At 43.0% G+C, this 109,141-nt stretch carries 101 protein-coding genes; 35 read left to right on the top strand and 66 right to left on the bottom strand.

Translation table 11 applies throughout. From position 1 onward, the window contains the following. Window positions 1-250: 250 nt before the first annotated feature. The 12 genes from NO992_RS15670 to tmk form a co-directional block, all read right to left on the bottom strand. The gene (locus NO992_RS15670) at window positions 251-508 is read right to left on the bottom strand and encodes a hypothetical protein (RefSeq protein WP_017217477.1); all 258 of its coding nucleotides are present in this window, start codon (window positions 506-508) and stop codon (window positions 251-253) included. Then, entirely contained in the window at window positions 489-1,433 is a 945-nt protein-coding gene (locus NO992_RS15665) for an ornithine cyclodeaminase family protein (protein WP_371378757.1), read from the bottom strand. Before NO992_RS15665 ends, NO992_RS15670 begins: the two co-directional genes overlap by 20 nt. Before the next feature lie 9 nt (window positions 1,434-1,442). Beyond that, window positions 1,443-2,531, bottom strand: coding sequence for a M24 family metallopeptidase (locus NO992_RS15660; protein WP_371378754.1), 1,089 nt, complete (start codon window positions 2,529-2,531; stop codon window positions 1,443-1,445). After that, window positions 2,528-3,526 (bottom strand): proline racemase family protein, encoded by a 999-nt coding sequence (locus tag NO992_RS15655; protein ID WP_371378767.1) that lies wholly within the window; start codon window positions 3,524-3,526, stop codon window positions 2,528-2,530. The genes NO992_RS15660 and NO992_RS15655 overlap by 4 nt, the downstream gene beginning before the upstream one ends. Window positions 3,527-3,621: 95 nt before the next feature. Then, complete coding sequence (locus NO992_RS15650; protein WP_371378751.1) at window positions 3,622-6,606, bottom strand: TonB-dependent receptor domain-containing protein; 2,985 nt, start codon at window positions 6,604-6,606, stop codon at window positions 3,622-3,624. Window positions 6,607-6,922: 316 nt separating this feature from the next. Beyond that, entirely contained in the window at window positions 6,923-7,432 is a 510-nt protein-coding gene (locus tag NO992_RS15645; RefSeq protein WP_371378748.1) for a YgjV family protein, read from the bottom strand. 58 nt (window positions 7,433-7,490) lie between these two features. Then, window positions 7,491-11,120, bottom strand: coding sequence for an ATP-binding protein (locus tag NO992_RS15640; protein WP_371378764.1), 3,630 nt, complete (start codon window positions 11,118-11,120; stop codon window positions 7,491-7,493). 215 nt (window positions 11,121-11,335) lie between these two features. Next, the gene (locus NO992_RS15635) at window positions 11,336-13,174 is read right to left on the bottom strand and encodes an alkaline phosphatase D family protein (protein ID WP_371378745.1); all 1,839 of its coding nucleotides are present in this window, start codon (window positions 13,172-13,174) and stop codon (window positions 11,336-11,338) included. Beyond that, complete coding sequence (locus NO992_RS15630; RefSeq protein WP_010604674.1) at window positions 13,158-13,952, bottom strand: TatD family hydrolase; 795 nt, start codon at window positions 13,950-13,952, stop codon at window positions 13,158-13,160. The genes NO992_RS15635 and NO992_RS15630 overlap by 17 nt, the downstream gene beginning before the upstream one ends. 7 nt (window positions 13,953-13,959) lie before the next feature. Next, the gene (locus NO992_RS15625; protein ID WP_017217485.1) at window positions 13,960-14,283 is read right to left on the bottom strand and encodes a PilZ domain-containing protein; all 324 of its coding nucleotides are present in this window, start codon (window positions 14,281-14,283) and stop codon (window positions 13,960-13,962) included. Between the two features lie 11 nt (window positions 14,284-14,294). Beyond that, on the bottom strand, window positions 14,295-15,203 hold the full coding sequence (holB, locus tag NO992_RS15620; RefSeq protein ID WP_371378742.1) for a DNA polymerase III subunit delta': 909 nt from the start codon (window positions 15,201-15,203) through the stop codon (window positions 14,295-14,297). Next, window positions 15,196-15,849, bottom strand: a complete 654-nt coding sequence (gene tmk / locus NO992_RS15615; protein ID WP_371378739.1) for a dTMP kinase — start codon at window positions 15,847-15,849, stop codon at window positions 15,196-15,198. Before tmk ends, holB begins: the two co-directional genes overlap by 8 nt. A 243-nt stretch (window positions 15,850-16,092) precedes the next feature. On the opposite strand from tmk, the gene NO992_RS15610 reads away from it, so the two are divergent. The 3 genes from NO992_RS15610 to NO992_RS15600 all read left to right on the top strand — a co-directional run bounded on the left by NO992_RS15610 (window position 16,093) and on the right by NO992_RS15600 (window position 20,102). Then, on the top strand, window positions 16,093-17,280 hold the full coding sequence (locus NO992_RS15610; protein ID WP_371378736.1) for an extracellular solute-binding protein: 1,188 nt from the start codon (window positions 16,093-16,095) through the stop codon (window positions 17,278-17,280). Next, window positions 17,255-19,405, top strand: coding sequence for an ATP-binding protein (locus tag NO992_RS15605; RefSeq protein WP_371378733.1), 2,151 nt, complete (start codon window positions 17,255-17,257; stop codon window positions 19,403-19,405). Before NO992_RS15610 ends, NO992_RS15605 begins: the two co-directional genes overlap by 26 nt. Before the next feature lie 253 nt (window positions 19,406-19,658). Next, window positions 19,659-20,102 carry a hypothetical protein gene (locus NO992_RS15600; RefSeq protein WP_017217490.1) on the top strand — a complete coding sequence of 148 codons (444 nt, stop codon included), beginning with the start codon at window positions 19,659-19,661 and terminating at the stop codon, window positions 20,100-20,102. 240 nt (window positions 20,103-20,342) lie between these two features. Here NO992_RS15600 and NO992_RS15595 read toward each other — a convergent pair whose 3' ends face one another. Further along, on the bottom strand, window positions 20,343-20,771 hold the full coding sequence (locus NO992_RS15595; RefSeq protein WP_010372530.1) for an organic hydroperoxide resistance protein: 429 nt from the start codon (window positions 20,769-20,771) through the stop codon (window positions 20,343-20,345). Between the two features lie 188 nt (window positions 20,772-20,959). Between NO992_RS15595 and NO992_RS15590 the strand changes: the two genes are divergently transcribed. After that, the gene (locus NO992_RS15590; protein WP_371378729.1) at window positions 20,960-21,391 is read left to right on the top strand and encodes a MarR family winged helix-turn-helix transcriptional regulator; all 432 of its coding nucleotides are present in this window, start codon (window positions 20,960-20,962) and stop codon (window positions 21,389-21,391) included. A gap of 19 nt (window positions 21,392-21,410) precedes the next feature. Here NO992_RS15590 and NO992_RS15585 read toward each other — a convergent pair whose 3' ends face one another. Further along, window positions 21,411-22,301, bottom strand: a complete 891-nt coding sequence (locus tag NO992_RS15585) for a LysR family transcriptional regulator (protein ID WP_371378726.1) — start codon at window positions 22,299-22,301, stop codon at window positions 21,411-21,413. Window positions 22,302-22,408: 107 nt separating this feature from the next. Here NO992_RS15585 and NO992_RS15580 point away from each other — a divergent pair, with 107 nt between their 5' ends. Next, window positions 22,409-23,611: an MFS transporter gene (locus NO992_RS15580; RefSeq protein WP_371378723.1), complete on the top strand. Its 1,203-nt coding sequence runs from the start codon at window positions 22,409-22,411 to the stop codon at window positions 23,609-23,611. A 465-nt stretch (window positions 23,612-24,076) separates the two neighbouring features. Here NO992_RS15580 and NO992_RS15575 read toward each other — a convergent pair whose 3' ends face one another. The 23 genes from NO992_RS15575 to NO992_RS15465 form a co-directional block, all read right to left on the bottom strand. Then, entirely contained in the window at window positions 24,077-25,027 is a 951-nt protein-coding gene (locus NO992_RS15575) for a hypothetical protein (protein WP_371378720.1), read from the bottom strand. Further along, a complete protein-coding gene (locus NO992_RS15570; RefSeq protein ID WP_371378717.1) occupies window positions 24,994-25,695 on the bottom strand; it encodes a hypothetical protein in 702 nt (233 codons plus the stop codon). The genes NO992_RS15575 and NO992_RS15570 overlap by 34 nt, the downstream gene beginning before the upstream one ends. Next, entirely contained in the window at window positions 25,692-26,174 is a 483-nt protein-coding gene (locus tag NO992_RS15565; protein WP_371378714.1) for a hypothetical protein, read from the bottom strand. Before NO992_RS15565 ends, NO992_RS15570 begins: the two co-directional genes overlap by 4 nt. Then, window positions 26,171-26,833: a hypothetical protein gene (locus NO992_RS15560; protein ID WP_371378711.1), complete on the bottom strand. Its 663-nt coding sequence runs from the start codon at window positions 26,831-26,833 to the stop codon at window positions 26,171-26,173. The genes NO992_RS15565 and NO992_RS15560 overlap by 4 nt, the downstream gene beginning before the upstream one ends. Continuing rightward, complete coding sequence (locus NO992_RS15555; RefSeq protein ID WP_371378708.1) at window positions 26,811-27,122, bottom strand: hypothetical protein; 312 nt, start codon at window positions 27,120-27,122, stop codon at window positions 26,811-26,813. Before NO992_RS15555 ends, NO992_RS15560 begins: the two co-directional genes overlap by 23 nt. Then, the gene (locus NO992_RS15550) at window positions 27,109-27,630 is read right to left on the bottom strand and encodes a hypothetical protein (RefSeq protein WP_371378705.1); all 522 of its coding nucleotides are present in this window, start codon (window positions 27,628-27,630) and stop codon (window positions 27,109-27,111) included. Before NO992_RS15550 ends, NO992_RS15555 begins: the two co-directional genes overlap by 14 nt. Further along, window positions 27,630-28,814: a hypothetical protein gene (locus tag NO992_RS15545; RefSeq protein WP_371378702.1), complete on the bottom strand. Its 1,185-nt coding sequence runs from the start codon at window positions 28,812-28,814 to the stop codon at window positions 27,630-27,632. The genes NO992_RS15550 and NO992_RS15545 overlap by 1 nt, the downstream gene beginning before the upstream one ends. Continuing rightward, entirely contained in the window at window positions 28,811-31,486 is a 2,676-nt protein-coding gene (locus tag NO992_RS15540; protein ID WP_371378700.1) for a phage tail protein, read from the bottom strand. Before NO992_RS15540 ends, NO992_RS15545 begins: the two co-directional genes overlap by 4 nt. Next, complete coding sequence (locus tag NO992_RS15535; protein WP_371378697.1) at window positions 31,483-31,989, bottom strand: phage tail protein; 507 nt, start codon at window positions 31,987-31,989, stop codon at window positions 31,483-31,485. The genes NO992_RS15540 and NO992_RS15535 overlap by 4 nt, the downstream gene beginning before the upstream one ends. After that, window positions 31,982-33,121 carry a baseplate J/gp47 family protein gene (locus NO992_RS15530; protein ID WP_371378694.1) on the bottom strand — a complete coding sequence of 380 codons (1,140 nt, stop codon included), beginning with the start codon at window positions 33,119-33,121 and terminating at the stop codon, window positions 31,982-31,984. The genes NO992_RS15535 and NO992_RS15530 overlap by 8 nt, the downstream gene beginning before the upstream one ends. After that, window positions 33,111-33,428, bottom strand: coding sequence for a DUF2590 family protein (locus NO992_RS15525; protein WP_039497833.1), 318 nt, complete (start codon window positions 33,426-33,428; stop codon window positions 33,111-33,113). The genes NO992_RS15530 and NO992_RS15525 overlap by 11 nt, the downstream gene beginning before the upstream one ends. Then, on the bottom strand, window positions 33,425-35,836 hold the full coding sequence (locus tag NO992_RS15520; protein ID WP_371378691.1) for a phage tail tape measure protein: 2,412 nt from the start codon (window positions 35,834-35,836) through the stop codon (window positions 33,425-33,427). Before NO992_RS15520 ends, NO992_RS15525 begins: the two co-directional genes overlap by 4 nt. Beyond that, window positions 35,837-35,983 carry a hypothetical protein gene (locus tag NO992_RS15515; RefSeq protein ID WP_371378761.1) on the bottom strand — a complete coding sequence of 49 codons (147 nt, stop codon included), beginning with the start codon at window positions 35,981-35,983 and terminating at the stop codon, window positions 35,837-35,839. It lies immediately after the preceding gene. Between the two features lie 23 nt (window positions 35,984-36,006). Then, window positions 36,007-36,300 (bottom strand): putative phage tail assembly chaperone, encoded by a 294-nt coding sequence (locus NO992_RS15510; protein WP_235367700.1) that lies wholly within the window; start codon window positions 36,298-36,300, stop codon window positions 36,007-36,009. Continuing rightward, entirely contained in the window at window positions 36,281-36,916 is a 636-nt protein-coding gene (locus tag NO992_RS15505) for a hypothetical protein (protein ID WP_371378688.1), read from the bottom strand. Before NO992_RS15505 ends, NO992_RS15510 begins: the two co-directional genes overlap by 20 nt. Continuing rightward, window positions 36,916-37,365 carry a phage protein gene (locus NO992_RS15500; protein WP_099029169.1) on the bottom strand — a complete coding sequence of 150 codons (450 nt, stop codon included), beginning with the start codon at window positions 37,363-37,365 and terminating at the stop codon, window positions 36,916-36,918. Before NO992_RS15500 ends, NO992_RS15505 begins: the two co-directional genes overlap by 1 nt. 9 nt (window positions 37,366-37,374) lie before the next feature. After that, window positions 37,375-38,475 (bottom strand): DUF2586 domain-containing protein, encoded by a 1,101-nt coding sequence (locus NO992_RS15495; RefSeq protein ID WP_371378684.1) that lies wholly within the window; start codon window positions 38,473-38,475, stop codon window positions 37,375-37,377. An 18-nt stretch (window positions 38,476-38,493) separates the two neighbouring features. Continuing rightward, on the bottom strand, window positions 38,494-39,126 hold the full coding sequence (locus tag NO992_RS15490; protein ID WP_371378680.1) for a virion morphogenesis protein: 633 nt from the start codon (window positions 39,124-39,126) through the stop codon (window positions 38,494-38,496). Beyond that, complete coding sequence (locus NO992_RS15485) at window positions 39,119-39,592, bottom strand: phage tail protein (protein WP_371378677.1); 474 nt, start codon at window positions 39,590-39,592, stop codon at window positions 39,119-39,121. The genes NO992_RS15490 and NO992_RS15485 overlap by 8 nt, the downstream gene beginning before the upstream one ends. Further along, window positions 39,589-40,026 carry a head completion/stabilization protein gene (locus NO992_RS15480; protein ID WP_305776205.1) on the bottom strand — a complete coding sequence of 146 codons (438 nt, stop codon included), beginning with the start codon at window positions 40,024-40,026 and terminating at the stop codon, window positions 39,589-39,591. Before NO992_RS15480 ends, NO992_RS15485 begins: the two co-directional genes overlap by 4 nt. Window positions 40,027-40,126: 100 nt before the next feature. Next, window positions 40,127-40,822 carry a phage terminase small subunit gene (gene gpM / locus NO992_RS15475; protein ID WP_371378674.1) on the bottom strand — a complete coding sequence of 232 codons (696 nt, stop codon included), beginning with the start codon at window positions 40,820-40,822 and terminating at the stop codon, window positions 40,127-40,129. 67 nt (window positions 40,823-40,889) lie between these two features. Further along, window positions 40,890-41,942, bottom strand: coding sequence for a phage major capsid protein, P2 family (locus NO992_RS15470; protein WP_371378672.1), 1,053 nt, complete (start codon window positions 41,940-41,942; stop codon window positions 40,890-40,892). A gap of 11 nt (window positions 41,943-41,953) precedes the next feature. Further along, on the bottom strand, window positions 41,954-42,859 hold the full coding sequence (locus NO992_RS15465; protein ID WP_371378669.1) for a GPO family capsid scaffolding protein: 906 nt from the start codon (window positions 42,857-42,859) through the stop codon (window positions 41,954-41,956). Window positions 42,860-43,050: 191 nt separating this feature from the next. Between NO992_RS15465 and NO992_RS15460 the strand changes: the two genes are divergently transcribed. From NO992_RS15460 to NO992_RS15445, 4 genes are read left to right on the top strand one after another with little or no spacing between them, the layout of a single operon-like run. Further along, window positions 43,051-44,823: a terminase large subunit domain-containing protein gene (locus NO992_RS15460; protein ID WP_371378666.1), complete on the top strand. Its 1,773-nt coding sequence runs from the start codon at window positions 43,051-43,053 to the stop codon at window positions 44,821-44,823. Beyond that, a complete protein-coding gene (locus tag NO992_RS15455; RefSeq protein ID WP_371378663.1) occupies window positions 44,823-45,881 on the top strand; it encodes a phage portal protein in 1,059 nt (352 codons plus the stop codon). Before NO992_RS15460 ends, NO992_RS15455 begins: the two co-directional genes overlap by 1 nt. After that, window positions 45,878-46,192: a hypothetical protein gene (locus NO992_RS15450; RefSeq protein WP_039497804.1), complete on the top strand. Its 315-nt coding sequence runs from the start codon at window positions 45,878-45,880 to the stop codon at window positions 46,190-46,192. Before NO992_RS15455 ends, NO992_RS15450 begins: the two co-directional genes overlap by 4 nt. Next, window positions 46,192-46,590, top strand: a complete 399-nt coding sequence (locus NO992_RS15445; protein WP_099029179.1) for a 3TM-type holin — start codon at window positions 46,192-46,194, stop codon at window positions 46,588-46,590. Before NO992_RS15450 ends, NO992_RS15445 begins: the two co-directional genes overlap by 1 nt. 161 nt (window positions 46,591-46,751) lie before the next feature. On the opposite strand, the gene NO992_RS15440 is transcribed toward NO992_RS15445, so the two are convergent. After that, entirely contained in the window at window positions 46,752-46,994 is a 243-nt protein-coding gene (locus NO992_RS15440) for a PapB/FocB family fimbrial expression transcriptional regulator (RefSeq protein WP_371378660.1), read from the bottom strand. 345 nt (window positions 46,995-47,339) lie between these two features. On the opposite strand from NO992_RS15440, the gene NO992_RS15435 reads away from it, so the two are divergent. Next, window positions 47,340-47,585, top strand: coding sequence for an ogr/Delta-like zinc finger family protein (locus NO992_RS15435; protein WP_371378657.1), 246 nt, complete (start codon window positions 47,340-47,342; stop codon window positions 47,583-47,585). A 232-nt stretch (window positions 47,586-47,817) separates the two neighbouring features. Here the strand turns inward: NO992_RS15435 and NO992_RS15430 are convergent, their stop codons facing one another. The 9 genes from NO992_RS15430 to NO992_RS15390 all read right to left on the bottom strand — a co-directional run bounded on the left by NO992_RS15430 (window position 47,818) and on the right by NO992_RS15390 (window position 54,891). After that, window positions 47,818-48,207 (bottom strand): hypothetical protein, encoded by a 390-nt coding sequence (locus tag NO992_RS15430; protein WP_371378654.1) that lies wholly within the window; start codon window positions 48,205-48,207, stop codon window positions 47,818-47,820. A gap of 201 nt (window positions 48,208-48,408) precedes the next feature. Continuing rightward, window positions 48,409-49,356: a pre-peptidase C-terminal domain-containing protein gene (locus NO992_RS15425; protein WP_371378652.1), complete on the bottom strand. Its 948-nt coding sequence runs from the start codon at window positions 49,354-49,356 to the stop codon at window positions 48,409-48,411. A 172-nt stretch (window positions 49,357-49,528) separates the two neighbouring features. Then, complete coding sequence (locus NO992_RS15420; protein WP_371378649.1) at window positions 49,529-52,672, bottom strand: replication endonuclease; 3,144 nt, start codon at window positions 52,670-52,672, stop codon at window positions 49,529-49,531. A 168-nt stretch (window positions 52,673-52,840) separates the two neighbouring features. Beyond that, window positions 52,841-53,134, bottom strand: coding sequence for a hypothetical protein (locus NO992_RS15415; RefSeq protein WP_371378647.1), 294 nt, complete (start codon window positions 53,132-53,134; stop codon window positions 52,841-52,843). Window positions 53,135-53,159: 25 nt separating this feature from the next. Beyond that, window positions 53,160-53,747, bottom strand: coding sequence for an SAM-dependent methyltransferase (locus tag NO992_RS15410; RefSeq protein ID WP_371378643.1), 588 nt, complete (start codon window positions 53,745-53,747; stop codon window positions 53,160-53,162). Further along, window positions 53,744-53,962 (bottom strand): hypothetical protein, encoded by a 219-nt coding sequence (locus tag NO992_RS15405; protein WP_371378640.1) that lies wholly within the window; start codon window positions 53,960-53,962, stop codon window positions 53,744-53,746. The genes NO992_RS15410 and NO992_RS15405 overlap by 4 nt, the downstream gene beginning before the upstream one ends. 8 nt (window positions 53,963-53,970) lie before the next feature. Then, window positions 53,971-54,312, bottom strand: coding sequence for a hypothetical protein (locus NO992_RS15400; protein WP_052258391.1), 342 nt, complete (start codon window positions 54,310-54,312; stop codon window positions 53,971-53,973). Between the two features lies 1 nt (window position 54,313). Continuing rightward, the gene (locus NO992_RS15395; RefSeq protein WP_371378637.1) at window positions 54,314-54,616 is read right to left on the bottom strand and encodes a helix-turn-helix transcriptional regulator; all 303 of its coding nucleotides are present in this window, start codon (window positions 54,614-54,616) and stop codon (window positions 54,314-54,316) included. Continuing rightward, the gene (locus NO992_RS15390) at window positions 54,613-54,891 is read right to left on the bottom strand and encodes an AlpA family transcriptional regulator (RefSeq protein ID WP_099029189.1); all 279 of its coding nucleotides are present in this window, start codon (window positions 54,889-54,891) and stop codon (window positions 54,613-54,615) included. The genes NO992_RS15395 and NO992_RS15390 overlap by 4 nt, the downstream gene beginning before the upstream one ends. Window positions 54,892-55,068: 177 nt before the next feature. Between NO992_RS15390 and NO992_RS15385 the strand changes: the two genes are divergently transcribed. Continuing rightward, window positions 55,069-55,533 carry a DNA-binding transcriptional regulator gene (locus NO992_RS15385; RefSeq protein ID WP_201435427.1) on the top strand — a complete coding sequence of 155 codons (465 nt, stop codon included), beginning with the start codon at window positions 55,069-55,071 and terminating at the stop codon, window positions 55,531-55,533. 173 nt (window positions 55,534-55,706) lie between these two features. Here the strand turns inward: NO992_RS15385 and NO992_RS15380 are convergent, their stop codons facing one another. From NO992_RS15380 to NO992_RS15345, 8 genes are all read right to left on the bottom strand, one after another. Beyond that, window positions 55,707-56,657, bottom strand: a complete 951-nt coding sequence (locus NO992_RS15380) for a phage exclusion protein Lit family protein (protein WP_371378633.1) — start codon at window positions 56,655-56,657, stop codon at window positions 55,707-55,709. Between the two features lie 129 nt (window positions 56,658-56,786). Beyond that, entirely contained in the window at window positions 56,787-57,590 is an 804-nt protein-coding gene (locus tag NO992_RS15375; RefSeq protein ID WP_371378629.1) for a hypothetical protein, read from the bottom strand. A 125-nt stretch (window positions 57,591-57,715) separates the two neighbouring features. Beyond that, window positions 57,716-58,186, bottom strand: a complete 471-nt coding sequence (locus tag NO992_RS15370) for a hypothetical protein (RefSeq protein ID WP_305776221.1) — start codon at window positions 58,184-58,186, stop codon at window positions 57,716-57,718. A gap of 433 nt (window positions 58,187-58,619) precedes the next feature. Further along, window positions 58,620-58,970: a hypothetical protein gene (locus NO992_RS15365; protein ID WP_371378626.1), complete on the bottom strand. Its 351-nt coding sequence runs from the start codon at window positions 58,968-58,970 to the stop codon at window positions 58,620-58,622. Between the two features lies 1 nt (window position 58,971). Then, window positions 58,972-59,526: a hypothetical protein gene (locus NO992_RS15360; protein WP_371378623.1), complete on the bottom strand. Its 555-nt coding sequence runs from the start codon at window positions 59,524-59,526 to the stop codon at window positions 58,972-58,974. 43 nt (window positions 59,527-59,569) lie between these two features. Further along, window positions 59,570-59,866, bottom strand: a complete 297-nt coding sequence (locus tag NO992_RS15355; RefSeq protein WP_371378620.1) for a hypothetical protein — start codon at window positions 59,864-59,866, stop codon at window positions 59,570-59,572. 207 nt (window positions 59,867-60,073) lie between these two features. Beyond that, a complete protein-coding gene (locus tag NO992_RS15350; protein WP_371378617.1) occupies window positions 60,074-60,331 on the bottom strand; it encodes a hypothetical protein in 258 nt (85 codons plus the stop codon). A 150-nt stretch (window positions 60,332-60,481) separates the two neighbouring features. Next, the gene (locus NO992_RS15345) at window positions 60,482-61,462 is read right to left on the bottom strand and encodes a BsuBI/PstI family type II restriction endonuclease (protein WP_371378614.1); all 981 of its coding nucleotides are present in this window, start codon (window positions 61,460-61,462) and stop codon (window positions 60,482-60,484) included. 129 nt (window positions 61,463-61,591) lie between these two features. Between NO992_RS15345 and NO992_RS15340 the strand changes: the two genes are divergently transcribed. Continuing rightward, window positions 61,592-63,103 (top strand): Eco57I restriction-modification methylase domain-containing protein, encoded by a 1,512-nt coding sequence (locus NO992_RS15340; protein WP_371378611.1) that lies wholly within the window; start codon window positions 61,592-61,594, stop codon window positions 63,101-63,103. Window positions 63,104-63,242: 139 nt separating this feature from the next. Here the strand turns inward: NO992_RS15340 and NO992_RS15335 are convergent, their stop codons facing one another. Beyond that, the gene (locus NO992_RS15335; RefSeq protein ID WP_371378608.1) at window positions 63,243-64,442 is read right to left on the bottom strand and encodes a tyrosine-type recombinase/integrase; all 1,200 of its coding nucleotides are present in this window, start codon (window positions 64,440-64,442) and stop codon (window positions 63,243-63,245) included. Between the two features lie 122 nt (window positions 64,443-64,564). On the opposite strand from NO992_RS15335, the gene sbcB reads away from it, so the two are divergent. Then, window positions 64,565-66,034 (top strand): exodeoxyribonuclease I, encoded by a 1,470-nt coding sequence (gene sbcB / locus NO992_RS15330; protein ID WP_371378605.1) that lies wholly within the window; start codon window positions 64,565-64,567, stop codon window positions 66,032-66,034. Between the two features lie 206 nt (window positions 66,035-66,240). Here the strand turns inward: sbcB and NO992_RS15325 are convergent, their stop codons facing one another. From NO992_RS15325 to NO992_RS15310, 4 genes are all read right to left on the bottom strand, one after another. Then, window positions 66,241-67,470, bottom strand: coding sequence for a lipoprotein-releasing ABC transporter permease subunit (locus NO992_RS15325; RefSeq protein ID WP_371378602.1), 1,230 nt, complete (start codon window positions 67,468-67,470; stop codon window positions 66,241-66,243). Continuing rightward, window positions 67,463-68,152, bottom strand: a complete 690-nt coding sequence (gene lolD / locus NO992_RS15320; RefSeq protein WP_095728963.1) for a lipoprotein-releasing ABC transporter ATP-binding protein LolD — start codon at window positions 68,150-68,152, stop codon at window positions 67,463-67,465. The genes NO992_RS15325 and lolD overlap by 8 nt, the downstream gene beginning before the upstream one ends. Beyond that, a complete protein-coding gene (locus NO992_RS15315) occupies window positions 68,145-69,344 on the bottom strand; it encodes a lipoprotein-releasing ABC transporter permease subunit (RefSeq protein WP_371378599.1) in 1,200 nt (399 codons plus the stop codon). Before NO992_RS15315 ends, lolD begins: the two co-directional genes overlap by 8 nt. Before the next feature lie 158 nt (window positions 69,345-69,502). After that, a complete protein-coding gene (locus NO992_RS15310; protein ID WP_045961825.1) occupies window positions 69,503-69,982 on the bottom strand; it encodes an Lrp/AsnC family transcriptional regulator in 480 nt (159 codons plus the stop codon). 114 nt (window positions 69,983-70,096) lie between these two features. Here NO992_RS15310 and NO992_RS15305 point away from each other — a divergent pair, with 114 nt between their 5' ends. Next, window positions 70,097-71,014, top strand: a complete 918-nt coding sequence (locus NO992_RS15305) for a DMT family transporter (protein WP_017217498.1) — start codon at window positions 70,097-70,099, stop codon at window positions 71,012-71,014. Between the two features lie 292 nt (window positions 71,015-71,306). Here NO992_RS15305 and NO992_RS15300 read toward each other — a convergent pair whose 3' ends face one another. Beyond that, window positions 71,307-71,621 carry a hypothetical protein gene (locus NO992_RS15300; protein ID WP_371378595.1) on the bottom strand — a complete coding sequence of 105 codons (315 nt, stop codon included), beginning with the start codon at window positions 71,619-71,621 and terminating at the stop codon, window positions 71,307-71,309. Window positions 71,622-72,350: 729 nt separating this feature from the next. On the opposite strand from NO992_RS15300, the gene dapE reads away from it, so the two are divergent. The 8 genes from dapE (at window position 72,351) to NO992_RS15260 (ending at window position 90,178) form a co-directional block, all read left to right on the top strand. After that, window positions 72,351-73,655, top strand: coding sequence for a succinyl-diaminopimelate desuccinylase (gene dapE / locus NO992_RS15295; protein ID WP_371378591.1), 1,305 nt, complete (start codon window positions 72,351-72,353; stop codon window positions 73,653-73,655). A gap of 34 nt (window positions 73,656-73,689) precedes the next feature. Further along, window positions 73,690-83,031, top strand: a complete 9,342-nt coding sequence (locus NO992_RS15290) for an amino acid adenylation domain-containing protein (protein WP_371378588.1) — start codon at window positions 73,690-73,692, stop codon at window positions 83,029-83,031. Between the two features lie 56 nt (window positions 83,032-83,087). Continuing rightward, on the top strand, window positions 83,088-84,743 hold the full coding sequence (locus NO992_RS15285) for a phytoene desaturase family protein (RefSeq protein WP_371378585.1): 1,656 nt from the start codon (window positions 83,088-83,090) through the stop codon (window positions 84,741-84,743). A 24-nt stretch (window positions 84,744-84,767) separates the two neighbouring features. Next, entirely contained in the window at window positions 84,768-85,304 is a 537-nt protein-coding gene (gene fldB, locus NO992_RS15280) for a flavodoxin FldB (RefSeq protein ID WP_371378582.1), read from the top strand. A gap of 79 nt (window positions 85,305-85,383) precedes the next feature. Then, window positions 85,384-87,048, top strand: a complete 1,665-nt coding sequence (locus tag NO992_RS15275) for a phytoene desaturase family protein (RefSeq protein ID WP_371378579.1) — start codon at window positions 85,384-85,386, stop codon at window positions 87,046-87,048. Further along, a complete protein-coding gene (locus tag NO992_RS15270) occupies window positions 87,041-88,006 on the top strand; it encodes a sterol desaturase family protein (protein ID WP_371378576.1) in 966 nt (321 codons plus the stop codon). The genes NO992_RS15275 and NO992_RS15270 overlap by 8 nt, the downstream gene beginning before the upstream one ends. Window positions 88,007-88,010: 4 nt before the next feature. Continuing rightward, a complete protein-coding gene (locus NO992_RS15265) occupies window positions 88,011-89,390 on the top strand; it encodes an MATE family efflux transporter (RefSeq protein ID WP_371378573.1) in 1,380 nt (459 codons plus the stop codon). 2 nt (window positions 89,391-89,392) lie between these two features. After that, entirely contained in the window at window positions 89,393-90,178 is a 786-nt protein-coding gene (locus NO992_RS15260) for a thioesterase II family protein (protein ID WP_371378570.1), read from the top strand. Here NO992_RS15260 and NO992_RS15255 read toward each other — a convergent pair. Beyond that, window positions 90,173-91,477, bottom strand: a complete 1,305-nt coding sequence (locus NO992_RS15255) for a hemolysin family protein (protein WP_069022505.1) — start codon at window positions 91,475-91,477, stop codon at window positions 90,173-90,175. The two genes, NO992_RS15260 and NO992_RS15255, sit on opposite strands and share 6 nt — an antisense overlap. Before the next feature lie 160 nt (window positions 91,478-91,637). On the opposite strand from NO992_RS15255, the gene NO992_RS15250 reads away from it, so the two are divergent. Next, complete coding sequence (locus tag NO992_RS15250) at window positions 91,638-92,246, top strand: hypothetical protein (RefSeq protein ID WP_371378567.1); 609 nt, start codon at window positions 91,638-91,640, stop codon at window positions 92,244-92,246. Window positions 92,247-92,462: 216 nt separating this feature from the next. On the opposite strand, the gene NO992_RS15245 is transcribed toward NO992_RS15250, so the two are convergent. From NO992_RS15245 to msrA, 3 genes are all read right to left on the bottom strand, one after another. Next, window positions 92,463-92,684 (bottom strand): DUF3955 domain-containing protein, encoded by a 222-nt coding sequence (locus NO992_RS15245; protein WP_017217510.1) that lies wholly within the window; start codon window positions 92,682-92,684, stop codon window positions 92,463-92,465. A 130-nt stretch (window positions 92,685-92,814) separates the two neighbouring features. Beyond that, on the bottom strand, window positions 92,815-93,771 hold the full coding sequence (locus tag NO992_RS15240) for an MBL fold metallo-hydrolase (RefSeq protein WP_371378564.1): 957 nt from the start codon (window positions 93,769-93,771) through the stop codon (window positions 92,815-92,817). A gap of 253 nt (window positions 93,772-94,024) precedes the next feature. Further along, window positions 94,025-95,317 (bottom strand): peptide-methionine (S)-S-oxide reductase MsrA, encoded by a 1,293-nt coding sequence (gene msrA / locus NO992_RS15235; RefSeq protein WP_371378561.1) that lies wholly within the window; start codon window positions 95,315-95,317, stop codon window positions 94,025-94,027. Between the two features lie 180 nt (window positions 95,318-95,497). Here msrA and NO992_RS15230 point away from each other — a divergent pair, with 180 nt between their 5' ends. The 8 genes from NO992_RS15230 (at window position 95,498) to asnB (ending at window position 104,413) form a co-directional block, all read left to right on the top strand. Next, window positions 95,498-96,808: an MFS transporter gene (locus NO992_RS15230; protein ID WP_371378557.1), complete on the top strand. Its 1,311-nt coding sequence runs from the start codon at window positions 95,498-95,500 to the stop codon at window positions 96,806-96,808. 86 nt (window positions 96,809-96,894) lie between these two features. Beyond that, window positions 96,895-98,409, top strand: coding sequence for a leucyl aminopeptidase (locus tag NO992_RS15225; RefSeq protein ID WP_371378554.1), 1,515 nt, complete (start codon window positions 96,895-96,897; stop codon window positions 98,407-98,409). Between the two features lie 142 nt (window positions 98,410-98,551). Next, window positions 98,552-99,202, top strand: a complete 651-nt coding sequence (pxpB, locus tag NO992_RS15220; RefSeq protein ID WP_371378551.1) for a 5-oxoprolinase subunit PxpB — start codon at window positions 98,552-98,554, stop codon at window positions 99,200-99,202. Then, window positions 99,196-100,134: a biotin-dependent carboxyltransferase family protein gene (locus NO992_RS15215; protein ID WP_371378548.1), complete on the top strand. Its 939-nt coding sequence runs from the start codon at window positions 99,196-99,198 to the stop codon at window positions 100,132-100,134. The genes pxpB and NO992_RS15215 overlap by 7 nt, the downstream gene beginning before the upstream one ends. After that, window positions 100,127-100,885 (top strand): DUF969 domain-containing protein, encoded by a 759-nt coding sequence (locus NO992_RS15210; RefSeq protein ID WP_371378545.1) that lies wholly within the window; start codon window positions 100,127-100,129, stop codon window positions 100,883-100,885. The genes NO992_RS15215 and NO992_RS15210 overlap by 8 nt, the downstream gene beginning before the upstream one ends. Beyond that, window positions 100,882-101,892 (top strand): DUF979 domain-containing protein, encoded by a 1,011-nt coding sequence (locus NO992_RS15205; protein ID WP_371378542.1) that lies wholly within the window; start codon window positions 100,882-100,884, stop codon window positions 101,890-101,892. The genes NO992_RS15210 and NO992_RS15205 overlap by 4 nt, the downstream gene beginning before the upstream one ends. Next, window positions 101,892-102,554: a pyroglutamyl-peptidase I gene (pcp, locus tag NO992_RS15200; RefSeq protein ID WP_095728947.1), complete on the top strand. Its 663-nt coding sequence runs from the start codon at window positions 101,892-101,894 to the stop codon at window positions 102,552-102,554. Before NO992_RS15205 ends, pcp begins: the two co-directional genes overlap by 1 nt. Window positions 102,555-102,742: 188 nt before the next feature. After that, window positions 102,743-104,413, top strand: a complete 1,671-nt coding sequence (asnB, locus tag NO992_RS15195) for an asparagine synthase B (protein ID WP_371378539.1) — start codon at window positions 102,743-102,745, stop codon at window positions 104,411-104,413. A gap of 51 nt (window positions 104,414-104,464) precedes the next feature. Here asnB and pssA read toward each other — a convergent pair whose 3' ends face one another. Continuing rightward, a complete protein-coding gene (gene pssA / locus NO992_RS15190) occupies window positions 104,465-105,790 on the bottom strand; it encodes a CDP-diacylglycerol--serine O-phosphatidyltransferase (RefSeq protein WP_253107529.1) in 1,326 nt (441 codons plus the stop codon). 286 nt (window positions 105,791-106,076) lie between these two features. On the opposite strand from pssA, the gene trxB reads away from it, so the two are divergent. The 4 genes from trxB (at window position 106,077) to infA (ending at window position 109,081) form a co-directional block, all read left to right on the top strand. Then, entirely contained in the window at window positions 106,077-107,030 is a 954-nt protein-coding gene (gene trxB / locus NO992_RS15185; protein ID WP_017217521.1) for a thioredoxin-disulfide reductase, read from the top strand. Window positions 107,031-107,119: 89 nt separating this feature from the next. Beyond that, complete coding sequence (aat, locus tag NO992_RS15180; RefSeq protein WP_305776247.1) at window positions 107,120-107,836, top strand: leucyl/phenylalanyl-tRNA--protein transferase; 717 nt, start codon at window positions 107,120-107,122, stop codon at window positions 107,834-107,836. Next, window positions 107,829-108,560: an arginyltransferase gene (locus NO992_RS15175; protein WP_010372445.1), complete on the top strand. Its 732-nt coding sequence runs from the start codon at window positions 107,829-107,831 to the stop codon at window positions 108,558-108,560. The genes aat and NO992_RS15175 overlap by 8 nt, the downstream gene beginning before the upstream one ends. Window positions 108,561-108,862: 302 nt before the next feature. Continuing rightward, the gene (gene infA, locus NO992_RS15170; protein ID WP_002962494.1) at window positions 108,863-109,081 is read left to right on the top strand and encodes a translation initiation factor IF-1; all 219 of its coding nucleotides are present in this window, start codon (window positions 108,863-108,865) and stop codon (window positions 109,079-109,081) included. The last annotated feature ends 60 nt before the right edge of the window (window positions 109,082-109,141 follow it).

Below are 109,141 nucleotides of genomic sequence, written 5' to 3'. Positions count from 1 at the left end.
AAATGTCAGAGCCCTTTCGAAACTCAGTAGCATTACTAAAGTTGGGTCAACTGAAGCTAAAAAAGTTGGTTGCACATCACACTGCTGAATCGAAATGGGGCAGAAACGTATTAATACCGCAGTCTGCACCTGACCAATAGCTGAAATGTCAGAATTTATAGCGTTCTATATTTGTACTCTGTCAGGTCAAAAATTAGCGCTTATTCACTTAATTGTGTTCAATTGTGTTCACTTACTTGAATAAGTCACTTTACTCACTTGGATGATAATGGCGAATACCATTGTCATCCACCATGACGTAACAGCTATCGTGGTTTTGAAACGCTTTGTAAAACACCTCGTCATATAGGAGCTTTTCACTTTTCGTTTCGCCACCAACTCCTTGATAACTAACCAACATATGACATTCGTGACAAATAAGCGGATTCACCAAGCGCTTATCAGCAGCTTTGACTACTGCGGTTACTTCATACACTTTACCGTGCTCTTTATTTTTGAACCAAGTCATACACTAATTTCGCTCCAATTAAATCACTCAGTGCTGTTCCTACAGACTTAAACAAAGTAATTTCATTCTCTTTACTTCGACCTAGGTTATTTTTAGTCATTTCGCTAAGCTCTGCAACCACCTTATCTGGGCTAAATTTACCTTCACTGATCGGTAACAACAATTCGCCCGCCTCGTTCAATACATTGGCGCGACTATCTACAAAAACGCGACTCTTAGTTACCGTTGTGGTATCAATTTCTCGACAATCTTTATGGTGATTGCCAATGCAATCTATATGCGTACCATCGCTCAACCACTCTCCATTGAACAAAGGCGTATGACTGCCTGTTGCACAGCCGATCACATCTGCTGAAGCAATAACAGACGCGGTTGCCTCCTGATACAATGAAAATTCCACTCCCTGATGCTGCGAGGACAATAGATCCAGCAACAAGCGTCCTTTTTCAGGATTACGTGCAATTATTGAAATTTTACTATAATTTCTAACACTTAAATGCGCATTAATCATGTAACTGGCTAAATTGCCTGAGCCAAAGAAAACCAAATGTTTAGCATGTTTAGGTGCTAAATACTCCGCGGCTAATGCTGACACAGCAGAGGTTCTCCACAACGTTACTTCGGTGCCGTCCACAAGCGCGAGCGGCTCGCCGAACTGTCTGGAGAACAGCATGATTTTTGAGTAAAGGCTGGCTTTATCGTGCTGGTTGTTATCAGGGAAATAGGTAAACGCCTTTACGCCAATCACATCGGCATTCCAAGCAGGTAAAACAGCAAAAGCGTCATGATTGCTGTGACTATCATCTAGCTCAAAAACTTGCCGTGTTGGTGTACCTGCTGGTTGCGCAAAACCCTGTTTAAGCGCCTGAATTAAGCTTGGGTAATTGAGGCTATCCGCGACTTCTTGGCGAGTAATAATTTGCATCATCATTCCTTAGTTTGTTAGCTGAAATACTTGTGGCGCGTGGGTTAAGCATTCAAAACCATTTTCAGTCACCAGTACATCTTCTTCCAAGCGCACACCACCATAATTTGGAATGTAAATACCCGGCTCTATGGTAATGATATTGCCAGCTTCTAATTGGTGATCGACCCCAGGTTTAATAAACGGCTGCTCGTGTAGAAATAGCCCCACACCGTGACCAAGTCCCTCACCTGCGTATTGTGAAAAGTCACTATGACTCAACACATCGTGTGATGCGTTATTTAAATCTACACAGTTAACGCCCGCTTTTATTAGCGCCAACGCAGCTCGCTGCGCATGTTGGACCGTGTCATAAATGGATTGTTGTTGCTTCGTCGGCTCCCCTAACACGTAACTTCGCGTCATATCAGAGCGGTAGCCGCTTATCACCGCACCAAAGTCGATAAGTACTAAATCGCCTAGGTTAAGTTTTGTCTGTCCTGGGTTTCCGTGCGGTAAGGAAGAGCGTGCACCAAATAATAGGATTGTGTCAAAAGAGAGTCCTTCGGAGCCTAGCTTTTGCATCTGATACTCAAGCTCAATTGCCGCGTCTCGCTCAGTGATCCCTACTTTTAACAAAGGCAGTGTATGGGCAAGCGCCGAGTCAGCTATCTCGGCGGCGCGTTTAATACAGTTAATTTCATCACTATCTTTAACTTGTCTTAGTGATTCCACCCAAAGCGGCGCGGCGATAAGCGTGGTATTTTTTGCGCTGATGTTTAATGAGACATAATCTGCGTGACTGATTTGATGCGCTTCAAATGCAAGCTGTCGCGGCCCATCCAATAATCTAAAAATACAATCAGGTAGCGTTTCTTTATCACGATTTCTTAAAATAACTTCGACTCCAACCGCTTCATTGCAAGCACGCTCATAGTAACGATAATCGGTGATGAGTCGGTGTCGCCCATTTGAAGACATCAACAATGTTGCGGCATGGCCGGTGAAGCCGGTTAGATATACAATATTCTCGTAGCCATAAATAATGATAGCGTCGCTTTGATGTTGTTGTAATTTATTGGCTAAGCGTTGCTGTCTGGCTGCGTAATCTACATTCATCGTAGTAAAAATCCTCTTATTAATGGATCGTGGTCGTCTAAAATAAATTGGTGTCGGCCTGTTATATAGGCCATGCCCGAAACTATTGGGATTAATGATTTACTATCATCACTAAGTTGATAACAAACATCTAAGCCCAAGCCTAATATACCTTCAATAAAGATATGCTGATTTGCGGCGAGCTCATTTCTGGCGGCAAGAATTGCAGCTCTACCACTGACCCCTGTCCCTGTTGGACTGCGATCTAATTCGCCATCGGCAAAAATGCACACATGCTTACTGTGAGCAGAGTCCGATTTTTGAGAATTGGAATAAAAAATCACACCATATAAAAATGCGAGGCGCGCATCGTCACACACTAAGCTAATCTGTGTTGCAATTTCTTGTTTAAGCGTTAAACCTAACTGCTGAATGTAAGCTGCATTTGCTGACGTAAGAGCTAAATCGATTTTATCAGCATCAATATAGGCATAAAACGCACCACCAAATGCAATATCAACTGAGATTAAACCAAATTCAGATGTCTTCACTTGCTTATCAAGTGTCACCACCTCTGCTGGTACATTAGCAAATTCAGCTTGGCCGTCTCTTAGCCATGCAGTAATTAGCCCAGCAGGCGTATCTATCAACAACTGCTTCTTTGCAGGATTGTGCAGTAAAAATAGTGTGGCTAAAGCAATAACCGCATGACCACACATTGTTGAGTACCCTTCATTATGAAGAAATAACACGCCAAAATCGCTTTCTGGTAACTGCTTTTCAACGATAAGCGCACCATACATATCAGCATGACCCCTAGGCTCATACATCAGCGCGGTGCGATAGTGATCAAGATTTTCTACGCAGTATTGCCTTTTATCTAAAATAGTGTTGCCTTGAGGTTCAGGGAAACCACCGACAATCACCCGCAAAGGCTCTCCGGCGGTATGCATGTCAACCGACTCTATTACTTTCGCGTGACTCAGTATCTGCTCCAAATCTATTGTTAACGTCATCATACTCTCCGTGACATGAAATAAGCCAAACACTTGGCTTGGCTTAAACCAAGAACTAGGTGCATAGCACCCAGACTTGGCTATCACCAGGGAAACTAGAATGTAAACCTTGCAACCAACGACGCGTAACGCTCAGTTTGTCGTAACGTTGTTATGCCGTAGTCAGGATTAACGATTAAGCCATTTGCACCATCTAAAGAGCGCTGTTCATTGATCCCAAGCGCTTTATCACTGTTTAGTAGGTTATAAACGGTGCCCTTGAGTAACAAGTCATGTCCCATGATATCGGTAGAGTAACTGAGTGATAAGTCTACCGTGGTTGCCCAAGGAAGATTACCTACACTACCACGAGGGGCTGGGTTACCGTTTTCGTCATAATGCGAAACATGGCCGTAATATTTACTCACGCAAGCATCCCAAGGGTTACCAGGCGCACAGCTATCTACACCGACAGGGTGTTTTGAGAAATAGTTAGTCGGGCGACCTGATGACGTTCTTGCAACCAGCCCCAGAGTTAACTCATCTGTGATATCGTAAGAACCTGATACTTTTATTGAATGGCGATGGTCGTTCGGCAAATTACCATAGCCGTGATCCATCAGATCCGCGTAATCATAGGAAGTTGTCCAACCTGGATCGGCCTGATCGTTATCGGTTTTCACTAAACCTTCTGTATTACCATAGCTATGTGACCAAGTATAAGAAGAATTAATCCGTAACTTGTCGGTAATATTGCCTTCTAAGGTAAATTCAAGTGCCAGATATTTACGCACTGCTTGTTGCAGGGCAAGCTCTTCTGCACTAAGTGTCACTTCATCGACTTGGCCATCGCCATCAAAGTCATAACTCATGGTGATCGCTTCACCCGGGTTATTTAGCACATAGTAAGAACCCTGACCGACATTGTCTTGGATACCGAGTTCGGCCAATTTCTTCGCAAGCACAGGGCCGACATCCGTATCTTCAACACTGCGTCCAAGATCTCGATAAATCGCCCTAACCCCAAATGCCATATCGTCAAAAATGGTGGTCTGGTACCCTAAGGTCAATTCATCAGAATACATCGGCTTAAGGGTGGACGAAGCTATCAAACCGGGCTCTGTAATTCCGCGTTGGCGCCAGCGTCTATCTCGAAGCATTTCCCCTCGACTTGGCGAACCATCACTCAATAAAACAGGATAACCATCACTGTCTACTTGATCTAGGTCGAAATACTCAAACCACTCTACTGAAGCCGAGCCTTGAGTGATGTTCATGTTGGCAGACACAGGTTGAAAGTATCGCCCGTAAGTAAAGAAAACTTTGGATTCGCCATCACCATTTAGGTCATAAATCGCTTGAAATCTAGGCGCAAGTTGGTTATCCATATCAACAAATGCTCTGCCGTCGGTAACGGTGTTTTCAAACTGACTATAACGCAGGCCCAGATTTAATACGAGTTGGTCGGTGACTTGCCAAGAATCATTCACGTAGAAAGCAAGCGAGTTAACCTCAGAGTCAACCGTCCGAGTCCTCACTCGGCGTTCAATATAATCTTGACCAAGTGCAGCACCGGAAATACTCCCTTCACCAGCGGTTTTAATTGTCCACCAGCCTTCCGCGTCTCCAAGACCATTTTGACCTTCAAAATAATCTACTGTCACTTTGGTGTAATCGACACCGAACAGAATGGAGTGGTAGTCCAAATCGATATTAAAATCTATTCTCGCTTGGTCACGGATAAATTCTTGCTCAGAAACACCGCTTGCCGTGTGGCTTGATAACGTTACCGTCCCTTCTCTTTCATCCCAAACTCCCGGTACGGTCGATGCGACAATGTTTTCTACATTTTCTGTGACTCGGCCAACTACCGCAGACACCGAGAAGAAGTCTGAAAAGTACCCATTATAGTTGATGCTGTAAACCTTACCGCCATCTTCACCTGGAGCCGCTACACCTTGTTTATCACCAATCGCATCACTTTCCCAATCATAGGCATAGGTTTGTCTCGTCCATTCTCTTTTGTTATTCATGGCTGAAAAACCGATTGAGTGGTCTTCATTGATGAACCAATCTAGTTTTGCAAACCAGCGGTCTTCATCTCGGCTTCTGTCATTGAAGGTCGTTTGTCCAGCCCAGCGATTAACCTCTCGTCGAGGCGCATACAGGCCATAGTAAAATAAGCTGTCTTCAATGAGTGCGCCACTCGCCCAGATTTGCAGTTCTTTGAACGAGTCATAATCTTGCTCAGTATTTATATTGATGGTGCCGTTATCTAAATAATTAGAGTCGTGATAACTATGGCTTGATGAAGGATCGACCCTCACTTCTGCGCCGAGGTTAAACTCGTTATCACCAGATTTAGAAATTGCATTAACTATCCCCCCTAATGCACCACCAAATTCAGGGCTAATTCCCCCCGTTTTAATTTGGGTTTGCGAAATAGCTTCCCAAGGCAAGCGAATTGAGCCTAAACCCGTTTGAATACTCGTGACATTTAGGCCATTAAAGTAATAGCCATTTTCTGCTGACGAAGAACCGCCAAAGCTTGATGCACCACGAAACGAACTACCACCAGGTTCAGCGGTACCCGGTGCGAGTAACGCGATACTTTCAAAGCCGGTGTTTACTGGCATGACTTTGAGCTCTGCGTCTGTAAAGGTTACGCCAGCCGTTGACGAGGCCATATCAACACGTCGGATAGCCGTACCAGTCACCGCTATCCGTTCTATATCCTGTCCTTGTTGTAATAGTTGAGCGTCTAAGATCAGTGCCTGTCCAATATTAAGCTCAACATCCTCTTCAATAACAGTTTCAAATCCTGCTTTATTAATTGACACGCTGTAACGGCCAACAGGCAGATTACGTAAAATGTATTCGCCCTTGCCATTCGTTTGTACAGCAAACTTCAGCCCCTTAGTTTTATGTGTAAAGGTCAATTGAGCCTGCGATAACTCAAGACCTTGACCATTAACAATGCTCCCTTTCACAGTACTATTGCCATCTGCAGCAAATGCAGTAGTAGTCCCCAATGCTAAAGCAAGTGCTGATGCTGTGAGTGATTTACACAGTGTTTGCGCTGTTTTTTTGTTATTACGCATATTGTTGTCCTTTTGTTCCCATTGATTTGAGTGTTTTTTTGGTAACGAACAAACAATACACAATAGATATATTGTATACAATATTATTTATGCAATTTTTACACAAATAGATATTAACATTATGATTTATATAAAGATTATTTATTATTTTTTTATTTCAGCGCGTTTTCGATACCACTTGTACTCAATGCGAATGGTTTGAAAAGTAGGTAGAGCCTCATCTAACCCAATGAATTATTTTATATATTTCTAATTTTATTAGTGTCTATACCAGTAAAATTGGATCCACTTCAACTCGGCTGCTAGCCAGAGCGTTTTACTCAACCTTCAACTTACTCGTTTTACGTTTCATATAAATTCGCCCTAGCCCAATCAAATTACTCACCAAAAAAGTACTTTCTAGCACAATCGCCATGGGTGAGCCGACATAGCAATTATGTATCAGCCAGCACACTGTACCTAACATCATCACACACCGAAATGCCACCTGCTCGCGAATAAATGCGCCAAATGTCAATAAGACACTACCAAAAGCAGCATAAAGTTCGTAACTTGCATTTAAATGTACTAAAGGTGGCACTGTATTGAGTAGTAGAAACCCGATAAGCAAGCGCTTTGACTGCGATTTGATAAACACCAGATATCTGAGGCTCGCAACCGCCATAAGCAAAGCACCAGCCATAGCATCAAGTAGATAGAAGTGAATTGCAGTAAGTGCAGTCGACAAGCTTAGTGCCAATAACACCTGCTGGCGTTTCATAAATTGAAATGAGGCGAGATCGAGTAAAACAGCAAGGGTAACCAAAACTTGAGATAATAAGAACATGACAAACTCCTAAAAGAAGCATTGTCACAGGCCGTTAGCTTGCAGTAATTCACCTAAGTTAATTTTCAGCCATTATTTTCTTGAAAGGTACTTTTATTGTAATTTCGACACCTTGTAATTTCGCCGTTTTACAGCGGATCTCCCCTTTTAAAAGTTGCGTTACCAAATTATAAACAATATGCATGCCTAATCCGCATCCGCCTTGATTACGTTTTGTGGTTACAAATGGCTCAAACAAGGTCTTTTGCATTGCTTCGTCCATGCCGACACCATTGTCGCGGTATACAATAGTCCAGTGGCTATCTGTCGCCTCAACTAACACGCTGACTGTGCCAGAGGCACTCCCCTCAAAGCCATGGATAACGGAATTGTTAAATAGGTTTGCCATTATTTGATAAACCGCGCCTGGATAGGTGGAAAGATTTACACCAGCATTCCCATCTATAGACAAATATACTTCTTTATTTTTAGCCAATGGTTTGAGTGAATCGAATACATCATTGATATATTCAAGCAGGTTAATATCACGCTCCGTCTCACTGGATTGATCGACTGCGACTTGCTTAAAGTTACTAATAAGGCTTTCTGCTCTTTGCAGATTGCGACTGATCAGCAGATAGCCTTCTTGCTGTGCATCGATGGAGGTGACCAAATCTTTTTGCTTAAGAGTTTTATTCTCAAGCTTTTCTACCAGCTCAGATAAACAGTCTTCATTATGCGAAAGTGCGGTGATAGCTATACCTAACGGGGTGTTGATTTCATGCGCAACACCCGCAACCACAACACCCAAAGAAGCCATTTTTTCACTTTCAATCAAGTCTTCTTGCGTTTGCTTTAACTCAAACATTGCTTGCTCAAGTTTCTGATTCTTTTTATATAGCTCATCGGTGCGCATCGCGACTTTTATCTCAAGTTGCTCGTTTAACGACTGCAAGGCTTGTTGATGTGCTTTCAAATCAGCAATATCTTTCAGTGCCCCCGCTATCCGCGTTGCTCTACCATTGTCATCTCGGGCCACCACCTTTCCTCTATCTAATACCCAGATCCACTCTCCTTGTTGATCTTTGACTCGAATAGACAGTTCATACACGTCTTCTCGTCCGTCGACACAGGATTGCAGACGCTCCTCAAGTAACACACAATCCTTTGGGTGTACAAACTGGTCAAGCTCATTGAGAATAAGTTTATCTTGGAGTTCACTAAAGTCGATCCTTGGATTCACGCTGTAGCGATAAATTTTACCCGACTCAACATGCCAGTCCCAAAGTTCGTCACCACTCGCCCACAACGACAACTCCAACCGCTCTTGTAGCGCAGACATTTTCTGATTATCCCGCACTACTTGTTGATAGCGCCGCTGTCTCGCTCGAACAAATGCAGCGATGATCAGCACAATGACTAAGGTGTAAAGGGTTTTCGAGTAGGCATTCCACCAAATTGGCGCGGCGATATAAATACTAAATTCATGAACGGGCGACTGCATATTAAAGCGATTTACGGTATAGGTTTCTACTCGATAGGTGCCGGGCTCAAGCTGGAGTAAGTTTATTTGCCGCGCTCCATTTGCAAGTTTTAACCATTTGTCGCTTAATCCTTTAATACGGTAATAAAAGTTCAGCTTCTCAGAACCAAAATCCAAGCTTGAATATTGTAGCGATATAATATTTTGGTCATAACGTAGCCGCAATGAACCCGCAAGCTCCGGTGCGACCGTGAGGATCCCCTCGAGACTTGGCTTTAATGGCTCGCCTAGTAATTCGATTGTGGAGACCAAAATAGGTCGCGCGGTATTTGAAATTGATACATTCTGAGGAAAAAATTGATTAAAGCCTTTGGCTCCGCCCATAAAAATTCGGCCATCAGGGGCTTTCCACGCGGCATTGTAGTTAAACTCATGTGCCTGTACTCCATCAATAGGTAAAAAGTTGTCAATGGCAAAATCCATTACATTGACGCGCGACAGCCCACCACTGGTGCCAAGCCACATGTATTCGTAGTCATCGTAAACCAGACCCCACACGGCTTGGTTTCCTAGTCCCTCTTGCTCACCAATAGTACGGACAACTTTCATTTGTTTATCAACTAAACTAATACCCGCTTCACTTGCAACCCAGATACGTTGCCATGGATCTTCATCTATCATAAAGACCAAATTCGACTTTAAGCCATCCTGTGTGGTGAGGTTATGAAGCTGACCTTTGTTAAACCTAAACAACCCCTCACCAATAGAACCAAACCATAGGTCCTGTCCGACCACTTTAAACGACGACACGTGTGAAGGCGCATCTGAACGATTTTCAAAAAACTGCACTAAGGTTTTCGACTCTTCGTCGTACCTCATAAGACCTAGCGTCCTTGAACTCACTAAGATCTGAGATTGATACTCAATGACATCATTAAAACTGAGTTCTGGGCCATTATCAGAGTCTGGCATCAAATGGCTGTATTCTCCTTGTGTTAAAGCGTATCTAACAACGCCATCTCCCCTTGTTGTTACCCACAAGGTGTCATCATAAATCTTTACTTGGGTGATAAAGCTTCCTTTGATTGCAGATAAACTCGGGAAAATTCGATGCGCTTCGATAAAGCTCGATTTTTGATAAATATATAAACCGGATGACGTACCTATCCAAAAACGCTCACTACTGTCTAATGCGAAATTCCTAACATCTGGATGCCCCAAAGGCGCGTGCGGAAAGTTTTGTTCACCAACATGGCCAAACGACTCGCTTAGTTGACTAAAAAAGTGCAGCCCTTGTGATTCCGTGCCAATCCACAAATCACCATTTCTATCTCGTTGAACACTCAGAACATTGTTGTCTTGTAGTCCGTCATATTGCTCTGCACGACGATACCAATGACGTTTGGTATTACCTTGCAGGTCTAAAATAAACACACCTGTATTGGAAGCGACGAGTATTTCATTCGCTCTGACTTTAATTTGATGAATGCTGAGGTTTACTTTCGCGCTGACCGACTTTTGCCATTGCACTTTATTGAACTGAGTGTCGAAACTAATGATTTTATCATCCGCGTCAACCACGAATATCCGTCCGTGGGAAAGCGACAGTGTTTTAAACTCACCTTCCAACAGAACATTGGCTCCGACTTTGTCTTTTGGCTGACTAACTAGGCCATCTGCATTGAGGTAAACAAATGCATCCCTTGTTTCTTGGACTTCACGAACAAATTTACCGGTTAAATAGAGCTTTTCAGGCGTTAAGGTTTGGTAGTTAACCCGGTAAGCGTCGCCTTCTTCTGTTGATACAGTGACTGATTCACCATAACAGGCCACTTTTTTCACTCTATCTGAGCTAACCGCCTCATTCTGCGCTGCTAAGATAGAGCGAAAGGTCCCCGCTTCAGTATCGTAAATGCTAAGCCCTGTACTTGTTCCAACCCAGATATATTTACCACTGTGGCATAGTGAGGTAATAAAGCCACCAGAGAGATGATGTTTGGAGTTCTGTTTTACTTCAAATTGAACAAAATCATGACCATCAAAACGATTTAGGCCTGACTGTGTGCCAACCCAAATGTACCCGAGTTGATCTTGCGTAATGGCAGTTATCGTGACCTGACTGAGGCCAGAATTATAGTCATAGCGTCGCATAACCTGCGCCGTATCGCTAAATTCGGGAAAACTGGCAGCACAAGGAAAGCTCGGTAATAACAATAGCAGCACCACACAAAACCATTTCAGTGTGCTGTATGGTACAACGAACAAATACATGCGCTTGAGTAGAGTCATATAGTCGAGATGTTAGCCCGCGTTATATTAACTATAGCAAAAGCGAAAAAGAGCATGTGTTTTTTGATGGGTTTAGCGCATCATGCAAGCATACATGCGCTACCGAGCTAAGCTACAAATAGCTAAAAACGGTGTATTCAGCCTTCGAGGATTTATAACTCAAAATGACTGTGGATCCCCGAGCCGTGTAGTAGCTCATACTTTTCTAGCAAGCCGTTTTCAAGCGTTACTAAGCTAATCGCAGAGTCTGACACCAAATAGCCATGTTTTTTTAGTGAAGAAGGATGCTTACTTACAGATAGCTGCCAACGTTTCGTAAAGAGATTCAGAGGACTATATTTGGCATACAAAATCGTGTCCATCTTATCTAAAATATTGATAAGCGGCTTTGGAAATTCATTTTTTATTCCTGATGCAGTTAACTGCCAAATGCGGTTATCATGACGACCAAAACGTGTCTGAACCGAAAAGCAAAACGAATAATGTACATCGCCGGAGAGTATAATTGTTTCTTTAGGTGTATCTGGACGCTTAAAAATTTCAATGAGCTTTTTTGCAGCCCCTTCATGTGCCATCCAATTTTCCACATCCACCATCAGTGGCTCACCACAGGTGTTAAATACAGCTTGTATGGTTTCTATTGCCTTTACCCCAAATACTGGCGCTGGGCTTACCATCAATACTGCACTGTGGTCAATAAGCGTGTCTTGCAGCTCCATCAACATTTCCCAGTCGAGTAAACCACTTGGTTCATTGAAATCCTGTTCATTACGCCAGCGGTGTGTGCGAGTATCTAGCACCACCACTTTTGGAAACGTATCTAAACAATAGTGCCAGTGTGTGAATCGACGAACTTGTTTGTCAAACGCCGAAAAGTGCCATTCGTTGTCAATCAGGCTTGAATTAAAACCTGATGTCAGCGCCCCGCTATACTCAAACGCGTCATTGCCAATGCCTTGAAACAGCCAATAGCTAATGATGCCATTACTGATTATACGGCGACTCACTTTATGGTTTGCAATTGCCTGTTCCCATTTAGCCGTCAAGTTCCAATCATCGGTCACATCATGATCATCAAACATCATTAATACAGGCACGTTCGCACACAACCGCTCAGCACTAGGCAACGTTTCGACAAAGCCTTTTAGGGCGTCAAGTTCGGACTCAAATATTCGCCTAACTTTGTCGTTACCACCATCATAATGAAGCGCATCAAAGTTAACCAACTGCCAAGCAAGATGAGAGAAGTTTAGCAGGTAACAGGCGACAAACTCTTCGAAGAAAATTAGGTGATTAAAGGCCTTAACACTAGAAAAGTGCGGTTCATCCTTTCGAAACCAGTAGCCCGGTGAAAACTTTGAGCGCTCCTGCCATGGCGTCTTCGGTAAATATAAATGACGATGGTAAAGCTGAGCTTGCTGATCAGCAGGTAGGTGCATTGGCAATTTGGTTTCTTTAAACAAACCTAGCCTTGCTATAAGTTGATGAATAGCCAACAACATGGCGCCGGCAACATCATCTGCATAGATCTGATCGCCAGAAAAAATACACAAGTCAGCGCCTAACTCACCAAGCTCGCGTTGCTGCTCTTGCCACTGATCTGCAGTATGTAGACTGTCTTTTGCGTGGTGATGAGGATTACGGCATGAGCCATGTAATATTTGATTCAGTTTAGCAGGTATCGCAAAGCTAAGCTCTTCTCCGTAACGCAGGTAATCTGGCTTATACGAAGCGCCGTTAATGAGCACTTGATACTCAAGCAGCTGCGCTGTTGGCAGTGCCTCCTCGCTACATATCATCAAAAAATGCAAAAAGCAGGCTGCACCGAGCTGAAATGTCTCAACCTCACATCGACTTTGATGGGCCAATAGCGAAGCCGAGATGTCCACGGTTTCACAAGTAACAATCTGAATACAAATTTTATTCTGCTCAGCTCGGCGAACCAGCGGGCCCATCAACACCTGAGGTAGCTGATTAAGTTGTGCTACCATCTTGGCGTTTCACCAAATTAAATAAAGAGTAAAAGTTATTCGTGGTTTGCTCTGCAAGCGCTTTGTAGCTCACTCCTTTTAAGTCAGCAATATAATATGCAACGTCTTGTACATACGCAGGCTGGTTAGTTTTGCCACGATGCGGTACAGGCGCAAGATAAGGTGAGTCGGTTTCAATCAGCAATCGGTCCATAGGGATTTGCTTAACGACTTCTTGAAGCGCGGTCGCATTTTTAAACGTCACAATACCTGAGATTGAAATGTAAAAACCAAGGTCTAGTGCCTGCTTTGCCATCGGCCAATCTTCGGTAAAACAGTGCAGCACGCCACCGCAATTTTGCGCATTGTGGGCACGCATAATGTCTATCGTGTCCGCTTTTGCATCGCGAGTATGAATGATCAGTGGTTTTTGTAGCTGATTAGCCACATCTATGTGTCCGGCAAAGCTTTCTTGCTGTACCTGATGCGTATCTTTTGAATAATAATAATCTAATCCAGTTTCACCAATAGCAACGACTTTATCATTACTCGCCAGTTGCACTAGCCTTTCAACATCCAATTTATCTTTTTGATCCAGTGGATGTACCCCACAAGATGCAGAAACATCATCAAAATGGGCTATTTTTTCTAACATGGATGGAAATTGGTCTAGCGTCACGCTAACGCATAAAAAGTGTTCTACTTGTTTTTGTCTCGCGTTGCTGAGTACTTCTTCAAGGCTTAGGCCTAACTTTTCAAAATCGAGTCTATCTAAATGACAGTGAGAGTCTACAATCATACTGGCTCTACATGGTGTAAGTTGGTTTATCTGAATGCAAAGTTGCACCCAAAAGCTTATTTATTTTATCGTTAAGAGCTGGCGCGTCAACAAACGCAACGCCAACCCCTGGTGGATTAGAATTTTGCGCGCCTTGCGGTGTTAACCAAGCAACGACCACGTCAACTTCGTCCGCTTCTAAGGCGTCAGGCAAGGTAACTCTGAGCTTTAATTCTTGCCCCATATCAAAATGGGCGTTGGACTTGATAAATATGCCACCGGATTTCAGAAATGGCATATAACAACGATATAGCTCATCTAAATCTTCAAAATCCGCAAGTAACTCTTGCATGCACCACCTCTTTATAGCTGTTTTTGTAAGGCAAAAAGTAAATTAGAAATGCTAAGGTTTTGATTTAACCCTAACACATTTTTCTGTTCGTACATAAACCGATGTACTAAGCTCACTAAGTCTTGATATTGGCTAAAACTCAAACCATTCCCTTGTGTCATCGCCCCTTTAAGACGGTTTAGCAAAAAACGGGCGAATACGTCGCTCATTGCGCTGTGCTTTAATAAAATCTTTTCAACCGTTTGCGCACTCTCTACTGTTAATTGATTCGCCGCGTGATAAAGCGCAGTCACATCGTCAAGCGCACCTTCTTGTTGCCACGTTTCGATAATAAATGGCTGTAGAGAAAATTCATCAAACCAAGGGAAATCACAAGCGACATTTTTAGCTGCCAGCCACTGCGCGGCCTCTGCTTGATTGGGCGAGTGAATCGCCACTTTATTACAGCGGCTCAAAATGGTGGCAGGTAACTTACTGTCATCATCGCTGGTAACGACCAAATAACGATTAGCATTTGGCTCTTCAAGTGTTTTTAACAGCGCATTAGCGGCTGAATGGGTCATCAAATGCGCGTGTTCAATCAACGCGACTTTATTGCCACCTTGCTGCGCTGAATGGTTCAAGAAATGCGTAATCTCTCGAATTTCGTCCACCCCGATTGATTTTCCCTCAGGTACTACACTCAGTCTATCTGGGTGATTACCAGCTAAGTTCAAGTTACACGGCTTACATTGCCCACAGGCAGTGAGATTTTGTGGATGTGAGCATAAAAGTGCATCTGCCAAGTGCGCCGCAAGCAGAGACTTTCCTACGCCTTTTTTACCCGATAACAACTGAGCATGGTGCAAACGACCATTTTGCTGTGCCCGAGCAAGATAACTCAAAGCGCCGCTGTGCCAACTTGGAAGCAAATTATTCATTGCCATCCACTGTAAGGTGTTTGGCTATCAAGCTATCAAGCAGTTCAATACTTTGCTCAAGTACTTGTGCTTTAGTTTGACTGGCATCAATCACAGTGAATCGTTCAGGGTCATTTTTCGCTTGAACGAGATAACCCTCACGTGCGCGCTGCAAAAATTGTTGCTTTTCATCCTCAAGTCTATCTAACCCCTCACCTCGCGATTTAACTCGCTTTAAGCCCTCTTCAGGATCCAAGTCCAAAATCAAATTCATGTCTGGACGAAAACCGCCGAGCGCAAGCTGATTAATGGTTGTGATGGTGGCAAGATCTAGTCCTCTTGCATAATGTTGAAAACTAAATGTTGCAGCGTCAAATCGATCAGAAATAACGACTTTGCCTTGCTCAAGTGCTGGAATAATTTTTTCACGAACGTGCTGAGCACGCGCGGCCCCAAACAACATAAGTTCCGTCATGTCAGCCATTTCCGGGGTTGAGGGATCTAGAATGATTTCTCTGATCTTCTCTGAGATCTCTGTTCCACCGGGTTCACGAGTCATCACAACTTCAATACCACGTTGTTTTAAATGCGCTTCCAATCCGGTAATAACCGTTGTTTTTCCAGCGCCATTGCTGCCATCGCAGACCAGCATAAACCCTTTTTTCATAGCAAGGACGTACTCATCATTCTTATTTGGCTGTTATTTTATCGTGTTTTAGTGAATTATTCACGGCTGAAATAGAATTGAATTGCCTAGTAAATTGAATTTGTCATTCTGAAAATAATTTAAAACAGAAAAATTTGGTCTACAATAACAAGCACATCCGATTAGTTTTATGTAAGAAATGCCCCATGCCGAGCAACATTAACATGCCTTTTACTTTTAGGCCCATAAAGGAAGCGTACTGATATGCTGGGTAAAATGCTTTGCTTGGTGTTCATGTTACTTCTTCTGGTTTATAGCCCAGTCAATGCACGCGCAAGTGAACCGCCAGAGATAGATGTCGCGGTAGGACTTGAAAACTTTGATTTTCAGCCATTATTTGAAGAATTTAGTGCAAAGACGGGTATTAAAGTTAATATTCTTGCCTTTAACAACAATCAGTTAAAAAGCGAGTTATTGTTGTATGCAGATGCCCTGCAGTTACCAGATGCCGTTATTATTCCAAGCGATTATATGGGATTGTCAGAACTGCAATTTTCTCAGGTGCCTGAGTCTTGGTTAAGCAAAAAGCTCACACAAAAAGTCATCGAGAACAGTAAGGTCAATGGTGAGCTTAAGGGCGTACCAATTATGTACGGTAACCATCTTGTACTCTACTTTAACCGTGCACTTGCGCCACACCCTATTACCGACTTACAAACCTACGCACAGCAAGCGGTAGCAGACAAACCTACGCTCGGCTGGAATTTTTATGAAATGTATTGGTTTGTGACCTTTGCAAACGCCCTTCAGCCTAATCTCATTCAGGCCGGCGCGCCACAGCTTGACACCAAAGCGATGCGCCTCGCAATTTCCAATTATCAATCACTACTCAACAGCGGGATCATAGACGCTGACTGTGTATACCAATGCTTAATGAATCGCTTTAAGACCGGCAAGCTTGATTATTTTGTGAATGGAATTTGGGCATATCGTCAACTTAAAGACAAGCTTAAAGACGACCTAGCCATCGCGCCTTTACCGAGGTGGGGTAATCATCAGCTGATGTCTCTAGCATCGTCTCATGTACTGGCTTTTCCTGCCAATGGCATAGAATCTAAAAAAGGTCCGCATCTAAAGCTGCTTGTTGACTTTATGCAAAGCCAGAAGGTACAAGATAAACTATGGGATGAGCTCAATGCGCTGCCAGCAAACGGCGACAGCTTAGCTGAACTTACAAAGCGCGGCGACAAAGCACTGTCTCAACTGATTGCCTCTTTGCAAGAAACCTATCCACAACCGAATGAACCTATTATGGCCTATATTTGGGAAGCCATGTTAAAGGGACTAACACGCTATCTAGGTGGTGTGTATAGTGTCGAAGAAACGACGCAATATATGCAATTTATCGTCACAAAGTCGGGACAGAATGAAAGCAAATCGCAGCATCGTTGATGAAATAAAAAGAAAAATTACGGCATTATTCTCTCTCTTCCTCGTTGTACTGGTTGCGATGGTTGGCTTTTCCCTGATGCAACAAAAAGCAACCTTAGAGCAAGAAGACGTTAAACGCACTGGCGCAAGCCTTATCAGCGATTTTAAAGCGCAAGTCAATGAGCTTATCTATCAAGTTGCACCATTAAGTGAAGATCATATTTTATCTACCTTACCGAGTGATTTACTGTTTACTCAATACGCGGTTAAGGCGCTAACTAACTTAGTCGACAATACCGACATGGTAAAATCTGCGTTTATCAACGATGGCTCCGTCTTTACCGTAGAGGGATATCCGTTTGACACCCTACGTTGGAACAACTCTGTATTTAGCGAGCATGCTCACAAGGTCCTCTCGCAACAGCGGCGCACTTTAAAAATCGACAAACTTGTTGTCCCCGTTGAAAGCATTGAAAAAAAACCGTCTGATCAGGCCAAGTTGTTTCTTGCCATTCCCCTTAGACAAAAATTATCATCGTTAATGCGTCCCTATAAATATACAGGTGTACTTTTCCTCGAAGTCGATCTTGAACCATTTTTAGATTCCAATCAGGGAAAAGGTTCTATCTGGCTCACCAGTCGAAACCTTGTGCTTGAGGGAACACATTACTCAAATGCTACTGAAGGTGTGTACCGCAGCCCTATTTATTCACTAAAAGACGATTTTGTAGAACTTGATTTACAGCTACAACGAGAAGCCGAAGTATACAGTAACGACATTTTACGCGCAGTGTTATACATAGTGCTTATTGGGTTGATGCTAGTGGTATTACTCACCTGGTATTTACGCCGATTAGCAAAACGGTTGACCAATCCGATGCAAGCACTTGAACGCCATTGTGAACGACTGAAACGAGGACATTACGTTTCTGCGGAAAGCGAATTTGAATTTAGAGAATTAAGAACACTTCAAGTGACCCTTAACCAACTTGCGAAACAAATCAAAGAGCAGATCAGCTCTCTTGAAAGTGAAAAAGTGAAAGCACAGAGTTCAGAGCGAGCAAAAAGTCACTTTTTGGCGAACATGAGCCATGAATTAAGAACGCCACTTAACGGTATTTATGGTGTATTTCAGTTAATGAAGCACCATAGAAATGCAGCAGACTCCAAAGAACTCATTGCACAAGGCATGACATCCACAGAAACATTACTTAGCTTACTCAATGATTTACTTGATTTCTCTAAAATTGAAGCTGGTGAATTAAAGATGGAATCAGCGGCGGTGGATATCAAAAGTATTGTCACTGAAGTAAAACAAGAGTTTGTCCATACTGCCAGTGCTAAGCAAATCGACCTGATTATTCATACTGAGGAACTCGCTAACCCCTATCGACTTGGTGATTCGCTGCGTTTGAAGCAGATACTGAGAAATTTGATATCCAATGCCGTTAAATTTACCAGTGACGGCTCTGTAACCGTTATACTCCAAGATGGCGGTAAACATCTCTCCATCCGTGTAATAGATACGGGCGCCGGTATTTCCGAAGTCGCGCTAAAGAAGCTATTTAATCGTTTTCAACAGGCTGACTCGTCGACCACCAGAAAATATGGAGGAACCGGTCTTGGACTCGCAATTGTAAAACAACTCGCTGAGTTAATGGACGGCCGTGTTACGGTGACGAGTCAAGAAGGTATCGGCAGTGAGTTTACAGTTGAACTCGTACTCGATATTTGCGACGCACCAGAACAATCTATCATGCAAGACTTGCAGGCTATACCCGCCTTGAAGGATAAAAACCTGCTGCTTGCTGAAGATAACCCACTTAATCAAAAAATATTTAGTGCCATGATTAAACCAACTGAAGCGAATCTTGTCATAGCTCAGGATGGTGAAGAAGCGATTGCGCTTTATCACGAATTGAAACCTGATATCTTTTTTGTAGATATTCAGATGCCAAAAAAAGATGGCCTAAAAGTGTGTTCAGAAGTCAGAGAACAAGATAAAACAACCCCGCTTGTTGCCGTCACAGCCAACGTGATGTCAGGTGATTTAGAAAATTATCAGCAACTTGGGTTTGATAATTGCGTCGCAAAACCGATAGATATGAAAAAACTTTATGAAGTGATAAATACGATTGTGAGTTAACGGTCAATTTCGTCCCATTTTATGTGGCTAGATGTAATAAGCTAAATTGAAGAAAGTTCACTTAAGTTACAATTGAATAACATCGTAAAATTCTTATAATCCTTGTCTGAAATTAGAAAGTGCAGACATTCACCTCAGGTAAACTTCTTCTTGTGCAACATTTAATTAGCATTCAAGGCTTTATACCATCAGCATTTTTACCTGCGCTCGTTGCATAGTTTCATCGAGTGTAATTTCATAGGAGTCAAAAGGAATGACAACCATTGTCTATAACGCAAAAACAGCAGAAATAGCCTGTGATAGTAGAACCACTACCGACAAGATCATCGTTACCGATAACGCCCAAAAGTGGTTTGATTATCATGGTTGGAGAGTGTTTTGCACCGGGCAAACATGCGATATATACAATTTGCAGCACAATTTTTTAAATAATCAGTTTGATACAATTGAGAGTCTGGAATTCATTAAATACCACCCCAAAAAAGGCGTATGGTATGGTTGTGTAAAAAGGGGCACCTGTAAATCTGAACCCTTAGCGCAATCTTATGCCATCGGCTCAGGCCAACAAGCGGCAATGTTTGGTCTACTCAATGGCTATAATACGGTGGAAATCGTTGAGCAAGTTAAACGTGTTGATTTTAGAACGGGTGGTGATATTCACTGCTTTAAAGTTACCGACCCGTTAGAAAACACATAAGCCAGCGTCAAAATACGCTGGCTTAGGGTCGCTTGAGTTAGTTAACCTGAGCTTCGGATAATTAATGCCTTTCTAGCAGCCAGTTTTAACGCTAACTGCGTTGAATTCACTTCCAATAGCCAGCTATTGGTACGTAAATTCGCCTTGTTATCCTCAAAACTCTCTGGCTAGGTAAGAAGATAATTTAAGGTGATTAAAAAACAGTTAGTTAGTTCATTCCTTATCCAAACCTCAGGTTAGTTAAATAACTGAAAGCTCAACCGCGATATTGCCACGAGTAGCATTTGAATATGGGCAAACTTCGTGAGCTTTCTCAACAAGTGACTGCGCCGTGTCTTTGTCTAAGTCGCCAACCGATACCGCCAATTTCACCGCTATCCCGAAGCCACCTTCAATTGGCCCAATAGACACTTCAGAGTTAATATGTGTATCTTCTGGCAACTTCACCTTTGCTTTGCCTGCCACCAATTTTAATGCGCCAATAAAACACGCCGCATAACCTGCTGCAAACAATTGCTCTGGATTCGTCCCTTGCCCGTCATCACCACCTAAGCCTTTTGGTGTCGAAAGTGCAACATCAAGACGACCATCATCAGACTTTGCCATACCTTCTCGGCCACCTGTGGCAGTGGCTTTCGCCGTATATGCAATACTTTGTAGTTCTTTCATTTCGTTCTCCTAAGTTTGTGCTTGTAGAGTACTCACCTACACCCTAACGCAGCGAGGCTTTACTCTAGATGAAGTAAAATCAATTAAACATTTATTTTGCACACAAAATAATAGGATCAAATTTTTAGAATTGCAAATACTTTGTATGCAAATTAAAATATAGCTTAGCTACTTTGCAGGAATATGTGATGAACTACCCACAACTAAAACTAGACGCTCAAATCTGCCACCGCCTCTACATGGCTTCCAATGGTATTGCCCGTGCTTACCGAGCATCTTTACAAAAGCTCGACTTAACCTACCCTCAATATGTGGTGATGATGGCACTTTGGGAGAAAGATGAAATCAGCATTGCTGAGTTACTAGAGAAAACCGCCATCGATGGCGGTGCTATGACGCAAATCTTAAAGAAAATGACTGACAAAGCCCTGCTTTCAATCGTGAAAGACGAGAAAGATAAGCGCAAACGAGTGGTAAAACTACAAAGTAAGGGGCATGATCTGCAACATCAAGCTGCCACAATTCCCGAGCAGATCCGCTGTAAGTTTCCAAGTATCGACGAGCAAAAAGCAAAAGCACTTATTGAATTACTAGATTCGATCAATGGTGATTTGGATTAAAGTAGAAATCAATAGATGGTCATTGTAGCGCGCGTTCTAAATGTGCCAAAAACGCTGATATTTTTTTGGCCAGATGTTTACGCCCAGCATAGAACGCATAAAGCACAAGATCTTCCGGTTGCAGCTCTAACTCGATTGGTATCAGCGCGCCTGACTCAATTTCTGCCTTACAGGAGTTCAGTGGCAAGATTGCAAACCCAACCCCAGATAGCGCGGCAGACTTAGCTATAAACCCACTGTTGACTCTGAAGTTTGATTTAACATTCACCGTCGTTAATCTTCCTTCCTTGGTGGTAAATATCCAGGGCGTACCGTTTACGGCGGTAAGGGTTGATATACAAGGAAAAGAGTGTAAATCTTCTAATCTATACGGCGCAGAATGCTTTTCGAGCAAGCTAGGAGCTGCCACCACGACGCTTGGTAGTCGAGCCAGCTCTTTAACCACCCAATTGCTATCCTCAAGCTTGCCACGATGAAAGTAGAGCACGACATCAAAGCCATCTAATAGGTTTTCTCTTGGACTCAGGCTAGTGTCACAACTTATTGATATTAATGGATGCGCAGCGCAAAAGGTTACTACTGCTTGACCAAGAATGGGGATGTCGGGCATCACTATACGCAAATGCCCCATTGGCGTAGAAGCATGTTTACTCACCTCTCGCAATGCATCCGACAGCGAATCGATTAACGGCTTGGTACTCCCATAAAGCTGCTCACCCGCCTCTGTTACTGAGATCCGCCTTGTCGTTCGTTCCAACAATCTTGCATCAAGCTTCTCTTCAAGTAGTGCGATGTGACGACTTACGTTGGAGGTCGGGATATCCAGAAACTCTGCTGCTTGTTTGAAGCTTAAGCATTCATAAACACAGTGGAAACTGTTAAGCCACTGAGGGTCAATCTGATCAATCATTTTATTAGCCCAAAATATGGGTTTATCAATTCAATAATGGACACTTTATTACCTAATTAAGGCTAATACAATCAAAACTTCTTTGTTTATATCAATTAAGGATGTCCATGTTTTCAGCTTCAATGACCACCTTAGCAAGCCCAAAAGCGAAATTTGGGTTATGTTTTGTCATCCACTTTTTAATCGCATTAGATGCATTAATCATCGTGCCCTTTAGTGCAGAAATGGCGCTAAGTTCAAACACCAGCCCATCAAATTCAGGACTACTGGTTTCAGCTTATGCAATTGCCGCTGCTTTCACTTGTTTATGGGTGCGTGGTACCGGCAACCTCTCAAAGGAGAAATACAAGGTCTTTATTTTTCTGTCAGCAACCACATTGTTAACCTTGCTTACTTCAGCACTCGAGAGTTTTTATACCCTGCTTTTCGTACGTGCATTAACTGGCATTTGTGGCGGCGCACTGGTAGTACTCAATCTCAACTTGGTGATCCAGATAAGCCATGAAAACGATAAGAAAAAGGACACCGCGATACTGCTGAGTGCTTTTCCACTCGCCTTGGCAATTGGGATCCCTGCTCTATTATTTATCACAGCAAATCAAGGCTGGCAGTTGGGGTTCATGATACTAGGAAGTGGCTTAGCCATTACAGCGCTATTATTTACATTTATTTTTCTCTCAAACATAAAGCAAGCTTCGCAAAGCAGCGATAGCAACCTAAAGCCAGTCAACACATTTCACCCGACCAAAACCCTTAAATATGCTCTATTCATTGCATTTTTTGTGGTGCTAAGTACATTTGCAATTTCAACTCAATTTCCGGTGATGCTAATTACCAACTTAAGCATCTCAAGCTCGATGCTAAGCGCATGCTATTTGTTAAGTGGTGTGTGTTCGTTTACTGCAGTTCAGCTATACGCTCGAAGTAAGCTAAACAATCACACAACCTCATACTTAATTTACTTTCTTAGTGGCTTGATGATATTGACGGTCTTGTTTGGTTTTACGATAAGTTCAGTTATTTTTGCAGCCGGACTGTTTACCCTGTTTGTGATTGCAAGCGCTACCCGCTCTATGATCTTAGTGACAGAACTCATAACCTCACTTCACGCAGAAGAGCGCAGCACCTTTATTAGTATGCAAAATGCGATACAGCACTTTGCGATAGCCTCTGGCGGCACCATTGCAAGTTTGCTAGTCATGCCCTACGAAAACCACACACTTAATTTTAATGTCTTGATTGTTGTCTCAACCCTATTGATAGTTATAACGGTTGTTATGTGGAAAAACTTTCAAAGAAAGCGCTTTTAATCGCGATTTAGTGATTGCTCAATAGATAATTGGACAGCTTGATAAAGCAATAAGTGATGTCACTTCCCCAATTATCGCTTTGATCTGCTTTAATAACACAATCCGCCATGGTTACGCCTTACTCTAAGCGCGCCTCTATGCGATAATGCCTATCTATCGTTAGTCATATGTATCCGCATAGCGGCAAACAGCTTAGTTATCACGATATACACACTGGTGTGAACTGATATACACAGTCGTCATAACATCACGACAAATATGATTAACCAAAACAAACAAAAACTGTAGAATAACTTTTTGATTTTATGACAAATACAAACCAATCAGATACACCAAATAATGCCCAGAACATCCCGACTATCTATTGGCACGACTAATCGAACCACCAACTAACCGCTTGTTTTAATTCAACTTTTAAAATAAAAAGCAATGCCGTATACACAGTGATATACACACTTGACGTGCTCATTCGGTTATTGGTTGAAGATTCTCATGTAACGCATCAGCTTTGCTTTTAAAACCTGTAAACTCAGCAGCGTTAATTGGAGGTGGCTTAGTAACCCCATGCTTGTGTGTTGCTATTTTTTCGTTAGTCTTTGCTACAACCTCAATTAGTTCTAAAAGAATTCTTATCGCATTAACTGAGTTGTCACCAACCCATACAGTCGCCCCCTCTACTTTTGCAAGCTCAGTAGCTTTTGCATAAAGTGACTTCAGACTTTGTAACTGCATATCATCATGTGCTTTTATTTCAATTTGTTTTTTGCTGCCAATCAATACGCCTTCGAGCGCGGTTAGTAACGCCGTCTCACCCACAATTGTTTTCAGGGCGCCCATTACTTCGTTTATTTGGTTGCCATCTATCTTAGTAATGTCATGACTTTCAATTTTGCTCGTGCGCTCATGATAGGCTTCATTTCTTGACCTCGCCATAACGGTGCTTGTGTCACTACATTGACTGATATCTCTATCCGTTTTCATATGCCAGCTTTCATCACGGCCTTGGATACTGCTGGTAGCACTTTGTAAAAGAGATACGTCTGTGTGTTTAGAGTTTGGCACTAAACTTTGCCATGGTAGTATCGCAGTGATCACAGGTAGACTATTGAGTCCATCAATATATTGCAGTAGACAAAGCATGCCTGGTTTGGGATTTGAGATGACACCTGCATTATTTGGCTGGCCAATCGCTAGTGTCACTTGTTGAAACACCGGTGCGTCAGTTGGCTCAAGAGTCTGTGGGTTTATGAGCTGTATATCTGCAGCTTTGTATGGGCGAAACGGAGTGCTAGCTTTTGGTGTATCTGTAGGCAAATCATATATAGCAACAAATTTTGCCAGCTGTGGTAAATGTTTTCGCTCACCTAGCTCAGGAAAATACCTTAGTATGAGCCGTTTAATAGCTTGTTTGACCATCTTAATTGCATCCTGTCATTGTTTAGTGTTACTTCCGTGATGTATCGGCCATTTATTTTTATGCCAGGTCTTAACTTTGGTATTGCTAACACCTCGCCGCTTAAGCTGTTTATCGTTTTAATTGCGTGTTCAGGGAACTTACTAACCTCAGAGGTGGCCCACTTTGAGTGTTCCCAACTGCCAACGTAGATTTTTCCATCTGGTCGCTGCTGAACTATGTAATGAGGTATTTGCCAAACAGCACCAATTTGGCGTAGCGCTTCAATGCCTGTTCCTGCATGGTAGAATGCCGGTGCGACGGCTTTTGAATACTGTACATTTGGTAAGACAAATTCTAGCTGTCCTTGTGATAGCTCTGCCAATACCTTTTCAATCGTTGCATGTCTAATTGCCATAGGTATTTTAAAGCTTAGTGCGCCAATTAGCTCTCTACATGTTAAGTGCCACAAGCCGTTTGAATACAACTTTGATTCAATCACACCCAAAAAGTAAGGCTCTAACGCGTCTAATTGATATCCTATATGCAGCTCAACTAATCCGGCCGGCTCAAAGTCACAAACAACTTGAAAGCTCGCCCTGCCTGTAGAACCTATATCCAGTTGCACTAGCTTTTTTTCGATTGTTGTTACTGGCACTCCGCCAATTGTTAGTTGCTCATTTAATTTCAAGGCCCTTCAACCTCACTAAATTGAGCCAATATTTTTTCATGTCCTGTCGTTGACTGCGCCGCAGCGTGTCGCTGCCCTTTTGAGTCTAATTGCTGTTGCTGGCGCTCCGATACTGATTTTACTTCAAGCAGGTTAAAAGATACGAGCCACGCCCTCACGTCTTCATCTTCAGTTGCTTTTACATCGCCATCAAATTTGGCGCGGCGGATTTTATATGCTGCTGAAATAGGGCTATTGATGGTATAGGTTCGACGCGCGCCATTCTCATCGAGTGCCTTTGCCTTACTGACCAACGCTTCTAACTCTTGTTCTTCAGCGAATGGGATCTTTGTTTTTACAGTAAGCACTGAGGCCTTAATGCCTTGGTCAAGTGACAAAGCAAATGAGCCGAATCCCGATGCATCATCACCTTTAATTTTTACTGCCGCGCTTACCTTGGTCTCATAACCTGGCACACGCCATCCATCTATACTGATCATATTGCGTCTTTCACTATGCTTAGGCTTTCAAAATTACCGACGAGTAACACAAAAACCCAGTGTTCGTCATTATTGCCAAATCGAGTTATAGCTTGTGCAAGAGAGCTTCTGCTTGAAGCTCTAATCAGCTCAGCATTAAGTCTCGTTGCAATGTTTACTTCGCTAGGGTTTAGCCTCTGATTTCGCTCACCTATTAGTTTTTCAGTTTCTATCATCGCATTGTCAATGGATGTAATGAGGGTTGTCCCCTCATCATTTATGAGCCTTTTTGAATCATTGAGCCATTGTAAACTCAAAGGTTTTAATGATGTTGTAGTTAATGTTTGCCACTCTAAACTTTGCCCGTTTGTGATTGTAAATTTATCTTGTTCTACCGTAGTTAGGCTCTCAGCATAACCTGCTGTGTGAATAACATCAGCAATTGGACATGCTTGATTAAAGCTCTCCAGCTTACTTTTTAGAGCTTTTGCAGTTTGTCCAGAACTATAGAGCAGTAAACCATCCCAACTGTTAGGGCTGTCAATTCTGGTTTCATCTTGTACAGCTTCCGCAAGTTGAGCGGCCCCTGCTGCACTGGTCATGGTGCGTGACGTTTGATAACTGTAATGGCTTAGCTGATGAAGTGTTTTTATCCGTCTATTTAACGCTGCCCTGTCCATAGGTGTGATCCTTAAAAGCATTGGGGTATTTTACTTTTTGATACCCGAGCACAAAAAAATACATAATGTGAGCTTTGAATTTACTCACACCACCAAGCTGTAAGTATTCTCTAAAATACTGATGCGCGTGTGGGTTGCGCTTTCTAAGTTCATCATCATGAATGATCGCAGCAAGTAACCCATCCGTTACGAACCCAGCTGCAATCTCACCATATTTGTGTTTAATTGGCTCAAGTACCCGCGCTTTACCATACCCTATAAATTCCAGCTTTGGGTTAGTTTGTAACATACGCGTCAAACTCCATGGTTTCGAATTCGAGTCTAAACGGCGCACCTATTCGATCCAACCCTTCGTTCAATCGTTTAGCTGTAATGATGTAATTGCCAGATTGTTCGAACTTGCCCTGCATAGTCACTTGGCCGTTTTCAATAGTGGCGACAAATCGAATATCGTCAATCGGCTGATACCCATTGAGTACCCGCTCAACCATAACCATCAACCCACCATTTGGTAAACCGTTTGCGGTTGCTGTAATGGTAAATGCCTCAGTTTTTGGCACCCACCATATTTTACCTATTAGTCTCGCGTTGGCGCTGTTGACACTAATACCGCTGAGCTGAATGTTGGGGATTATTACTGGCGGCTCATCACCACAAAATGCTAATTCTGATTGGTACTCATCTCCAATTTGAAGCGGGCTTTTGGGGCTAATGAACTGTGCCCCTGCAATGTCGCTTAGTTGTGATACTTCAACTAGGTTGGTTATTACTCCATCTTTTACTAATGCAGCTCTCATTAAATACTCCACGCAATTTTAACCATTGAACGCCCACCATTTCCGACTTGGCGTATCCCGCCTGTGCTCCATGTGTAATCATGACCAGAGTCTGAGCCACCACCGCCGCCATAGTTCGCGCCACTCAAGCGTATGTTTCCACCATCACCAAGCGCCGATGCGCCACCACCTCCGCCTCCACTCGAAGAGCCAGACTTTGGTTCGCTTGTCCCTCCACTTTTATCGTGAATAGACTCTCCGCTCGTACCTGATGTGGAGTTGTTGGGTTTGGTTGTTCCAGAGTTACCACCCTGACCACCATTGAATGCCTGACCGTTGGTTGTGTTTTTTAACACTCGCCCACCTGCACCACCAATTATTGGCGAAATAGAAGATGTTGATGTCGTGTCTAGCAAGTACGTCCCGCCTTTTCCGTTTTTGCCTCCCTCAACTTCAATCCAATCTCCAAAAATAGTGTTACCCGCTGATGTTCCATCAGAGCCGTTTTTATTTTGAGGGCTTTGGTAGGTGTAGCTATAACCACCAATACCATTACTTCCGATAACGACGTTAATTTGCTGTCCTGAGGTAACATTTATTCTGGCGCCCAAAACCGCTGCACCGCCGCCTCCACCCGAGCCGCCGCTAGCTATGTTTTCGGGGTCTCCCGCTTGTATATTTTGCCCGACTACTGCACCGCCGCCAGCACCACCTCCCGCTGCAACAACATCAACAATTATCTCGCTGACACCTGCTGGAACAATAAAGGTTTGCGACTCTGTAATAAGCATGACACCCGATGTCTCTGCCATGGCACTTTGAGATTGTGTCCACACCTGTTCGGGTTGCCAATCTCTGCCATTGAACCTGTATCGATGCACCGCATCCACATCGTAATTGTAATAGTTCAGAGTGCTACCGCTGATAATTAACGAGGTGTTTTTATCAAACGCCTTGTTATCGATAATTGAAAACAGACGTGAGTTATCGATGATTTGTATAATGACATTCACTGACTGCCCAATTGGTGGAATAAACTCAATCCAATCACCAACCTCTAACGTATCTGACTGCGGTAATCGAACGCTAGTAATGTCATACCCAAACGCATATTTATTATTTGGCTCAAGAATTTGTCCATCAATTGCTGGTATAGCATCTAAAGAGTGTACACCCAGTAATCCGCTGACTTTGGCACTATTCATATATGCATCTCCCAATTACCCTCGTCATTCAAAATAAACGTTAGTGTGCAGTTTGCATCAAACAGCACTTCATTCTTTTCTATTACTCGCCCTCGTCGGGTCATGATTATTTTCTCTGGGCTATTAGCTTTGATTAACGGAGTTGCAGACAGACGCTTAGAAACAACAATCACGGCATCTTCTGGCGTTTCTGCAAATGGTGGTAGAGTGAATGTGTTGCTCGTTATTAGGTGATTTTTGCTGTTTGCTTGAAGCTCTCCAATTGGAGGGGTGTTTCTTCTCTCGCCTGATAGATAAGTAGCTATGTTTCCTGCGTGTAGCACTTCCTTACCTAAATAGGTCAGCTCACTCCTGCTAAACCTTAGACTGTCAGTTCTGTTCCACGGGGACTCTCCAAGCCCTATGTACGCAAAATTGCTACCACTTACTTTTCCATCATTACTATAAACACCTACCCCACCCACTTTTTGTTGTTTGGTGTCAGACCAAACGGAAAGACCTACAGCGTTTGGTGAAGTACTTGATAGACTACAGTTCCAATTTTTTGACTGCGGCGCAAAAACTAAACCGTTAAATGTCCCACCACCGATATCTGACGCTGTGGGTTTATAACCTTCATGGTAAACGCGTTGGTTGTAATTTGAGCCAGCGTAGATTTCACCTCTTACGTGAACAGGTTTACCAAAATGAAATTTGGGAAGACTCGTATCAAAATGACACCAGTCGTGATTTTTAGGTCCAATATCAACATTACCATGCGGTGTAACCACTCGTAGGGAGTCACTATCGTTTTTAAATAACTTAGTTTTGTCATCCCCTAGATGAATTTCACTTCTGAACCTAACCCAAGTCTGCTGGTAGTTCAGCTGCATAGCCCAGTTGTCGGGTATGCTGTCACTACCTATATCACCCATACCTATGTAACCAAAGCCACTACCAATGTAGGTCATGTGAATAGATGCGCCGCCCTTGCCAGACTCACCAATTGAGATACCTGCTGCTTGCTCAACGTAGTAGCTTCCACTACTGCTGCTATCGAGTGTTAACCATGGATTGTTTTTTACAATTTTAATATCCGCTTTGTAATCAAACCCTTGTCCATTGGTGTACTTAAATGCAGCTAACCCATTCTTGGTATCCCATATCCCAGTAAAACCAGTTTCAGTATTGGGCGTCCATATATAGCAGTCACTGCCAATCATTTTTAGGTCGCCATTGACCTCTACATTTCCTCTAAACTCCCAATCATTGCTGGAAACAAAATTTCTCGCAGTCCAATATTCAGTGCCATTCTCTCTTCTAAATAGAGTGAAGAAGTCTGAACCAGCGCCAGTTGTGGCAGGTGAGTTATCCCCGTTGTACTCTATACCACCGCCGTGTGATGGGCTTTGGCCTACATAGGCTGTACCTGTTGATTGAGCACCTGCAACGGGTGAAAATATATTTAAGACAGCTCTGCCACCATCATCGGCTTGGATGTTTACTGTTGTGTTAGTGCCATTATCAAAGGTTGCGTTTCTGGTGGATATTCCAGACTTATTCAGTGACATCCATTCAGAATAACTAGTTCCTGAGCGATGCTGCCACTTAAAGTATTCATTAGAGTTATCGGATGTTTCAAAGAATAGATAACTATCGGCGTCTGAATCAGCGTCGTTCTTAAATCCAATTTTCGCACCATCGGTATTTTTCGACCAAATAATATCTTGGTCTGCAAGATTTATAGACTCTCCCTTGGCAACAGCACCTATATCTGCAGGTGTTGGTTTGTTATATGTCGAGTAAGTATTCGCGAAAAATTCGAATGGTTTAGCATTTCCACCCGATTGAGTCGCTATCCAGCATTTAAATGCAAATGGATATGAGGTAGAGCCATGAGGATTACTAAATGTAGGCACATTATCAATGATTTTTATTGACGGATGATTAGGCCCATTCGTGTTTCCATAAATCGTATTTGCACTCCATGTCGAACCATATTTTGCAAAACGGCCTACAAAGTTAGTGCTTGTCGACGTTCCATCCGTCAAACCAAATATCAGAATGTCGCACGCGGTATCGGGCAAATCAGGAAATGGTTTTGACTCGCCAGCGCCAAGCCTAAGCTCAAAAGTACGGTCAAAGAAGTTCTCTGATTGGTGGCTAATTTGAGTGCCAAGTCCAGCATCCTTTATATATTGTTCTAGACTCTCGATATCACTTTTTGTTGCAAATACTCCATCGTTAACCTGCCAAGGTAACGTAGGTAATGTTACATTCAGATCCCCTGCTAATTGCTGGCTTCTCCAAATTATCGACTTAACACTATAGTCACCGGTATTAGCTCCATCTGTACGCGTCTTGGTTTGCTCGTTTGTATGTACAATCGCAATCAGCACTTCAGTGCCATTAGCTTTTTTTGCTATCGCGCCAAACCAGTTAAAAGTGAAGTTGCCAACGTCATAACCTAGTACGCTTGATATCACGACTGCGTCACCGTCTAAGCTGCTGACTCGATCAATGGGTTGATTATGTACAATGTTTGCCGGCACACTATCGTTTAAAATCGGTGAATCTGCATTTAATCCTGGTACATGAGCAAAAACCATCTTAGTTATATTGAGGGTTTCTGATCCTGCAAACACATCATTTTTATATGCAATGCCTGCGCTTGTAATTTTTAATTGGCTCACCCAACTACCTCCTTGTTGTACAACACCAAGCCACATACCTCTGCTGTTGTGATTGCTGTCATTGCATTTAACACGTACCGTCTGCACGTCTTGCCATAGCTCGCTATCAGCTCTAGTATCATTCGCTCTCTCCCGGCGAAGTTCTTTTCTAGCATTGAGACTTGCACTTGGTCCCAGTCAAACCCGCTTACCCTTTCGTTGACTTCTGCTAGTATTCCAAGACGCCTGAAAATTCTTTCAAGCCCAGCGGCGCTGCCCGCATCAATGGCATTTACATGAGCTAACTGAACTCGTTTTGCGTACATGTTCAGTGGTTCATCCGATAGCCGGCTAACACCTCTTTCCCATGCAAGCAGATCTAATATTTTTTCGCTGGCTTCTGTGCTGTGTTGAATTGTATTCCACCATAGCAGTTGTGAATTGAGCTCATTCCAAAAGTCCTCAGTGGCCTTTGCTAGCCTCTTAGCATCATCGCCATATATCCAACTTGGTAGGTTAGCCATGCTGCACCACCAGTTCATTTAACTTTGGCAACCAAAACCCTGTGCTTAAGTTGGCTTGATTAAACGATACTCGTGTTAACTCAGGAAAAGTGTTGTGTAATTCTGCCGCCAATAAACTAAAACTAAATGCGGTATTTGGCATGACTCGAGTTGGAGAGTAAGCTGCGTTCTCACGAAAGACAGAGCGGATAAAAACACTGATGTCACTGCTAATATCTCGGGTCGCCTCATAGGTGACTGTCATATCAAATGACTGAGTTGGCATTGCAAACACTTTCATGTCATCAGCCAAGCCATGATTACCTGCAGCAATATGGTTATTAATACTGTCTATAATCGCTTGGCTTATTGTTCCTACTGTTAAATAAACATACGCGTTTGCAGTGCCTGAACCTCGTGGCGCGCCTTTTTCAAGTGCGATATTGTCCATGGGGATCCCGCCTGCTGTTGCGATAATATTCTTGTATACATCATCCACATGGTATTTACCTAAGTGTGCGAATGCCGCTTTTATTCGCAATCGATAGTTCTCATCACTCTCTATGTACTGCCCGGCTGTGATCAACCAGTCGTCGTCATTTGTGATATTTACACCATCATATTCGCCAACGACACGAACATAATAGCCAGCACTTAAATTGTATTCATGACCATGAGATTCAGCGACAGCTGTCAGTGAGGCCGTTGATTGACCTATTGCTAAGACACAATCGTTCTCTGTAACGAGGCGATATACTTTTCCATTAAGCGGTATGCTTTCTACAATAGTCCCTGCTGGGATCTCTATCTCTTGTGATACGTCTAAACGGCTTATTTTTAGTTGCCCTCTAGCGGTCACAGCCGTGAGCCTTTCAATATCACGAGCATTCCCTTGAATGTCTAACCACTCTTTTTGAGCCAACATAACAAAGCTGTTCGGCATTACATGAGTAGTCATCTGTTTGACCAGTTGGGCGGCAGGCTCTGCAACTAACGCTTTTTGTAATCTAAAAAATGGGCTGTATGGACTTTGGTTATTTACAACAAATCCCGCATTTTTTAGGTGCTCATCAAACTGCGCTGAAAAATCTTCCACGGAGACTGACATACCAGCATCTCGCATCTCCTTTTCAAAAAGCGCTTTATAATCCATTAGGCTCAATCCTTCCGTAATCCCGAGTATCTGCCTCTACATTGATAAGGCCTGTAGTCAATTGTGTGATTTTTATTGTGCCAGGAACTAAGCGATCGTCTTGTTCAACAATCAGTTCGATTTCAGTGAGCACTTTTGCAATGTGGTCTTTGTTCCTAAGGCCAATTAGCAAAGGGAGTTTTTTACTTTCAATAATCCGGTGCTTAATATCCTGTGCAACCACATCACGATCATTGATTTGTGACGGGTTGAATAGGCTATCTAGCTGAATATCTCCATCAACAATATTGAGGTCTATACGTATCATCCAGCTAACTCCATTAGCTCATCAAAATCTCTCTTCACGTTGTCTGACTTTATGGTGAGAGAGTCAATCATCACGCGCTTCGAGTTATCAGTCGATACTGCTTGGTTGTTTGTTGTGTTCTTGCTTAAGCTTTGTAAAAACTCAGACCTATGCGTTTTCACTTTGTAGGTGTTATTCTGTTGCTGAAGCTCGCTTTTTTGTCTCTCTATTTCTAATGCGCTATTGATTGCTGAGTTGGTAATATTTTGATCTGAATTGTAGCTAGGCAATTGAGTAACGCCACTCATGCTTACATGAGCAGCTTTGTTATTATTACCTACAGCAAGTTGTTCAATGTTATTTCTTAGCTTATCCGCTTGCGGCATTAGCGTTTTTACAACTAAGGCTCCATCGCTACCGAACGCTTGTGTTAACTCACTGTATTCTTTGGCCGAATCAATCTCACCATATTTCTCTTGTAGCCTCTCTAGAATGGTAACGATAGGAAGTGCGGTTTCTTTGTCACCGTTTAGTTGAATACCTAACTTTTGTTGAGCGTATGGCAAACTTTCTATAAACGATCTGTAACTGCTACCCGCATTAGCGCCTGACATTGTGTTTTGTAGCTGCCCAAGTACAGCGGTTGATTCAGCTTTGCTGATCTGATGAGTAATCGTTGTTTGACCAAGCTCCCGCTGCGCTATCATCATTTGCTCGGGGTTTGCTTTAAAGAGCTGCTCTTGTAATGGTTGACTTGTATGTTCGACTTTTAATTTTGCTTCGGTATCATCAATCAGACCTAGCTTTTCTAGTATCCAACCCACGCTATCTGCTAAGCCATCAAATGACGATTTGACACGGTCAAAGACACTCATCAACACTTGCCCCCATGCTGTGTCTTTAAATGCAGCAACTAAATCATCCCAGTAATAGATAAGCGCACCGATTGCTGCAATAAGTGCCACGACTCCAGCTACTATCCATGTGATCGGATTAGCCCAAAGCGCCGCACTAAATAGCAGTGCAGCGAACTTTCCTGCCACCATTACCGCATTTAATGCTCCCATCGCAACTGTAGCTGCCCCCAGACTTGCAACTAAGGTAATCAACCCTGCGATACGTAAAGCGACCAGTGCAGCTTGCCATAGCTTAGTAATTAGTAAATGTGCTTTTGTTAACGCAATACTAGATAGCATGGTCATACGATACAGCCCCATCACCGCATGAAATGCACCCATAACAACGACATAAGCAGTAAAGGCCACAACACCTGCAGCAATGATCCCAGTTAGGGTTGGAAACGTTTGTGTTAACCAAACAACGCCTCTCAATATGGCAGATAGTCCATCGACGATAGGTTCAATAATAGGTAAAACTGCTTGTCCAAGGCTAGTCATTGCAGCATTCATTGAACCGCCAAAACGGTCCCACGAACTGCTCATTGAATTAGCCATTTCAACGGCAACTCCCATGTCTTTTATTTGAGCGAGTTGATTAATATTGGATTCTAATTGCTCAGTTTGAGGGATAAGAAGCTGTAACATTGCAACGGCTTCATCACTACCAAATGCATTCTTTAATGCATCTGTCTTAGCTACGGTATCTATCTCCCCAAACCGTCCTTTTAGACGATCAATCACTTGTACCATTGGTAACAACTTGCCTTGAGAATCTGTCAACTGAATGCCGAGTTTTTGCTGTGCGGCCCCCACTCCTGTTAAAAATGCTTTATATTTTGTACCAGCTTCAGACCCTGACATTGTTGCTTGCAGCTGGCCTAGCACTGCCATTGACTCATTCATTTCAATACCGTGCGAGTTTGCGCTTGCGCCTAGACTTGAGAACGCCCCCGCCATTTCACTACCAGTGGTTTTGAACATACGCACACTTGCAGCAGTTTGGCCTGTGAGCATTTGTATCCACTCAGACTTACCAACCTCTTTTGCAGTATCTTGGTAAATACCATACATAGTGCCGAAATAATCTGTTGTGGTAGCGGCATCTGACTTTGTGCCTTTGGCGAGAATAGCTGATGAGTTGGTAAACTGTGACAACTCTTTACCATTAAGCCCTGCGATTGCTGATTGGATATCATAAGAGCTGCGGATCACTTCCGCTGAATTGCCGCCATAGTTACTTACAAAATTCATGGCAGTATTATTGAGTTGAGTTAACGCCTCATTACTTACATTGAGTGAACTGACTTCACCGAGCGCGGCCTGTGCATCTATTGCAGGATTGAGAGAACCGACAAGCATCATCGCGCCGCCAGCTGCACTCATTAACCCACCCGTCATCTGCTCTTTCGCAGCTGCGGTTTGCTCACTCATCTGATTAATCTTAGCCATGATCTTATTCACAGGCCCAGTGACTTTGTCTACCACACCTATTGAATACATCAGTTTGTCTAATTTACTGAGTGAGCTCATTTAATCATCGCCATTTAACGCCATACATATACCGTTATTTACGGCAGTGGCTAACAATTCATTTTGCTGGATCTCTAAAAAGAGCGCTTGGGCTAAGCTCTCATCCGTTACTGGCATAGCCCCAAAGTATCGAGCGTGGTATGCCAGTAACTGATCAATTCGGTTTGTCTTTATTTGCTTGGCGCGCTCTTCGATTTTTTTACAGTAAAGTTAAACTCCGGTTGAAAGTCCTCCACAATCGCACTCGCCATATGCAATGCCGCCGCTGGTTGCTGTAGCAGATCTTTCAGTGCTCTTGCTTGAGACTCATCAACAGTAGACATCAAAAAATTCGTCGCCGGCTGAATTTTATTGATTGGAGTTAATGCATTGATGTACTTGTTGTATGCAGGAGTATCAACATTAAACTTGAACTCTGTAGTGTCTGTCTCGATGATGATTGTTTTAGCTAGTGACATTGTCATTACTCTCTTTTAAATCTGCTTGGTCTAGCAGTGTATAACTAAAATATGGGCCCCATTTTTGAGCTGATAACTCACAAAGCTCAATAAACTCGTCAAAGTCATTCGGATTTGCAATTACTTGACAGCCCGCAGACCACTTATCCACTTGGGTCGAGGTCGTTGTTGCACTCGCTCGATGACAATTAATGCCAAAGTAGCCTTGCTGTAGTTCTGCATGAGGCGTGGTATTGGTGTCCAACTCGTCGTCATTGTTGTTATCCCGTAAGACAACTACTGGTTTATGTTGAACAAGTGCGCGGTACTTGCCTTGGTGATAGCCAAGTGTCCAAAGGCTTAGGTGTTGCCCTGCGATAAGCACGGCTGTACCGTCTACATTCATTGGATGTTTGCGCCAGTAAAGTCCCGCATCAGTCGTTGCTTTATACTGCTTTAGTTGCCATTCGCCACCTTGTTGGTACAGCACGCAGATCGCATCATTAAATGTATTTGCTCGTGTATTACTGTGACGAACACCGATGATATTGAGGTTTAATTCTCCCTCAAATATACGATGGCCACATGCACGCATGGTGTTTATCACCATATCTGGGTTTAAGTGTCGAATGGCTTTTGTCATCACAGATCCCTTGTTTCATCGTCAGTTAGATAAGGCACACCGTTGATTTTCACAAAATCAGGGCTTGTGATTGGGCATTTAATTGTCGTGGTGTCTTCTTCACCACCATCGGCCTTGATGTTTAAAATCTCTTCTAATTGCGGTAAACACCCGAACGCCTCTACGTTCTTTTTACCCGCCGCGACTTCAGCGTTAAACGCAACGTCGAAAGGTTCAATCGCTTTCCAGCTCCCTGCTTTTTCCGCTTGAGCTTGCAATATCAACCAGTTCTCATGGTCAAGTTTTAACGTGACTTCACCTTCAACATCACCATCAATAAAGCCTTTTGGTATACCGCGAACCTTTTTAACCTTTCGGCCATCCGTGATTTTTACCGTGGCTTCCATAACATGGACCATTGAATTACCAATGAAGATATCAAAGTCCTTACCACCTAATACCTTTTGCATGTGCGCTCCTTACACTTCTCGGTCTAACATAATCCCAACTATAATGGTGCTCGGGGAGTCAATCGGTTTTACCTTCAGCACAACTTGTAAGGTTCGCTCGTCCATGAACGTTAGATTGATACTGTCGTCTTTCGGCGTGTCGATTAAACCAGGGAACTTATCTGCACCAATGTTTACTGACTTACTCATATCACGAAGTGGCTTACCCAGTGTGCGTTTGCCAAACTCAATACCGCTGGTACTGTTGTTTAAGCGGCGATTTTTGATATGTTTAATAGCAATGATGCGCACGGCGCGTGCGGCTTTATCAACAATGCGGCCGGTTTCGATTTGCTGAAAATCACCACCTTCAGCATCTAGCATGTTAACGTCACCAAAGTAAACACCATCATAATCAGCATAAAACTGTGTACAGCTAAATCGCAGCGTATCAAGTGCGGCGGTTGTTGCATTGGTTAACGGGTTACCTGCTGCATCTTTTGGCAATGGCATGAGCGACATAGCGCCTGTAAGTACTCGCATTGGGCTGTCAGCAATCGTAACTGCTCGCTTACATAATCGACCTGTTACCGCACCCAACTCATCACCGAATAGCAGAGGAACAACGGCCACTCTATCGCCAACGATACCATCTGTTAACGGCTGTAACGCCGTAACTAAATCCGACCAATTTTGACCATCAGATAAACCCGGTGCAGCAATAAGAAATCGAACGCGCCTAGCCAAACTTGATAAGATCTCTAGTGCCTTAGCTTGATAGCGCTCGATATCAGCTTTGCCTGTAACTGGGGTACAGATCACAATGATTTCAGGGCTCACATCTTGGTTCATTGCTTTATCAATTAATGCCATAACATCATCGCCAGCACCGTGTGGAATTGCATACCCACTCACTAGCTCATCACCGTTACGCTGCCAGGCAGCAATTTGCGTTTTTAATGGTGAGTCATCAGCTCCGAATAAATCATCGAAATCACTTTGAGCATTGATGGGTATAATGCTGCCAATGTTTGCAGGTGCTTGTCCGATAAACAGAGTCGTGCGTTCCACTTCTTTCGTAGCGCCACTACCAGTTTGAATGGCGGCAACGGATACTTTTCCTTGTGCCATGGTCGTTCCTTATTTGCGCTACGCTACTTGCATAGCTTTGTTTAATATAAAATTGAGTTGCTCTTTTTCTTCGGCCTGTGTTTGACCTAAAAAGGAGCGGGCCGGCAAGTCAATTTGCCATTTGCTCTTACCTGAGCTGCCCTTTAACTCTCGGAGCAAAAAACCTGCTTGGGTCTTACTTAAATGCTCTGTGATCCACACAATACTTGCGCGCTTTGTGCCTTTGCCTTTTCCGCGTGGTATTTTGTAACCGGCGGCAATTAATGCTCTTGCTTGGTTGCGCGTTGCCAAACCGTCTTTGCGCTGCTCACCATTGTCTTTTGGCGCTTGCGCAGTAATGCTTATTCCCTCTTGCTGCGCTCTGGCTATTTTGCCAGTACGTGTATCTTTAAAATAAACGCTGGCGTTATTTGGTCCGTAGCGCACTTTCATTCGACGCTTTAGCTTGGTAAGCATTTTTTTCTTGCGACCGTTAGCTCGGCCTTTCCACGCTTTACCTGTTAAATCTTTTTGTTGGGTTATTCGCCCTTTACTATTGCGGTTCGCGGCTCTTATCGCACCCCGTAACAAGTTACGTCTTTTATTTGGCTTGAGCTGTAAAAACGCTAATTGTTCTTTGCTTTGGCCTTCGTCAAATTTGACGTTAAGCACGGCTTACTTCACCATGCAGTGTGAATGCTTCAGCTATCCACAGGCTTTGCTCACCAAAGTCATAACGCTTGCCATTTAATTCAAACGGGCCATTGTCGGTTTGAATAAGCTCAATATCCTCACAAAGCTGCTCAATCGTTAGCTCAACTTCGTTGCTGTTGTCGTCATTAACGTCAGCGCTAAATTCAATGCCTGTGCTGTCATACTTACCGCCATTGGTTTGCAACCAAAATGATGCAAACGCACATATCAATGCAGCCGGTGCAGCACAGGGATTTATGCTAATAACCCCTGAGTAATAAAACCTTGCGGCCAATAAGCCGTTGCCATTGACTGTTTTGCTGCTTGGTTCGATGCGACCACCTTCAATCCAGCAATCAAACTGGGTATCAAGGGCTAATTTATGACCTTGGTAAACAGCACTTACTAAGTGCTGTTTAAGTTGTGCTATTTTGCTCTGGCTCATAGCAGTTCCACCGATAAGTTGGGGCTGAGCGCCTGCAATAGTCTCAGTGCATTGACGCATTCACTTTGCCAATATTCGTAATTATCAATGGCGGCTTGTGATTGCGCTGTTGCATTATCGCGGTGCGTGCTGCCCAGTTTACTCACTAGCAAGTTGGCTTTGGCCTTGCTGTAAACAGCATTTTTGTAGAACAGCTCTTGCTGTGGGTGCAGTGCTTCAGCATTTGTTAGTACTATTTGCATCAACTCCTGATTGACTTCGGCTTGAGCAAGCTTTAGTTTTTCAACCAGCAATTCGCTTTTATTGGCGTATTCACCGGCAACGGCATAATGCTCAATAAAATAAGTAGTACTTAAATCAGGGTAATAACCATCGCCTGGGACAACCTGATCATCAATTTGCAAATCTGCTTTTGGCATTCCACTTAAGTTCATCACCACCCCCGTAAATTTGTGTGGGCGCCACTTAGACGTAAGCAGCTAATCAAATACTGTTAACTGGTTACGCTAAGTTGCCCACTGGCGTTGGAGCTATTTAAAGCTTTTTTACTAGCTTTTCGACGAGTGTTTTTACACCCGCTTTCTCGTTAATTTTTTGCGCAATATTGCCAAACCGAATGGCATTACCGTTGTTGTGCAACGTGGCCTCTATTTTGGTAGCAATGGCATAGAGCTTACCGCCCGCGATTTCGCTTCCAGTCCAGTCTTGATTGCGAGTGGCATAAATAACTCGCTGGAGTGTAAATGCCATGCTCGCCAATTCATCTACTGTGCAGCTATTTTGTAAGTACCAGCTGGCATCGTCGTATAGCTGATCGATTAAAAAGGTCGGCCAGTGCTTGGTGTTAAATTGTTTAGGTAGCGGTTGCTTTTGCTCGATCAGCAATGGCAATAGTTCAATCGCCTGAGACCAGCGCTTTAAGTCGACTAGCCAAATAAACACCCAAGCTAAAACTAGGTTTGGATGATTGTCACCACTTAACCGGTATTGGTTTAAGTAACCTATGTAATCGTTCTTCTCGATTGCTTTGGCTTTATAGTCAGCTTTGTCGCTAATATCGCCGAATGTTTTTAGCTGAGCCAAGTCTGAGTCAATGGCCGCTTTAAAAAACGCGTACTCGGTATGCTCACTTTTGCGGTTTTGCGCTTTGCTTGTTGCTGGCGCACTACTTTTAATGCTTGTTGGCACTTCGCCTTTTGCTTTGGCTAACGCTCGTTTAACTAAGCTCATATAAAAACACTCTCTAAAAAACGCCGCTTGCAAACTGCCAAGCGGCGAAGCTCTACCTCAAAGGAAATTAAGACCAGTTACCTTCTGCATCTTTATCAATTTTTACTGAGTCAGATTCGATGAAGGCGATTTTTTCTAAGTCTTCAACGTAATAACAGGCGTTACGCGACTCGTAATCTTCCACTCGCTTTTTCTTAGCATTGCTTTCAATGCTCATGCGAATTGACTTCGACTGAATGTAATGAGTTAAATTGTCAAAGCTCGTGACCAAAATGCCGCGCGGTGGAAAGAACGACACTTGAAAACTAGGCAAGCCGCCGTAAGTGTTGATCACCTGTGACATTTCAACTTTTTCTTTTTCGCTCGGAGTGTGGGCATTCTTTGCGTAATGCTTGCCTTTATCTTGAGCTATGAGCTCATCACCAATAATAGCTACAAGGCCAATTCGCTTGTGCAATGGGATCCCTTGAATTAAGTCGTGCACGGCGCAATCGAGGTTTTCGTAATCACCGCCTTCACCAATTCGAATTTCACCGACTCTTGGTGTTTCTTCAGTACCACCATCTTTAAATGCTCTTTCTGGTGCGTCGCGGCGAACCAATTGCAACCAACCAATGTTGACGTCTTGCATCATGGGGTATTCGGTCAGATTTGTACTTTCGGCAACATGGGTGCCATACCAACCAATTTTGATGATATCGAGTGCTTTTTGCTGGCGAACATGCTTACGATAACGCTCATGAAAGTCCGGGAACTTAGACCAGGCATCCATTGTCGCCCAAGGCAAATGCACATCGACTTCTTCTGGGTGACAACGATACTCTCGCTTTTTTAGTGCTGATACATCTTTGGTTTTACGTTCTTTGGTGTCATCTGTTTCTACACCAGCGCGACCCGTAACCCCAGCACCCGAGCTCATGAATATAGACTCACCAGCGATATCATCAACCATTGCATGGTTAATTCGGTTTAAAAACTCAGCTGATTCATAAACTTGGTCATACAGCGTTTGTTCAAGTGTTGGCGCTACCGCAAAGTTTTCAGACACACTTGCAACACCGTAGTTGCTTGAAAGTGCAACGCAAATGGCAGTAAATAGTTGAGTAGTTCTTGTGCGCATATTCTGTGTCCTTACAGTAAGTTTGCGTATTTACCGTCGTCGCCGGTATGCTCGTCGTCGGCATCGGTAGTGCTTGCGGCTTCAGTATTTGAAAGTTCAGTAAACTTGTTTTGAAGCGCATTAAACTTCTCTTCTTGCTCATCGAACTTTTTGTTTAGCTGGGTGAGCTGCTCCGTCAGCTCTAGGTTTGTGGCATCATTGCCTTGGCCTTCATCCTGTTGGCCCTGAGCTTCCTGCTCATTATTTTTACCAAACTCTTTAATACTCGACGTAAGCTGAGTAAATGCAGGGGTAAGCGCCTCGGCAACTGCGTTACCAATTTCGGCTTTATCTTCTTTTGTTAATGGCATGGGGTCATCTTCCTTGCTGAATAGGTTTCTAAAAAATGGTTTTTTAGCTGGCTTTTCACTTTGGCTATGTAGGTCTAGTCCAAGGTCTGCGCGTAAAAAAGAAACGTCCGTGTTATCTGCGCCCTTATTAAATTTGGCTCTTGATGTGTATGTGCTTGCTGGGTAATCAGTGACGGCTAAACCTGTAAGGTAGGTTTTGCCGGTGCCCATAAAGTTGCGTTCAATCTCAATGGAGAAGTAAACGTGCTGATCGGCTTGGTTGAGCTGTACAAAGCTGGCGTTTGGCGCTAGCACCGCTTTCAAAACTTGTACACCATCTTCGTTAGTGTCGGTGCTCACCTCAATCACATCGCCTAGCATACCGCCCGTAAGCGTAACCGATGATAGTGCTTCGGCTTTCCAGCCAGACCAATCTGCATAATGGTCGATATTGATGCGGGCACCATACTTTTTAGGATTGTACGTCTCAACAATATCGTTAATGTCTTGCTCTTCGATTTCTCGCCCGTCTACTGTTAAACCAGCAGCTGCAATAGCAAGCGGTATTGTGCGTAATTGACCTGGCATTGATTAACCTGTTAAATGCGTTGCGTTATTAAGTTAGGCCAAGTTTGCACACAATAAATGATTAATTCTAATGGTTTAACTTTTTGAAATTCCTATATTTAGCTTTTAGGAATGGCTAGGATTTTAATTGGACGATTTAGCTACTTTTAGCCCTTAAACTGTACGAATTAAAGGATGAATTATGGTGCAGGATGCAACCAAAGTACGGGCCAGAGGTACGCAAACAAGCGCAAGACTTATATGTGGTACAAGGCTACACGTTTGACGAAATAGCAGATTTGCCAAACATGCCGAGTGCGCGCAGCATTCGCCGCTGGGCTGATGATGGTAAATGGGCAGATATGTGTCCGAGTTACAATGCTGAAATGGCATTTAGCCGCCGTATTAATATCCTAACCGACAAGCCTGAAAAAACCGACGCTGACTATAAAGAGCTAGAATTTTGCACTCGCCAGCTCTGTGCACTAAACAAAAGTAAACTTGCACCGGCACCTAAACAACGAGCAGCCAACGACGGGCAACCAGAAGGTAATAGCTCCGCAGCCGGTAGCAAAAAGAAGAAGAAAAAGAAAAACGACTGCTCAGCCATCACGGTTGAAATGCTCGACGAACTAAAAGAAAAGTTACTCTATCCGCACCAACTACATTGGTTTGAGAACCAAGACCACCGAAGCCGCTTTATATTAAAGCCGCGCCAAATTGGGGCTACATTCTATTTTGCATTCGAAGCGTTTTATGATGCCGTTGTAAATGGCCGCAATAAAATTTTTATATCTGCATCGCGCGACCAAGCAGAAGTATTCAAAGCCAATATCATCGCTCTGGTTCGTGAGCACTTTAATATTGAGCTCACTGGCTCACCTATGGTGCTAACGCTCAAAGGTGGTAAAACAGTTAAGCTTATTTTCAAATCAACCAATGCGCGGACGGCACAATCGGAAAGTGGCGACTTATATATAGATGAAGTGTTTTGGATCCCCAAATACAAAACTCTTCGTAGCCTTGCCCAGGCGATGGCAACTCACAAGCATTTGAGGATCACTTACTTTAGTACGCCTTCAGTTACCAGCCACGAAGCATACGATCATTGGAATGGTAAATGGTTTCGTAAAACCAAAGCCTGTAACGACCCTGAATTTGCCATTGATTGCAGCCATAAAGCGTTAAAAGAAGGGCGCTTATGTGAAGACGGTATTTGGCGCCAGATGCTTAACGTGCATGATGTGGTTAATTCTGGCTTTGACCGCATTGATATTGAGGTACTTGAAAACGAATACTCACAAGACGAGTTCGACAACTTGTTTATGTGTAAATTTATCGACGATGCGCATTCTGCATTTAACTTAAAACAACTGATGGCCTGCGTGGGCGACTCAACAAAATGGGATGATTTTGACGATGAGTACGAGCGCCCATTTGGCTTAAAGCCTGTGGTAATTGGTTTTGACCCTGCACGCTTTGGAGATAAAGCCTGTGTTGCGGTGTTGAGCCTACCTATGAAACCAGGCGAAAAATTTAGGTTGCTAGAAGCGCTTGATTTGAGCGGTAACGATTTTGAGGCAATGGCACGCGAAATAGAAGAGCTTACGCACAAATACAATGTACAGCACATCGGAGTTGACACTACAGGTATGGGTTATGGCGTGTGGGAACTAATAACCGCGTTCTTTCCAAATGCTGAGCCAATACACTACAACCCGATCATTAAAAACCAAATGGTAATTAAAGCGCTAAACGTGATTAAAAATCGCCGCTTTGAGTTTGATAAAGATGCGGTAAACATTGCTAGCTCATTTATAAACATTCGCCGCAAGGTAGTTGGCGACCAAATCACCTATGCCACAAACCGCACTGAAACAACGGGCCACGCCGATATTGCATGGGCAATTATGCACGCCATGAAATTTGAACCTTTAGACGGTAACACGATGGGCCGTCAAACATCTGTAGGGATAGCAGCTTAATGGATAAGCCAAGGATAAACGTAAAAAGTGGCGAGACGCCAAACTATACAGCAATGAGCGATGTATTTAGTTTTGGAGATCCCGAACCATGTTTAGATAACCGGTTGACCGATTACACCGGAGTATTTGCAGACAGTAACGGCATTTACGCACCACCCGTTAGTTTACATGGGCTGGTAAAGCTGTTGCGAGTTAATGCCCAGCATGGGCCTATTTTAGGCTTTAAGCGCAACATGATTTTAAAGTGGTTTAAACCCAACTCAGTGCTTAGCAACGAAGCATTTAAAAAATTCGCTTATGATTATTTGTGGTCTGGTAACGCGTACCTGCAGATCATCAAAAACCCATTCGGTCAAATAATCCGGTTGCGCCACCTGCCTGCACTAACTATGCGATACACAACAGAGCGCGGGGTATATGCGCAGCTCAGTAATAACCACTTAGAACCCATTCGCTTTAAAGCGGGTGAAATATTACATGTAAAGGAATACGACCCAGCCCAAGGAATTTACGGCATACCTGAGTATTACGGCGGTATTCAAAGCGCCCTACTCAATGAGGACGCAACACTATTTAGGCGCCGTTATTACAAGAATGGCGCTCACATGGGTTTTATATTTAGTATGGCCGATCCTAATTTAAGCACTGATGATGAAGCCAAGCTCAAAGATGCAATTAAAGACAGTAAGGGCGTGGGTAACTTTAGAAGCTTGTTCTTCAACTTTAGGAGTAACAAGGCCGACGCTGAGAAGTCTATTAAGATCACACCTGTTGGTGATATCTCTACAAAGGATGAATTTGAGCGAATTAAAAAAATCACACTTAATGACATGCTGAGCATGCACCGTGCGCAAGAAGCATTGAGCGGCCAAAGCTCCGGCGATAGCCCGGGCTTTGGTGATTTGGATAAAATCACTCGAGCGTATTACAACAATGAAGTAGTGCCTCTTCAACAAACGATGGCAGGCATTAATCGCTACTTACCAGCCCATTTGCACATTGCTTTTGACATTCCGGAATACTCCGATTTATACCCTAACAAGGACAAGGCCGCATGATAGATATGGAATATCTAAAACACATTTTTCAGTTTGTGGTGATCAGCATGGTCGCAGCCGCAATACAGCTGTATTTAAGCCCACATGCTTTCACCTTTGCACGCTACTTTTTTAACGCGCTAATGGCATTGCTTGCGGCTTATTTGGTATCGAGCTTTTGCGATTTCTGGCAAGTGGCCGAAAGCGCTCGACCAGGCTTCATTGGCGTAGGAGCATATTTAGCTCCCCACCTATTCAATGGGCTAAATAATTTAGGTCAGCGATTTAGCAAGGATCCGCTGAAAGTCATAAACCAATTAAGGAGAAAGTAATGGGTTTGCTATCAAAAATCTTTAGTGTTGGAGCAGCAGAACCCGTAAATGCGATCGGCGATATTCTAGATGAACTATTTACGTCTGATGAGGAAGAGCTCAAGCTTGAAGCTGTAAAGCTCCGACTTTTACAAAAGCCACAATTAGCACAAACAAAAATCAATGCAGTTCAGGCAGCACACCGCAGCATATTTGTTGCGGGTGCTAGGCCATTTTTGATGTGGGTATGTGGGCTTGGATTTCTATTTGCGTTTGTCATTAACCCTATTCTTCAGTGGCTTTGGCCTGAGGTAGGCTCGCCAGCTCTTCCGCTTGATGTAATGATGGAACTTACCCTTGGTATGCTTGGTCTCGCAGGTCTGCGAACAGTAGAAAAGATAAAAGGCGTGTCTAAATAGTACTAAGTGTTCAATTGTTTTAATGGTAATTATAATTAGCTCAAACATGTTAGGAGTCCACAAAATTGTCGGACTCTCAATACTAAACATAGAAATAATACTTACACCAAAAAAGTTACTATTTACTTATTTTAATAATAAAGTTGTAGCGTACTCCTAAGCTAACTAGGTAAATCTAACTCCTTTATCCTTTCAATTACAGCTGCTTTTTCTTCTAGCTTACTGATAGCTGCAGAAAGATTTGAAACTTCGACACCATTAATAGCGGCAGAAGCTTTCTTATCAAGACCTCTTACCAAATAATCGCTGAGCGCATTGATAACACTTTCACTTTGGATTCGAGTAAGAGATAAAAGCAATTCAAAACGTTCTTGGCTCTGCATGCCTTTAAAAAGATATTTCATAAAATAGTTATGAGTTAAGCCATAATTATTTTAGTTTATTTTGATTTTCAGTTTTTACAATTATTTTTGCGATATTGTTGTCACTTTCATGTCAAAGCGTGTCACAACTTTGACAATCAGATCCTTTTAAGCAAATCGCTAGATCCTTTATTTACTTGGCTTAACTCTAAGGCGATTGTCACTAGGCTTGTCAATTTGACGCATTTTTTGTGCGAAAGCGGAAGGCGAGGAGGAGTGAATTCTGGGCGTTTTCGGTTTCCAGCAGCTGATAAATTGTTTATTTGATAGCGCTCGAACTACTGTATATAATCACAGAAAAGAGTTGACTACTTTAAGGTGCAAAATATGCGGGTAAATTGTCCTAACTGCATGAATAAGGCGATTATTACATCGAGGGAAAACCAATCATCTGGCGTAGCTGATCTTTATTGCTCTTGCACCAATAGCAAGGAATGCGGGGCTACCTTTGTAACAACCATTGCATTTAGGCATTACCTAAACCCACCAAGAAAAGATACAGCCAGCATTGCGGCATCATTAATAAAGAATTTACCAAAAGTCGAGCAGCTAGAGCTACTCAACAATGTATGAACAACGCTTACTTTTATACCTCCCGCTACCTATTATCAATATCGAAAATGACAATCTAAAAATTAATCAGCAAATGTATGCTATTTCCTGTTATTACTCACGTCAATTGGAGTTTTAGAACAAAAAAGTATGACAAGAGAACACTCTACAACAATTAGATTATGATCATAAAATTACCAATCAACATGTAACCTATTCTGGAAACAACTCGCACACTCACAACTTAAAAACACTATCTTATCAATATATTTTCCCAAAATTTATATACCTTTTCAGCAAGTTCAAGTGCTGAATGACTCTGCGAGCCACCTTCACCGTCTGTATACTTCACTTCTTGTTCATTGGAATCACACCAATAGGTATTGCGCTCAAGAATATTGTGCCTTTGACTAGACACCATGAAATGTTTGGCGCCATTAGCTAAATGTGACACAACCTTTAAAATTTCATATTCTTTTTTAATTGTTTTATCGCCAATCCAATCTGGGAGATGTTCAGCAGTAACAAAAAAATCAAATGAAGCATAAATATTACTTGGATCATCTTGCATTCTGCCCAAATCATATTTTAGCTTATCGAGCAAGTCTGTTGGGGTTTGTAACTGGTTAGTAAAGCCTATCAATTATTTATTCCTCTTTTATTGAAGCTCTCTAGCATTAAGTTATATTGTTGCTCTTTACCATGATTTCAAGGTTCCTAAATTAGTTTTATCTTTATTGTAGATTCACGTAAATCGTTCAGTGAAAATACTTTTTGGAGTTAAGCTATTCAGGCCTGCACCAATTTAAACGCGACCAATTGGCCGCGTTTATATCTAAGGTTCTTAGTTAGCTGGGTAGGGGCATGGTTCTTCAACACTATCCCACCAAGGTCGGCTCAGAATATGAGTAGCTCTTGGTGTATTGCCACACCACTCATGCCAATTGGGTACATTACCTTGATAAAAGTCGATAAGTTTGTTGCCAATATCAATGCTCTCCATTCCAGAGATATTTGTTTCAGAACCTGAATAGATGGCGAAATGTAAATGGTCTGCAGTAGTTCCTACGTTAGAAATCGTACCTAGAACCGTATTAGTACTAACATTCGTCTCCAATAACGGCAGAGTGCCACTCATGTGCATATAACCAGAAAACCAAGGGTTGAGGACCGTTCCATCCCCAAGTGTTAGGTCTGAATCATGCTGCACTAGTACAAAGCCTAAACTTGTACTTCTGGCTATTACAGTACCATCGGCAATTGCAGTTACATCAAGATCTCCATCAGCGTTTTCAGGACGATTTAAATCAATCGCATATGTGTCATCCATTTGGCTATAACCACCATTGCTTGTGTGGAAATCACTTCCTATAATGGAGTACCAATCTGTTCCGTTTGAAGGGAATTCCAAGTTATTATCCTCGCTCCCCAAATTTACCTTCAGTTTATATGACGCAGTTGTAAAGCCATGCACAGAGATGTAAATTTGACCAGAAGCATTCGCTGTCAAATCACATACTTCATCTTCACTTCCCTCTTTATATGGTCTGCAATTATAATTCGATAGAGTTGGCTGGTTCCCGACTCGAACATACAAATCAACATCAGAACTAAGATCTGTCATTGCGACAGTCAAACGAGTTGCATCCTGTAATGCTGAAATCTGATAGTGTTGCCATTGCCCCTGAGAAATAGAGTTCGTTTCTGTTAAACCTGAGGTCAATGTAGCTGTTGCATGTGCTCCGGCGGAGAAAGTGAATAGGGCTATTGAGTTGAAAATTAATTTACGCATTGATCTATCCTTGCTTAGTTTAAAACACAAAAAATAACATAAAAACACCAATTTCCTAACACAAAAAACACATTATCAACACCAAAATTCCAATGAAGTAACTTAGATATTTACTAGGCCTCATTATAGTGTTGCACTAAAAGGAAGAATAGCCCAAGAGCGATTACTATAATTACGCCATACTAAACCCAATATCCCACCAATCATTCGCATTGATATCAGTAGCTAGTCCACTAACGATCAACCTGGCTAGCTCCATATCTCCAACTAACTGCAACTTCTTCTTGTATTTGCAGTTCGACGGCAAGCGTCGCTGTTCGGCTTCTGCCAAGCTGAATGCCAAATCAACAATTTCTCTCGCCTCACGCCAATGATCCTTTTCTGGTGTAGCTGCAATTGCTCGGTCCATATCGCTAAAGTCAAGTTGTTTAAACGAACGCAACTTATCACCCTCTTTATAGAACACCCGCCCATGAGCCATAACGGTTCCATCTTCTTCTAACACTTTAAGCTGATCATCTTCTAGGACATCCCAATACGCTAGGCTGTTTACGGCTTCGTTCCTGCGTTCTTCAGCTTGTTTTTGGGCAAGCGTTTGCGCTACGTGAACCACATAGTCATGTTTGATCGCTTTTTTCTGGTCTTTTTCATCCATAACGAGCAATTGACCTCCCCGAATTACGTAAACTCGGCCATTATGATGCACCTTTTTACCGTCCGTCAGATCCTTTTTAAACTCTGCGATCTCTTTTTCTGTATATCCGATCATATCTAGCAATAATCCGTCTCTATGCCCCGTAGGGTAAGGCGTACAATTATTCCCACTGGTCCAAGATAGGTCGGCTGCGCCGACGTTGTTGGCATCGTGCATACTCGCATCATAGGTGTTGTCGTTAGCTGCGGCAGTACCAATTGGTTGTTTGTCCCAGGTATGAACTCGAGTTATTAGCGTGCATCTACTTTGTTCATCAACAACGCCTTTAAGCCGTTTTGTACACTCTGAATACGCATTGCCAAACTCAGTATGTTGATAAGCAGGTTTAAACCTCGCCTCGCGGCCAATGCCAAAACCACCCATTAAGGTCACAAATGTCTTAAAGTCGCCTCCATCAGCGGCTTTACGCACTTGCTCTAGTTCTTCATTGCCTTTAACTTCTTCACGCACCCTGCGCAGCTCACGCCAGATGGTAATTGAGGGGGATTTTTGAAATTGAAATTGGCGAATGCCCCACGTACTCGCCCATGCTTTTACCGGGTTAACAGCCTTAACGAGCTTTTCACCAGTTTCCGCGTCGTATTCGTTGGCTAACGCAAACCCGTCTATGTTTTTGCTTACATATTTTGCGATATAAGCCGCAGCACCACCTGTTTTGTTGCCATCTTTATCAACCTTTGGTGGTTCCATTCTAATAGCCGTATAGCGAGGGCCGCTTGGGGTGTAATCCTTTTTGGGTTCTCGGGTATACACTTTGCGCTTTTTATTAAGGCCCCATATTCTACGAGCGCGCACATACCTGGCACGCAGCGATTTACGCTTTTTGAACCGTTCAAAAAAGACCTCTCTATCGTCTTTGGTAAAGTACCTACGCAGAATGTGATTAACTTGATGGTAATAACGCTCAGGCATCCACAGCAGCATATGCCAATGAGTACAGCCGTCGGCATGTGGCTCAGCAACACGTATACCAAAATACGGTATTTCTTCGCGGTCTAGTTTAGCGCGTGCCTGTGAATACAGTTTATTGAGGTAATTGCTTGCTTCTTTCGGTGTTGAACCGTCCCACTTCGGAGAGTTCGCATGGAACCGGCTTGGGGTTGTAATGTTAAAAAAACCGCCTACATAGCCCATTTCGTCGGCAAGCTCTTCAGTCTCGCGGATCCGTAGCATTAATTCATTACGCATGTTTTCAGGGTTAGCCACACCTGCTTCCACGGCTTTCATCAACGAAATTACATCGTTATGCTCATTTACTAGCTCTAGGCTTTCTAGGTATCGTCTACCCCTTTCACGGTCGGCTTGGTACTCTTTAAGCGCCTGTTTAGAGCAATAAGCATTAATCCCCTTTCTTTTGGTGACTGAGCCTGTCTTTTTGTTATGTGTGGTAAATAGGTCACGGCCCACCTCTCCAGTAGCGATCTCTAAATGCTCTAGATAGCGACGCCTAATGGTTTTTAATTTGCGCGCCCACCACTTGTGGCACTGGGCTTTTAATAGTGCAATTTCGGCGTCTGGCTCGGTTAAATACTCGCCCTTTTCCTCAAAAGGTAGCGTAACGCCATACTGCTCAGTAAAGTCAGCAATGGCGTTATAAAAATCAACCATGCCCCAGTTTGATTGCTCGGCGGCTAAGTCGGTTAATACTTCAGTCACTTTGGCCGCGAGTTCGCTGGCATGCTTCTTGGTCTTTTCTGCATTGGCTAAAATATGCCAAGGCAATGGCATACTGTCAGTTATCTTTTTAAGTGTTTTTAGGCGGGGCTTGAGGGTGTTTACTGCACGTCTAAGCCAAGCATTGGCTTGGTATTGGCATTTTAAGTGGTTTTTAAAATCTTCTGGCACGCCCTGTTGCGTGTGCTTACCAAACTCATATAACCGCTTACTGATCTCTAATAACTCATCCTTACCCGCACTTGCTAGGTTTTCTAGTGATGAGTCATACTTAACTATAAAACGCTTAGCAAAACGTAGCTGTAGTGGCTTTGGTACTTTGCTTAAACAGTCATATACAAAGTCAATCTCAGCTTGGTCACCCAAGGCATTAACTAGGGCCATTGCACTGCTAGTTACCAACCCGCCAGCTTGTTTTGCAATGACTTTCTCTGCGTCTAATTCCGTTTGTGAACGGTCACGCTCAAATAGCTCAACACGTTTTGCTTTTGCCGCCTCTGCTGCTTTTAGCGTTTCCTCAGTTTGTCTAACAAAACTCGCCTGAATACTTCTGGCACGCTTGCTGGCTACTATGTCGGCAGCAATATAATTATGGTGGCGGTTGTTGTGTACTTTATTTAAGGCCGCAACTGCCTGTTTGCTCAAACCTAAACTGGTTAAATCTATTCTATGAGGTGTAGTTGCAAGCACGTTACAAAACCAAGCGTTAGCAGGTTCGCTTGGGTTTGTAGGCTCGTCTTGATACCAAGCTTCTGGCTCAGGTGTTATTTTAGAGATGTATTGTTTGGCGAGTTTATACTGGATATAAACGGTAAATCGCTGCAAGCCTTTTAACAATGTCGCTCTATGCGCATTATCCTTTACTTGCTTTGTGATGGTTACTACAGCTTTGCAAACCTCAAATGTTTTTATTGGCCATAAGCTCACTGGCATGTTCCCTTAAAAAGGGGCTTTCGCCCCATACAACTTGGAGAAGTTGGAATTTGAATTTAACCGGCTAGTGCTTTATAAATTGCTGATACATATTTGGCCTAATTGCATCTATTGCAGCGTTACTGCCCTGCCCCATAGTCTCTAAATCAAGCATTACGTGGTTCATATTGCTTCCTCTACTTGTTCAATTGGTTTCGGCTCTCCACCCATTTGGGCTGCGTTTAGCGCTGTTTTCATTTGGTCGTAGATGGGAGAAAATTCGGCATGCTCTTCACTGATCATTTCAATGATTGGGAGTAAATCAGTTAGCGTGTCTTCGCACTGCATTAGCATATGCACTGTGCTTCTTTGATTGAGCAAACGGATTGTAAAATTGGCCTGTTCAACCGCGTGATGAACAATATTTCTGATTAGGCGCTGTATTTTAGATAGATCTTGGTCTTTGATAGGGTGCATTTTACTATTCCTTTGGGTAATTAAATTAGATAACGGCTAGCTCTGCTGGGAGCCTAAACCCCTTGCAAAATACAAAGTGGGCGTATTCGATGGAGTCAGTTTTATTTGGTTTTTCAGGGTTAAAAGCACCACGTTTGCTATGCACATATACCGAGGCAAGCGGCACAGATTGCCACATGGGTTTTCGCTTTATACTTCCTAACCAATTGAGGCGCTGCAACATGATAACCACACCGCCATCTCTAACCATTTTTAATGATTGATAAACAAACTCTTGTGAGAGCCTAAAAGGTGGATTAGTGATGATTATGTCGTACTGGTTATATTCGGGCCCAGCAGGTTGCTTTAAAAAATCAACCCCCTTACGCTCTGCGCGAGAGTCAGTTCTAATATCCCAACTCTCGGCTACAAGGCCGTGTTGAGCTAGCACCGCTGGGTAACTCATTTCGTACTTTTCACACCCGCCTGCACTTGGGTCTAGAATTTGATTGTACGATTCAAAGTCGCTAATTCCGTCTTGCTCAAACGCATGCAAAAAGTCGTTGATCATCCAATGTGGCGTAACGTAATAGTCATCTTCATGACGTGTATATCCGCGGCCTGTTGAGCTCATGATTTCACCTCACCTAATGCTAAGCGCAGCATACGGATAGACTCGTCACAACCGCCAGTAGACTCAACCCAACCAATGGTTTGTTCAATCGCACGGGTTAGCTTGGTATTAAGCTCTAGCTGCTCTTGGTACAAACGGTTTAGTCTGCCTAACTGCCTAGGCGTAGACATAAAGGTTCTAACTGGTGCTTTTGCCGCTGGTATAGTTACACGCATAATCACTCCTAATGTTGGTTAATTGGTGTGACTACGCTGTCGGCACTGTAGCGTGGCGTATTTGGCTTAGCGCCGTGATAAAAACACTCTGGCTGCATGGCGTTCGCGTCGATAAATTCAATCACAATGTTGTTCAAGAACATCAAGCCATTACGCACTTTGTCGCGCTCGTCTAGTGTCATATCATTCCAGTGCTTATCTAGGTCTAAACGGCTGAACCCTGCTGTAAACAGCACCAGTTGGCGTTGCTTTTGGCTAAGTACGTTTGTAAAGATGTAACCAGGCTTTTTACGGTGGTCGCCAATCATTGCTCGTATTTCGAGTAAGCCCTGAGGCTCTGCATTTGCCATGTTAAGCCTCCTTACTTTCTATGTAGTTGTCTCTAAATTTTATAAGTTGGGCACGTCGATAATGATTTGATCTACCAAATGGAATAGCCGGTGGAAATCCATCTTTTTTTGCAAGTTCCCAAAATTTTTTGCGGCCACACCCAAGGAGCTTCATTGCATCTATTGTGGGTAATAGTTCGTCTTTCAGCTCAGACTCCTGTTGAGCTAGTTGCTGCTTAAGCTGTACGTTCTCGTTAAGCAATGTCATAAGAATGGCTTGTGCATCCGGAGAGATATTTAACTGAGTTATAGCTTGAGTATTCATGCTGCTTGCTCCTTGGCTTCAAGTATTTGTTTTCCATATCTAGCGAAAAACGACTCTGTAGTCATCGAACGCCAAATATCAATATCGCTTGCTAGCCAGACAGTGCATCGGTGAGATACCTTCTGCGGTAGTGGAAACTTTCCTTCTCCCATCAACTTGTAAATATTTGAGCGCGACATAGCGCACTTTTCCTGCACCTGCTGTCTTTTTAAGAACACCTCTTTTGGGCCAACAACTTCACCAAGCAGATTTGTCCTAAACTTTGCATCTTCCATAGATCACCTCGAAACTATTGTTAGCACCTTGCATGGTTCCTTTTAGTAACTCGCATGTGCTAATCTTGTTTATAGATACTTTGATTTTATTAATAAAAACTAAAAGCGACCTAATAAGGACCCAGTCAAACCCTTAAAAGGACGCACTAGGAATAATATAGATCCACAGGTGGATATATGTCAAATACTATTGGCGAAAAGTTTCGATTAATCCGTAATACAACAGGCTTGAGTCAGCCCAAGTTTGCTGAGCTGGTTGGTATCAGCGTAAGCTCATATAAAAAATATGAAGGTGGCCACTCTGAGGTTGGCTCACAACCTTTATTAACCATTGCTAATCACCCTGAGTTTAAGAAGTATGCCCTCTGGCTTATTACTGGCGATACGAAGCCTGAAGCTGGGCAATATTCACCAAGCGACAAAATTGAATTAGCAAATACGATAACCACGGAACAATTTGAAGAAAAATTCGTAGAGACAGTTTCCCAATCACTTTTAATGTTCTGTCATTTAGATTGGTTTAAACCTAACGTTGAAAAGCAGGTCGACTTTGATGATTGTGGAAAGTTAATTCTAAAAGACGTTAAACCCTTGCTAGCCGCAAGGTATGCAGACGAAGAAAATACAAGTAAAACAGCATAAAAAAGCCCGCTTAAAGCGGGTTTTTTAGTTGAATAAGTTTTAACTTGATCTTTCAGATTTGATTGTTAGGACTTATTCAAATCTGAAAGTTGCATATGTGCCAGACTTGGCTGCTCAACAGAAACTCAATATCTTAAACCTAACTGCTATAACGCCTCAAACACCGGCGCAGTTTACTGCGTCCGAGTGCTTTGACTTTTTAAATGCTTTTCTATGCTCTGAATTAGAAATAGCGCATAGCTCTTTTGATCTACAATAACCATATTTTGAATTTTAATGCCATCGATTCTAACGACAGATATCAAAGCACATGATAGATAAGTCCAAAAATAGTCATCATCTTTAACCTCTAAGGCGCTGGATATATTTTTAATTCGTTCACTGATGGCAGGATGAGTTAATGAGCCATTCCAGTATGCTTCCGGGGTAACTACATAAAGAAGTACTGATGCAAGCGCCATAGCCATACTTCTTTTATTAATTAGAAGGTCTTTGTCGTATCCTGTAGTATTTGAATACTCGTCAATTTTTCCCAACAGGAAATCTCTAGCATAACTATCGCACTCAAATTCCTCTTCATGGATATCTAAGACTTTTCCTTCATTTCGAATTTGAACATGCCTAAATTCGTGCAAAAAGCAGTATGCGGCGACCATGCATAGCAAGTCGAAAGCCATGCTCCCATTAAGATCAGATGGTTTGCCTGAATCAGGTTTAGGTACACTGCTAGGCCAATTTATATTTTCTATTGAACCAGCTTCTTTGAGCGCTCGAATAGCTCTAATGATCTCATCTATGCGTAATGCATGAGAGGATTTTGAATCGTCCTCAGTTAGTATGTGCGGATTAAATGGAATTTTTGTAATTTGAGATAGATACAAATACGGAAGAAATAGATTAAAAGCCTCTTGTGTAGAAAACCCGAAAAGCCACAAATTACACATTGTTTTATAGTCAAATAGTATCAATCCAAATGAACCTGCCTCAAGGGTAAACCCTTCTTTATCAGAGGCTTGATTTACCTGAGGTGAATGCTCTTCCCACAGTTTCTCTAGTTCCTCCCGCCTTTCCGGAGCAGAGCCAACTATGGCTGCTTTTACAGCTTGAGATTCAGATGCTTCCATAAATCTTATTCCTTCTGGTTGATGGTGGAGCGAGCATTTTATGCCGCACTAAGTGGACTAAAATAGTGGGTTAAGATGTGTCGTGATGCGATCCGTAACCCACTGTTTTAGTTCGGTTTAAGTGCCTTGTTAATTCTTTAAAGCACTCTTTGCTTTATCGCTTACAGCATTGCCATTGTGAAAATGTTTCATAATTTTAATTATGATTTCGTCTTTAAAAAAATCACAAGGCGTTATTACAACTTCGTCATTCTTCTCATTATTATATTCATCATCGTCAATTATTATATGGAACCACATGTTAGGCAGCATAAAATTGTAATGTTTAAACTTATCATTTTCATCTAAAAAAATAACGGAAGTAAACATTGCCCAACGTTGTTTACCAGAATTAACTTTAACAATCAACTTAAAATTAAAGTTAGATTCACCTAATATATAACGTTCTATTTTATTTATCACCAAAGAATCTAAATTACTTTCAATAACATAAAGATGCCTCAATAAAATTGATAATGAAAAGTACTTCAGTACAGCTGCTTTTTCTTTATCAAAAAAGAAACTAGATATTAAATCATTAATATCAGAATCACTAAAATGACTAGGGATTTTGTTTTTTAAGGCAGAAATTTTCGCGTAGTAAAAGCATAATTTCAAGCCTTCATCATCCATCGAGTATATTTCACGCATCAAAGAAGCCATTTTGTTTTCATTTTTAGATAGACGTTCTTCACAATTTGAACAAAGCAATTTTTTCTGCCATTGACGCTGAGTTACATCGATATTTTTTGATTTAGCATCAATTGTAATTATGCCTTTTACATCGTTTATTTTGTCTTGATACTTTCTCATAAAGCGATAAAGAAATTTAGAAACGATATGACTAGATTGAAGTTCAGCCTCTTTTTTACATAAGGCACAATAAGTACACATAATACTCTCCATTTTAGAAGCTCAGTACAGAGATATAACGCCGCAGTAAGCGGCTAAAAAACTTATCTATAATTAGCGATGTACGAACTAAGCCAAGCTTCTTTAGTCCGCCCTTAATTGGTTTTTTATGAACGTTTTAACAGAGCCTTAACTGCATCAGAGTACTCAAACCCTAGTTTCGTTGAAGGAGTCTCGGGCTCCGCATTTAGATCACCTCCAGCAAGCAAAAGGTGTGCTTTCAAAGCAGAAAGTTCAACAGTTGGTTGTGGAGAAGGCTCGTCAAAAATCTCATCAATCAATCGTTTGCGAATACGAAATAGCTCTTCTGCTTCTTTGATCGTCAACTCGAACTTCTGTGCCTTACCAATATAATTCAGCGCCCAGAAAATAATCGAAAAAACACCTAACACAACCGCTGATACAGCAAATGGTGCCGCTTTGACCAACTCCAAAATATCAATACTCTTATCTGAAGTGGCGACTGAAAAAATAATGGTATAGATAAGCATAAAGAGAATTAGAAATATAATAGCCGCAGGATTCTTAAATAATTTTGCATAGATAGTTAGTGCTACAGGTCTTGTAATTTCACTCATTGTTAAATCCTTTGAAAATGAAGTATTCACGCTCACGACTCGACTCACAAGCTCATAACATTTTAGTATTTATGCGACATGCAGTTTGTGTTGCATAATCGCTTGTTGGACTGAGCTGCTACCCGCTCGGTGTGACAGAGTTGGTGTTGTTTATGCTATGGGAATTTGCTTTTTGGAGGCTCTCACTTTCCTAGCAAGTGTAATCAGTTTAGCCAGTATTATGTAAGCTTTCCCTGCATCGCTCAGCGCTTATTATATCTTCATTACACCTAATTTGCCTTAATAAGCAAATTATATTTTTTACGCGTCCAGAGGCCGCTAGCCTGAGCTATTAAGCGGGTTTACTAATTGATTTGAAGCAGCTACCGAGCTACTAACTCGTACACATAGCTTTGGTCACCGTTCGTGGCTAAGCTATACAATTGAGGCGGTTCTATTTAACAGCTTTAAGCATTGGCCGTTCTACTTTAGGCCGTAGCTCAATCGGCTTACCAGCCGTGGTCAACACGTAATTCTTTACTTTATGATGTGCCACAACTGTTTTTTCGTAAGAAAGTAATTTGTTAGGTTCTGTAATAGCGTCGTGTACTTCAAGTAGGATGTTATGTGAGGTAAAAGCTATACTTTCTGGCTCTACTTTCTCCTCAAGCGTTTCTAGCAACAAGCCAACATGCAGTCCTGCTTTTTGTTCAATACCTTGATTACCATGCCCTTCTGCTAACGTTAAGGCTGTGCCAAAAATCAAGAACACTTTGCAAATTAACATTGCTACTAGCAATTCCATTTTATACTTCCTTAATTCTTTTTAGATTTGCCAATTTACTAATTGGATAAACAGCAACAACTGTTAATGTCATTAGATTAAGTACGACAACGCCATACTTATAGAGTGGAGATAACAGATCTGAGTCCAACATTCCTCTTGATACAAACTGCATTAACTGCAACGAGGTCATTAAAAATGTAATGTACAAACATCTCCTAGCCGTTGGTGAAAAGCTACAACCTCTTATCTTATGGAGCCCAAAGAGAGTAAAAGCAAATAACATCGAACAGGTGAACATACTAAAATAGAAAAACTGCCTAAGCTCTAGTTTCTCCATTCCTTCAATTGTGACTATATGTTGCGCCAAATTGGAGCTGATAAAGTGAAATACCATCACTGTTAGTGCAGACAAAAAGCATGAGTGCAATTCGTGATCCTGAATAGTTTTTAGGCTACTTTTTCCGCCAAAAAACAAGCTCCACTTTCTATTTTTAAATTTAAATAGTAGGTATAAAACAATTAGGATTTCTAAAACTCTAATTGCTCCCCCTGTGATCACAAAAAAGTCTGTCATGCTTTTCCTTAAACTTCTTTATCAAATGCTACGGTAGGCTAGCTTAAAACTTTGGCGGTTCTATACCGCCGCCTCCATCACTACCATAACTAGCAGCAGTATAATTTTGTCTCTCAACTTTTGGCGGCTCAATGCCATCACCACCACCACCATTACCACCCGTTACTTTTGAGAGCATCGATTGATCTATAACCAATTTCGACTCAGCAACCTTAGCGATTTCTGCGCGCGTTATTGTGCTTTGATTAGTGTAGCTTGGCGGCACTATGCCGCCGCCACCGCCACCATTACCACCTGTTATGCCTTTCAATTCTTTTACATCAAGTGATTTGGAGTTCATTTTTAAATCCTTATTTATTAAAGTTGATTAATCCTTACACTTGTTCACGCAATGTTAATATAATTAACACTGTATGACAACAAGCAAAGTTAGTTTATCGCAATCAATAGGCGGGCTACAAGCCAAACACTGTTTAAAAAAACAGTGTGATTTTAGCTGTAGCCACACTCATCTTAATTGCATTACTCGGTAAATAGAAATGAATATCTATCGCCTAGCCTTATATCCATCAATACGAACCAATGCATTTAAGCCCATATATCTAGCAAGCTTAAATTTGTATGGATACCGCTTGGCAATTTGTACCAACTTTTTACAAGGCACACCCGTTCTTAACGCCAATAAAATTATGGCGATTGGCCGCTTCTCTGTTTGTTGAATTAAAAATGCGTACTCTTGGTTAGGCAAAAGTGAAGTACCGCTAGATTTACTGACTAGGGAAAGTAGATTTTGTAAGTATTTCATCATTCATCCTTGGGTTGGAGAACGCACTCCAGTGCGCTCACCATAATACTAGTTCAAGGAATGTTACTTTCCACTGTTCAAGGGAGTTAGTTCATTATTTTCGGTAATCAAAATTTTCAAAAAGGCCATAAAGCATCGTTAGTCTATATATCAATTAGTCTCTGGTTTAGCACTATGTGGCCCAAGGAACCTGTCACCATTAAAATGAATCATGTGATCTGGATTATCAGCAATCCAAACCTCTGTTTCCCATGCAATATCAGCTGCGTTTTTTCTAAATTCGGTTCTATGAGGAAAAGCCGTAACATAAACCCGCCCAACCGAGCAATCTTTCAAAGCCTCTTCTAGCTCAATCCATCGCTTTGGACTAACCGGCCCATGACTTGTTACAGCTTCGATTAGGAATAGCCACTTACGTTTCTCATCATAAACGACAACGTCAGGAAGTTTATCATGCGACATAGGAGGAACATTCAACGACTCCAGATATTGAGCTTCTAAAACCATATGCTTACCGCCTTCATTGCGGCTACTTGCCGTATCGCCAATATAAAGAACTTTACCCCCTTCACCAACAAATCTGGGGCAGAATTCATGTATTACATCAGCATGCAGTTGATTATGAGCACCAGGTGAGAGTTTGACTTCCCCCCCGTTTGGTAAGTTAACAGGAATTTTCTCTTTATTGATGGTTCGTTCATACATTGCTTGGAGGGTAGGAACGTCGTCAAGGAACTTCTCAACGAGCTCCTTCCAGTTACCGCTCGGGTAAGCATGAAGAATGTCAATAATAGGTTGATTAAGCGAGTAGTTGTTATCTTTGCTATTTGTTGACCTTGCTGGGTTATCTCGATTTCTATCAACAATCTGTGCCTGATCAAATTGGTGCAGTGTCTGTCGCCTAACTGTTTCCCTTGAGTTTGGTTTATAATCTTTACCATACTCACTTCTTATGAAGTCCATTATACTGACAGTTGGTAACAATGGCGCAGTAGCGACACTCCAATCATCATCAGGTTTAATATTAGCAAGTGCTAAAAAGACCCAAGCAGACCTATCGTTATATTGCTGTTTAGGTAAACCCAGAGCTTTAAGAATTTGTTTGGCCTGTTCTAACTTTTTTTCTTTCATCTTATTAGTTTTCAGATAGTTCAAGTATCATGGTTAACAATGTAACCTATGTTTAAGTCCATTTCTTCCTTTTGTTAGTCATTTTTGCGATACTACAAGGCTGAAAAGTTAAAAACCGAACTACGAAAAATGACAGACCTAGCAAAAAGCCTCTTTCCAAACTTGAACGACATTGCAGATGTCAATCGCATCGAAGCAAATGGGAAACTTGATGAAAAACTGAGGGGGAAGCTTGGTCAGTTTATGTCATCGTCTTCAGTGGCCAAGCTTCTTGCTGATATGTTTGAAGATGTTAGAGGTGAGATCCGACTACTTGATGCGGGTGCAGGGGTTGGCTCATTGACTGCTGCTTTTGTTGAGCGTGCAAAAAACCATGCTACCAGTATTGAATCAACATGTTTTGAGCTATCAGGCATAATGAACCATTACTTATCTGATACATTAGAGCAGTGTTCAAATGTTTGCGCGACTAATGATGTAAGATGGGAGCAGATGCTATTTGAAGAGGACTTTATTCTGCATGCCGTAGAGCACCTTCTTGAAGACACGTATAAGCCAAAGTTTAACAGAGCAATCCTAAACCCTCCTTATTTGAAAATTGCCACTAGCAGCGAAGAACGTGCAGCACTTCGAACGGTAGGTTTTGAAACCGGAAACCTTTATTCCGCATTTGTTGGGCTATCAATAAAGCTTTTAGAAGACGGTGGGGAACTTGTCGCTATTACTCCGCGCTCATTCTGTAATGGTCCTTACTTTAATGACTTTCGTAAACTATTACTAGATACTTGTTCACTCAATAAGATTCACGTTTTTAACAGCCGAAAGTCTGCGTTTAAAGCGGATAAAGTACTCCAGGAGAACGTGGTCTATCATCTTACAAAGGGTGAGCCTCAAAGAGAAATTGTTAAAGTCACTTCTAGCTCTTGCGCTGAAGACCCTGCCCCCCTAGTTTATGAAGTGCCTTTTAATAAAGTAGTAAATAAAAACAACCCAGATCGCTTCATTCATATCATTACAGATGCAGAGGAACAGAATGTTGCTACCAAAGCTGGAGGGCTACCTTGTTCCCTAGAAGACCTCGGTATTCAAGCAAGCACTGGTAAAGTTGTAGATTTTCGTACTAAGGAGAATCTATGTGCAAACTTTGTTGATGGTTCTGTTCCGTTGATTTTTCCTCAACATTTACAAAAATGTGCCATCAAATGGCCTATTGAAAACGCCAAAAAGCCTAACGCACTATTAAATAACCAAAGCACATCAAACTTAATGGTTAAAAATGGAACTTATGTTCTAACTCGTAGGCTCACAGCAAAAGAGGAAAAGCGTAGAATTGTTGCATCTATATATACTGCTGATTTGGCTGATGTAGATGTCGTTGGCTTTGAAAACAAGACCAATTACTTCCATGCAATGGGAAAACCGTTAGAGGATGATTTGGCGAAAGGCCTTTGGGTGTTCTTGAATAGCACTTTGGTCGATAGGTATTTTCGTCAAATGAATGGTCATACTCAAGTCAACGCAACCGACTTAAGAACGCTACGATACCCAACAAAAGAGCAACTTATTGCTATGGGCAACATGATAGACTTTGATGAATTTAATCAAGAGCGAATAGACCAGATTGTAGAGTGCCTTATTTAAGGCGCTCTACGTTGCGATACCTAAAAAACCAGCCTACAGACTAATTAAAGTTATCCATACAACCGCCTAGATCTTTTGCGGTGACATCTAACATTTTCTTTTCGGACTATCACTTTCCAGTAGCTAAGTATACGCCCCACTACAACTTATTTATCTCTTGTTCTATACATTGCCAATAGAGTTCGTATGCTTCTCGCTGATCATTGATGTAGTCATGCTTGTTATATACGGCCATTACACCACGCATTGCATGCCCCAGCATTTTTTCAGTTACATGCGGCAAAACGCCTTGCTCACTTAATAGCGTACTTAACGATCGCCGTGCATCGTGAGGCACAAACTTCGGTATTTTATATTTTGTGTTTAGGTGATTCCACATTCTGTCACAGAATTGGTTAATTGAATGGACTGTGGTTGATTTTGAAAGGTTTGCACCAGGGAACACAACTCCTTGGCGGCCATAGACTAGACCTTGATTGTTTATTATTGATAGTAGCTTTTTTGTGAGCGGTCTTCTAATTGCTTTATTCGTCTTGGAGTTTTCAGGGGGAACTGTCCAAGTTGCATTCTCTAAGTCGATGTGTTCCCATCGCATTAATCTCACCTCTGACTGCCTTGCTCCGGTAATAAATATAGCTTGTAAACATGCTTTGGTTGTAGGCGTTGCTTTCGACTGCTCTATTTGGCGCCAGAGTAATGCAATCTCTTTAAATGTTAGCCAGCGTTGCCCTTGAGTACTTGGCTCACCAACATGCTTAGTCTTTAGATCTAAAATAGGATTGTTATTGGGTATTTCGCCACGCATAGCAGCCCACCTTATTGCGGACTTTAATCGTATTAAAATGATCGGCGCTAGCTTGGCTGAGCCTTCACTTCTTACAAAATCAAAAAACTTGTGCCAGTCTACAGGTGACATGTCTTCCGCAGGTTTTTCTGTTAGGTGCGGCAAGATCCATTTATTGATGTTGTTTGCGTATAATATTTGCGTCTTTTCTTTGAATTTAGATTTCTCAGCGTCAAACCATGCTGCGGTTATCTGAGCTGGTGTCCGTCTAGCTACATCTCCTTGCCTACGTTCTTTAAGTTTTACTCGCGGATCTTCCCCTGCCGCAATCCAAGCTTTTAAGAGTGACACTAAATCTTGTGCGTCTTTTACAGATAAGTCTGGGTAATAACCAATCGTGACAATCTGCTGACTTCTAAGGTACCTAAAGCGATATTGCCAGGCTACCGTTCCGTTGCTATTACGTCTTACTCTTAGTCCGTCTCTATGCGATAATACGATAGGATCTTTTTTCTTGTTTACTAGCTTTCGCAGCTTCGCGTCTGTTATTGCCATAGTTACCACGATATACACACTTGGTAGTTTTGATATACACACTTATATACACACTTGTGCATAATTGCAAGAAACATGGAAAAACGAAGAGAAAACAAAAACAGCAATAAGCCATTGATTTTATGACAAATAAGAGCCAATCAGAAACATCAGGAAACGACCAGAATACACCCACTATCTATTGGCACGACTACGAGAGTTGGGGTGCGACGCCGCAAAAAGACAGGCCAAGCCAGTTTGCTGGGATCAGAACGGATCTGGATCTCAATATTATTGGTGAGCCACTGATTGAGTATTGTCAACCAGCGCCCGACTATCTCCCGCACCCTCAAGCCTGTTTGGTCACAGGGATCACACCACAGTTAGCACTAAAAAAAGGCCTGACCGAGGCCGAGTTTATGGCAAAAATCCACGCGGAATTTGCCAAACCGCAAACCTGCGTTGCTGGATATAACAGTATTCGGTTTGATGATGAGCTAACCCGTTATAGCCTTTATCGTAATTTTTATGACCCCTATGAACGTGAATGGCAAAATGGCAATAGCCGCTGGGATATCATAGATCTAGTTAGAGCCTGCTATGCGCTTCGCCCTGAAGGAATTGAATGGCCAACCCGTGAAGATGGTAACCCTAGTTTTAAACTGGAACACTTAACCGTCGCCAATGGCATTGAGCACGGCGCCGCGCACGATGCATTGAGTGATGTTACCGCAACGATTGCGCTGGCAAAACTGATTAAAACCAAACAGCCAAAACTGTATGAGTTCTACTTTAATCACAGACATAAAAAAGCGGTGTCGAGCCTAATCGATGTTTTCAATATGCAGCCTTTAGTACACGTTTCTTCTATGTTTCCAGCGCAACAAGGTTGCACCACTTGGATTGCCCCGATGAGTTTTCACCCGGTCAATAGCAATGCCGTGATCTGCTTTGACTTAACACAGTCGCCGGAGGTATTGAATGACCTTGACGTTGAGGCACTCAAACAACGGCTTTATACAAAACGCAGTGAATTGGGTGATGATGAGCTACCGGTTGGATTAAAACTAGTACATATCAATAAATGCCCGCTGGTAGCACCAGCTAAGACCCTCTTGCCCGAAAACGCAGCAAGGCTTGGAATTGACCGCGAGCAATGCCTGGAAAATTTAAAGTATCTTAAAGCACGTCCAGAGCTAAGGGATAAGGTTGCGGAAATCTTTAGCGATGAAAAGGGATTCGAGAAACCAAGTAATCCGGATTATCAACTCTACGATGGTTTCACCAGCAAGGCCGATAAAGCCAAATTTGCAATCATTCGCAATGCATCGCCCGAAGAGCTGGCAACCATTGAACTGGATTTTGAAGACAGTAAATTTAACACTTTGTTGTTTCGCTATCGGGCAAGAAACTGGCCGCAGTCGCTCTCACCTGTAGAGCTTGATAAATGGCGTAAATATTGCCAAAACAAGTTGATGCATAATGAAGATAACCCTTCAATTTCAGCCGAAGATTTTATGCTGGAGCTTGAAAACTTAGTCGCCGAAAATGAAGGTAATGAGCGCAATATGCAGATCTTAAAAGCGCTTTACCATTACGCTCAAAGTTTGTAATTCGCAAGTTTTCGACCTATGGGTGTCGGCCCATTGGAGATCGGCCTAAATATGTCGACCTAAAGGCCGACCTACGGTGCGTGTGTCATGGCAAATGAGATAAGGCCATGCAATGATGAATGGGCGTATCGGCCTGTAGATATGTCAGGCCATAGATGTCGGCCCATTAGATGTCGGCCTAAAGGCCGACCTACGATTTTATATTGTTACCCATTTCCCAGTACTTTGGCAGGATCCGTTTTGGTGGCTTGCCAAGCGGGATATAAGCTTGCGACGACTGCCATAACAAAAGTCGTGACCAAACTGATATAAATGTCTGTCCAAATAATTTTGCTCGGTAAGTATTCAATAAAGTAGACGCCTTCAAGCGGATTGTTATCACTCATATTGATCCAGGCTTTAAAAATATCGGGAATATTAATAGCAATAAAAATGCCGATCCCAGTGCCTAACAGTGCACCAATCCCTGCATATGTCACACCTTGTAGCGCAAAAGTCGAGAAAATTGTACGGTCCTGTGCCCCCATGGTTTTCAAAATGGCAATATCCGCCCGCTTTTCTTTTACTTCCATCACCATAGAAGAGACGATATTAAAGCTCGCTACAGCGATGATCAGAAATACCACGAGATAGACGATAGTGCGCACCATCTGAATATCTTGATACAGTCCACCTTGCGTTCGAAACCAAGATGATACGTACACTAAATCAGGTAATGCCCTACCCGCTGATGTCGCAATTTGCTGTGCCTGAAACACATCACTCACCTTGGCACGCAAGTCCGTTACTTGGTCTTCTCTAAAATCCATCGCTTCTTGCAGTGCATTAAGCGGCACTAAGGCTAATGTTTGGTCAAGTGGCCCACCCATATCGATAAGCCCCACCACCGTCGCTGTTAATCGCTTTGGCGCAGCGAGTGGATTATCCGAATGTTTGTTAGCAACCAAGAGTTGAATATTATTGCCAGCCACGACGCCAAGCTTGTCAGCTATCCCTTTGCCGATGATCACTTCACCCGGTTTTAATGCTTTTAATTCAGCGCCTTTTATAAAATCACCTATGCTCGACACCGTATGATGCCTATTCGGTGCGATCCCTTTTAACTGCGCCGCTTTTAAGGTGCCTTTGTATTGCAGCATGGCTGTTAAGTTAATTTCAGCCGTCGCGCTTACGACGCCACGCTGACCCTCCAAGATCCCTACTTTTTGCTGCCACGCTTGAATAGGGTCGTAAGGTGCTTGATAACTCACTTGCGGCACCACCGACAACAGGCGCTGCTCTAATTGTTCTTCAAAACCATTAATCACAGAAAGTGCGACTATCAATACAGCCATACCCAGCATTACACCTAGCGTAGAAGCACGGGTCAAAAAACCAATAAAGCCAAGCTGACGTTTAGACTCTCTAAAGCGTTTGCTTAAAAAATAACTAAGCATGCTGATACACACCTACTTTGCCATCGTCCAGTTGTACTGCACGACCAAGCTTATCTGCCAACTCTAAGTCGTGTGTTACAACAACAAAGCTGGTTTTTAGCTGCTGATTGAGTTCGGCCAGCAAGTCATAAATTCTCAGGGCATTATGCTTATCAAGATTGCCAGTTGGTTCATCAGCTAGCACCAGATCAGGTTCAGTCACTAGTGCTCTTGCTATCGCAACACGCTGTCTCTCCCCCCCAGAAAGCTCTGAAGGCTTATGATCAGCACGATGACTCAAGCCCACTTTATCGAGCATATGTAATGCTTTTTCACGGGCTTGTTTTGCTTTATTACCGGCAATTAATAACGGCATCGCCACGTTTTCAACCGCGCTAAATTCCATCAACAAATGATGAAACTGATAGATAAAACCCAAATGCTTATTTCTAAATTCCGCCTGCTTTTTACGTGACAGCTTGCCAACTTCCACACCTTTGATTTTTACACTGCCGGTGGATGCTTTATCCAAGGTACCGAGAATATGCAGTAAAGTACTTTTACCTGAACCCGAGCTACCTACAATGGCAAGCATCTCACCTTGGGTTACAGATAAATCAACGCCTTTTAGTACCGTTACTTCGGCTTTACCATCTTGGTAGCTTTTGACCAAATCTTGGCAGTCAATGACTAAATCACTCATATCTTAATACCTCTGCTGGCAGCACACTCGACGCGCGTTTAGCTGGATACAAGGTTGCTAAAAAGCTTAGCAATATACTGCCCACTGCCATAATCGTTAAATCTGTTAGTTCTATTTTGACCGGAAGTTCAGCGCCACCAAGCAACTGAAGGCCTGCGAGGTGGAGCACCTCATTAATATTGTTCGAAAGCAATAATCCACCAGCAACACCAATGAGTGTGCCAAAAATGCCGTTATACATCCCTTGCGCCATAAACACTTTTGCTATCATTTGTGGTGTAAAGCCGAGCGTTTGCAAAATAGCCACTTCCCCTTGCTTTTCACTCACCATCATAGATAGCGCTGAAATGATATTAAATACAGCCACTATCACAATAAGGCCAAGTAATAGCGACATAATGCGCTTTTCCATTGCAACCGCCGCAAACAATGTGCCTTGCTGAGTTTGCCAATCCTGTGTCTCGAGCCCTTGTAACAAGCTGTCCGCTTGCTGATAAAAATCAGGCAGGCTAAAAGCATCATATAAATGAATGTTAAGGTCGTATTGCTCTGGCTTCTTGCGCATTAACCGCTGTAAACTCTTCCCGTCGGCAAATGCCAAATAAGTGTCAGCTTCGCTCTGGCCATCATATATAGCGGCAACGGTGAATAAGCGCTGCGTCGGTGTGCGGCCAAGCGGTGTGTATGTGGTGAATTCCGGCATGATCACGCGGAGTTGTTGACCAACGCTTACGCCAAGTTTATTGGCTAAATAGCGACTCAGGGCCACTTGGTATTTTTGCTCGTACAATCGAGTTAAACTGCCGGCACGTATGGCGTCATACAACGCAGTTTCATACCCTTGAAATAGCCCTTGAAGTTGCACGCCCACCAAATCTTGATTGGTTTGTAGAATTACGTCACTTGCAACATATGGCGAAACTTGCTTAACCAATGGATGATTTTCAATGGCTTGTAATTTATTTTGATCAAGTTGCTCATTTTCCTTAATTTGCACATGCGGGATCAAATCAAGCATTGCGGCTTTTAAGGTTTGCTCAAAGCCATTCATCACTGAGCTGACGGTGATCAAACTCATTAAGCCAAGGGCGATACCCGCAATTGAGAAAAATGAGATAAACGATATAAATGCATTGCCTTTCGCAGCACGGCTATATCTTAACCCAACAAAGAGGCTAACTGGTTGAAACATAATCTATCTCGTAAAAAACTGCTGCACGGATACTAACATACTCAAAACCAGATTGATGGCAGGATTGCTATAAAAAGTGTGACAAACTATAAATTTGTTGACGTTTAGCTGCGCCTTGCTGATCCCGTCAAAACTTTACTGCTCGCCATACTTAACGATTACCTTTTGCGGATCTGATATGGCACGTTTCTGCGTTTGACTATTGTTGATTTCACCACCGATGTGTGGGTATCACCCAGCGTCGAGACTTTATCCAGAATTTCGTCTAGCTTAGGCATACTCTCAAAACACAGCCTCACATAAAAACAATCCTCTCCCGTCACTTTGTCACATTCAATCACTTCAGGAATGCTTTGGATCATCGTTTCAAGTTGTTTTAGTTTACCGGGATGTTGACGAATACGCACAATCGCCGTCAGCGGGTAATCAAAGCTTTCTGGGTCTAATTCAATACTGTATTTATGAATTACCCCATACTCTTCCATACGTTTCATGCGCTCATTCACACTCGGTGAAGACATATTCACAGCCCGGGCCATTTCAGCAACAGACACTCGGCTGTTGTTTTCTAACAGCGCTATAAGCTTGCTATCTATCGCGTCAAGTGACCATTTTTCATTATTAATTAGTTTTCGCATTTTTGCCTTTCATTTTTAGGAAATTAGAAAAATTAGCCTTTTATTGTCTATTAGTAATACGGCAAACCCTAAGTAATATGCAAGTATAGAATTGAATATAACAAGGTGTGAACAATGTTTGGCTCAGATAAAGAGAAAGGTTCAATAGAGATGATAATAGCTATGGTGCTATCTGGCACCATAGGATACTTTGTCGTCAGTGCAGAACAATCCTATTGGAACGTGGTATTTTTACGTTGTGTTATTGGCGCGTTATGCCTTCTCGGATACGTGCTAGTGACAAAGCAACTGACAAAAGAGGTATTTAAAGGTCCCGTGTTTATGACCATCTTGCTCGGCGGTATCGCGCTGGTCGGAAACTGGGTGCTATTATTCGCCTCGTTTGACTATATTCCTTTTTCAATTTCAATCATCGCATACCATCTACAACCTTTGATGTTGGTATTATTAAGCGCGGTGCTTTATCGTCAGTATCCAAGTAAGGCAATCCTTTTATGGTTGGCCATCGCCGTGGTGGGATTATGGTTGGTTGTTGGGATCCCGTATCAAGAAATAGTCGCGGTGATTTTTGCACAAGAGAGTAACCAAGCCGTTTTTGGTCTGCTACTAGCACTTGGAGCTGCATTTCTGTATACCATTACAACGCTGATGACGAAAAAGGTAAGCCAAGTGCCATCCGGTGTGGTTGCTGTGATCCAAATCTTTTTTGGTGGCTTATTTTTGTTGCCTTGGGTTGACTTTGCACACTTCCCAGAGACTTCATCGAGCTGGGGTAATATCTTATTCTTAGGCGTCGTCAACACAGGGTTTATGTATGTGATCATGTATGACGCGTTTCAACGCCTGAGCACCACATTAATTGCTATTCTTTCTTTTATTTATCCGGTCGTGGCGCTGTTTGTAGATTTTATTGCATTCGAGCACACGATTTCGATACTACAAACGCTTGGGATTGTTTTAATCTTAACGGCAGTCAGCGCTGTAAAGTTCGATTGGAAGTTAGGCAAGTTATTTAACCTGAGGTTTGGATAAGGAGTGTTCCAACTCATTGTTGCTAAAGCACAACTTAGTTTTTCCTTGTCTAGCCAGAGAGTTTTAGGGAAAACAAGGCGGATTTACGCACCAATAGCTGGCTATTGGAAGTGAATTCAACGCAGTTAGCGCTAAAACTGGCTGCTAGAAAGGCATTAATTATCCGCAGCTCAGGTTATTTAGCACACCGAAGCAAAAAGTCAGTTAATTTAGCTAATCTGAACTTAAAGAAAACAGCAGTGATAAAAGCAGAGTAAAGTGCAAGTACTTTGCTCTGCCGCTGTTGACTAGATTACTGCTCTAGGTAACAAATAACCGCAGCTTGCTTAGGGTTGCTTTGCGTATCTTCAATTAGATAGCTCGCTTTTTTACTGTTTTGGCATAAACACATGTCGTAATGACTGATCATGTAAGCATTACCAACAGCATCCTCATCCGTTTTTTGGATGCTACAGGTAGGCTCTCTCCAAATTGGATCCCAGCCGCTTTGGCCAATAGCAACAATTTTAATGTTTTGTTGAGTAACGAGAGCTTTCGCCTCTTCTACTTCTTGAGCAGATACAGACAATGCAGTCAATGCAACGAGTGCGGTGATTAGCTTTTTCATTTTTCATCCTTAATTTAAGTCAGCGCTATAGATAAAAAACAGCAAGACACTGTAACAGTAATCAAAATATTGAATAAAAACTCTATAGCGTTTGCTATTTTATTCATTAAATATGACAACTCAAGAATAAATTCATTAAATTTATAAAAACAACTTCAACCTTAAAGCATCATCACAAAAAAATCTTGCCCACTTACGTAAATACACACCTTTTGGGTCTCTCATTAATTAGAATAAATTGACATATAAAACATCACAACAATAACAAAGAGAGATAAGAAAGGTTAATTCCATTTATCTTAATAGCTTGCTTTACACAATAAACTCGCACCATTTAAAAATTCACAATTTAATTATCCTAAACACCATAACTTTTTTAATTCCGAATAACACAAGACATAGCTAAAGCAATAAAAACCCACTACTGATTATTAAGTGGAATTATTTTTCAGACATTCAGAATATTAGTACATAGAGCATTTACACCAAACTTAATTCAATAAAACTCAAATATAAAACCCAGCCAAACAACATTAAAAACAACAAATTTATTACTTCATAAAAAACAACAATGAAATTACCTAGGTTAATTTAGTCAAAATAAAATCATTAGCATCTAAAGAATTTCGATGTTTGAATACGCAACTTGTGAACACAGCGTAATTAAAATGTGTACAAACAAGCTTTTAATTGCCTATTTATCATACTTCTGCATTAAGGTTTTTTGAGATGAATGACTTTTCTTCAAACACTTGCTTTGAACTTGTCTCTGAAGCACTAGAGGACGTTGAAGCTCTTCATGATGAGCTTCAAGGTATTGATGAGGATAAACATAGCAGCCACCGCGTTGTTGACATCGCGAGGCAGTTAGTCGCATTTAAGTCGGTCACACCAGATGACGTTGGTTGTCAACTGTGGTTAGCACAAGAGCTGCGGACTTTGGGCTTTTCAATCAAGCACTTACCCATTCGTGATGTGAGTAACTTAGTCGCAAGCATAGGTAACAATAGCGATGCTAGGTTTGCTTTTCTTGGCCACACCGATGTCGTACCAGCCGGAAGTACGCAAGATTGGCAGTTTAACCCTTTTAAGCTAACAGAACACAATGGCTGTCTCTTCGCCAGAGGTATTGTTGATATGAAAGGCGCTATTGCCGCCTTTTTTTGCGCAATTGAGGCTTTAGTAACAGACTTTGGAGTACCGGAAAAAGAGCTTTGGTTGCTACTCACCAGCGACGAGGAAGGCGAAGCTGAACACGGAACCAAGCGGATCGCTCAGTTTTTAAAACAGCAGCGTATCGCATTTGATTTTACCTTGGTCGGAGAGCCAAGCTCAGAAGCGCGAGTTGCAGACTCACTGAAAGTCGGTCGTCGTGGTGCTTTGTCTTTTACCGTCAATTTACATGGTAAAAGTGGGCATGTGGCTTACCCTCAAAAAGCGACCAATGCCATCCATCTAGCACAAAATATTATGCAAGCACTATTGTCGATGGATTGGCCTAAGCACTGTGATGACTTTGACTCGACCACGCTACAATTCACCCATGTAAATTCAGGAGATTTTGTTGACAACATCATTCCAAGCCAATGTCAGCTAAATTTTAATATCCGTTATACACCCGCATACGACGAATATGAATTGGTCGAGCTGGTAAGAGAGGCCATCGAAGAACATACGCTCAATTATGCATTAACGACCAGCAACCCCTGCCAACCCTATTACTGCGTAAATAATGATGAGATCCCTTCGCCATCCCTCGCTATCGTCAGTGATGAAATCAACAACCAATGTCATTTCACACCAAAACTATCGACCGCAGGGGGAACTTCCGATGGCCGCTTTATTGCTGAAATATCAACCTCAGTACTAGAACTCGGACTGGTGAACAAAACCATTCACCAAATAGATGAACACACAACAACATCCGACTTAATCCAGCTTCAACAGCTTTACTACGGCATCTATAAACGCCTGCTCTACCCTACGCTTCATGTTCACTCAACCGCTCAAGATGAACTGCTGCAACTTCGCTAATTAATAGAAAATAGATAACTTCAAGGAATGCATTATGGCAATCGAAAATGAACGCTCTGTTCACCCCGCAAACGACACGCTACCGATAGCAATTATTGGCATGGGTTGTCGTTTCCCAGGTCACGCGAATAGTCCTGAATTGTTTTGGGAAAATATTAAACATGGTGTCGATTGCATCATAGAAACCCCAGAATCGAGATGGAATATCGATACTCATTATTCGTCTGTAAAAGCGAATAAAGGCAAGTTGAGCTCAAAATGGGGTGGCTATATCGATGATATCGATAAGTTTGATCCAGCATTTTTTGGGATCACGCCTCGTGAAGCCGAGTTTATGGACCCTCAACAACGTAAATTGCTAGAGGTAACTTGGGAAGCGTTGGAAGATGGTGGGCAAAAGCCATCTGAGCTTGCAGGTGAGTCGGTTGGTGTTTTTATGGGTGGGTTTACGCTTGATTATAAAATTATGCAATTCACTAACCCAGATTTTGATAACATTGATGCTCACACTGCGACGGGTGTCATGATGACGATGCTTTCTAATCGCATCTCTCATACTTTTGACTTTAATGGCCCCAGCATGTCCATCGATACTGCTTGTAGCTCCTCCATTGTCGCGTTAGATATGGCCTGTAAAAGTCTACAAACCGGGGCCAGTAATATGGCGCTCGCAGGTGGTGTGCTATTACATTTGGCACCACAATATACTGTATCCGAGTCTAAAGGCGGTTTCTTATCTCCGACTGGTTTTTCTCATGCTTTTGACGACTCCGCCAACGGCTATGTCCGTGCTGAAGGCGCTGGCGTCGTTGTGCTCAAGCGCTTAGATGATGCGATTAAGGATGGCGACCCAATTCATGCGGTGATCTTAGCCACCGGTGTAAATCAAGACGGTAAAACACAAGGGATCACGGTACCAAACGGCGATGCCCAATTGCGCTTGATGAAAGAAACCTATGCCAAAGCGAATATTGACCCCGGTAAAGTGCAGTACATTGAAATGCACGGCACAGGCACGCCTGTTGGCGACCCTATTGAAGCAAAGTCAGTTGGAACACTCCTTGGGATCAACCGTAATCAAGACGATAAATGCTACATTGGCTCAGTAAAAACCAATATTGGCCATACCGAGGCAGCCGCAGGCATGGCTGGTTTGTTCAAAGCGGTCAAAGCCATCCAAAACAAGCAGATCCCACCGCATTTACACTTAAAATCAATTAATCCTAAGATTGATTACGCCAACGCGCCGTATGAGATCCCCACTAAACTTACACCTTGGCCTAAGCATGAAGGTTTAGCCGTTGCGGGGGTAAACTCCTTTGGTTTCGGTGGAACCAATTCCCACGCGGTTATTCAAGAATTTGTTGCGCCAGAAGTAACATCAATACCTCCAGCAAATGAGAATGGCCTAAAACTTTATCCATTGAGTGCAAGAGATCAACACGGGATTCATCGCTTTGCCAAAGCACATAATGAATTTTTGCAAGACAGCGATGCATCACTCAATGATATTATCTACACATTGGGTGAGCGCCGTGAACACCATCAATATCGTCATGCAATTTGTTTCAAAAATGCAGAAGATCTGCAACAACAACTGCAAACATTAAGTCATGATGCTGAATTTGCTGCGGCCAGTACATTGCGCACACTGAAAAAAGATGAGCAAAAAATCGTGTGGGTTTTCACCGGCATGGGGCCGCAATGGTGGGCAATGGGCCGTGAGCTGTACCAATCAGAGCCAACTTTTAAAGCGATGATCGATGAGTGTAATAGCTATATGTCAGCGCTTACAGATTGGTCATTGGTTGATGAAATGCTTGCCGATGAATCAGCGTCAAACATGCAATACACTTGGCTTGCTCAAACGGCAAATTTTGCCGTGCAAGTCGCACTTGCAGCAATGTGGCGTCAGCACGGCATTTCGCCTGATGTCATTGTTGGCCACAGTACCGGTGAAGCGGCGGCATTTTATGAAGCTGGGGTCTACTCATTAAAAGATGCTTGCACCATCGTAGTCCATCGTAGCCGTTTACAACATCAATGCCGCAACACAGGTAAAATGATGGCGGTAGGACTTTCTGACAGTGATGTCACGCCTTATCTCAACGACCAAGTTGAAGTTGCAGCGGTAAACAGTCCAAACTCTGTCACCCTCGCAGGTGAAGAAAATGCATTACACCGTATTGAAGCACAACTGAGCGAAGCTGGTGTGTTTTGCAAGTTTCTCCGCGTTGAAGTGCCCTACCACAGCCAGTTTATGGAACCGATAAAGGCCGAATTGCTCGAGTGTTTAGCTGGTATTCAAGCTAACACCGCACATACTCCATTGTATTCAACGGTAACAGGAACACTTGCTGAGGGACCTGAGCTTGATGCTAACTATTGGTGGCTCAACGTCCGTCAAGCCGTGCGCTTTGTTGATGCCACCCGCGCAATATTACAACAAGGTTATCAAGCATTTTTGGAACTAGGTCCACACCCTGTGCTTGGCGCATCTATTGCCGAAACAGCAGAAGAACAAAGTTGCTCAAGTGTTGTGGTCTCGAGTATGCGCCGTAAATCCGACGAACAGCACACCTATTACCACGCTGCAGCTCAACTATTTGGTTTAGGCTTTGAATTAAATTGGTCAGCCATAAACGGTCGAGGTAAGTTCACTACTTTGCCAACTTACCCGTTCTTGCAAGAGCGCTTTTGGACCGAGCCTGAGTACTTTAATCAAGTGCGTTTAGGGCAAAGTAACCATGCATTCTTGGGCCGTAAACGCAGTGAAGCTGAACATGTTTGGAACGCTGTTACCGACACAAATCGCGATAGTTTTTTAAGCTGTCACCAAATCCAAGGGAATACCCTCTTCCCTGCTGCTGGCTTTATTGAAATGGCGTATGCTGCAGCCAAAGAGACTTGGGGCAATGGTAGCTATGCACTCGACCAGTTTGTCATCGATAAAGCGTTATTTTTGAATAATGAACATGCACCCAATGTGCAATTCATTTTGCACCATGATGAACCGAATTTTAAAGTGGTAAGCCTTGAAGATGGCAAGACGACCTGCCATGTTCAAGGGACAATCCGCCGAGTACAAAGCGCAAACCTTGCTGAGCCTATTGATCTCAATGCTATTCGTAGTGCTGCCACCAGCGCACAGCAGCACGATGAGTTTTATGCACACCTAAAAGAGTTTGGTTACGAATATGGTCCATGTTTTAGAGCCATTGAACAGATCTGGGCAACAGACAACGGCGTGCTTGCCAAGATTTCTTGGCCTACTCAACTTGAGCGAACAGCACAATTTACCCTACACCCAAGTCTATTAGATGCATGCTTCCAAACGTTAGTATTTACGGAACTTGCAGGTGCTAATGCTCAGCAATTTTCTATCCGCTTACCTGTGATGCTAGAGCAGATCTTGCTTTGCGAGCAGAACAATACTGACTTTTGGTGTTATACCCAAATCACTCATCGTGACGACGAAAAAACGGTCAGTGATTTATACCTCTGTGATGAATCAGGTCAAGTCTTTGGTGTTATCAAAAACTTTATTGCGCAAAGTGTTGACTCCGCTGCAAGTGGGATCACCACCAGAACCATAGATAGCTGGCTTTACCAAGTTAATTGGCTTGCAGAGCCAGAGCAGGAAATACAAGAAACCGACACATTGGGTCGTTGGGTGCTTCTCGCAGATCAATCAGGAACAGCTGAACAGGTAGCCGACCGTTTAGCAAAGCTTGGCCACTCTAGCTGTATCGTTAAATCTGGAGAATATTTTGATATCGACAGAGACCATTGTCATGCATGGCTAGTTCCCGATTCACGGGATCACCTGTCACAACTTATCGAGACTTTGGGCAAACAAGAAATTCGTGGCGTTGTGCATTGCTTTAGTCTAGATAACAGCGCAATAGAATCACTAACTCTTGCTCAGCTGCAAAGAGAAAAACGTCATTCGCTACATTCATTGTTAAATCTAGCCAAAACCGTAATTGAACAAGACTGTAAATTCCCGCTTTACGTGGTAACACGTAACGCTAGCCTCGTTAATAGCGAGCAACTTACCGCGGTGATGTCCGCTTCGTTAACTGGATTTAGCCGAGTGCTCGCACAGCAAGAATTGGTTGATAATTGGGGTGGCCTCATTGATGTTGATGGCCAAAATGATGCCGAACATATCACAGCCAGATTATTAAGTGACCGCCAAGAAGGGGAAGTTGCTTTTAGGGAAAATCAGGCCTATGTTGCTCGTTTAGAGCAGGCAACGTCACTTCAACCCGCCTTCCCAACTCGCGTGCAAAGCCATAAAGCACAATTGATCACGGGTGCATTTGGTTCAATCGGTCAGTTAGTTTGTCAGCTACTCGTCGATAGAGGTGCACGAAACCTCATTTTGCTTGGTAGGAGTCAATTACCTGAGCGTAAGAGTTGGTCAGAACTTACCTCAAGCGACCGTAACTATGATCGCGTTCGGTTTATTCAACACCTTGAGGATCAGGGCGTTAATGTCTCGTTATGGCAGACAGACTTAACTCGAGAGCGTGAACTTCACGCGGCCCTTGAGTCTTATCATCTAAGTGCACAAGCACCGATCAACGGATTATTTTTCTGTGCTGGTATCGTCAATGACACCTTACTTGGCAATATGGATACCAGAGCATTTGACGGTGTGTTTGACACCAAAGCGATTGGTGCGTTGATGCTTCACAAAGCACTCAGTAAAGTTGACCTCGAACATTTTGTACTCTTCTCCTCTGTCGCGGCTCAAGTCACTACCGCAGGACAAACAAACTATGCTTCTGGCAATGCTTTCTTAGATGCCCTCGCCCACTACCGTCGCAATCAGGGTCTTCCGGCGCTGAGTATCAACTGGGGTCCTTGGGCTATTGGTATGATTGAAGAGTTGGGTCTCGCCGAACATTACAAGGACCAAAGGGGCATGAACTGCATCTCACCAAGTGCGGGGATGGCTGTGCTTGAACGTATTCTAGACCAAGATCAACCTCAACTCTTAGTGTGTGACGCCGATTGGTCCAAAGTAACCAATTGGTATGCAGGAAAGCCGAGTTTATTTAGTCACTTGGCTACCCAAGAAAACGACAAGCAAAGCCACCAAGAGCAAGAGTTTGCTCCTTTATACCAGCAAACAGACAGCGCGCTTCGGTTACCGCTTGTTGCCGATCATCTCGCTAATGCTGTCAGCCAAGTATTACGCTGTAAACGAGAGCAAGTGGAATTAGATCTATCGCTCGGTAATCTCGGTATTGACTCTATTATGGCAACAGAGCTGAGAAATAAGATCACCACCCATTTTGGTGAAACCCTAACGATTGTACGCCTTCTAAGTGGTGCATCTATCAACGAATTAAGTATAGAGCTTAATGACAAACTCGTGGAGTCGCTTGGCTTTAAAGTCATAACCACAGAAACATCACAGGTTCAGCCCGTTTCCGAGACCAAGGTTAACTCTATTATCGCATCTGATGCCAATGTGGAAGCTGAGTTCCCACTTTCCTACGGACAAAAAGCGATTTGGTTTATCAATCAACTCAACCCAAGTAGCGCTTCCTACAATATCGGCGGCGCGATGCACATTCCTAGTGCCCTGAATATCGACGCGCTGAAAAAAGCCCTTAGTGCTGTAGTTGCTCGCCACCCAATGTTAAGAACAAACTTCTTCTTTAAAGATGGCGAACCCTATCAAAGAGTCTGGACTAATCGCGAGGATGCACTGCAAGTCATTGATGTACATGGTAAGTCTTGGGAAGATATTCAACCTATGATGATTGCAGACAATGAACAGCCTTTCGACCTTGAGCACGACCCGCTGTTTAGACTGTATTTGTATAAGCAGAATGATCAAAGCTACTACTTTGCAGTGACGATTTATCACATCATCTCAGATGCATGGTCAAATTACATGTTTATCGATGAAATGCAGTCACTGTATGCGCATTTTGCAAAAAGTGAACCGTTAGCACTCAGCGAGATAACGTCAAGCTATGAAAAATTTGTCGATTGGGAAACACGCTTTGTTCACTCTCCACGCGGCGCGGCAAACTATAAGTTTTGGCAGAATCACTTACCTGCTGAGATCCCCGTATTAGACCTTGCAACCGACAAACCTAGACCTGCGGTACTCACCAACGTTGGTGATTCATATCATTTTGAGTTGGATAAAGCCCTCACGTCTTCATTGAATACCCTTGCAAAGGCACAAGGGTCCACCATGTTCATGGCGTTGCTTAGCATCTATTACGCAGTCATGCATAAATATACTCAGCAGGATGAGATCATTATTGGCAGTCCCGTGGCCGGTCGTACAAATCCAGAGTTTTCAAACGTCTATGGTTACTTTGTGAATCCCCTACCGCTATGCGCAAGGTTTGATCCTGAAACGCACTTTACTTCGCTTTTAGCGCAGGTGAAAGACATTACCCTCAACGCACTAGATCACCAAGAATATCCGTTTGCGCTGTTAGTGGATAAGCTTGGTATTGAACATGATGCCAGCCGCTCTACGGTATTTCAGGTCATGTTTGTAATGCTCAATCACCGCGTTGAGCAATCGCATATGGATGAAAATAATGTCGCGTACTATAAGGGCTTTCCTATGCAATTCATGGAACTGCCTGAAGAAGAAGGTCAATTTGACATTACGCTTTCGACCTATGAAGAAAATGGCGTGTTCAAAGGCACATTAAAATATAATACCGATCTATTCGAAACCGAAACGATAGCGCAGCTGGCTCGGGACTATATCGCACTGACGCGAATGGTCGTTGATAGTCCAAATCGGCCACTTTCGGAGCTTGCCTTAACAAGTCCAGACGCAATAGATGCCTTGGCGACCTTTGCTGAAAGTCAAAAAAACGCACCTGCATTACCGACTTTGGTCAGCCAAATAGAAAATGCGGCGCAACATAGCCCGGAGCTTCCTGCCCTTAGCATTGCCTGTGAAGCAAATGCTGGAGAACTTGCCGCTACTTTAAGCTATTGCGAACTGAACGGTCAGGCAAACCAGTTAGCGCGACTAATCAATTCACAGCTAGATGATCAAGCTAGTCAAACGATTGCCTTACATTTTGAAAAATCTATCGCATTAGTTGTTGCTTGTATCGCTACGTTAAAAGCAGGTCATCATTTTGTGGTAATTGACCCACAGCAACCCAATGAACGCAAGCAGCTGTTGCTTAAGCAAAGTCGCTGCGCGTTACTACTTTGCGAAGAAGCGCTAACATCAGATCACCCGACACTACTTTGGGAAAGCTTCCAAAGCCAACGAGATGAAATCAGCGAGCACAATTTGGCGTTAAATCATCAACCAAATGACATCGCGTATATTGTCTTTACTTCCGGGTCTACGGGGACGCCAAAAGGTGTCCAGGTTAGCCACCAAAACTGGGCTACGATCGCCGTGGACTGGTTAGCTCAATTTGATTTAGCACCCACCACTCATCATTTACAATTGGCCAGTCCAACCTTTGATGTGTTTTGTGGCGATCTCGCGCGCGCATTTTACAATGCGAAGCACTTAGTGTTGTGTCCTAAAAATATGATGCTGAACATGCCGGTGTTGTATGACCTCATTGAGACACAGCAGATTGATACGGTTGAGTTTGTGCCCTCTGTGGTTCGTAATCTCATCTTATTCGCAAAGCAAAGTCAGGTTGGTTTTACCAGCTTACGTCGAGTGATTGTTGGCTCTGAGCAGTGGCAAATCGCTGAATACCGTGCACTAAAAGGACTGCTATTGGAAGATGCAAGACTATTTAGCTCCTACGGCACATCTGAAGCAACCATAGACAGTAGTTTCTTTGAGGAATCAGAGCAGTACTTAGAAACCAGTACGACAGTGCCAATCGGCAAGCCTTTCAATGCAACGCAACTTATCTTGCTCGATAAGCAAAACCGATTGGTATCCAGTAACGCAGTAGGCGAAATTGCAATTGCAGGGCAAGGCGTAAGCCTTGGCTATCTCAATAATCCAGAGAAAAATGCCAGTCAATTTATTCAACTTCCCGTATCAGGAAATAGCACCATACGGGTGTATAAAACGGGTGATTTAGGTAAGTGGGACAAACACGGAAACCTACATATTCTGCAACGTATCGACAACCAAGTAAAAATACGAGGTCACCGCGTTGAGCTAGGAGAAATTGAGTCTAGCATCAACCAGATCCCAGGAATTAAGCGAAGCTATGTAAAAGGAATAGAAGTACATGGGCAAACCCAATTAATTGCCTACTTTGAGTCGGAGCTTGCGGTCGGTACTGAATTTGTCCTCGAACAGTTAGAGAACCAGCTACCAAGCTATATGGTACCTAGTAAGCTAGTTGCCATTGATCAATTTCCATTACTGAGTAACGGTAAAATCGATGCGGCGGCATTGCCACAGGTTGAAGTCGCTGAGTTGGTAAGAGCATTCGTAGCGCCTGCCACCTTATTTGAGCAGCAGCTCGCTGAGATTTGGTCTAATATGCTAGGGCAAAAATCCATTAGTCTTCATGATGACTTTTTTGCCCTCGGCGGTAACTCTTTATATTTGATTGAGCTAATGGTCAGGATCCAATCAGCCTTCAGCATCAAAATGGAAGTTAATCAGCTATTTAGATTTACAACCTTACATGGCATGGCGAGTGCAATTGAAGATGTAGTAACAGGAAAAGAAACGGGCGCGTCCCCTTACCTTATCTTCAATGCGGGTCAATCTAGTCGTTTATTTGCACTGCCGCCAGCGGGTGGTTACAGCATCGTCTACAAGGCATTTGCCGACGCATTGCCTAACACTGAAGTGATCTCTTTTAACTACCTCGAAAGTGACACTAAGGTTAGCGACTATGCCGACCAAATTATGCAAATTCAACCTCATGGTCCCTATACCCTATTTGGATACTCCCTTGGCGGTAATTTAGCCTTTGAGATTGCTAAGGAGCTGGAAAGCCGAGGTCAACGTGTCGGGGATGTAGTGATCTTAGATTCATTCAGGATCACCGAAACAATCAAAATGCGGGAACAAGACTTCGCGCACTTTGAGCAAGAGTTAAAAGCACATTTCGCCCGCCACACCGGCTCAAATACGGTACACGAGCATACACTGGCACAAGCGAGAGACTATATCGATTGGTGTTATGAAGTGAAAAATCTAGGTCAGGTTCACGCAAAACTGCACTTTATCGTCGAGCAAAATGCACATGCAGAAGCTGCTCGTCTAACCAGTTGGGATGCAGCATCGGACGCCGAAGTCATTACCTATCAGGGAGTTGGTAAACATGAGGAAATGTTGATGCCAGATATGATGCAGGCAGGCAACGGCGCAATTATGCAAAGTATTCTGCAAGATACCCAAAGCCAAGCGAAAATAGCAACAAATGTGGAGTAACAGCTTGCCCCAAAGCCATCGCTTTGGGGCTTTCTAACGACTTTAAGGACAGAATTATGACCACACAAAGACAATCTATGATCATCATAGGTGCCGGCATGGGTGGACTCTCAACCGGTAGCTATGCACAAATGAACGGCTACAAGAGCGTGATCTTAGAACTGCACGATATTCCCGGCGGCTGCTGCACATCGTGGGAACGCAGAGATTATATTTTTGATTGGTGTATTAGCTGGCTTCTGGGCAGTGGCTCAGGCAACGGCATGAATCAAATCTGGCAAGAGTTAGGTGCGCTGGATGATAAAGAAATTAGAGACTTTGAAATCTTCAATTCAGTTATTGATGAAGAATTAGGAGAAGTACATTTCTACGCAGATCCAGATAAACTTGAAGCCCACCTCTTGAGCATTTCTCCCGCTGACAAGAAACTCATCAAACAATTTTGCGATGGCATTCGCGAATTCGTCAAAATGATAGACGCTTATCCTTTTCTGGTGCCAGTTGGCATTATGTCACGCTGGCAAAAGCTAAAAATGATGTGGCCGTTTATCAAAAAATTTAATTTAATCCGCAAATCCATGGCGACATTGATGTCGGACTTTGCCGCTAAGTTTTCACACCCGCTGCTGCAAAAGGCATTTAACGTTATCTTTTATGAGCAACATCCTAGTTTCCCGCTATTACCTTTCTACTTTAATTTGGCCTGCGCGGCGAAAAAAAATGCAGGTGTGCCCGAAGGTGGCTCCTTAGGCCTCGCACAATCGATGGAAGCAAGATATAAAAAGTTGGGGGGTGACATCATATACAACACCCGAGTACACAAGATCTTGGTCGAAGACAACAAAGCCATCGGTGTCGAGCTCAGCGATGGCCAAAAAATGTATTCTGATATCGTGATCTCAGCATGTGACGGTACGGATGTGGTAAAAAACATGCTTGATGGTCAGTATTCCAGCCCAGTGTTAGACAAGCTATACGACGAGTTAAGGGAGACCGATGGTCAAATGTTCCCAGGATACGTCTCTGTGTTTTTGGGGGTAAACAAAGACTATACCCATCAACCCCATTGCCGCACCCACTTGTTAGATCAACAAGATCTTGTCCACTGCCCTGGTATGACGCACCCGGGGATCAATGTGCAGGTGCGCAATGTACACTACCCGCATATCGCCCCAGAGGGCAAATCCGTGCTTTATATCACTTACTTCTCAACCTATGAGCCGTGGGCTGAATTAAATAATTTCCAAGAAACAACGGCGACTAAACGCCATCACACTAGAGTCAAGCGTAGCGTTCAATATCGCCTCGCTAAAAAAACCTTAGGTGAATTTATAATCGATAAGCTCTCCACTCATTTTGAGGGACTAAAAGAGCATATCGAATATATCGACATCGCGACCCCTTTGACCCAAGTTCGCTATACCCGCAACAGCAAAGGAACGGTATTGGCGTGGCAGCCCTTTTTGGAAAGTGGTGAAAGTTTAGAAGATGAAATAAATGCCAACGGGACAACGGGACTGCCCGGCCTTAATAACTTTTATATGGCTGGTCACTGGGTGACAACGGGCGGGTTGATCCGTGCTGCAGCTACAGGCAGACATGTCCTGCACTTTGTATGCCGTGATGATAACAAGCCGTTTCAGGCTTGGATCGGTGAAAACCCACTACACCAACCTCAATCTTATAGCGAACAAAAGCAGCATGTTGCTTAACCAAGAGAATTAAAAGGAAATATTATGAGTACTCGTATTGGCCTATTTTATGGCAGCACAACAGGTAACACTGAAGCCGCAGCAGAATTAATAAAAGCAAACCTAAACCAGTTTACCATTGACCTCTTTGATATAGCAGACACCGAATTAACCTTAACCGAGAATTATGAGTTTTTGATTTTTGGTATTTCAACGTGGGAATACGGTGGTTTACAGGATGATTGGGAGTCACGTTGGGAAAGCCTAACACAGCAAGATTTCAGCGGAAAAATCGTGGCCATCTTCGGTCAGGGCGATCAAGTTGGTTATGACGAGTGGTTTCAAGACGGTATCGGCATCTTACACGATAAACTAACCGAACAAGGCGCCACAGCAATTGGTTACTGGCCAAATTCAGGTTACCACTTCACCAAATCGAAAGGGCTAAATGAAGACGGCAGCGAGTTTCTCGGCTTGTCGCTTGATGATGATAACCAACCAGAACTCACCGAGCAGCGCATCAACGACTGGTGCCAAGAGATTGCCGTCGTGCTTCAAGAGCTTGCCTGCGAAACAGCTTAAGACGCACTTTGTGTTTTCGCTCGACGGGCTAATTTGGTATTTAAAATGGCTTGTCGAGCATCATTAAAAGAACAAAACTATGTCCGAACAACAAAAGTCTGTGATTATCATTGGTGCTGGCATGTCGGGTCTTGGTACCGCTGCTTATAGTCAAATGAATGGCTATCAATGCACCGTCTTCGAACTGCATGAAACGCCGGGAGGGTGCTGCACCTCATGGCAACGAAAGGAATACACTTTCGACTGGTGTATCAGCTGGTTAAACGGCACGGGAACCAACAACGAAATGGCAACCATCTGGGATGAGCTAGGCTGCCTTGAAAATGTACCTATTTACAATACTGAGATATTTAACTCAGTCGTCACGGCGAACGGCGAAAAAATCCGCTTTTATGTGGATCCAGACAAGCTAGAGTCCACCTTGATTAAGCGCTTTCCTGAGGATAGCAAACTAATCATTGAATTGTGTGAACATATCCGAAAACTGCGCAAGTGTATGCCTTATTTCCCTTTTCTTAAAAGTGGTGGTTTGATGACATGGTGGGAAAAAAGCAAAATGATGTGGCAATTGCTGCCCTATATGCGCACCTTTATGAAAACGCTTGCTATCACTATGGACGACTTTTCTAAGCGTTTTTCAAATCCCACGCTTGCTGAAGCACTCAACTGGATTATTTTTGACCGCCATAGCGAGTTGCGATTAATGCCCTTTGTCTTCAATTTAGCTTGTGCAGCAAACCAAAATGCAGGGGTGCCGAGTATTGGTTCATTAGGTCTTGCGAAGCGATTGGCAAATCGGGCAAAAGAGCTAGGGGCGACCATTCATTACAAAAGTAAAGTGGAGCATATTCTCACCGACAATAACCGCGCAGTTGGTGTGCAACTAGCCGATGGCTCTGTCTATTACGCTGATTACGTTGTCGCCAGTTGTGATAGTTACAAACTCACTCGTAAGATGTTGCAAAATCGCTACCCTCACCCTGTACTGGATAAGCTATTCACAAAGTTAGAAGAAGATGCAAACAGCGTGGTATTTCCGGGCTGTGTCGCGGTATTTATTGCCGTAGATGCAGACTATTCCGACCATGACCCTTATACCTCATACTTATTACCCGAATCGATTTCGCGCCGACTGGTCGGTAATTATCATAGTGGGATCGGTGTGCAAATCCGCAATACGCTATATCCAGATCATGCACCAAGCGGCAAGTCAGTCCTTTACGTCACTTATTTATCAAAAAGTGAGGCATGGCAAGCGATGGAGCAAAACGTTGTGCAATCTACCTCTTCAGGGCAAAGTCGTAATCCATATACACGTAAACGCCGTTCACCCGAATATAAGCAAGCAAAGAAAAAAGTGGGTCAGGCAGTAGTCGAGTTCCTTAACCAATATTTTGAAGACCTTACTGACAAAGTTGAGTTTATAGATGTTGTAACGCCATTAACCAGTGAACGTTATACCGAGAACCACAATGGAACCGTTTTAGCTTGGCACCCTTTTGCGCCACTGACAGAAGAATTAGAGAATTACCAAATCAAGCATGGTCCCACCTTCCCGAACCTAGACAACTTTTATTATGCTGGGCAATGGAGTACATTTAGCGGCGTAACACACTCAACGGCCAGTGGCCGCTATGTTGCGCAATATCTTTGTCGACAAGATAAAAAACCATTTAGGGTCTGTTATCCAGAACAGCAAAATCCACAGCCGCACCTCACTAATGAGGCAGACAATTATGCCTAGTCCAATCAAAAACCAACTTCGTAAGCTTTGTGCATTTATCTGCTACCCTTTAATCGTTTTGATCCTTATTGGTTACAGTATCTTTGTCTTGCAACAAGACATTGACCTTGGATTAGCGGCATTCTCCAGTGTGCTCATCATCATTGCCTATTTTATTATCATGGAAAGACTAAACCCGTTTAAAACACAATGGCATCCCAGTAAAAAGGAATGGAGCAGAGATGGCTTGTGCTTTATTCTTGTCATCGTATACGGGGCGTTTAGCGAGACACTAGTGCGAGTGATTGCACTCCAGCTCGCTCCTATCGAAAATACATTGAGCTTGGCACAAAATGCCATTCTAGCCATTTTCGTCGGCTCGTTTATCGGATATTGGCTACATAGGTTAGAACATCGTCACCTGTTTCTTTGGAGCTTTCATGGGATCCATCATCGGCCTAACAAAGTCACGGTAAGTAATAACTCTGTCGTTCACTTTTTGGAAGTGTTTTTGAGTGCGCTAGTTATACAAACCTCATTTCTATTGCTGGGTTTCTCAGCTGAAGGGATGTTCATTGCCGGTCAATTTACAGCACTGCACGGATATTTCATTCATGCCAATGTAAATGTTCGTATGGGATGGCTAAACTACATTGTGGCAACACCAGAGCTCCATCGTTTCCATCATAGCGTTGAATTGAAAGAGGCTGGAAATTTTGGCTCTGATTTGAGTCTTTGGGACCAGTTATTCGGGAGTTTTTTTTACCGCCCAGATAGTAGTCCAATTCAAGTTGGAGTTACTAAGCCATATTTATTTCCAAGTGCCTTTGAGGTTGCCAAAGGAATTCTTCATCCATTTCGATGGTTCATCAGTAAACGTGGAAATAGACCAAGATACACCAAATCAACTCCGCTACCTCAAGAATATGACATCGAGTCACGTTCCACTCCCTCAACAGTAGATATTAGGAAAAGGTAGCTGCATGAAAGATCTAACTCAAGGTTCCTTACCTAAGCATCTAGTAGCTATGGCGCTACCCATGTCTATTGGGATGTTTGTGCAAACACTTTATGTGCTTACCGATCTCTATTTTGTTTCAGACTTAGGCAGTGCTCCAGTCGCAGCGCTCAGTTTAATTGGCAATATCATGTTTTTGATTTTCGCCGTGAGCCAGATTTTGAATGTCGGAACGGCAACATTAGTTGCGCACGCGGTAGGAGAAAAGGATCAGTCCAGCGCCAATCTTGTATTTAACCAAGCATTATTCGCTTCCGTGGCACTTGGTACCATCTTGTTACTAACTGGTATCTATGGCATCAAATCTTATCTGCACATCACGAGCGAAGATCCCGCCACCACAGAGGCAGCATTAAGCTACTCATACTGGTTTTTACCCTGTTTAGTGCTGCAATTTATTATGACTACAATCGGTGCTGCACTGAGAGGAACTGGTGTTGTAAAGCCAATGATGATCGCGCAAATCGGCTCTCTTATTATTAATATTATTCTGTCTCCCATCTTAATCTCGGGATGGCTATTAGGTATAGAAATGGGCATTGCAGGTGCGGGGCTGGCCAGTTCCATTTCTGTTGTGATAGCCGTGCTGTCACTTTGGTTTTATCTCAATTACGACAAACGTTATTTGGTGCTAGATAGCCAATTGTTTCTAACGTTTCATCGCCACACCATAAAACGGCTATTTTCTGTAGGGTGCCCAGCAGGTGCTGAACTTATTCTGATGTTTGTTTATATGTCGACAACATTTTGGGTATTAAAAGATTTTGGCACCGATGTACAAGCCGGATTTGGAATTGGCTCGAAAGTGATCCAAGCTCTGTTTTTGCCCGTGATGGCCGTCGCATTTTCACTGCCTGCAATAGCAGGACAAAATTACGGCGCAGGGAACTTCAAACGATTTAGACAGGCATTCTATTGGTCTCTGGTCGCGACGTGTAGCTTGATGTTGGGAGTTTCCTTACTCGCAGCACACTTAGGAGCTCAACTCGCCATGCCATTTTCAGAAGACCCACAAGTCATCGAACACACCCGTTACTTTCTATATGGCGTCGCTTGGAGCTTTATCGCAACGGGGGTTATTTTCACTTGTTCGGGATTGTTTCAAGCCTCAGGTAATACGTGGCCACCACTTTACAGTAACACCACAAGGTTATTTACCTTTGTTCTGCCAATCATTTGGTTAGTAAAACAACAGCAACTTACGATTACGGAACTGTGGTATATCACGGTGTTAAGTGTGGTAGTTCAAGCCCTCGTGAGCCTTACGTTTGTGGCTTTCTCGCTACGCGCGACCTTCAAACTGCCAGCCACTTTCACAGCAACTAAAAAGAACCTATTGAGTTAACAATGAGCCAAGTCGCATTACAAACATGTAGAGACAGCATAGATTCAAAATGGCTAGTTTTATTAAATAAGCCTCACACCATTCGCAAACAACTCATTTGCTTTCCTTTTGCTGGCGCAGATGCAGCTGTTTACCAAAACTGGGTAGGAAAACTGCCAGAAGATGTCGCTTTATATGCTCTCCAAGCACCCGGGCGAAAGGAGCGAAGTCATGAAGCTGCCATTGATAATATTCATACCTTGGTCGCAGCAATAGCATCTATTTTGAGCGAAGCAACGCCATTACCCACCATTTTTTACGGTCATAGCAATGGCGCTTATATTGCGTATGAGCTTGCCCTAGCACTTCAACATAGCAGCTGCAATATAGTTAAACACCTGTTTATTGCTGCAAGGAAGGCACCGCAATATGCAATAAGAAAATCCCCCTACCATACTCTTGACGATAAGAAGTTCATTGCGGCGGTAAATTTAATGGGCGGTTTACCACCGGCTTTGCTCAATGATATCGAACTGCAACAACTGATGCTGCCATCGTTAAAAGCGGATTTTAAGCTGGGAGAAACCTATCAATACGACTCGGCTTGTAAACTCGACGTGCCTGCAACCGTGTTATATGGTACTCGGGATAAAGCAGCAACAGGGACGGATATGCACCATTGGGAAAGCTGCTTTAAACAAGGTATCACGCCTAAAGCGATACCTGGACGGCACTTTTTTATGCTGGATTCCTCGGCTTTGGTGCTAAAAGAAATCAACGCGGTGTTAGAAACACTGAGCCCCTTATAGTTGGGGCTCTTTGGTTACTTCAATTTGCCTAATGGCCAATCCTTGAATTTCTATTACTTTAAACTTAAAGCCATCAACTTCTAACGCCTCTCCTTCGACAGGAAAATGCTTTAGCCTGTGGATCACAAAACCGGCTAAGGTTTCTATGGCTTCAATCGGTTCAAACTCGTACTCAATCACCGAAGCTTGAAAGTCCTTAATCGACATATCACCCTGCACTAGCCATCGGGTGTTATCCTTTTGTCTAAATTGGGCTTCTATTGCTTGGTCGTCTTTCAGTGCAATTAAATTCAAGATACTGGATAACGTTACCATCCCAACCACTGTTGAGAATTCATTGATCACCACCGCACAGTTGCTTTCATGACTTTTCAGCCCATCTAGCGCATCGGAAAGGCTTAGAGTATCAAGTAAAATGACCGGCTTATGGAATTCTTGTTGTTGACCATCCAATAACGGCTTTTTAGCCAAAATATTACTAAGCAGTTGTTTGGCTTCAGGTGCAGCTATCACTTTGTCGAGCGAGCCGTCACACAGCAGATACTGTTGAAAACTGTGCGCTTGAATTAACGTGCTCAGGTTTTCTTCTGATTCTTGAATGTCTAACCACACGATTGCATCGCGATTGATCATCGCTTGGGTAATATTAGTCTGGTTAAGGTCGAGCACATTGCCAATGATATTGTACTCATGCTCGCACAGTTCACCCTGCTCAGCACTTTGATCAACCACCGCATAAATATCATCACGCGTGACTTGTTCGTCACGTTCATTTGGTAAATTGAATAGCTTTATAATCCAATCAGCAAACACGTTAAATAGCCAAATAATGGGCTTAAAAATCCATACACTGGCAAGCATAAGATGGATAAATCGCATCGCGATAGTTTCTGGAATGACCATGGCTATTCGTTTTGGCAATAAATCAGCAAACAATACAAATAACGATGTGATCAGTAAAAACGACACCACTGTGGATATTTGCAATAACATCGAGGCATGAGCCGCAACATCGGCAAACATAAAACTTGCAACCCAGTTTAGTAGTTGCAATACATAAGGGGTAAACACCGACTCACCTATCATACCCGCAACAATTGCCAAGGCATTGAGTACCACCTGTACCGCAGCAAAAAACTGATGCGCATTGGCTTGCAAATATAATACTTTCTTGGCTCTAACGTCACCAAGATCAAATAAGGTTTGTAATTTAACTTTGCGTGCCGCTGCCAATGATATTTCACACAGCGCGAAAACTGCACTCAAGCTAATGAGTAACAACACCCAAAAAAAGTCCACAGATACACCTAAAAAAGAAAGCGAGAATTCGACGCGATGTATACGCCTATTTTATGACTTTAGCAATGTAATTCGCGTCAAATAATTAAATTTTTGTTGCCAATCTAGTACCGATTATCGTACTGTTCGCGACGAATAAAAAATACGTCAAGGAAGGAAAATGACAAAAATGATACACACCCTCAAATTAGCCCTACTCACAACGATATTGCTCTGCTTTTCAACAGCATGTTCAACCTATCATGAGATCACTAAAACCACGTCTTATCAAGATGAAATCTCGACCTTTTTAAAAACTGAAGACGGTAAACATCTCATCTTTGTTGGAAAAGAGCATCATTACATACTGCGTACTGATCCCACCTTAGCCAAGCTACTCGATAGCCCGTTTTTGGCATTTATCTCTCTTGAAAGAAATGACTTTCACATCAGTTCAATGCGAAGCGTAGAAGGAAGGGTTGATATTCTATTAAGTCCTAATACACCGAACGAGATAAAAGCAAAAGCCCAAGACTATGGTTTTAAGTCTGGTCGTGTTTCTGTCAAACTTGTTGGTGATAGATATGATAATCGGGACCTGAACTTTGCTCACTTCAAACAATTTGAGCACCCACTCGTAATCCACTTTAGCGTTGCACAAAGTTTTTCAGAAAAGGCATCAGCAGCGATTACGACACCACTAAGAGATATCGCAGAAGGCGCTATTTTCTTATTAGCTGTCCCTGTCATTGCAATATTATGCATGGGTGAAAAAAGGTGCTTACACTAAACACTTTACGAAGGCTAAATTCAGCCTTCACATTATCTTTTCGCTGAATACCCTAACTAAATCATCAATATCTTTGGCAAAGTACAAAAATGTAGTGCCATAAAAAACCACTCTGAAAGATATTTCCATGATAATAATTCAGGTCAAGCTCATCTATCTCTGTCGGTGTAATCCCGCAATGTCAGTGATTACATTACTGATTGAACTAAATTCGCTTCACTTGTCCGTGTACTGAACTTTCCTATGTTTAACGAAAGTGATAACCAAAGTCACCAACGCCAGTAGCTGGAAAAGCCAAAATAGCGGAATAAATCCAAATGGCTCAACTAAGAAACCATTCTCATCAATGTATGAATCGGTGAACTCATAAGCAAGTAAACACAAAATCCCACTGATACAGCAAAGAGCACTTATTTTATATTTACGGAGAAAACTCATCGGAACCTCAATCTTTGAATATCGAAAGTGTTGGACATTTTATAAGCGCATTTGGTTCACCAACACTTGGTAATACATTATCTCCCGATTTATCTTTTGCCTGACGAACGATACAGATAATTACATTGGCTCAACGGGCGATATAGCCAGCCTTTACGCCCTCACTTAAAGTAAAGCTGTCCCCCACAGAGCCCACCACCATTTGCTTACGGTTTGACTTCATCAATTCACGCAGCACGTATAGCGAGTTAATACCAGTACAATGTGCCCCCATCATATTCTTTAAGCCAAACTGCTGTAATTTACCTGCTGTCCATGCCAAGTGTTTATCATCCGCATTCAATAAATGGAATCCGCCTATCGCCGTCGTAATATCTGTGGGGTGGATCGTTTTTACTATGTGTTCCATCGTGTTTATGATGCCCGCATGCCCACAACCAGCTATTAATACAAAACCATCTTTGGTATTTATCACCAATGACATATCTTCTGGAATGTTATCTTCTATATGGCCGTGCTTACCTTCAATTTTGCTATTTCCACTCCAGTTATGTTCGGGGTGGACGCGCTCAACATTGCCTGTTAACCAAACACCTGGGTAAATTTCTTGTGCCTCACTGTACTGTTTGAAAATCACATCTTGTTTTTCAAGCGCGAGCCTCATCGCGTGCATGCGGTTTTCTCTACCTGCACGTTTTGCGAAAATACCGTGACCAACATGAATGCGAGACATTGCTTTTGCATTCTCTTTACTCAGCTCGGTCCTTAACGTTTCTAGTCCGCCGGTGTGGTCGCCATGATTATGGCTTAAAATTACGTCTTCTACATCGGACAAATCGATCCGTAAGTCTCGCGCATTTTGCAGCACCGTTTGCGGCCGATTACCAGTATCAAAAAGAATTTTTCGGCCGTCCACTTCAACTAGTGCTGCATATCCCCATTCGCCAATGCCACGATCCGCAAGCATGGTCGACAGCGTAGTGATTTTGAGTGCTTTGACTTGGTGAGGAGTTTCATTGGCAGCCGCTGTCGGTACCGTAATGAGCCACCACAAACAAATTAGACACAGAATATGTATACGGTGCATAAGAATTCCTTTTGCGTATTTTGAAGTTAAGTGTTGACGAAACTAACTGGGTATTGAATAAAAATCAACCTGTTACCATATTAGCCTTGAGCCAATTTAGTATAAATGGCCACATGAACGACAGATCAAATTTTAGGAGGAAGCAGCCAAAGTACCACTTTGAAAAGTTAACATGTTCTCTTAATACACAAAAGTAACTTCGACTTTGGTTTATGTCTGCCTGCTCAGCAAAAGGTGACTTTAGGCGTAATACCTAAAGCGCCTCCCTTGCTTTAAACTCAAGTACTTGGGCATTGATACAATAGCGGTCTTGACCCTTTGACCCTTCATTTTTAAATACATGGCCTAAATGAATGCCACTGCTTTTTGAGCGTATTTCGGTTCTCACCATTCCGTGGCTTAAATCTTTGTGATAGGTCACGCTGTCTTTTACTGGATGGGTAAACGACAACCACCCAGTGCCTGAATTAAATCTATCTCGGGTGTCAAAAAGAACCTTGCCACTTAATTTATCGATAAATACGCCATCTGGTGTGTTTTTAAAGATATCATACTGCTTGCAAAATGGTCTTTCTGTGCCTTTTTGAAAGGCAATGTCAAAAGCTTCTGAACGACCTAGCTTAAAAGCACCGAGTGCCTTGTAAAACTCTTCTCTCGCCATAAAACCTTGAAAGCCAAGGGACTCAACACCATTTTCAATAAATAAGATCGTTGGCGTCGCCCAAGTCGCGGTTTTTATCATTAACCCCTCGAGTTGATCTGCATAGCGAAAATGAAGTGGGATATCACCTTGATAGTCGTTTAACACCTCTTTTTTTAGCTTTTCACAATAAGGGCAATAGCTTTTAGCATCAACAATCACAATATGCTTACCTTGGGCTAGCATAGTATTATCTGTTTTATCTTTCGCCACCTTTTCAAAGGTCACTCCCGTGCTGTGATCTGGGCAGTATCCCTTGGGATTCTTGGTTAAGTAGTTTTGATGATACTCTTCTGCTGGATAGAATTTTCTAAGCGGCTTAATCTTGGTTTGAATGTCGCCATAGCCTTGCTCAGATAATAAATGTTGATACTGCGCTTTTAATGTGTGGGCCTTGTCACTTTGTTGATCGTCAGTATAGAGAATGATCGAACGATACTGCGTTCCAACGTCATTACCCTGACGATTTCTTTGGGTTGGATCATGACTTTCAAAGTAGTACTTTAGCAGCGCATCGGTGGTGATAAGATTTGCGTTGTAAGTTACCTTTACCACTTCCGCATAGTTGTCTTCATCAAAGCGTCGGCTCGATTTAATGATTTCTCTATAACTTGGCTTAAACCCTTTACCGTCTGCATAACCAGACTCAGCATCTATCACGCCCGTCATTTTCTCATAGCGTTTTTCTGGACCCCAGAAACAACCAGAGCCCAACACTAACGTTTTAATATGGTTACTTGCGCCATCTACTTTAGGCTTGGGCATATCTGTCCCCGCGAGCGCAGATACACCCACACCTAACATCATGATAAACCCTATCGATGCGGCTACCTGTAATGTTCTCATTACTACCCTCTCAATACTGTATGTCACAACTAAGTATGATTATCACTTCATACTTATTGAACTTAATATGATTTACTGCGTATTAAATGAGACCGTCTAAGGTTAATTATCATTTCATCTAAAGTCGTTCATGATAGTGAAGTAGTGCTGTCTGCAAAACTGCAATATAAAGGAATAGGTGTGAGTAAAATAAGTGAGAATCTCTATCAAAAGCTAACCAATGATGACGAAGCGCGTGCCTGTAAAGCAATTGATGATAAGGCGTGTAAAGAAGTTCCCGGTAACTACGTGCTTATTTTATTGAGTCAACTATTTAGTCAATTGGGAGATGCCCTACTCAATCCAAAGATCACACTACCTTGGCTGATGCAATCACTCGGTGCTCCCGCTTATTTGATATCGGCTCTGGTCCCCATTCGCGAGTCCGGTTCACTGATCCCACAATTGTTTATTGGCCAATGGGTGCGTAAGCACGCTAAACGAAAGTACCTTTGGTCTTTCGGCGCACTTACTCAAGCTACTTGTGTACTGCTTATGGCACTGCTTGCATGGCAACAAACTGAAAATCAATTGTACGCTTGGTTGGTACTTGGATTGCTGGCGATTTTTAGCATCGCTCGCAGCTTAAGTTCTGTGTCGTCAAAAGATGTCATAGGTAAAACTATCCCTAAACAAAAGCGCGGCCAGCTAAGCGGCCAAGCCGCCTCTGTCAGTGGACTTATAACTGTTACATTTGGTGTTGGGCTTTTTATCGCTGCCACTCAAGTAAACAATGTCAACTTTGTGATCACACTGGTACTGGCTGCAATCTTTTGGCTGATAGGTGCGTTAACGTTCTCAAGAATTAAAGAATATGAAGGCGCCACCGAAGGCAGTGAAAACGGATTAGATAAAATAAAGCAAGATTTCACGCTGTTAAAAACAGACCCAACTCTGAAAAAATTTATCTTTGCGCGTGGGCTTTTGTTAAGTTCCGCGCTTATTCCGCCCTATTTCACCGTGCTGGCGCAGCAGAATATCGGCAACGGAGCATGGGTGTTGGCAGCTTTGTTAGCGGTGTCTGGGCTTGCTAGTTTAGTCAGTGGGGCTTTTTGGGGTCGTCTTGCCGATCAATCAAGTAAACACGTGATGATGTATGGCGCTACAATCACCGTTGCTATCACTGCAATACTACTGGCAACTGCTTTATTTTATTCTTCACTGCTAGAAACAATCTGGTTCATTCCACTTTGCTATTTTGTTATTGCTATCGCTCACCAAGGCGTGCGCGTGGGCCGCAAAACCTACGTGGTCGATATGGCTGAAGGAAACAAACGCACCAGTTACGTCACGCTCAGTAACACAATTATCGGTATTGTGCTTTTATTAACAAGCGCACTTGGTGTCATTGCCTCGGCATTTTCAATTAATGTGTTACTTGCACTCTACATTATGATCACGATATTAGGCATTGTGCTGACAAGCCGCTTACCTAATGTCACTGAACGGTAAAACCTGTTACTTCACCGACAAATTGTGTCTAAATTTCTCTGATTAAGGTAAAAACGCCGCAATTTTAGTTATCTGAGGATAAGATTATGTCATTGACTACGCGTTTTTCTGCTTTAGCGCTGGCGGTTGCCAGCATGACTTCTGCAAATGCCGCTGACTTTGAGTTCAATACCAAGCTTGCAGACGCTGATGCACTGGTAATTTTTCAAGCTGGTGAAAGCCAAAGTAGCCTAAAGTTCCTTGATAAAGACACTCGCAAACAATTGGAGCGCGCAATTGCTGCGGAAGACTTTAAAGGGGCGTATGGCAAAACAGTTGAAGTACTGGCGCCAATAGACTCTGATTATAAGCGTATCTTCATTGTTGGTTTGGGTGACACAAGCGCACTCGACGCGAGCAAAATGACCAAACTTGGCGGTAATTTACACGCTGAATTTGAAGGTAAGAAGCTGGAGAATGTTGCAGTTGCATTCGAAGACGTTGAGGGAGCGCTCTCAAATGCAGAACTAGCGGCACAATTTGCACACGGTGCAAACCTTCGTGACCACACCTTCGAAGTATACAAAAAAGAACCAAACACTTTTAACGTAAGCTACCACTTCGACGTTGCCGATAAGCAAGCAACACAGGCTCAGTATAAAGCACTACAACACATTCAAGCTGGCGTATTTTTAGCGCGAGACTTAACCTCTGAAGTCGCAACAGAAATGACCCCGGTTGATTTTGCAAAAGCAGCAAAGGAACTTGAACAATATGGCGTTGAAGTAAAAGTATTAGCACCAGCTGAACTTAAAGAGCTCGGCATGGGCGCACTTGAGGGCGTTGGCCGTGGTAGTGAGCACGGCTCTCGTTTAGTTGTTGCACACTATAAAGGTAACAACGAGACACCAATTGCCCTGATCGGTAAAGGAATTACTTTTGATTCTGGTGGTTATAGCATCAAAACCGGCGCGTCGATTGCACGCATGAAATCTGACATGGCGGGCGCGGCTGCCGTGCTTGGTACAGTAAAAGCAATGGCACTGAGCAAAGCAGACGTAAACGTGGTCGCTGTGATGGGGATGGCAGCAAATATGGTGTCTCAGTATGCAATCGCACCGGGTGATGTACTGCGTACTGCAGAAGGTATTAGCGTAGAAGTTGTCAACACAGATGCTGAAGGTCGTTTGGTGCTGTCTGATGCAATGTGGTATGCACGTAAACATTACAGCCCTGAGATCATGATTGACGTCGCGACATTAACTGGCTCTAAAATTGGTGCTGTTGGTAACGAGTATTCAGCAATTTTCTCTGAAGATGATAGCTTAATTACAGAATTTACCAACGCAGGTAAAGTTGTGAACGAAAACGTCTGGCGTCTACCGCTTGGCTATAAAGACAAACTAAAATCAGACATCGCCGATTTCCAAAACGTAGGTTCAGGTGGTCCTGGTGCAACAACTGCTGCGACTTTCCTGCAACAATTTGCTGGTGACACCCGTTGGGTTCATATCGATATTGCCGGTAACGCACTTTCAAGCTCAGCCAAAGACGAAGTACCAACTGGTGGTACAGGCTATGGCGTTCGCCTTCTAAGTCAATGGCTATTAACTGCTAAATAAATCCTCAGATTTTAAGCCGTGTTTAAGCACGGCTTTTTTGTAACTGCAACAAAACGGCAACTGATAGCAATAACTTCGTTTCAATTGCGAGGTGTGTTATAAGAATTATAACGTTTACCAAAGCAACCAACTGTTATTGCCTATGTCCGATGTGAGTTGTTATCTATTAGGTGAGCAAGCAATTGTTGTAAATACAACATGTTTGCCTGATAGCAAAAGTCCAATTAATCAACGATTATTCGCCCTCAAGAAATGGCTTGATAGTAGCGGTGATTTTATTGATGTGGTGCCTGCCAAGTCTTCCGTTACTGCCTATTTAAAAGACCCCCGTAAAGCCGATGCGTGGCAACACAAAATCCAAGCACATTGGCAAGACCTAGAAATAGCAGAGGTAAAGCCAACACACCATCATATTGAGGTGTTTTATGGCAAAGAATTCGGACAGGATTTTGAACGCATAGCGGACGAATTACAACTGACACCAAAACAGCTTATCGAGCTGCACTCAAGCGTTGATTATCAAGTACAATTTATTGGCTTCTTACCCGGTTTTGCTTACTTGTCAGGGTTACCAGCTGCGCTTCAATTACCCAGAAAATCCACACCAACTACCAAAGTCCCCAAGGGCAGCATTGCCATCGCAGACAGCTACAGTGCAATTTACCCGAGTCAATCTCCTGGTGGCTGGCATTTAATTGGACAAACTAACACTACGCTATTTGACCCAAATTCTGCATCAGCAAGCTTGCTGCAACCGGGAGATATCGTGCGTTTTGTGGAGAAATCATGCTAGAAGTTATTAAACCTGGGCCACTTTCAACTATTCAGGACATTGGCCGTCAAGGACTTCGCCACTTAGGAGTAAGTCAAGCAGGTGTCATCGACCCTGTTGCGCTTAAACTTGCAAATACACTCTTGTCAAATGACGACGATAATGCAGCTATTGAAGTGACCATTGGCTTATGCGAGTTTCACTTCCACGCCCCCACTAACTTTGTTATCGCGGGGGCAGATCTCAATGCCGCTTTAAACGATGAAGCGATATACCCTTGCTGGCGCTACAGCGCTAAAGCTGGAGATAAGCTGACATTTAAACAAAATCGCGATGGTTTACGCGCTTATTTGGTGGTCGAAGGTGGATTTACCAACATAGACAAGCTGCTTGGGAGTTATTCAACCGATCTCATGGCAAGCTTTGGGGGTATATGCGGCCGAGCTCTTAAACAAGGGGACAAACTATGCTACACGCCGAGCACTGCCAAAGGCGCCGTTGGTGGTCTACAGCCCAGTTATGAAAAGCTCATTCACTTTATCCCAGGCCCGCATCTCGAGTTAATTTCCAAACAGACACTGAGTGTATTAAACGACACCATTTGGAAAGTAAATCCCAGCAGTAATCGTATGGGTATTCGCCTAAGTGGCCATAGCAGCCTAGTGCATGCACATAATATTGCAACCCAAGCTGTCCACCCTGGAGTCATTCAGCTGCCCCCCAGTGGCGAGCCCATTATCCTATTGAATGACTGCCAAACCACAGGCGGTTATCCAATTATTGGTACCATCATTCAAGCCGATATGCGCCACTTAAGCCAATTGGGCGCGGGTGATTGTATCCATTTAAAGTCAATATCCCTTATAGATGCAGCAAAGGAGTCTCACCGAGTACAGGCGCATCTCAATCAGCTAAGGTTAGCGCTTAAAAATAAAGAACAACAAAATGACTGAGCTAAATCTCCTCCCCCTCTCGGGCATTGCCGTGATTGTTATTGGCTTTGCTCTGAGGTTTAATCCCTTATTGGTTGTCACCTCGGCGGGTCTAGTTACTGGTTTTGCCGTTGGAATAGACTTTGTCGACTTAATTGCCACCTTTGGCGAAAAGTTTATGAACTCTCGCCAGCTTGCAAGTTTTTTACTTATCTTACCCGTGATTGCAATTTTAGAACGTTACGGCTTACAGCAACGAGCTAAAGCTTGGGTTGCGGGCATAAAAGGGGCGACCACTTCTCGAATTCTAAGTATGTATTTTGTTGTCCGTGAGTGCTCAGCTGCGCTGGGATTAATCAATTTAGCTGGCCAAGCGCAAACCGTTAGACCACTGCTTGCTCCGATGGCGATAGGCGCTGCGGCAAACCAATACGGCGACCTGCCACAAGATGTAAAAGACATGATAGGCGCACATGCTGCCGCCTGCGATAACATCGCCGTGTTCTTTGGCGAGGATATTTTTATCGCCTTTGGTGCTGTACTACTGATGGATGCATTTTTAAAAGAAAACGGCATTGCCGGAATTGAACCGCTGCATATCGGACTTTGGGCAATACCAACTGCAATTGCCGCGCTCATTGTTCATCTCTTTCGTTTAGCGCGATTTGAAGCAAAAATCCGGGCAGAAATTGCGCGCTGTCAGCAGCAACAAAGCGAAGATGAACAAACACCTAGTAATACAAATTCAGCGCTTAAGGAGGAGCCATTATGAGCTTAATGAACACTTCTGACGCGCAATCCAGCCTACTTTCAATTGACAACATCTATTTATTGATTGGTTTTATTGTGATGTTTCTGGTGGTAAAAACGCTACAAGATAAGGCCCATCCTAAGCGCCTCACCACCGCCCTATTTTGGTTTTTATTTGGCTCTGTTTTTATCTTTGGCGATGCTTCTATCACATTGATTGGTGAGCGAAATACTTATTTATGGATTGGCATCAACGTGATGATCATCGCACTGCTTGCAGGCATGAATATGGTTTCCATGGGAAATTACGAAATGCCGTGCGAACGAGCCAAAACAGAAGATGCAAATCGGTTTGGTAATAAATTGTTTGTTCCTGCTGTACTTATTCCAATCGTTACTGTTATCTGTACTATCATCTTGAGTGAGATCCAGCTCGGCGACTTTTATCTATTCGATCAGGATCACGTAACGCTTTCAGCACTGACACTCGCTTGCACCATCGCATTACTGGTGAGCTGGAAAATAACCAAAGGCAGTCCACTACAAGCACTTTCTGAGTCTCGTCGCTTGGTCGACTCAATAGGCTGGGCAGCAATATTGCCACAGATGCTTGCAATGCTTGGCGGCGTATTTATCGTCGCCAACACAGGCACTGCAATCCAAGACTTAGTGACATTATTTATTTCGCCAGATAACCGTTTTATGCTCGTTGTACTGTATTGTGTGGGCATGGCACTCTTTACCATGATTATGGGCAATGCTTTTGCCGCATTTCCGGTAATGACGGCGGGTATTGCGCTGCCATTTTTGATCCAAGGGCACGGCGCTGACCCTGCACCGCTTGTCGCAATTGGCATGTATTCGGGTTATTGTGGAACACTGATGACACCGATGGCCGCTAATTTCAACATAGTGCCAGCGGCACTGTTAGATTTAAAAGATAAATACCAAGTCATTAAAGTGCAAATACCAACCGCTATAACGTTATTGGCGATTAATATTTTTCTTATGTACGGAGTCGTTTTTTAATGTCCAGTTACAGTAAACCTTGTGTCCTCGTGACTGGGTTCACCCCATTTGGTGGTGAGTCCATCAACCCTTCATGGCAATTAGCTCAGCTATTAGAAGGTGAAACCATTGAAGGCCACCTGATCCACACAAAAGAGTTACCTTGTGAATTTGACAAAAGTATTGAGTCTTTAACACAAGCGATAGATAAATATCACCCAAGCATCGTGATCTGTGTAGGCCAGGCAGGTGGACGCTGTGATATCTCCATCGAACGCATCGCGATTAACATCAACGATGCCAGAATAGCCGACAACGCCGGAAACCAGCCGATAGACACACCAGTCGTTACACACGGGCCCGATGCATACTTTGCCTCTTTACCAATAAAAAGTATGCTAAGTAGTGCGCTTCAGGCGGGGGTTCCTGCAAGTATTTCTAATACTGCCGGTACTTACGTGTGCAACCATGTGATGTATGGATTACTGCACTATCTTAGTACACATGACTTAGCGTGCCGTGGTGGCTTTGTGCATATCCCATACTTGCCCTCCCAAGCGGCGCACCACCCTGGTGCGCCCAGTATGGACATCGACACGCTAGTTAAAGGAATAAAAATCCTATTAACCAGTGCCATTACACAAAAGCAAGATATTAAGCTTGTCGCTGGAACGACACACTAATAAAAAATGCCCCACAATGGTGCAAGTTTGCACCATTGCACATCACAAAAAATTCACATTTTCTCTATTTCATTGTGTGACTTATCAAATTATTTTTGGTAGAACTTAAACTATCTCATGGTAGCTATGCTTCCGTGAGCAATAATAATTTGTTGATATTATCAACACATCAATAGGAATGAGGAAATATGTGTTCAATTTTCGGCGTACTTGACATCAAGACCGATCCCCTTGCACTTCGCGAGCAAGCGATCGAAATGTCAAAAAAACTAAGACACCGAGGCCCCGACTGGTCAGGGGTCTATTCAAGTGAAAAAGCCATTTTAGTTCATGAGCGTTTAGCTATTGTCGGCGTTTCTAGCGGCGCACAACCATTATTTAACCCTGAAAAAACACATATTTTGGCGGTAAATGGTGAAATTTATAATCATAAAGAGCTTGCAAAAGCACTGACCGTTCCATTTGAATTTCAAACAGAGTCAGACTGTGAAGTGATCTTGGCGCTATACAAGCAAAAAGGCCCTGAGTTTTTAGATGATCTCAATGGAATTTTTGCATTTTGTTTGTACGATGAAACGGAAGATGCCTTTTTAATTGGTCGTGATCATATCGGTATCATTCCACTTTACACTGGCCGTGATCAAAGCGGTAACCTCTATGTAGCCAGTGAAATGAAAGCGCTCACACCTATTTGTACACAAATTGAAGAGTTTCCTCCTGGCCATTATTGGTGTTCAAAAGAAGGGGGTCCAAGAGAGTATTACCAACGCGACTGGCAAGCGTTTAGTGCCGTAAAAGACAATGAGGCCAGCCCCGAAGCGGTTAAAAATGGGCTAGAAGCCGCAGTAAAACGCCAATTGATGTGCGATGTGCCGTATGGCGTGTTGTTGTCTGGTGGTTTAGATTCTTCTGTGATTTCCGCTATCACACAAAAGTTTGCAGCAAAGCGTATCGAAGATGATGATGCTTCCGATGCTTGGTGGCCAAAACTTCACTCATTTTCCATTGGCTTGGAAGGTTCACCCGATCTCGCTGCAGCACAAAAGGTAGCGGATAAAATCGGCACAGTTCACCATCCCATTCACTTTACCGTACAACAAGGGATTGATGCCCTTAAAGAAGTGGTCTATCACCTAGAGACCTACGATGTCACAACCATTCGCGCTTCTACTCCTATGTACCTCATGGCACGCTACATTAAAGCAATGGGCATTAAAATGGTGCTATCGGGTGAAGGGGCCGATGAACTATTTGGCGGCTATTTGTATTTCCACAAAGCACCAAACGCTGAGGAGTTTCACAATGAGCTAAACCGAAAGGTCTCGAAACTTCATATGTTTGATTGCTTACGTGCAAATAAGTCGATGGCAGCTTGGGGGGTTGAAGCACGTGTTCCTTTCTTAGATAAGGAATTTGTCGATATTGCTATGCGTACTAACCCAGACTATAAAATGTGTAAAGATGGCCGTATCGAAAAACACATTATCCGTGAGGCGTTTGATGGCTATTTGCCCGATGACGTATTGTGGCGTCAAAAAGAGCAATTTTCTGATGGCGTAGGCTATAGCTGGATCGATTCACTAAAAGAATATGTCAGTCAGCAAGTGAGCGACTCGGATCTTGAAAACGCCCACTACCGCTATCCAATCAATACACCTGATAGCAAAGAAGCCTATTATTATCGCACCATTTTTGAGTCGCATTTCCCAGGAGAAGCGGCAGCTAAGTGTGTTCCTCACGGCAAGTCTGTGGCGTGTTCAACGCCCGAAGCGCTTGCTTGGGACGAGTCTTTCCAGCGCAATGCCGATCCATCAGGTCGCGCAGCAAGCTCACACAACGAAGCATATAATCAAAAATAAGAAAGTAAAAAAGGGACGCTCGTCCCTTTTTTAAAATTATCAGTTCTTGCGTTAAATAAAACGCTTGATGATAAAGTCGACTTTCACACGCTTAGCCTGGCCAAGGAGCTTTTTCACAGGTGCTGGATAATCCGCTAGTGTCTCGAGATCATCGTGGCTTTCAATGCGACGGCAATGTTTTAAGATCTCTTGCTTTTCTAACTCAATTTGAGGCAACAACGCTTTGTCGGGATCTTCTATTAGAATGCCATTTTCAATATCTAAGCCCCACGCCCTTGGGTTGAGGTTATGACCACTCATTAAATGCGTATCGCCATCTTTGCTCACTCCTTTCAAGTGGAACGAGTTGTTGCCATCTTGCCACAGATACACATCCAGCAATCCGGCAGTGATGAAGCGGCGTTGCGACTTGATGAATTTATACAAAATGGTTTCGTACAAATAAGGAAGCGCACCAATTCGGCTAAATGGCTGCTCTGGACTGATATAGAAATCATTTGCAGTTTTATCCCCCACCACTATTGTTACCTTTTTACCTGTTTTCAGCAAACGACGTAGCGAGCGAAGTAAAGGAGCCGGAAAATTGAAGTAAGGGGTGTAAAGTACTAACTCTTGTTCTGTGGTATCGAAAAGCGCCTTAATAAGACGATTTAGCTTATTAGTTCTACGACCGAAACCTAAAAATGGACGAACCGTTAGACCTTCCCGACTATTCGCCTTTGAAATATCATAACTGGCCTTTTTCAACTGTTTCATCAGCTGTTTTTGATCAGTACGAATGTCGAGTAAAGTAGGTAGTGGACGGATGTCGAGTCTAGGTACTGCGTCGGACGCTATCAGCACTTGATCGGTAAAGTGGCAAAAGCTATCTGCGAGCTGTGCTTGTTTAATCACAAAATAGCGATCTAGGCGGTATTTTTCATCATGATGCAAGTAGACATTATTTAAACTAGCACCGCTATAAAGCAGGATGTCGTCAATAACAAAGCCTTTTAAATGCAACACACCAAAAAGCTCTTTTGCTTTTACCGGCACACCATACACTTCGACTTGAGTGCCCAGCAGCTCTTTTAAATCACAATATAGCTTGGCATTGCCTTCTGACTTTTCAGCACCAATGAGGCCGCGTTGCGCACGGTGAAAATCAACCAACACTTTTACCGTTAAGTCTGGATTTTGCTGTGCAGCCTCGTGCAATGCGTGCAATATCTCGCGACCCGCCTCATCATCTTGAAGATAAAGTGCGGTGATATAAATACGCGTTTTTGCCTGTGAGATCAGTTGTAAAAGCGTCTGATGATATTGCTTAGCATCAGTTAACACCTCACAATCTTGTGCACTTAACCCAAAGCCTGGGGTATTCTGCCAAAATGCCATATGTACCTTTTCAATTAGGCTATCAACTCTTGATAGCAAAACAAAATTCTCTAAAACATATCAAAAAAAAAACCTGAGGTCATGAAATACTGCTGTTTTTTGTTAGTACTGAACAAGATTGCTCAATGTGTAGTCTATTTAAAACAAAACAGTACAAATTTTTTGACAACTTGCCGATTTATACCAAATCAGATTACGGTTTTTTATTTACTTCCCTATTGAATTACATAGAATCGAACAAACTTTTGCTTAATAGCATTTTTTAGAATTTAGTTAGGAAAATTACATGAGCGATGCAAAACACTGCAAACTGTTGATTTTAGGTTCGGGTCCTGCGGGCTACACTGCCGCGGTATACGCAGCACGAGCAAATTTAAACCCAGTATTAATCACAGGTATGCAGCAAGGTGGTCAGCTAACTACAACAACTGAAGTCGAGAACTGGCCTGGTGATGCACATGGTTTAACGGGTCCAGCTCTTATGGATCGTATGAAAGAGCATGCAGAGCGCTTTGAAACTGAAATCATTTTCGACCACATCAACAAAGTTGACGTGACGAAGCGCCCTTTCACACTCACTGGCGATCAAGGTACTTATACTTGTGATGCGTTAATCATCGCAACAGGTGCATCAGCAAAATACCTTGGTCTTGAGTCTGAAACAGCGTTCCAAGGCCGAGGCGTATCTGCTTGTGCGACTTGTGATGGATTTTTCTATCGTGGTCAAAAGGTTGCGGTTGTTGGCGGTGGTAATACCGCGGTTGAAGAAGCACTTTACCTATCAAACATCGCTGAAGAAGTACATGTTATTCACCGCCGCGATTCTTTCCGCAGTGAGAAAATTCTTGCCGATCGCCTAATGGATAAAGCAGCGAACGGTAATGTTGTGTTACACCTAAATCGCACACTTGATGAAGTGCTAGGTGATGATATGGGTGTTACTGGTATTCGTATCAAAGATACTGATTCCGAAGCGACAGAGCAACTTGATCTTGCTGGTGTTTTCATTGCGATTGGCCACAAACCAAACACAGATATGTTTGAGGGCCAGCTAGAGATGAAAGATGGTTATTTGGTGGTGCAGTCAGGCCTAAATGGTAACGCAACACAGACCAGTGTTGAAGGTGTATTTGCAGCAGGTGATGTGTCTGACCACATTTACCGTCAAGCAATTACCTCTGCTGGTACAGGCTGTATGGCAGCACTAGACGCAGAGCGCTTCTTAGATAGCCAAAAATAATAGATAAATGGGTCGGTCTTGACTGACCCTCTTCCCTCCTTGCCTTAATTTGCTATATTGAAATAAATAACAATCTTGTAGTTTGTTCAATGATCCAACAACTGTTCCATCTCGCCCGCGATGACTTTCGTTTTCCACCAAATCACTATGCCTTGTCTGAACCAGATGGACTGCTTGCTATTGGTGGTTGTTTACAAGTAAAACGACTGAAGAACGCGTATGCCAATGGGATCTTTCCTTGGTTTAATGAAGGTGAGCCAATTATGTGGTGGAGCCCAAGCGAGCGCGGCATTTTGGAGCTTCAAGATTTTCACTGTGGTAAAACACTAAGAAAAGCCCAACGTAAACTCAGTCCAACCGTCACTATCAATACCGCCTTTTCACAAGTGATTGAAGCTTGTAGAAATCAACGAATGGCCGCTGAAGGAACTTGGATCACAAATGCGATGTTGGCTGCGTATCAGCAAGCGCACATTCAGGGATTAGCACATAGTGTGGAGATATGGGATCGAGGCAAACTCGTTGGCGGGCTCTATGGCATCATGCAGTCTGGTGTATTTTGTGGTGAATCTATGTTCCACACCTTACCTAATACGTCCAAAATGGCGATGTGGGCACTGGTAAATTGGCTCAAAGCCCATCAGGCACATTTTATTGATTGCCAACTCGAAAATCCTTATTTAACAAGTTTGGGATTAAAAGTTGTACCAAGGAGCGAGTTTTTGACTAGACTTAAATTGGCGGATCGATTTGAGATCCCATCATCAATGTGGCAGCCTCAGGAGTTGAAAGCTATCTATGAATGAACACTTTCCTTCTAAAATCGGACTGAGCCAACAATTTAGTTGTAGTTATTTACCTGAGCAGAAGGAACAGTTACTGGTTATTCTAGACCCAAATTGTTACAGCCCAGATAGATTTGAACAATTGTTAGCATTAGGGTTTCGCCGCAGTGGAGACCAGATTTATCGTCCACACTGTCCCGCATGCTCAGCTTGTCAATCAGTAAGAGTGTTAACTCAAGAATTTAAACCGAGTAAATCTCAAAAACGCAAACGCAATAAATTAAAGCAAGATTATCAGCTAATTATTAGCCACCAGGAGCGTCCTGAATACTATCCGCTATACGAAAAATATATCAGTCTACGCCACAGCGATGGCTCTATGTACCCACCTAACCGTCTCCAGTACGAAAGCTTCTTATTTTGTCGTTGGATGAACATTATCTTTATCGAGCTATGGCACAAAGATAAGTTAATTGCAGTAGCCGTCACTGATTCAATGCCTTATTCATTGTCTGCTATTTATACCTTTTTCGATCCTGAGTATGAATCACTAAGTATCGGCACTATCATGATCATGGCTCAGCTCGAACAGGCAGCGAAACAGAATAAACCGTACTTGTACTTGGGTTATCAAATCGACGACTGCAAGAAAATGCGTTATAAAACCCAATTTGTTCCAGCACAAAAGCTAGTTAAAGATATTTGGCAAGATATTGATCCGGATGCCTCACAACCTTGTGCTTAGTACCTCTTTCCTGCATACGTTTGCTCAAATGCAGGAATACACCTCCTTTTACACCACAATTATCCAATAGCATGGACAAAAAACATGCGTTACTAGCAGACTTTCCTATGCTAGAATATCGCCCTTGCCTATCAACAAGGCTCCAGATTTTGAAATGCGTTAGGAATAGAAGCAAAAAACTTTGGTAAAACTGGCTGAATAAATGACCAAATTAACAAAAAATCAGCTTGTAACTTTACTTATTCCCCGCTTTTGGGCAAAATCTGCATCGTTTAATTTAACCAAGAGGTGATACGCTACACATGGCGAAAGAAGACGTAATTGAAATGCAAGGCACGGTCCTTGACACGCTACCAAACACAATGTTCCGTGTTGAACTAGAAAATGGTCACGTGGTTGTTGCACATATTTCTGGAAAAATGCGCAAAAACTACATCCGTATTTTGACTGGTGACAAAGTTACTGTTGAAATGACGCCTTACGACCTATCAAAGGGACGTATTGTCTTCCGTGCTCGTTAATCTGCGTGTGTAGATTTATACTAAGTTGATGCCGTAAACTCGTTGATACCCAAGCGACTT

Origin of the sequence: Pseudoalteromonas sp. DY56-GL79 (genome assembly GCF_041414765.1) — a bacterium.
GTDB classification, from domain to species: Bacteria; Pseudomonadota; Gammaproteobacteria; order Enterobacterales; family Alteromonadaceae; genus Pseudoalteromonas; species Pseudoalteromonas piscicida.
Note: the sequence above shows the minus strand (reverse complement) of the source record. Positions and strands in the feature narration are given on the sequence as shown.

What these genes read in the sequence shown, in the direction of transcription:
- NO992_RS15455 (WP_371378663.1), top strand. Translation starts at nt 44,823, where the DNA reads ATGGATAAGCCAAGGATAAACGTAAAAAGTGGCGAGACGCCAAACTAT.
- dapE (WP_371378591.1), top strand. Translation starts at nt 72,351, where the DNA reads ATGAATGACTTTTCTTCAAACACTTGCTTTGAACTTGTCTCTGAAGCA.
- fldB (WP_371378582.1), top strand. Translation starts at nt 84,768, where the DNA reads ATGAGTACTCGTATTGGCCTATTTTATGGCAGCACAACAGGTAACACT.
- NO992_RS15635 (WP_371378745.1), bottom strand. Translation starts at nt 13,174, where the DNA reads ATGGTAGCACAACTTAATCAGCTACCTCAGGTGTTGATGGGCCCGCTG.
- NO992_RS15355 (WP_371378620.1), bottom strand. Translation starts at nt 59,866, where the DNA reads ATGAACTCCAAATCACTTGATGTAAAAGAATTGAAAGGCATAACAGGT.
- NO992_RS15390 (WP_099029189.1), bottom strand. Translation starts at nt 54,891, where the DNA reads ATGGAAGATGCAAAGTTTAGGACAAATCTGCTTGGTGAAGTTGTTGGC.
- NO992_RS15550 (WP_371378705.1), bottom strand. Translation starts at nt 27,630, where the DNA reads ATGAGAGCTGCATTAGTAAAAGATGGAGTAATAACCAACCTAGTTGAA.
- NO992_RS15610 (WP_371378736.1), top strand. Translation starts at nt 16,093, where the DNA reads ATGCTGGGTAAAATGCTTTGCTTGGTGTTCATGTTACTTCTTCTGGTT.
- NO992_RS15510 (WP_235367700.1), bottom strand. Translation starts at nt 36,300, where the DNA reads ATGACAATGTCACTAGCTAAAACAATCATCATCGAGACAGACACTACA.
- NO992_RS15525 (WP_039497833.1), bottom strand. Translation starts at nt 33,428, where the DNA reads ATGATACGTATAGACCTCAATATTGTTGATGGAGATATTCAGCTAGAT.
- NO992_RS15265 (WP_371378573.1), top strand. Translation starts at nt 88,011, where the DNA reads ATGAAAGATCTAACTCAAGGTTCCTTACCTAAGCATCTAGTAGCTATG.
- NO992_RS15575 (WP_371378720.1), bottom strand. Translation starts at nt 25,027, where the DNA reads ATGGTCAAACAAGCTATTAAACGGCTCATACTAAGGTATTTTCCTGAG.
- NO992_RS15300 (WP_371378595.1), bottom strand. Translation starts at nt 71,621, where the DNA reads ATGAAAAAGCTAATCACCGCACTCGTTGCATTGACTGCATTGTCTGTA.
- NO992_RS15245 (WP_017217510.1), bottom strand. Translation starts at nt 92,684, where the DNA reads ATGAGTTTTCTCCGTAAATATAAAATAAGTGCTCTTTGCTGTATCAGT.
- NO992_RS15470 (WP_371378672.1), bottom strand. Translation starts at nt 41,942, where the DNA reads ATGCGCACAAGAACTACTCAACTATTTACTGCCATTTGCGTTGCACTT.
- NO992_RS15250 (WP_371378567.1), top strand. Translation starts at nt 91,638, where the DNA reads ATGACAAAAATGATACACACCCTCAAATTAGCCCTACTCACAACGATA.
- NO992_RS15465 (WP_371378669.1), bottom strand. Translation starts at nt 42,859, where the DNA reads ATGCCAGGTCAATTACGCACAATACCGCTTGCTATTGCAGCTGCTGGT.
- NO992_RS15425 (WP_371378652.1), bottom strand. Translation starts at nt 49,356, where the DNA reads ATGCGTAAATTAATTTTCAACTCAATAGCCCTATTCACTTTCTCCGCC.
- NO992_RS15560 (WP_371378711.1), bottom strand. Translation starts at nt 26,833, where the DNA reads ATGGACAGGGCAGCGTTAAATAGACGGATAAAAACACTTCATCAGCTA.
- NO992_RS15225 (WP_371378554.1), top strand. Translation starts at nt 96,895, where the DNA reads ATGTCATTGACTACGCGTTTTTCTGCTTTAGCGCTGGCGGTTGCCAGC.
- NO992_RS15450 (WP_039497804.1), top strand. Translation starts at nt 45,878, where the DNA reads ATGATAGATATGGAATATCTAAAACACATTTTTCAGTTTGTGGTGATC.
- NO992_RS15495 (WP_371378684.1), bottom strand. Translation starts at nt 38,475, where the DNA reads ATGGCACAAGGAAAAGTATCCGTTGCCGCCATTCAAACTGGTAGTGGC.
- pssA (WP_253107529.1), bottom strand. Translation starts at nt 105,790, where the DNA reads ATGGCATTTTGGCAGAATACCCCAGGCTTTGGGTTAAGTGCACAAGAT.
- NO992_RS15645 (WP_371378748.1), bottom strand. Translation starts at nt 7,432, where the DNA reads ATGTTCTTATTATCTCAAGTTTTGGTTACCCTTGCTGTTTTACTCGAT.
- NO992_RS15385 (WP_201435427.1), top strand. Translation starts at nt 55,069, where the DNA reads ATGTCAAATACTATTGGCGAAAAGTTTCGATTAATCCGTAATACAACA.
- aat (WP_305776247.1), top strand. Translation starts at nt 107,120, where the DNA reads ATGATCCAACAACTGTTCCATCTCGCCCGCGATGACTTTCGTTTTCCA.
- NO992_RS15380 (WP_371378633.1), bottom strand. Translation starts at nt 56,657, where the DNA reads ATGGAAGCATCTGAATCTCAAGCTGTAAAAGCAGCCATAGTTGGCTCT.
- NO992_RS15315 (WP_371378599.1), bottom strand. Translation starts at nt 69,344, where the DNA reads ATGTTTCAACCAGTTAGCCTCTTTGTTGGGTTAAGATATAGCCGTGCT.
- NO992_RS15405 (WP_371378640.1), bottom strand. Translation starts at nt 53,962, where the DNA reads ATGCGTGTAACTATACCAGCGGCAAAAGCACCAGTTAGAACCTTTATG.
- pcp (WP_095728947.1), top strand. Translation starts at nt 101,892, where the DNA reads ATGTCCAGTTACAGTAAACCTTGTGTCCTCGTGACTGGGTTCACCCCA.
- NO992_RS15505 (WP_371378688.1), bottom strand. Translation starts at nt 36,916, where the DNA reads ATGACAAAAGCCATTCGACACTTAAACCCAGATATGGTGATAAACACC.
- NO992_RS15350 (WP_371378617.1), bottom strand. Translation starts at nt 60,331, where the DNA reads ATGAAATACTTACAAAATCTACTTTCCCTAGTCAGTAAATCTAGCGGT.
- NO992_RS15215 (WP_371378548.1), top strand. Translation starts at nt 99,196, where the DNA reads ATGCTAGAAGTTATTAAACCTGGGCCACTTTCAACTATTCAGGACATT.
- NO992_RS15335 (WP_371378608.1), bottom strand. Translation starts at nt 64,442, where the DNA reads ATGGCAATAACAGACGCGAAGCTGCGAAAGCTAGTAAACAAGAAAAAA.
- NO992_RS15600 (WP_017217490.1), top strand. Translation starts at nt 19,659, where the DNA reads ATGACAACCATTGTCTATAACGCAAAAACAGCAGAAATAGCCTGTGAT.
- NO992_RS15275 (WP_371378579.1), top strand. Translation starts at nt 85,384, where the DNA reads ATGTCCGAACAACAAAAGTCTGTGATTATCATTGGTGCTGGCATGTCG.
- lolD (WP_095728963.1), bottom strand. Translation starts at nt 68,152, where the DNA reads ATGAGTGATTTAGTCATTGACTGCCAAGATTTGGTCAAAAGCTACCAA.
- tmk (WP_371378739.1), bottom strand. Translation starts at nt 15,849, where the DNA reads ATGAAAAAAGGGTTTATGCTGGTCTGCGATGGCAGCAATGGCGCTGGA.
- NO992_RS15285 (WP_371378585.1), top strand. Translation starts at nt 83,088, where the DNA reads ATGACCACACAAAGACAATCTATGATCATCATAGGTGCCGGCATGGGT.
- NO992_RS15590 (WP_371378729.1), top strand. Translation starts at nt 20,960, where the DNA reads ATGAACTACCCACAACTAAAACTAGACGCTCAAATCTGCCACCGCCTC.
- NO992_RS15585 (WP_371378726.1), bottom strand. Translation starts at nt 22,301, where the DNA reads ATGATTGATCAGATTGACCCTCAGTGGCTTAACAGTTTCCACTGTGTT.
- NO992_RS15345 (WP_371378614.1), bottom strand. Translation starts at nt 61,462, where the DNA reads ATGAAAGAAAAAAAGTTAGAACAGGCCAAACAAATTCTTAAAGCTCTG.
- NO992_RS15375 (WP_371378629.1), bottom strand. Translation starts at nt 57,590, where the DNA reads ATGTGTACTTATTGTGCCTTATGTAAAAAAGAGGCTGAACTTCAATCT.
- NO992_RS15565 (WP_371378714.1), bottom strand. Translation starts at nt 26,174, where the DNA reads ATGATCAGTATAGATGGATGGCGTGTGCCAGGTTATGAGACCAAGGTA.
- NO992_RS15650 (WP_371378751.1), bottom strand. Translation starts at nt 6,606, where the DNA reads ATGCGTAATAACAAAAAAACAGCGCAAACACTGTGTAAATCACTCACA.
- NO992_RS15210 (WP_371378545.1), top strand. Translation starts at nt 100,127, where the DNA reads ATGACTGAGCTAAATCTCCTCCCCCTCTCGGGCATTGCCGTGATTGTT.
- NO992_RS15340 (WP_371378611.1), top strand. Translation starts at nt 61,592, where the DNA reads ATGACAGACCTAGCAAAAAGCCTCTTTCCAAACTTGAACGACATTGCA.
- NO992_RS15480 (WP_305776205.1), bottom strand. Translation starts at nt 40,026, where the DNA reads ATGAACTTAAGTGGAATGCCAAAAGCAGATTTGCAAATTGATGATCAG.
- infA (WP_002962494.1), top strand. Translation starts at nt 108,863, where the DNA reads ATGGCGAAAGAAGACGTAATTGAAATGCAAGGCACGGTCCTTGACACG.
- NO992_RS15605 (WP_371378733.1), top strand. Translation starts at nt 17,255, where the DNA reads ATGAAAGCAAATCGCAGCATCGTTGATGAAATAAAAAGAAAAATTACG.
- NO992_RS15175 (WP_010372445.1), top strand. Translation starts at nt 107,829, where the DNA reads ATGAATGAACACTTTCCTTCTAAAATCGGACTGAGCCAACAATTTAGT.
- NO992_RS15665 (WP_371378757.1), bottom strand. Translation starts at nt 1,433, where the DNA reads ATGCAAATTATTACTCGCCAAGAAGTCGCGGATAGCCTCAATTACCCA.
- NO992_RS15520 (WP_371378691.1), bottom strand. Translation starts at nt 35,836, where the DNA reads ATGAGCTCACTCAGTAAATTAGACAAACTGATGTATTCAATAGGTGTG.
- asnB (WP_371378539.1), top strand. Translation starts at nt 102,743, where the DNA reads ATGTGTTCAATTTTCGGCGTACTTGACATCAAGACCGATCCCCTTGCA.
- NO992_RS15260 (WP_371378570.1), top strand. Translation starts at nt 89,393, where the DNA reads ATGAGCCAAGTCGCATTACAAACATGTAGAGACAGCATAGATTCAAAA.
- NO992_RS15360 (WP_371378623.1), bottom strand. Translation starts at nt 59,526, where the DNA reads ATGACAGACTTTTTTGTGATCACAGGGGGAGCAATTAGAGTTTTAGAA.
- NO992_RS15630 (WP_010604674.1), bottom strand. Translation starts at nt 13,952, where the DNA reads ATGATTGTAGACTCTCACTGTCATTTAGATAGACTCGATTTTGAAAAG.
- NO992_RS15670 (WP_017217477.1), bottom strand. Translation starts at nt 508, where the DNA reads ATGACTTGGTTCAAAAATAAAGAGCACGGTAAAGTGTATGAAGTAACC.
- NO992_RS15655 (WP_371378767.1), bottom strand. Translation starts at nt 3,526, where the DNA reads ATGACGTTAACAATAGATTTGGAGCAGATACTGAGTCACGCGAAAGTA.
- NO992_RS15530 (WP_371378694.1), bottom strand. Translation starts at nt 33,121, where the DNA reads ATGGATTATAAAGCGCTTTTTGAAAAGGAGATGCGAGATGCTGGTATG.
- NO992_RS15440 (WP_371378660.1), bottom strand. Translation starts at nt 46,994, where the DNA reads ATGAAATATCTTTTTAAAGGCATGCAGAGCCAAGAACGTTTTGAATTG.
- holB (WP_371378742.1), bottom strand. Translation starts at nt 15,203, where the DNA reads ATGAATAATTTGCTTCCAAGTTGGCACAGCGGCGCTTTGAGTTATCTT.
- NO992_RS15545 (WP_371378702.1), bottom strand. Translation starts at nt 28,814, where the DNA reads ATGAATAGTGCCAAAGTCAGCGGATTACTGGGTGTACACTCTTTAGAT.
- NO992_RS15625 (WP_017217485.1), bottom strand. Translation starts at nt 14,283, where the DNA reads ATGCAAGAGTTACTTGCGGATTTTGAAGATTTAGATGAGCTATATCGT.
- NO992_RS15395 (WP_371378637.1), bottom strand. Translation starts at nt 54,616, where the DNA reads ATGAATACTCAAGCTATAACTCAGTTAAATATCTCTCCGGATGCACAA.
- NO992_RS15435 (WP_371378657.1), top strand. Translation starts at nt 47,340, where the DNA reads ATGCGGGTAAATTGTCCTAACTGCATGAATAAGGCGATTATTACATCG.
- NO992_RS15660 (WP_371378754.1), bottom strand. Translation starts at nt 2,531, where the DNA reads ATGAATGTAGATTACGCAGCCAGACAGCAACGCTTAGCCAATAAATTA.
- NO992_RS15400 (WP_052258391.1), bottom strand. Translation starts at nt 54,312, where the DNA reads ATGGCAAATGCAGAGCCTCAGGGCTTACTCGAAATACGAGCAATGATT.
- NO992_RS15240 (WP_371378564.1), bottom strand. Translation starts at nt 93,771, where the DNA reads ATGCACCGTATACATATTCTGTGTCTAATTTGTTTGTGGTGGCTCATT.
- NO992_RS15415 (WP_371378647.1), bottom strand. Translation starts at nt 53,134, where the DNA reads ATGCACCCTATCAAAGACCAAGATCTATCTAAAATACAGCGCCTAATC.
- NO992_RS15410 (WP_371378643.1), bottom strand. Translation starts at nt 53,747, where the DNA reads ATGAGCTCAACAGGCCGCGGATATACACGTCATGAAGATGACTATTAC.
- NO992_RS15290 (WP_371378588.1), top strand. Translation starts at nt 73,690, where the DNA reads ATGGCAATCGAAAATGAACGCTCTGTTCACCCCGCAAACGACACGCTA.
- trxB (WP_017217521.1), top strand. Translation starts at nt 106,077, where the DNA reads ATGAGCGATGCAAAACACTGCAAACTGTTGATTTTAGGTTCGGGTCCT.
- sbcB (WP_371378605.1), top strand. Translation starts at nt 64,565, where the DNA reads ATGACAAATAAGAGCCAATCAGAAACATCAGGAAACGACCAGAATACA.
- NO992_RS15500 (WP_099029169.1), bottom strand. Translation starts at nt 37,365, where the DNA reads ATGCAAAAGGTATTAGGTGGTAAGGACTTTGATATCTTCATTGGTAAT.
- NO992_RS15270 (WP_371378576.1), top strand. Translation starts at nt 87,041, where the DNA reads ATGCCTAGTCCAATCAAAAACCAACTTCGTAAGCTTTGTGCATTTATC.
- NO992_RS15205 (WP_371378542.1), top strand. Translation starts at nt 100,882, where the DNA reads ATGAGCTTAATGAACACTTCTGACGCGCAATCCAGCCTACTTTCAATT.
- gpM (WP_371378674.1), bottom strand. Translation starts at nt 40,822, where the DNA reads ATGAGCTTAGTTAAACGAGCGTTAGCCAAAGCAAAAGGCGAAGTGCCA.
- NO992_RS15310 (WP_045961825.1), bottom strand. Translation starts at nt 69,982, where the DNA reads ATGCGAAAACTAATTAATAATGAAAAATGGTCACTTGACGCGATAGAT.
- NO992_RS15535 (WP_371378697.1), bottom strand. Translation starts at nt 31,989, where the DNA reads ATGGCTAACCTACCAAGTTGGATATATGGCGATGATGCTAAGAGGCTA.
- pxpB (WP_371378551.1), top strand. Translation starts at nt 98,552, where the DNA reads ATGTCCGATGTGAGTTGTTATCTATTAGGTGAGCAAGCAATTGTTGTA.
- msrA (WP_371378561.1), bottom strand. Translation starts at nt 95,317, where the DNA reads ATGAGAACATTACAGGTAGCCGCATCGATAGGGTTTATCATGATGTTA.
- NO992_RS15580 (WP_371378723.1), top strand. Translation starts at nt 22,409, where the DNA reads ATGTTTTCAGCTTCAATGACCACCTTAGCAAGCCCAAAAGCGAAATTT.
- NO992_RS15485 (WP_371378677.1), bottom strand. Translation starts at nt 39,592, where the DNA reads ATGAGCCAGAGCAAAATAGCACAACTTAAACAGCACTTAGTAAGTGCT.
- NO992_RS15555 (WP_371378708.1), bottom strand. Translation starts at nt 27,122, where the DNA reads ATGTTACAAACTAACCCAAAGCTGGAATTTATAGGGTATGGTAAAGCG.
- NO992_RS15595 (WP_010372530.1), bottom strand. Translation starts at nt 20,771, where the DNA reads ATGAAAGAACTACAAAGTATTGCATATACGGCGAAAGCCACTGCCACA.
- NO992_RS15325 (WP_371378602.1), bottom strand. Translation starts at nt 67,470, where the DNA reads ATGCTTAGTTATTTTTTAAGCAAACGCTTTAGAGAGTCTAAACGTCAG.
- NO992_RS15370 (WP_305776221.1), bottom strand. Translation starts at nt 58,186, where the DNA reads ATGAGTGAAATTACAAGACCTGTAGCACTAACTATCTATGCAAAATTA.
- NO992_RS15445 (WP_099029179.1), top strand. Translation starts at nt 46,192, where the DNA reads ATGGGTTTGCTATCAAAAATCTTTAGTGTTGGAGCAGCAGAACCCGTA.
- NO992_RS15365 (WP_371378626.1), bottom strand. Translation starts at nt 58,970, where the DNA reads ATGGAATTGCTAGTAGCAATGTTAATTTGCAAAGTGTTCTTGATTTTT.
- NO992_RS15305 (WP_017217498.1), top strand. Translation starts at nt 70,097, where the DNA reads ATGTTTGGCTCAGATAAAGAGAAAGGTTCAATAGAGATGATAATAGCT.
- NO992_RS15460 (WP_371378666.1), top strand. Translation starts at nt 43,051, where the DNA reads ATGCAACCAAAGTACGGGCCAGAGGTACGCAAACAAGCGCAAGACTTA.